Genomic DNA, 114,827 nt, shown 5'->3' on the forward strand with positions numbered 1-114,827 from the left:
CCGAGCTGACGGCGTACTCCGCTCGCCCGTCGCCGTCGAAGTCGTGGATGGTGGCGGGGCGCAGCCAGGTCAGGCCGCCCGCGGGGGCCCCGGTGGGGCGCAGGCCCTGGTAGGTGACCGCGCCGTCGTGCTCGAGCAGGGCCAGCCCGTTGGCGTTGGTCACCAGCACCTCCGGCAGGCCGTCGTCGTCGAGGTCGGCGATCTGCGGGTAGCCGGGGCCGATGCCCGAGTTCCACAGCAGGGTGCCGTCGTTGCGGATGGCGGCGTGCCCCAGCACCATCTCGAGGTCGCCGTCGCCGTCGAGGTCGGCCGCGGCGGTGGCCGAGTTGGCCCCGGCGGACTGCGGCGCGGTCCACAGCAGGTTGCCCTGATGATCATGGAGCTGGTTGCCGGCCACGATCTCCACGTCGCCGTCGTTGTCCATGTCGGCCAGTGCGATCGCCCCGATGTAGTAGCCCGGCCACGCGCTGGCGCTCTGCCACTTGAGCGTGCCGTCGTGCTCGAAGGCCAGGAGGTTGCCGGTGGAATTGGCGCTGATGATCTCGGGCAGGCCGTCCCCGTCGATGTCGCCGAGCGCCGGGGCCACCGAGAAGTCCACCAGGGTGGGAATGGTGAAGTGCAGGGCCCCGGTCGCGCCGTCGAGCACGTGGATGTGGGCCGGGCCGCCGAGCGTGGCCCAGGCCACCGCCACGATGTCGGGCACGTCGCACAGATCGATGGTGCCGTTGCCGTCGTCGTCGGTGAGGTTGGCGACCAGCGGAGTGACGACCACGTAGATCTCGTCCCCTTCGCCCATCCACTGCCACTGCACGTCGGGTTCGAAGCTGTCGGGAGGCGCGGTCTGCATGCAGTCACCCACCGCGTTCATGTCGTCGACGACCTCGCACGACGGCGGCATCGTGCCGGGCACGTCGGGCAGCTGGCCCATGTCGAACTTCGGCACCGAGCCGGTCTCGTCGGCCGTGCCGGAGGCACCGTCGGTGTCGGCCATGGTGCCCGCGCTCGTCGGCTCGTCGGGGCCCGTGCTCGCGGTGTCCGTCGAGCCGGGTCCGGGGCCGAGCGTCGTGATGGGCGGGGTTCCGTCGTCGGCCTCCGGGTCGCTGCACGTCGCGACCCCGAGGCATCCGACCATCGCCAGCCAACCGTGGCGTCGCTGCATCCGTGAGCGGCTCATCGCATCTCCCCCCGCACCTCTTCTATCACGAGGGACGTGGCACGGGGGCGTGCTCAGTTGACCGCGCCGCCGTGTCCTCGCGGGGGCAGGCCGAACACCAGCGCTCCGCTGCTGAACGTGGTGCCGAACGTCTCCACCAGGTTGGCGACCTGCTGCAGCGCCGACTCGGCCAGCTCCGCATCGAGCGAGGACAGGGGGTGGATGAACGCCGCGTAGAGGACGCCGTCGCTGGTGGCATAGCGGGCGTCGAGGGTGGTGTGGAAGTTGGCCTCGAGGCATGCATCGCGGACGTCGTCGCTCACCTCGTCGAGCTCGGCGATGGGGGCGATGAGCCGCATGCGGTCGTAGTGGACGTCGACCATGCAGGCCAGCGCCACGTCGTCCAGCCGCAGCTGCCAGCGGCCGTCCTCGCCTTCGATCTCGTCCGCTGCCTCGCGGAGCACCCGTTCCAGGTCTTCGGGGGTCACGTGCCCCGAGGATAGCGCGCGGTGGGAGCGCTGGGTCCGCGGTGTTAGCCTCCGGGCCGCATGCCGACGCCCCTGTCGATCATGAGCTGGAACGTCAACTCGATTCGCGCGCGGCTCGATCACGTGCTGACGTACCTCTACGACAATGCCCCCGACGTGGTGTGCCTGCAGGAGACGAAGGTCGAGGACAAGCTGTTCCCGCGCGTCCCGTTCATGGAGCTCGGGTACGAGGTCCACGTGCACGGCGGCAAGGCCCTGGCGGGGGTCGCCACGCTCACCAAGGCCAAGGCCGAGGAGGTTCGTGGGGGCTTTGCGGAGGGCGAGCCCGATCGCCATCCGCGGATCCTGATGGTACGCGTGCAGGGCGTGCGGATCTACAACCTCTACGTGCCCAACGGAACCGAGCTGGGGGGCGACGCGTTCGCATACAAGCTCGCGTGGCTGCGGCGCCTGCGGGCCGAGCTCGATGCCACCTGCTCGCCCACCGAGCCGCTGGTGATCGTGGGCGATTTCAACATCGCTCCGGACGAGCGCGACGTGTTCGATGCCGAGCGCTTCGTGGGGCGGCTGCTGTTCACCGACGAGGAGCACGAGGTGCTCGCCAACCTCGTGGCGTTCGGGCTCCGGGACTGCTTTCGCCTGCACGTGAGCGAGGGCGGGCACTATAGCTGGTACGACTACCGGACCAACGGCTTCGAGCTCAACGAGGGCCTGCGGATCGACCACGTCTACGCCACCGCCCCGATGGTGGAGCGGTGCGAGGAGGTGATCCACGATCGCAAGCCACGGAGCTGGGAGGTGCCGTCGGACCACGTTCCGGTGATCGCCCGGTTTTCGTGAGGCCAGGTTGGTCGTGTAATCACGGTGGGTCGTGTAATCACGGTAGGGCCAAGTCCATGACCACACTCTCGATGTCCCCGCGTACGGTGCTCGTCGTCCTCCTGCTCGCAAGCCCGCTCGTGCCGTCTTGCTCGGCTCCCGCCACGTCCTCGGGCGAGGGAGGCGCGGTCGTGACGTCGCCATCGGCGGCCGACGAGGCCAAGGCGGCCACGCCGTCGTCGAGCGCGGGTGCTCCGAGCGACGACGTCGCGCCCGCCCCGAAGACCGACGCGCCCGCCCCGAAGGAGCCGGCGGCGATCGATCTGCTCACGCTCGGGGCCGGGGCCGTGGTGGTGTCGTCCTCGCCGGCCGCCGAGAAGGCCTCGCTCGTGGCCCTCGACGGGGACGATCGCACCACCACGATCGGCATCCCCCGCAAGGAGCCGCTGCCCCACGTGTTCGTGGTCGAGATGCCCGCCGCGACCACGTTCGAGCGCTTCGAGGTGCCCAAGATCGACGAGTTCGGCGCAGCCAAGGGTCGTCACGTCAAGACGGTGCGCCTCGAGGGCTCCTCCACCGCAGCCGACCAGGGGTTCTCGCCGCTCCTCGAGTTCGAACTCCGGGCGGGGGTGGATGCCGCGCAGGGCTTCGCGGTGAAGGAGCCTCGCGCCATTCGCTGGCTGCGGGTGACGTTCGTCGATCGCATGGAGGCACCGCCGAGCGACGTGGACTCGGCGCGCTTCTCCGATCTGCGGGGCTTCGGCTCGCAGGAGACGATCGTCGTGCCCCCCGGGACCTTCGAGGGACGCTGGCGACTGCGTCGGCTCGGCATCAACGACGAGCCCGGGCTGAACGTGATCGAGCTGTGGCAGCGTGGCGACGAGCTCGGCGGCTGTCAGAGCCTGGGCGGCCAGCAGTCGACGATCTCGGGCTCGATCGTCGATGGTCTCGCTCGGCTGGTGGCCGAGAACGACAAGGGCCAGCGCTACCCCTCCACCGCTCGCGTCACCACGGCGGGCGAGCTGGTCGGGATGAGCTTCAACGGGCCCGCGCGGGTGTACTACGCCGCACCCGATCCCTCGGCCGCGGCCCCGTGCACACCGCCACGCGAGCCGACCAATGCGGTCGCCCAGGCGCTGAAGGACGGGCACGTCGCCGTGCTCTATGGGATCCACTTCGACGTCGACCAGGACGTCCTGCGTCCCAGCGCCAAGCCGGCGCTCGAGCAGCTGTTGGCCGCGCTGAAGGCCACCCCCACGCTCTCGGTCGTGATCGAGGGGCACACCGATGCGCAGGGCTCCGACGCGCACAACCTCGACCTGTCCCAGCGCCGCGCGGCGGCGGTGGTGCAGTGGTTGACCGAGCGTGGAATCGCCGCCTCGCAGCTGTCGGCCGAGGGGCGAGGGGAGGCGGAGCCGATCGCCGACAACGAGACCTCGGCCGGGCGCGCGCTCAATCGTCGCGTGGAGGTCGAGCCCCGCCCGTCGCCGTGATGGGGTGATTTGACACGGCCGCGTCGCATGGACACGATCCGCCGCGATGGCGACCACGGGTACGGGATGGCGTGAGGAGATCGGGCCGGGCGAGGCCGAGCGCTTCGAGGCACTGGCGGCCCGCCTGGTGCCCGAGTCGTCCAGGGAGGGGAGGGCGCTGCATCGCTACGGCCAGATCGGTCTGGCCGGTCGGTTCGAGGTGCTCGACGGGCTGCCCGCGGCGGTGGCCCAGGGGCTGTGCGCTCGGCCGGGCCGCTACGAGTGCTACGTGCGCTTCTCCTCGGGGGCGGGCGCGGTACAGCCCGACCGGATCCCCGATCAGCGCGGGCTGGCGATCAAGGTGGTCGGGGTCGAGGGCACCAAGGTGATCCCGGGGCTCGAAGCAGCCAAGACCCAGGACTTCCTCGCGATCCTGCCCTCGACGTTTCCGTTCGTCGATCCCGAGGTGTTCGTGGGTCTGGTGGTCGCCGCCCGCGAGCGAGGCGTGCGGGGGCTGGCCGGCTTCCTCATCGGGCGCCTGGGATTCTTCGGCGGCCTGGGCATGCTCGCGAAGCTGGCTCGCTCGATGGACAAGGGCAAGCAGAGCCTGGCCGAGCGCACCTACTTCGTGCCGGTCCCGATCCGCTGGGGCGAGGCGGCGGCCAAGCTGCGCCTGCGTCCCGTCGAGCGTCCGCCCACGCCGGCTGCACTGCCCAGGGGCGAGCACCACCTGGCCGACGAGCTGCGCGCCCGCGTGGCGGGTGCGCCGATTCGCTTTGCGGTGGACGTGCAGCTCTACGTGGATGCCGAGCGCACGCCGATCGAGGATCCCACCGTGCAGTGGACCGAGGCGGTGAGCCCGTTCGTCGAGGTGGCGCGGCTCGAGATCCCGGCGCAGGACCCCGCGTCGGCGGCGGGCGAGCGGCTGACCGAGGTGATCGAGGGGTTGTCGTTCGATCCGTGGCACGCGCTGGTCGAGCACCGACCGCTGGGGTCGATCATGCGGGCGCGAGGGGTGGCGTATCGCGTGAGCACGATGGCGCGGGGGGCCTCGTCCGAGCTCGAGGTGGTGCCGCCGTCCGAGCTGGGCTCGGGCTGACGCGCCCGGGCTCGCCGGGACGACGACACCCGCGGGCGGATTGGGCATGCGTGAGCCCGGCGTCAGGGCGCGGCCGCCTTGGCTTCACCGCCGCCGTAGCGTCGGGTGCAGCGCTCGGCGAAGTCGTCGGTGGCGCCCGGGCCGAACATCGCCATCGACGCGTTCTGATGCGCGCTGGTGAGGCAGGCGCCGAACTCGACCGAGCCCGTGGCCGTGCAGTTCTCCACGAACTTGCGCAGGTCGGGCTCCTTGGTTCGGTTCCAGCGCTCGAGCTCGGTCGCGTCCGACGCGAGTCGCTGCTGCTTGAACTCGTCGAGCGCCGCGCCGGCTTCCTGGCACGCGGTGGCCACGTCGGCGGGGAGCGGCTGCGGCAGCTCGGTGATCTTCTGGAGCTCGGCCTCGCGAGCCTCCGCCGCTTCCTTCTCGGCCTTCTCCCGCAGCGCCTTCATGCCGTCCTCGGTGACCTTGGTGTCGGTCTTCGCGGTGTTGTCGAACGCCTTGGCGAAGTCGGGGGCGTCCTTCTTCTTCTCGCCGTCACAGCCGGCCACGCCAACGACGAGGGGCAGGGACGAGGCCAGGCCGAGCAGCCAGCTCGAGGGTACGAGCGTGCGGCGGCCGGCGCGACGAGCTTGGTGGGTTCGAGTCATCGTGGGACCTCCGAGAGCACGAGGGTAGTGCGGACCCGGCGGGTCGTCCACACCTGGGCCGGGCGTTGCGATCGGAAGACCGCCTCCTAGGCTGTGCTCCACGAAAGGAGGACATCGATGCCGACCGTGGTGCTCGCCGGTGGAGCCCGATCGACCTTCGACTCGGCGCGGCTCCGTCGCTCGCTCGTGACCCGAGGGCTCGGCGAGTCGCTCGCCGACGAGATCGTCACGAGGGTGGAAGCGGCGCTTCCCGATGATGCGGAGATTCCCACCGCCATGCTCGATGGGCTGGTGGGCAACACCCTGCTCGCGGCTCCCGTGCCGCCCGCCGCGGGGCCCGACGACGCGAGCGTCGAGGCGCTGGTCGAGGCGGCATTCGAGTTCGGTGCGCCTGGAATCGAGCAAGCATTCGTGGCGGGCATGCTGGTGGGCGAGAGTCCGATTGCTCGCGAGCGCCTGCTGAGCAACCCGCGGGTGGTGCTCGGCATGGCCGAGACCGTGATTGCGGGGGGGCTGGTGGTCCACCCGTTCCTCGTCATCCACCACCTCAAGGCATTCATCCAATGGATCCTGTGCAAGCTCGGCCGCTCCGCGGCCAACAAGGTCGCCGGGGAAGCCGGCAAGGAGGTCGCCGAGCGGGTCTGGGTCGACGCGGCCAAGAACGGCTGGAAGGGCGTACTGCGGCGCCTTGGCGTGCTCGGCGTCGAGGTGCTCACGCTCGAGGTGGTGGTGGTCCTCAGCGAGCGCCTGCTCGAGGATCGGAGCGTCGACTCCCGGACGAAGGAGCGGCTGCGAGCGCTGCTTGGACAGGTACGGAAGGGGGCGATCGATCCGGACCTCGGAGCCGATCAGATCGAGCGCATCATGATCGGGGACTGACGGTGGAGCGCGTGACCCGAGAGCTGACGACGTTCGTGGTCGTCCACCTCGAGCCATTCCGAGCGCTGGTGGGCGGCGAGCGCATCGAGGAGCTGGCGGAAGCGCTCGCCGCCGCCACCATCGAGCTGGGGGCCGCAGCGCCACCGCGACGAGGGGAGGAGCAGCTCTCGTACGAGAGCGTCGCCTGCATGCGCGACACGCTGGTGCGTCAGAGCCCGACCCTGCGGGCGCTGGCCGAGTCGTCCGCGATGGCTTCGCTGCGCGCGGCGAGCCTCATGGCGCTCGACGAGCCGGACCAACGCGAGGTCCCGAGACTCACCGAGTCGCCGCAGCGCCTGCGGTGGCGGGTCGGGCTGCGCCGCGAGCTCGGTCGGGAGTTGCAAGTGGAGGGCTTGCAGGACGACGAGATTCGCTGGATCCTGGCCGATGGCCTGATGGGCTGGTGGGGGATCCTCGAGAACCTGTGGCGACTGTACAAGGTGATGCGGGCCTACGAGCGCGCACGAGCGACGGTGGGGGCTCCACCGCCGCCGTAGACGGCCGGCTCGCTCCAAAGGGCGGACGGCGCGGTTCAGACCTGGCGCAGCTCGGGGGCAACCTCGAAGTGCTCCCTGAGACCAGGCACGAGATCCGGGTTCCGCTTCATCTCCTCCCAGACCATGCGATGGTGGAGTCGACCGAACTCGACGAGACGCCGCTGACGCTCGTGGTCCTCCAGGCGGATCATGGAATGCCCTCACCTCGGGTGACGGTCGGGAGGATCGTGCGCAGGTAGTCTCGCTCCGCCTCCTCGTCGGGCTCGAGAGGCTCCCTCCTGGCCTTGAGGTTGAGGTCGGCCAGGCGCAGGAGCTTGCGGCGACCCGAATCGGAGCGGGTGGGCACCACGCCGAAGCTCTCGGTCTCATAGGCGTCGAGGACGTTGCCGTACAGGAGTCGATCACGATCCGCGCCGCGGACGAAGCCGCCAGCCTCGTCCGAACCCGGCGGAGGTAGGCGGTAGATCGTGCCGCGCTCGGCCGCCTGGCACACGAGCGGGCTGTGGGTGGTCACGATGAACTGCATCCGGGGGAAGCGCTCGAGGAACCACTGGCCGACTCGGCGCTGCCACTGAGGGTGGAGGTGGGCGTCGATCTCGTCGATGAGGACCACGCCGGGGACGACGACCTTGCCCTCGGCATCGAAGATGCGGTCACCACCGAATGCAGCGACGAGGTTTCGCAGCAGTTCGAACGAGAGGCTCAAGATGGAGCGATAGCCGTCGCCGAGGTCGTCGACGGGGATGTCGTTGCCATCTCCGTCCACGAACAACACGTCGTCCGAGGTGACGTCCGTGATCCGGGTCTGGTGCGGTAGCAGGCCAGACTCGTTCATCAGCTCGAACAGTCGTTGCAGCAAGCGTCCTGCCGCACCGCCGTCGGCGTGGCCACCCTTCTCGGCCTCGAGCGCCTTGAACTTCAAGTCGTACAACCAGTCGGTGGCCCGGGACAGTGCGACGCTCTCACTGAAGACGGTGAGGTGCCGGGCGAGGCGGGGGTGCGTATCGAAGAGCCGCTCGAGGTACTCGTCGCCACCTCCAAAGCGGCGGAAGGGGCCATAGGAGGATGAGAACCAGCCCTTGAGACCACTCCAGACGTGCTCTCGGGGCCCGTCGTCGCTCGACAACTCGACCACCTCGTTGGTGACCATCTCTCCGTGGACCTCCCTCTTGGGGAGCCGAATGAGTCGGATCTCTGCATCGACGTCCTCGGGGGTCGGTACGGATTGCTCGCTGAGATACCAGTCGATGCTGGCGTGCCTCTTCAGGTGCAGGCCGATCGAGCCCTCGGTGCAACCCTTGCGCAGCCAGGTACCCCAGTCCTGAAGCAGGGCCGGAGCTTGATCGGGGCCGTTGAGCGCGAGTGCGATCGCCCGGAGCACCGAGCTCTTGCCCGAGCCGTTGTCCCCGAGGATCACGTGCCAGCCCGAGAGATCGTCGCCGGTCACGTGCTGCTCGACGTCCCATGTCAGCTCCGCGATCGAGCGGATGTTGCGGATCGAGACGCTGCGTAGGTGCACGCCCGCAGCATACTCCCTGCGGAGGTGCCCACAAGCCGGCTCCGAGAACGCCTCGAAGGCCCGAGCAATCCCGCGAGCGGATACCCGGGCCGATGCGGTCCAGCAGTACTGGTGACGAAGCCCGTGTGGGCCTCACCCAACCAGCGAGCCGAGCTTCATGGCCACGCCCATGTCGCCCTCGATCCGCAGCTTGCCCAGACCGAAGGCGGTCATCGGGTTGAGCTCGCCGGCGATCATGGCCGTCAGATCGTCGAGCGTGACGCCGACCGTGCAGTCCGCGTCCTCGTCGTCGTTGGTGACGGTGTTGGGCGAGCTCGTGCCGTCGAGCAGGATGACGCCGTCGTCGCCGAGGTCGAACTTGAGACGGGCAGCGAGGCCGGAGTCGGCACCCATCTTCTCGCGGATCTTGGTGGTCAGGTCTTCGAGGCTCATGCTGCTGCGCTGCTTACTCCATCCCAGGGGGCTCGTCCAGGGGGTCCCGCGCTTCGCCAACCGTACGGTCGTACGCTTTTCGATCGCCAACAACCGCCGTTCATGGCCTCGTATGGCCAATCGGACGGTTGGCTCTTCCGTTTCCTTGCGGGGGGCCGTACCGTAGCGCGGCGCCCCGCCCATGCCCTACCGCTCCGTCTTTCGACCCGACCTCTTCGCCGGCCAGAGCATCATCGTCACCGGAGGCGGCAGCGGGATCGGCCGCTGCACGGCCCACGAGCTCGCGGCGCTCGGCGCCCACGTGGTGCTGGTGGGCCGCAACGAGGGCAAGCTGCAGCGGGTCGCGGCGGAGCTCGAGCAGGACGGAGGCTCGGCCGACTACGACGTGCTCGACATCCGCGAGGAGGCACGCGTGGCCGAGGTCGTCGAGCGCATCGTGGCCCGCCGCGGTCGCGTGCACGGCCTGGTCAACAATGCGGGCGGGCAGTTTCCCTCGCCGCTGGCGCTGATCAATCAAAAGGGCTTCGAGACGGTGGTGCGCACCAACCTGGTGGGCGGCTTCCTCGTGGCCCGCGAGCTGTTCACCCGGCACCTGCGCGATCACGGAGGCAGCATCGTCAACATCGTGGCCGACATGTGGCGAGGCATGCCGGGCATGGGACACTCGGGCGCGGCCCGGGCGGGGATGGTCAACCTCACCCAGACCGCGGCCATCGAGTGGGCCCCGGCCGGGGTTCGCGTCAACGCGGTCGCACCGGGCTGGGTGGCGACCAGCGGCCTCGACACCTACAAGGGTCCGGCCAAGGCGCTGATCCCCACGCTGCCGGCCATGGTTCCGCTGGGCCGCGTGGCCACCGAGTCCGAGGTGAGCGCGGCGATCTGCTTCCTGCTGTCGGAGGCCGCGGCGTTCATCACCGGCGAGACGCTCAAGGTCGACGGCGGCGCCCCGCTGGCCAGCCTGCACTGGCCCATGCACAACACGCCCGGCAAGGCCAACAACGAGGCGTACCAGGGGTTCCATCGCGCGGTGGTTCCCAAGGTCCTCGGCGGCGAAGGCGAGCCGCCTCAGAACTCTTGACGAGCCGACCCCGCGAGCCCGGAACGCAAAGCAGCACGCATCATGCCGGTCCTTCGATCCACCATCGATCCCCGCAGCGAGGGCTTCGCCACCCACCGGGCCCAGATGCTCGCGCTCGTCGAGCAGTTTCGCGAGCTCGAGGCCAGTGTGCGTGCCCACTCGGAAAAGGCCCAGGCCAAGTTCGACGGGCGCGGGCAGCTCCTGCCCCGGGAGCGGGTCGATCGCCTGCTCGATCGCGGCTCGCCGTTCCTCGAGCTGTCGACGCTGGCCGGCTACAAGATGCACGACGACGACGGCAAGCGCTCGATCTCGGGCGGGTCGTCCATCATCGGGATCGGGTTCGTGCAGGGCCGCCGCTGCATGATCAACGCCAGCGACTCGGCCATCAAGGGCGGCGCGATCTCGCCGATGGGCCTGCGCAAGGGCCTGAGGGCCCAGGAGGTCGCGCGACAGAGCCGCCTGCCCTGCATCAACCTGGTCGAGAGCGCGGGCGCCAATCTGCTCTACCAGAGCGAGCTGTTCGTGGACGGCGGGCGGATCTTCGCCAACATGGCGCGGCTGTCGGCGGCCGGGATCCCCCAGATCACGGTGGTGCATGGCTCGTCGACCGCGGGCGGGGCCTACATCCCGGGCCTCTCGGACTACGTGATCGTGGTCGAGGATCGCAGCCGCATCTTCTTGGCCGGGCCGCCGCTGGTGAAGGCCGCGCTCGGCGAGGATGCCGACGAGGAGACGCTGGGCGGGGCGGTGATGCACACCAGCGTCTCGGGCACGGCGGAGTACCTCGCCAAGGACGACGCCCACGCGCTGGAGCTCGCCCGCGAGCTCATGGGCAAGATCCCGTGGGACGAGGGCCAGCCGGGCCAGCGGGGCCAGCCCGCGATGGGGGCGGCCTCGCACGTGCCCGCGAGGCCCCCGCGCTTCGATCCCGAGGAGCTGCTGGGCGTGGTCCCGGTCGACTACCGCCAGCCCTACGACGTGCGCGAGGTGATCGCCCGCGTGGTCGACGACTCCGACTTCCTCGACTTCAAGCCGGCCTACGGTGCGCAGACGGTGTGCGGGCATGCGCGCATCGAGGGGCACGCGGTGGGGATCGTGGGCAACAACGGGCCGATCTTCCCCGAGGGCGCGGCCAAGGCCGGGCACTTCATCCAGGTCTGCTGCCAGTCGGGCACGCCGATCGTGTATCTGCAGAACACCACCGGCTACATGGTGGGGACCGAGGCCGAGCAGGCCGGCATCGTCAAGCACGGCGCCAAGATGATCCAGGCGGTGGCCAACGCCACCGTCCCGCAGCTCACGATCCTCATCGGCGGCTCGTTCGGGGCGGGCAACTACGGCATGTGCGGGCGCTCGTTCGACCCGCGCTTCATCTTCGCGTGGCCCAACGCGCGGATCTCGGTGATGGGCGGAGAGCAGGCCGCCAAGGTCATGGAGATCATCACGCGGGCCAAGCTGGCGCGGCAGGGCGTGACGGTGAGCGACGCCGACATGGAGAAGATGACCGCGGGGATCCGCGACAAGCTCGACTCGGAGGCGGGGGCGCTGTTCGCCACGGCACGGCTGTGGGACGACGGCGTGATCGACCCCCGCGACACTCGGCGGGTGCTCGCCACCACGCTCGCGATCTGCCGCGAGGCCGACGCTCGCCGCCTGTACCCCAACACCTTCGGAGTGGCCCGCCTCTAGTCCGCACCCATCACGGAGCACCGCCATGAAATTCACCGACGAGCACGAGCAGCTGCGAGACTCGCTGACCAAGTTCATCGAGCGCGAGATCAACCCCCACGCCGACGAGTGGGAGGACGCCGAGAACTTCCCCGCCCACGAGCTGTTCAAGAAGCTCGGCGACGGAGGCTTCCTGGGGGTGTGCAAGCCCGAGGAGTACGGCGGCCTGGGGCTCGACTACTCGTACTCGGTGGTCATGGCCGAGACCCTGGGGCGCGTGCACACCGGTGGGGTGGCCATGGCCGTGGGGGTGCAGACCGACATGTGCACCCCGGCGCTGGCCAAGTTCGGCAGCAAGGAGCTCAAGGAGGAGTACCTCGCGCCGTCGATCGCGGGCGAGCTGGTCGGCTGCATCGGTGTCAGCGAGACCGGGGCGGGCTCCGACGTGGCCGCGATCAAGACCCACGCCCGCAAGGACGGCGGCGACTGGGTCATCAACGGCGGCAAGATGTGGATCACCAACGGGATGCAGGCCGACTGGATGTGCTGCCTGGCCAACACCTCCGAGGGCCACCCGCACCGCAACAAGAGCCTCATCATCGTGCCGCTCGACGCCAAGGGGGTGGAGCGGGCGCACAAGCTCAAGAAGCTCGGGATGGCCTCGTCCGACACCGCGCAGATCTTCTTCGACGACGTGCGCGTGCCCCTGCGCAACGTGATCGGCCAGGAGGGGCACGGCTTCACCTTCCAGATGATCCAGTTCCAGGAGGAGCGGCTGTGGGGCGCGGCCAACGTGCTCGGGGGGCTCGATCAGGCGCTCGCACAGACCATCGAGTACACGCGGGATCGCAAGATCTTCGGCAAGTCGGTGCTCGACCATCAGTGGGTGCACTTCAAGCTGGCCGAGGCCGCCACCGAGATCGAGTGCCTGCGGGCGCTGACCTACCAGGCCACCGAGTTCTACGTGAGCGGCAAGGACGTGACCAAGCTGGCCTCGATGGCCAAGCTCAAGGCGGGCCGGCTCGCGCGCGAGGTGGCCGACATCTGCCTGCAGTTCTGGGGCGGCATGGGCTACATGCACGAGAGCAAGATCTCGCGGTTCTTCCGCGACGGTCGCCTGGTGTCGATCGGCGGCGGGGCCGACGAGGTGATGATGAGCATCATCTGCAAGCTGATGGGTACGCTGCCTCGCCGGCCCAAGGGCGAGGCCAAGGAGGGCGGCCAGTGAGCGACCAGCCCTCCCTCGAGGAGCTGCAGCCCAGCACGCTGCGGCTGCGGCTCGAGCACGGGGCGCTGCACGTGACCCTCCACCGCCCCGAGGCTCGCAACGCGATGAGCCTGGAGATGGTGGCGGAGCTCGAGGCAGTGGTCGACGCGGTGCTCGATCGCCGCGACGTGCGGGCCATCGTGCTGCGCGGCGCGGGAGGACACTTCTGCGCGGGCGGTGATGTCAAGGACATGGCCAAGGCCCGCATGGCGCCCGCCAAGGACGGCCAGCCCGATCCGGTGGCGCAGGTCAATCGCACGTTCGGTCGCGCGATCACCAAGGTCGACCGAGCGCCGCAGGCGGTGGTGGCGGTGCTCGAGGGGGCGGTGCTCGGGGGTGGCTTCGGGCTCGCGTGCGTGGCCGACGTGGCCATTGCCCACGCCGAGGCCAAGCTGGGGCTGCCCGAGACCGGGCTGGGGCTGCCGCCCGCCCAGATCGCGCCGTTCCTCGTGAGGCGGCTGGGGCTGTCGCAGGCGCGGCGGCTGGCGGTGACGGGCGGACGCCTGAGCGGCCGCCAGGCGCATGCGCTGGGGCTCGTGCACGAGCTGGCCGAGGACGACGAGGGCGTGCAGGCCATCGTGGAGCGCGTGCTGGGCGAGATCCGGCGCTGTGCACCGGGGGCGGTGGCGGCCACCAAGCACCTGATGCTCCAGGTGGGGGCGGTGGAGCTGGAGCGCGTGCTCGACGAGGGCGCGCAGCGCTTCGCCGAGGCGGCGCGAGGACCCGAGGGCCTCGAGGGCATGACCGCGTTCGTGGGCAAGCGCCTGCCCCGGTGGGCCGATCCCCAGGCGTAGAGCACGGAAGGAAGGAAAGAAGCGCGTGGCAGCGATCCGCAAGCTCCTCATCGCCAATCGGGCCGAGATCGCACGCCGCGTGATCCGCTCCGCCCGTGATCTCGGCATCCGCACCGTGGCCGTGTACAGCGACGCCGACGAGGATGCCCCGCACGTGCGCGAGGCCGACGAGGCGGTGCGGCTGGGGCCCGGACCGGTCGGGTCGTCCTACCTCGATCTCGCGCGGATCATGGACGCGGCTGCGCGCACCGGGGCCGATGCGCTGCACCCCGGCTACGGGTTCCTGTCGGAGAACGGCGACCTGGCCCGCGCCTGTGCCGATGCGGGGGTGACCTTCGTGGGCCCGCCCGAGGCCGCGATTCGCCTGATGGGCGACAAGGTCCAGGCCAAGCGACGCATGCTCGAGGCGGGGGTTCCGACCGCGCCCGGGTACGTCGGTGAGGCGCAGGACGAAGCCACGCTGCTGTCCCAGGGCGAGCGGATCGGGGTGCCGCTGCTGGTCAAGGCGGTGGCCGGCGGGGGCGGGCGCGGCATGAGGGTGGTGCGCGAGCTCGCGGCGCTGCCCCAGGCGCTGGCCAGCGCGTCGTCGGAGGCCCGCAGCGCGTTCGGCCGCGGTGACGTGTTCCTCGAGCGGCTGATCGAGGGCGCGCGCCACGTGGAGATCCAGGTGTTCGCCGACCAGCACGGTCACGTGATCCACCTCGGCGAGCGCGAGTGCTCGGCCCAGCGGCGCCACCAGAAGGTGATCGAGGAGGCGCCCTCGCCCGCCGTCGACGATGCCCTGCGCGCCCGCATGGGGGAGGCCGCGGTGGCGGCCGCGCGAGCGATCGACTACGTGGGGGCGGGTACGGTGGAGTTCCTGCTCGATGCGGAGGGCCGGTTCCACTTCCTCGAGATGAACACCCGGCTGCAGGTGGAGCACCCGGTGACCGAGCTGTGCACCGGGCTCGACCTGGTGGCGCTGCAGCTGCGCGTGGCCGAGGGCGAGCCGCTGCCGCTACGGCAGGACGACGTGCGCCTGCGGGGTCATGCGATCGAGGCCCGGATCTACGCCGAGGATCCCTACGCCGGCTTCGCCCCGCAGCTCGGCCGGATCCTGAGCTGGCGCCCGCGCACGGGGGCGGGGCTGCGGGTCGACGACGGGGTGGAGAGCGGGCAGACGATCTCGCCCCACTACGACGCGATGGTGGCCAAGCTCATCGCCCACGGCGACACGCGCGAGCAGGCGCGGCGGAGGCTGGTGGCGGCGGTGCGGGACAGCGTGCTGCTCGGGCCGGGGAGCAACCGGTCGTTCCTGCTGCAGCTGCTCGAGGGCGAGTCGTTCGTGGGGGCGGCGATCACCACCGATGCGATCGACCGCTGGCTCGAGCAGGATCCTCCTGCCCGTCCGCGCCCCTCGGCGCGCGCGTGGGCGGTGGCGGCGGTGCTGTGCTCGACGCGGTCCGCCTCGCCGCTGGCCCCGTGGCCCTGGCGCAGCGCGGGCACCCCTGCGTGGCCGGTGGTCCTGCACGAGCACGACCAGAGCAAGACCTTGCGCGTGCGTCACGAGGGGGAGGGGCGCTACGCGGTCGAGGGCACGGGGGCCGAGGGAGCGCTCGTGCTGCGGATGGTCGCGCGCGACGAGAACCACGTGACGATCGAGCACGACGGGGTGCGGCGGCGCCTGGCGTGGGCGCCAACCGACGACGGCGTGGCGCTCGACGAGGATGGTGCGGCCTTCACCTTCGCCGAGCCGGCGCCGCGCAGCGCCACCGACCAGACCGAGGGCGGCGACGGAGAGGTCCGGGCACCGATCGGCGGGCGCGTGGCGGCGGTGCTGGTGGCCGAGGGCGACTCGGTCACCCGCGGGCAGCCGCTGTTGCTGCTCGAGGCGATGAAGATGGAGCACCGAGTGCCCGCGCCGATCGACGGTCGAGTGGAGCGGTTGGCGGTGGCGGTGGACGAGCAGGTCGCGGCCCGGCAGGTGCTGGCCCAGGTGCAGCCCGTCGCCGACGAGTCGCAGTAGCAGGAGGAAACGAGCATGAGCGAGCCAAGCGAGCGTGCGATCATCACGTGTGCCGTCACCGGGGTGCTCACCAACCCCAAGCAGCACCCGGTACCCGTCACCGTGGAGCAGATGGCGGCTTCGGCCAAGGAGGCGTTCGATGCGGGCGCGGCGATCATGCACCTGCACTATCGCGATCAGCGGCCGGGGCTGGGGCACATGCCCACCTGGGATCCGACGATCTGCGCCGAGATCACGGCGGCGGTGCGGCAGGCGTGCCCCGGGGTGATCATCAACATGAGCACGGGCGTGATCGGGCCCGACGTCTCGGCTCCCAGCGCGGCCATGCGGGCGCTGCGGCCCGAGATCGCGGCTTGCAACGCGGGCAGCCTGAACTACCTCAAGGCGCGCAGCAACGGCACCTGGGCCTGGCCTCCGCTGGTGTTCGACAACCCGGTGGGCAAGGTGCAGGCCATGCTCGACGTGATGGCCGAGGTGGGGGCGATGCCCGAGTTCGAGTGCTTCGACGTGGGCATCGTGCGCTCGGTGGGGCTCTACATGGACACCGGCATGGCCAAGGCGCCGCACTACAACTTCGTGATGGGGGTGGCCTCGGGCATGCCCACCGATCCGCGGCTGCTCGAGCTGCTGCTCGACTACAAGCGCGAGGGCTGCAGCTGGGAGGTGACCGCGATCGGGCGCGAGGAGGTGTGGGCGCTGCATCGACGCGCCGCCGAGCTCGGGGGGGCGCTGCGCACCGGGCTCGAGGACACGTTCTACCTGCCCGACGGCGAGCGGGCGCGGGGCAACGGCGACTTGGTGGAGGCGATGGTGCGGTGCGCCCGGGAGGTCGGCCGCGAGATTGCCTCGCCGGCCGAGGCGAGGGCGGCGATGGGGCTGCCCCCAGCGGGTGCGGCGGCGTAGTCCGAGCGCGGTCGTGATGACGGGCGAGGAGCTGCGGGCGCGCTACGGTCCCTGGGCGCTGGTCACCGGGGCAGCGCAGGGGATCGGCGAGGCGCTCGCGCGCGAGCTGGTGCGGCACGGCCTGCGCGTGGTCTTGGTGGATCGCCAGGCGGAGCGGCTGCAGCAGGTGGCGCAGTCGCTCGGGTCGGATCGCGTGCGGGTGCTGGTGGAGGATCTCGGTGATCCCGAGTCGGTCGAGCGCATCACGGCCGCGGTGGCGGACATCGAGCTGGGTCTATTGGCTCAGGTGGCGGCGATCTCGGTCCTGGGCGACGTGCTCGACGAAGACCCCGCGGCGTTGCAGGCCACCATCGACGTCAACTGTCGGGCGCCGCTGATGCTCACGCGAGCGCTGGCGCCGGCGCTGCGCGAGCGCAGGCGCGGCGGGGTCCTGCTGATGTCGTCGCTGGCCGCGTGGCAGGGAGCGCCGGGCCTGGCCGCCTACGCCGCGTCGCGGGCCTATACGCTGAGCCTGGCGCAGTCGCTGTGGTCCGAGCTGCGGCCACACGGGGTCGACGTGCTGGGCGTGTGCCCGGGGGCCACGCGGACTCCGGCGTTCGAAGCGCTGCTGCCCGATCCGGAGGTTCTGCGCGCGATGCCGCTGATGGAGCCCGCCGCGGTGGCTCGCGAGGTGCTCGCTCGATTGTCTCGCGGGCCGGTGTGGGTGGTGGGCCGGTCCAACCGGCTGGTGCACGCGCTGCTGACCCGCGTGCTCACGCGGCGGCTGACCAACCAGCTGATGGCGCACAACCTGGGCCGGCTGTATCGCCGGTAGCGGACGTCTGGCGCGGTCGTGCTAGAGGTGGAAGGCATGACCGATGCCGAGACTGGGGCCGACACTGGGGCCGAGCAGGCGACGATCGCGATCACGGGAGCCTCCGGCCTGGTGGGCACGGCGCTCCGCGAGACGCTCGAAGGCAGCGGCGCGCCGCTGCGGGTGCTGGCCGTGAGCCGCAGCCGAGGTCCCGACACGGTGGTCTGGTCGCCCCGGCGCGGCGAGCTCGATGCCGCAGCGCTGCGGGGCGTGGATGCGGTGGTGAACCTGGCCGGCGAGCGGATCGGTCCGGGCCGCTGGACCGAGGAGCGCAAGCGGAGGATCCGGGAGAGCCGGATCGAGGGCACGCGCCTGTTGGTCAAGGCGTTCGCCGAGCTGCCCCGACCGCCCAAGGTGCTCGTGCAGGCCTCGGCGGTGGGCTACTACGGCGACACCGGCGATCGCTGGGTCGACGAGGAGAGCCCGCGCGGCGAGGGATTCCTGGCCAGTGTGGTCGAGGACTGGGAGGCCGCGAGCACTCCGGCCGAGGCGATGGGGGTGAGGGTGGTGCGGCTGCGGTTCGGGCACGTGCTGGGCAAGGGAGGGCTGCTCGATGCCATGCGCACGCCGACGAAGCTGGGGCTCGGCGGGAGGCTGGGCTCGGGGCGGCAGTTCTGGAGCTTCATCGGAATCGTGGATCTGGTCTCGATCATCCTGCTCGCGCTCGAAGATGCGGATCTGCGTGGGGTGGTCAACGCGGTCGCGCCCGAGCCGGTGCGCAACGCCGAATTCACCGAGCGCTTCGCCAAGGTGCTGCATCGCCCGGCGTGGCTGCCCGCGCCCGAGCTCGGGCTGCGGCTCTTGTTCGGCAAGCAGCAAGCGCAGGAGATGCTGCTGTGGGGACAGCGGGTGCGGCCGGGGGTGCTGCTCGAGCGCGGGTTCGAATACGCCTGGCCCACGCTCGACGATGCATTGTCGGCGGTCGAGGGCGATCGCATCGCGCTTCCGCTCGCGAGGGCAGCGGCGTTGAAGGTGGCGTAGCCACGTGCCGTCGAGCGGGCGCGGCGACGCGCTTTGACCCGAGCGCGGGTGCGGGGTACCACTGCACCATGCCCAGGCTCGTTCCGCAGCTCCCATCCGCCATTCTCCTTGGCATGCTCCTGTGCGCCTGCGACGAGGGAAAGGGCTCCGATCCGACCGCGAGCGCCAGCGAGGAGGCCAAGGCCGAGGAGACCAAGACGAGCGAGACCAAGACGAGCGAGACCAAGACGGGCGAGACCAAGACGGGCGAGACCAAGACGGGCGAGACCAAGACCGACGCGGTGCAGGCCAAGCTCGACGCAGCCAGCGAGCAGATTCGCAAGGCCACCGGCTTCACCAAGGACGACTACAGCGACAAGAAGGCGTGCGAGACGGCGACGCCACGGATGGTGTCGGGCCTGTTCGGCGTCCCCGAGGGCGAGCTGAAGCAGATGAGGATGATGGGCTGCATCTACTCCTGGAAGAACGCCGACAGGTCCGAGATGTTCGAGGCGCGCTTCGGGAGCATTCGCGTCCACGAGACGGAAGATGCCGCCAAGACGTGGTTCGGCAACGCCACCAAGGGCATGAGCGCCGAAGAGGTCGCCGAGGTCATGGGGAAGGCCAAGGCCAAGATGAAGGAGGACGGCAACCTCGACACCAAGCCCAAGGAGCAGGCAGCCGAGCATATCGGAGGTGCGCTCACGGACCTGGCCGGCAAGGAGGGCTTTCAGTACGACGAGCTCTCGGGTCCCGGAGACGAGGCGGCGCTGGGGCGGAGCGACGGCATCATCTGGATTCGCAAGGGCAACATGACCTTCAACGTCTCCGCCTACAAGGGGGTGCCTCAGCCTCCGCCCACGATCACGGTGGGCGCGGATCCCAAGAAGATGATCGCCATGGCCACCGAGGCGCAAAAGAAGTTCATCGCCGAGACGCTCGAGCAGCGCAAGGCCGATGCGACGAAGCTGGCCAACGCGATCCTGGAGACGATGTAGTCGGGAGGGGCCTGGATGGGCTCAGCCATCCCGCTCGAGCGGCAGCCGTCGCGGAAACACGACCGCGACGTCGGCCTCGGGCGAGCCCGGCAGCCGTGGACCCTCTGCATGGACCATGTCGGCGAACGCGAGCAGCTCGTCGATCGCCAACCCGGCGATCCGCGGTGGGTCGGGCGCCTGCGGTGTGTCGGGCGGCCGAGCCCGCAGCAAGCACTCCTTCGCCCGCGCGCCGAGCTTGGCCGCCGCCTCCCCTCGACCCTGACGGATCTTCACTCCGGCCGCCGCGAGCAGGATGAGCCCCCGCAGCAGCTCGGCCACCGGCCCCTGGCGCCCGGCCGCGATCCACAGGGCCTCCCACGCTTCGTGCGCCTCCCAGTAGTAGCCGTGCTCGAACAGCGCGATCCCGCGGCGGTAGGCCTCCGACTCACGCCACGCGGCCGGCTCGAGCGGAGCCGGAGGCGGGTCGACCGGCTCGCCATGGGCGTGGCCCTTGGGATGGCGCACGGGGTGAGGGCGGCGCCCCGGCACGTAGGCATACGGAGGAAACCCCATCACCGCTAGAAGATGTGCCCCACGTCGATGTAGATCCCGAAGTTGTCCTCGGTGGGCGAGTACGACGGATCCACCCGCACGATGAAGGTCTCCCCCCAGCGCAGGCGAACGCCGCCGCCCACGCCCACCGCCACGCCGCGCGTGTCGAGCGAGACCCCGCCGATCTCGGTGGGCCGCAGGTCCGCCCACACGCGCCCCGCGTCGAAGAAGGCGATGGCGCCGAGCATGAAGCGCTGGCTGCGGATGCTGAACGGCAGGAATTCCGAGCGGAGCTCGATGTTGGAGACCAGCTTGCCCTTGCCGTGGAAGCGCTGGCGCGGCACGCCGCGCAGGCTCCACGACCCGCCGGGGCCGTCGCGGACGGTGAAGGCACCATAGCGCGCCAGCTCGTAGAACGGCGCGTTGCCGACGATCACGTCGCCCACGCCTCGCACCGCGAACACGAGGTAGCGGTCGAGCAGCGCCTGGTACCAGCTGGTGTTGAGGGTGAAGCCGGCGTGGTGGAGTTCGTCCTGCACGCCGGGAGAGACTCGCGTGGACAGCTCGGTGAACGTGCCGCGCGTGGGCACGTACTCGTGATCACGGGTGTCCCACAAGAGCCCCAGGTTCAGCTTGAGCAGCGCGTGATCGTCGGTGCCGCGCAGTAGGTTGGCCAGCGTCCGGCCGTCCTCGGTGTCCTCGCGGGCCGCGGCGATGTCCTCCTCGAGCTTGGAGCCGGCATAGGGGCGAATGAACGAGTAGGCGAACGCGGTGCCCACGAAGACCTCGAGACGCCGCTTGTGCTCGGTGATCGAGCGATCCCACGCCTTGATCCGGGCGGTGAAGTCGAAGCCGGGGTAGGTGCGATCGTACTGGTGGTAGCGTCGCGCGGCCTGGTAGGCGTCGGGCTCGGTCTGCGGATCGAAGGCCTCCCAGGGCTTGGTCGCCGGGGCGCCGTTGCCGAGCCCGTAGTAGCCCGTGGTCGTGAACTTGCGAAATCCGACCCGAATGTTGAGCCGCAGGGTCTTGTTGGCCAGGCCCGGGATGTCGGCGGTGACGTAGTCGTCGTGGAACGGGATCTCCACGCCCCCGCCGGGCGCCCGCTTGGCGGTCGCGTAGAGCAGCGCCTCGATGCGCCACCGATAGGGGCGATAGCCCGGGTAGAACTTGGCGAGGGTGGCGATCGCTCCGAAGCCGACGCCGAGATCGGTGTCGTAGTTGGTGGCCGGCAGGCCCCCGAACTCGAGGCGCTCGGGGTCGTTCTCCTTGCCCTTGCGACCCTTCCGCCCGCGGCGGCCCGAGGGCGCCTGGCCGTCCTCTCCACCCTCACCGGCCGTGGCGGGCGGGCTCGGCTGCGGCACCTCGGGCGGCATCGGTCCGACCGCCTCCGGCTCGGGGGGAGGCTCGGGAGGCAGGGGCTCGGCGGGCAGCTCGGGCTCGGTCTCGACGGCTGCTGGGTCGTCGCCGGCATCGTCGGCTTCGACCGCGTCCGGGGCGAGCGGTGGGGCGATCATTGCACTGGCGGGCGAGGGCAGCAGCTCGATCCCCAGTGCAATGCCGATCGCGGTCGGCAGCACGATGGATCGTCGAGGACACGAGCGGCGACGCATCGACGGCACCACGCCTTTGTGCCCTCTTGGATGCTACGGTGGCAAGGGGCAGGTGGTAGAGTTCGGGCAGTGTCCCTCATCGAGACTCGCGTCGGGTTCGGGTTCGGGATCGGGTTCGGGTTGGGGCTCGCGGTGCCCCTCGTGGTGTTGGCGGGGGCCTGTGGCGGTGCGTCGGCGACTTCGCAGCCTCGCGAGGCGATCGTGCTCGGAGGTCCTCCGCCGTTCGAGGTCGTGTCGCGGACGCAGTGGCCCACCGAGGGCTGGCCGGTGGTCGAGCCCGAGGAGGTCGGCATGGATCCGGCTGCGGTCGATCGCCTGGCCGCCTACGTGTTCGCACGCAGCGGCGACGACGTCGACCGCAAGGGGCAGCGCACCAACGCGCTGGTGATCGTCAAGGACGGCAAGCTCGTGTTCGAGCGCTACGCCCGGGGCTACGGCCCCGACAGCTCACTGCTCACGTGGTCGGTGTCCAAGAGCATCGCCGGCACGCTGGTGGGACGGGCCGTGATGGAGGGCAAGCTCGACGTCAACGACCCGGTCGCTCGCCACTACCCGCCCGTCGATCGCGAGGGCGTGCGCGAGATCCGGATCGTCGATCTGCTGCAGATGAGCTCCGGCCTCGACTGGAACGAGACCTACGAGACCTCGCCGGTGTTCTCCTCGGTGATGGCGATGCTCTACACCCGTGGCCGCGCCGACATGGCCGCGTTCGTGGCCTCGCACGAGCTGGCCCATCCACCGGGCACGCACTGGAGCTACTCGTCGGGCGACACCAACCTCATGATGGGGGCGCTGCGCGGGGCGGTGGGGGAGGAGGCCTGGCCCGACTACCCGTGGACGGCGCTGTTCGACGAGCTCGGCATGCGCTCGGCCGTGTGGGAGCGCGACGGTGCGGGCACCATCGTGGGCTCGTCCTACCTCTACGCCAGCGCGCGCGACCTGGCCAAGTGGGCGTTCCTCTACCTGAGCGATGGCGTGTGGGACGGCAAGCGGCTGCTCCCCGAGGGCTGGGTGGCCTTCACCCTCACGATGGCCCCCGCCTACTACGACACCGAGCTGACCCCGGGGACGCTCGACGACAACCCCGGGGCGCAGGTCTACCTGAACCACGGTGATCCCAAGCGGGGTGTCGACAAGCCCTGGCCCGAGGCGCCCGACGACACCTTCGCGGCCCAGGGGCACTGGGGCAAGGTGATCTTCGTGATCCCCTCGCTCGACATGATCGCGGTGCGCCTCGGCGACGATCGCCAGTACACCTGCAATCGTCCCGATGCCTCCGACGGCTGCGAGCCCGACGAGGACAAGGCCTACTCCAAGCATCACTTCCTCGAGTTGCTGATGGCGACGGTGCCCCGATGAAGCTCCCCAAGCTCTCCAAGCTCCCCAAGCTCCTCGTGCTCCTGGGCAAGCTGCTCGGCGTCGTCCTCGTGCTGGTCGCGATGTTCGTGGCATGGAATTGGTCGCAGCTCTCGGCGTTCCCCGAGCTGCCGTCGTCGTACGAGGCCAAGGAGCTGTGCTCGTGCCTGTTCGTCGAGGGCCGCGACCAGCAGCACTGCGAGGGCTTCATCCGGCAGGACGTGGTCCCGATCGACGAGCGCAGCTACGACATGGAGGGCAAGGCCGTGAGCGTGCGGGCGCTGTGGGTCGAGACCCGGGCGCACTACGTGTCACCGCGAGCGGGGTGCGTGATCGACTAGCCCCGGGCGCTGTCGAACGAGAGCCCCGCGATCTCGTCCCGCATCGACTGCTCCTTGGTCTCGCGCTCGGCCTCGAGGGCCGCGATCTCCTGCCGCAGCGCGGCGAGCCGGTCCTCTTCGTCCGCGAGCTCCGCGACATAGCGCTCTCGCAGCTTGCGCTCGTCGGCCGCGCTGCCCAGCGCGCGCAGGTTCTCGCGCAGGCGGCCCTGGTTTTCGAAGATCGACTTGATCGTCGCCTCGTGTGCGCTGGCCCGGTGCCGCAGCTGCGCCACCTCGGCCGCGAGCCCGGCGATGCGAGCCAGCGCGGCGTGGGTCGCCGGGTCGACGTAGCCGTGCTTCAGCCACACGCCGAAGGTCTCGAGGTTGGTGGAGCCGATCGCGTGGCTCTGGTGCTCCTCGCCCTTCTCGGTCACCGTGAAGCGGTGGGTGGTCTTGGCGGCCACGTCGAAGCGGAAGCGGTAGAACGACTCGGTGCGCTCGACCGGCTCGGGCGTGCCCTCGAGCTCGTAGCCCCGCACGAAGCGGTGGTCGAGGAACAGGTCGATGGGGCGATCGGTCTTGTTGGCGATCACGTAGATCTTGCGCTGCAGCCGGTAGCGGTGCAGCCACAGCGATCCGTTCACGATGCGGGCCCGGTGCACGTCGGTGAGCTCGGAGCGGTGGTCGACCGCGATGCGGCACCCCAGCTCCACCGAGAACGGGATCACGCGCTCCTCGTCGGGCTTGATGGTCTCGAGCATGGCCTCGCCGATGTAGGCCCCGTCCTCGATCACCGTCAGCGGCCCGCCCTCGAGCGTGAGCCCCGTGGTGTTCTTGAACAAGAGCGCCGACATCGGGTTCTGCTCGCGAACGTCGGGGTTGTAGATCGCGATGCGCTTGCCCAGGAAGTCGCGGTGGAGGATGGGGACCAGCGCCGATTGCTTGCGCCGCACGGTCACCGGGTTGTCGATGGTGTAGTGCAGCAGGTCGCCCACCTCCTGCGTGCGCGTGGTGACGGCCTGCGGAGGCGGGGGCGGGGGAGCGCTGCGGCTGCGAGCGGCCGTGCCACCACGGGCCGGTGCCGGAGGAGGCGGCGGCGCCCCGGGGGCCCGCGGGACCGGTGCCGCCGCCGCGGGCATGGCCATGGGTTCCTCGGCCAGCATCCCGCCGCCGCCAAAGCCGTGCTCGAGCACGGGCGGGGCGTAGGCCGCCTCTTCCTGCACCACCACCACCGGCCTTCGCTTGTACCGCGGCGAGTAGAGATCGTGGACGAACGAGATCGGCAGCCCGGCCACCAGCGTCAGCTCGACCTCGTTCCAGTCCTCGTCTCCCGTGTTGTCGACGACGGCCCAGCCCTGCACCGCGGTCGAGCGGGACTCGCCCTCGCCGTAGAGCAGCACCCGATAGCTGGTCTTCCACACCGGGGTCTCGATCACGTACGAGACCGACATCTGCCGCTCGCCCTCGCCGCGCGAGAAGATCGTCAGGCGCTTGAGGTCCTTCTTCTTGGCCGAGATCAGGATGTCGAGCAGGTGCTGCAGATCCTTGCGCAGCGCGGCGTCGGCCAGCTCGATCCGCCGGATGTCGGCGAGGTCGTGGCTCTCGAGCGCCATCCCCTCGACCCACAGCGACAGGCGGTGGCTCTCGATGATGGCCTCGCCCTCGCGCCGCGAGAACGGCTCGACCCCGGCCACCACGCCCTCTCCGCGGCCGTCGGCGCGGTGCACCACCACGCGCGTACCGGTGAGCTGGCCCAGCAGGCCCGAGATCGCGTGTCCCTCGGGAATGTGGATCGCGAAGTCCTCGAGCTGCCGCGACAGCGGCTGGGTCGACTCGTAGGAGATGCTCGAGACCAGGCCGCCATCGTGGTCGAGCACGGTCAGCGACTTGAGCACGTCGTTCATCTCGCTCTGCCGAAACGAGAGCTCGACCGAGGCTTCGCCGGAGATCTTGCCGTGGCGCTCGAAGTAGCCCACGCCATGCTTGAACAGGACGACCGAGGTGATGGGGAGCATCGCGGGCGATGGTAGCAGGCGCGTCACCGTTGGGGCGCGGGCTCGTGCTCGGTCAGCCAGCGCTCGAGCTTGGCGATCTCCTCGGTGTGGGCCTGACCGTGCTCGCGGTACTCGGCGAGGGCGAGCCGGGCCTGCGCCAGGGCTTGCTGACGCTCGAGGCCCTGCCCCCACAGTGCCTCGACCAGCTGGACGCGGGCCTCGGCGATCAGATCCGAGCCCACGTGGGCGGCCTGGCGCAGCGCGACGGCCCGCTGGGCCTTGGCCACCGCATCGTCGAAGCGCCCCTGGGCGATCGCGACCGACGACAGGCCCTGCAGCGAATACGCGAGATCGGGGTGGTCCGGCCCCAGCGCGGCCTCCCACGAGCGTAGGGCGACATCGAGGTTCTCCCGCGCTCGCTCGAGCTGGCCCAGCGCACGAAGCGTGTCGCCGACGTTGTTGTAGCCGCCGGCGATGGAGGGATGGCCAGGCTCCAGCTTGGCCTCGTACAGCCGCAGCGCACGTTCGAACAGCGGGAGCGCGATCTCGGGCTCTTCGAGGGTGTGATGCAGCGAGGCGAGGTTGTTGACGGCATCGGCCACGTCGGGATGCTCGGCTCCCTGGATCGCCTCGCGGATCTCGAGCGCCCGCTGGAACAGCCCCTTGGCTCGATCCTTGTGGCCCAGGCGCATCTCGACCGAACCGAGGTTGGTGCACAGATCGGCGATCGTGGTGTGGATCGGTCCCAGGGCCCGCTCCTGGAGCTCGAGCGCATCTTCGTAGAGCGCCTTGGCTTCGGCGTACTCGCCCTGAGCCTGGCCGAACAAGCCCAGGTTGGACATCGTGTGGGCGATGCGCGGATGGTCGTGACCGAGGTGCCTGATGTCGATCTCGAGGGATTGCTCGGCCAGCGCTCGTGCCTTGCGGTACTCACCGAGGCGAAAGTGCGTCGTCGAGACGACGGTCAGCAGGTGCGCGCGGCGTACCTCGCTCGTCTCGGGGGGAAGGCGGGCGAGCACGAGCTCGGCGTGGCGCGCCCACCGGAGGGCCTCTCGATGCCGGGCAAGCCGGTCGCCGAGCAGGCCCACGAGGGCCTTGGCGGCAGCGACGGCCACGTCGAGCGCCTCGGCCTCGCTGGCCTCGAAGTAGGCCTGCTCGAGCACGCGCTCGGCCTCGGCGTACTCGGCCTCGAACTCGAGCTCGTTGCCCCAGAGAACACGGGCCTCGGCGACGAGCGGTGCCCAGCCCAGGGCCTCGGCGTGGGCGAGAGCCTCCCGAGCCACGGTCGCACTCTCGTCGTGCGCTCCCACGGCGTGGAGGGCCTGCACACGCCACAGCTCGGCTCGCACGGCCCGTAGCTGGTCGCGATGCTCGCTGGGAATCGCAGGCATGCGGGCCAGCGTCGCGGCATCGAGGCAGGGGGACACCTGAGCGAGGCCGGCGGTGGCTGGTACCACCCGGTTGACCATGTGCGCGCCACCGCGGCGGAGCGCGGCGATCAGAGCCTCGAGCTCCAGGCGTCGATCGTCGAGGCACCAGCGCGCGCGCTCGGCCGTGGTCTCGTCCCAGTCGTGGTCCACCTCGGTGTGCACGCAGGCCTCCGTGCTGGCCCGGGCCCACGCGCTGGCCTGGGCGTCGAGCCAGGGGCGGGCCTTGTCGAGGGTGGTCCCCGCGTGTGCGAGCCCGGTGGCTTGGAGCGTCTCGCCCACGGCGGCGGCGATCTCGTCGTTCCACACCTCCTCGATGGCCTCGCCCTCGCCCTCGCACGCCTGCCTTTGCTGCAACCGATCGTGGTGGTACACGCCGAGCGCGGCGACCCCGAGCACTCCGGCGCCCGCGAGCGCTCCCAGCACGCGCGCGCGTCGGGTCCGGACCCGACCGCGCTCGAGCCCGTGCAGCAGGTCGTGCATGGAGGGAAAGCGGCGCTCGGGTTCCACCGCCAGGCCGCGCTCCAGCACCCGGCGCAGCCAACGGGGCACGCGTCGGCTCGCCGGGGGCTCGGCGATCGTGCCCTCGAGCACGCGGGCGTAGAGCTCGGGGAGCGCCTTGGCCGGGAACGGCGGCTGACCGTAGATCCCCTCCCATAGCGTCACGCAGAACGAGAACTGATCGGCGATCGCTCCTCCTCGCTCGCCGCCCAGGCACTCGGGAGCCATGTAGGCGGGCGTGCCGAGCATCGACCCCGGGCTGGTCAGCGCCAGGTCGAGCGCGCTGCACCGTTGCTGGGACGCATCGAGCTCTCCGGTGGAGGAGGACGCTTCGCCCGAGGGCGTCGTGGCGTCGGCCCGGGCGAGCCCGAAGTCCATCACCCGCACGCGACCATCGCTGCCGAGCATCACGTTGTCGGGCTTGAAGTCGCGGTGGGCCAGCTCCCGCGCATGGGCGGCCGCCAGGCCGCGGCCGGCCGCGAGCATCACCTCGAGCACCTCTTGCCAGGAGCGCGGCGTTCCGCCGAGCCAGCGGCCGAGGGTCTGGCCCTCCACGAACTCCATGGCCACGAACACCTGGCCGTCATGCGTGCCCACGTCGTGCACGGCCACCACGTTGGGATCCGACAGACGCGCGAGCGCTTGCGCCTCGGCCAGCAGCCGCAGGCGTCCCTGATCGCCCGAAGCGGAGCGCTCGCGGGGGTGCAGCAGCTTGATCGCGACCTTGCGATCGAGCTCGGGATCATAGGCGGCGAGCACCACTCCCATCGCCCCCGCTCCCAGACGCTCGAGCACGACGTAGCGGCCGAGCTGGCGACCGCGGGCCACGTCGAACGGATCGATCGCCGAGCGTGGGCTCGGGACGGTGTCGTCGCCGTCACTCGTCGCGTCCAGCGTTTGCGTGAGGGAGCCCGTCTCGCGAGAGTGGTGGGTGGAGGAGCGCGCCGTCATCGTGGGGAGCGGGGCGCACCATAGCAGGCCCCGCATTCGCTCAGAACCGATCCGCTTGCGGGTCGCGCCTCGAGCTCACTGTGATCGGACCGCGACCGAGGGGTCGCGATGCTGGGATCGCCAGGCCTCGATCCGCTCTTGCAGCTCCCGCCGCGCCTTGAAGGGCTCGTCGTGCTCGGCCACCTCGGTGCCGAGCCGCTCGAGCAGCTCGTGCGCGCGTGCCCGGTCACGTCCCGCCCCTTCGGAGGCGTCCCACAGCGCCTGCGCCAGATCGAGGCCCGCGAGCGCGCGACTCTCGAGCGGCACGTCCAGGGCCGTCGACCGCTCGAGCGGGGCAATGGCGGCCTCGGGCCGATCCAGCGCGAGCAGGGCCAGGCCCAGGCCGTGCAGCGAGGTGTTCAACGAAGGATGGGTCTTGCCGAGCGATGCTTCCTTGATGTCGATGGCGCGCTCGTAGAGCGGTCGAGCCTCGGCGTGCTCCCCGAGCATGCGATGGATGTACGCGAGGTTGTTGAGGTTGGTGGCCACCTCGGGGTGCCGGGCTCCCCGGGCGTGCTCGATGACGCCCAGCGCTTGCTCGAACAGCTCCTTGGCCCGTGCGTAGTCCTTGGCATTGGCGTAGGCCACCCCGAGGTTGGTCAGGCTCGAGGCGACGGTGGGATGCCCGGAGCCCAGGGCCTCGCGTCGAATGGCCAGGCTCTGCTCGTAGAGCGCCCTGGCCTCGGCGGTCTGATCGAGCTTGGTGTGGACGTTGCCCAGGTTGTTCAAGGAGTCGGCGACCCGCAGGTGACGGGGCCCCAGCGCCTCGCGATACCGTGACAGCGCCTGCTCGTAGTGCGCCTTGGCCTGCTCGGCGTCATCCTGGGCGTAGTAGATGTTGCCCAGGTTGTTGAGCCGGGCCGCTTCGCGCAGCTGGAGCGGATCGCGGGCCTTCTCGATGGCGACCGCAGCATGCTCGGCCCAGAGCTTGCCGTCGTCGGAGCGGGCTTGCTGGCTGCCCACGAGGTTGGTCAGGTCGGTCGCCGCCGTTGCTGCCGTGTCCCATGCATCCGTGCGCACCGCGACCATGTAGGCGCGCACCGCCAGTGCTTCGGCCCGGTCGTACTCGGCGCGCTGGCCGAGCAGGTTGGCATGGATCCTCGAGGTGCCGGCCAGGAGCGGCGCCCATCCCAGCCGCTCGGCCTCGTCTTGCGCTTGCTCGGCGACCCGCAGCCCCTGGGCGTAGTCGCCGGCGCGGTCGAGGGCCATGGCCTGATCGATGCGCTCGCCCACGGCGTGGACCTGCGCGCGGAGCTCGGGCGCGGGCGGTGTGGGCATGGTGGCCAGCGACCCATCGTCGACGCACGGCAGCAGCGGGGGCAGGCCGGCCGCGACCTGGATCGCGCTCTGCACCACGAGCTCGTTGGCCTGGGTCAGCTCACCGACCAGCGCCGCGAAGCCACGCCGCCGGTCTTCGAGGCACCACTGCGCCTTGTCGAGCACGGCCGGGCTCCAGGTCTGGTGCACCGAGGCGCGCATGCAGGCCTCGGTGGCGTGCTCGCGCCAGGACTCGGCGTAGCTCTCGAACCAGGGGGCGACCCGGTCGGCCACCGCCGGGGCATAGGCCACGCCGGTGGCGAGCAGACCCTCTCGCAGTGCGGCCCCGGTCTGCTCGTTCCAGACCTCGTCGATGCCATCGCCGTGCGCGTGGCACTCGGCGACGCGCCGCACATGGTCGTAGCGAGCCACCCCCACCGCGAGCCCCGCGAGCCCCAGGAGTCCGCCGACGACGAGTGCCCGTCGCGTGCGTCGTCGTCGGGTCTCGGCGGCCCCGAGCTCGGCCAGCAGCGCCGGCATCGACGGGAAGCGGGCCGCCGGGTCGGGGTCCAGGCCCCGCACCACGACCCGGTGCAGCCAGCCGGGAACGTCGATGCCACGCGGTGGGTCCTTGCGTGCTCCGGTGGTGACGGCCGCCGCCAGCTCCGGGATCGACTCGCCGGGGAACGGTCGCTCTCCGTAGAGCGCCTCATGGAGCGTCACGCAGAACGAGAACTGATCGCTGCGTGCGTCCACGTCGATGTCCGCGAATTGCTCGGGCGCCATGTAAGCGGGCGTGCCCATCATCCCGCCTGCTCGTGTGATCCACATGCTCGACGCACCGGACCTGGCCGCGAAGGGAAGGCTGCTCTCGTCGCGTTCCTCGGAGTGCACGGCCGTGCTCCGGGCGAGGCCGAAGTCCATCACGCGCACGCGACCGTCGTCGCCGATCATCACGTTGTCGGGCTTGAAGTCGCGGTGGACCAGGCCCTCGGCGTGGGCCGCGGCCAGGCCCTGGCCCGCGGCCGCGAGGACGGGCAGCACCTGGGGCCAGGGGCGAGGCCCGTCGGGCTCGGCCAGCCACTGCGTCAGGGTCTTGCCTTCCACGAATTCCATGGCCACGAACACCCGACCGTCGTGCACGCCCACGTCGTGCACGGACACCACGTGGGGGTGGTTCAGGCGGGCGAGGGCTTGCGCTTCGCGCTGGAGCCGGATCCGGTCCTGCTCGCCGCTGCGCCTGCGACCGCGCAGCAGCTTGAGCGCGACCTTGCGATCGAGCTGCGGATCGTAGGCTGCGACCACCACCCCCATCGCTCCGGCCCCCAGGCGGGAGAGGACCACGTAGCGGCCGATGAGCGTGCCCTTCTCCGGCGTGGTGGCATGACGCAGGGGCCGAGGCCGCGGCGAGGGGGCCATGCCTGCGGGTGCGACCGTGTCCTGGAGCGAGGGCGAGCGCTCCGAGGGTGGGGGCGTCACGTCGCCCTCGACGGTCTCGTCCAGCCCGTTGGACATCGGTTGCCCATGGTACCGCGAAGATGCGGGCCTACTCGGGTCGGGGATCGGTTCTCGGGCCGAACAGCTCGTCGTAGGGAAGGTCGGAGCCGAGCTCGGCCAGGAAGGCCCGGCTCTGGCGATCCACGAGCGCACGCTGATCGGCGTCGAGCATCTCGCCGGAGTCTCCGGCCACCCCGCGCCGCACCATGGGGGGCACCTGATCTCGCCGGGTCAGGGGCAGGCGCGGCGGACCGAACTGATCGTCGTGCGCCTTCATGTACGGGAAGCTGGCCCGCCGCACGACCTCGGCGAATTGCTCGTCGCTCAGCGACACGCCCATCAGCTCGGCGAAGCGGGACACGGAGCCCTCGAGATCGGCCTTCATCTCGCCGTAGGTCAGCACGAGCACGTTGGGGCGCTCGCGACGCGCCCAGTGGCCCGCGGCGTGCTCGGCCCACATGCGGCCGATGGGTCCCCCCTTGGTGGAGCGCCGAAACCACTCCTGCGCCGAGATCCGATGGCCGAGGCCGAACACCCCCGTGAAGAAGTGGTAGCTGGAGACGAGCACCTCCTTGGGATCGCGGATCACCGTGATGTACCGGGCCCGCGGGGAGAACGGCACGTGGTCGGCGAGCAGGTGGGTCTTGATCACGCGCAGCCCCGTGGGGCAGCGGTCGACGATCGAGCGGTCGGACATCGGCACGATGTTGGGGAACGGAGCCTCGGGCCAGGGCACCAGGTCGTGGATGTGATCGAACTCGGCGGCGCCCCGGTATGCGATCTGCTGGGCGATCTGCATCGCCCAGTTGGTCCCGCTCTTGGGGTAGACGGCCACGAACACGTCGTGCTCGGTGGGCTCGTAGCCCCGCAGCGCTCGCGGGATCCGCCGCGGCAGGAAGATCTGCTGCGACAGCAGCTCGAGGAGGGCCCCCGCGTACCCCACGGCGCCCACGAGCTTGACGATCACGGACAGGGGCAGCGCTGGGCTGAGCCATGGAGGCGATCGGAACCCGGGCATCGGCGCGTACGGGCACTGTACCACCGTCGCAGATGGGCCCGATGATGAGGGTCCGCAACATTGGTATCGTCGTCGCAACGATGATGCGAGCCCGCCCCGCCGCTCCGTGGTTGCTGCTGGTTCCGTGCTTGGCCGCGCCCGCGGTGGGCGAGGTCGCGGCTGCGCCGCGGCCGGTCCGGCTCGCTCCCGTGGTGGCGCCCGGCCCCTCGTCGGAGATGGGGGAGCATGGACCCTCCTCGGTCGAGGTGGCGCCCCAGCCCTGGCCGCAGGGCCCGAGGAGCCCGCGCAACGCCAACTACACCATGCAGGTGCGCTTCGATCCCGGGACCAAGCGCTTGCAGGGAACCCAGGTGCTGCGCTGGACCAACATCACCGAGCACCCCACGCAAGAGCTGCGCTATCACCTCTACTACAACGCGTGGCGCAACGACCGGAGCTCGTGGCTGCGCCGTGCTCGAGAGCAAGGGCGTGGCTTCGACCACGTGCCCGACGACGGCTGGGCGTTCGTGGACGTGTCGGAGATCCAGCTGCGCGGCGCGGGCGAGGCCGAGCGCGAGGATCTGTCGGCGGGCGCCGAGTTCATCGCCCCCGACGACGGCAACCTCGACGATCGCACGGTGCTGCGGGTGCCCCTGCCGCGTCCGGTCGAGCCCGGCCAGACCATCGAGGTGGAGCTCCGGTTCGACGCCAAGCTGCCCCGGACGTTCGCGCGTACCGGCTTCCACGGCGACTACGTGCTGGTGGCCCAGTGGTTTCCCAAGGTGGGCGTGCTTCGGCCCGACGGCCAGTGGGCGTGCCATCAGTTCATCCAGACCGAGTTCTTCGCCGACTTCGGGGTCTACGACGTGTCGCTCGAGCTGCCCGCGGCGTGGGTGGTGGGAGCCACCGGTCGCGAGCTGGAGACCCAGGCGCGCGGCGAGGCGACCGTGCACCGCTTCGTCCAGGAGGACGTGCACGACTTTGCCTGGACGGCCAGCCCGCACTTCTCGGTGCACGAGCGACGCTTCGAGGTCGAGGGGCTGCCCCCGGTGGACATGCGGCTGCTGCTGATGCCCGATCACGCCGCGCATCGCGAGCGCTACTTCGCGGGCACGGTGGCCGCACTCGAGCACTACGGGCGCTGGTGGGGACCCTACGCCTACGATCACATCACCATCGTCGATCCGGCCTATCGCTCCAAGACCGGCGGCATGGAGTACCCCACGCTGTTCACCGGAGGGACGCGGTGGCAGTCGCCGCTCCTGTCGCGCAGCCCCGAGGGCGTCACCGTGCACGAGGCGGGTCACCAGTTCTGGTATGGCATGGTGGCCAACGACGAGTTCGAGCACGCCTGGCTCGACGAGGGCTTCAACACCTACTCGACCACGCGAACGCTGGAGGCGGCGTTTCCGGCCCACGCTCGGGTCGAGCGCTACCTCGAGGGCCTGTTCGCGGTGGCGCTGCCCACCGTGGTGCCGCCCGAGCGCACGGCCGGGATGGACGCCCATGCGGGCATGCACAGCAGCCTCAAGCGCGATCCCCAGTCGACGCCCTCGTGGCGCACGGGGCCGGGGGGCTACCACGTCAACGCCTACAACAAGGGCGCGGCGACGCTGCGCACGCTCGAGGGCTACCTGGGCTGGACCAGCTTCCAGCGGGTGATGTCGACCTACTTTCGCACCTACGCGTTCTCCCACCCCGAGCCCCAGGACTTCTTTGCCGTGGCCGAGCTGGTCAGCGGCCAGCGCTTGAAGTGGTTCTTCGATCAGGTCTGGGACGACACGGTGGTGTTCGACTACGCGGTCGGGGAGGTGGCGAGCTGGCGCGAGGACGAGGTGCCGCTCGGGTACGCCGATGTCGAGCCGGCCAAGGGCGAGGCCGACGGCACGCATGGCGATCGGACCGACGAACCTTCCTGGCACTCGGCCGTCACCGTGCGCCGCTGGGGGGAGGGGCGGTTCCCGCTGGCGGTGGAGGTGACGTTCTCCGACGGCACGCGCAAGGTCGAGCACTGGGACGGCCAGGAGCGCTGGCACACCTACCGCTACGAGCATCCCGGTCGCGTCGATCGAGTGCGGGTGGATCCCGGGCACGTGCTGGTGCTCGACACCGAGTTCACCAACAACGCGTGGCTCCGCGAGGCGCCGGCCGGTCTGGCCGCCACCAAGTGGGCCAGCAAGTGGATGCTGTGGGTGCAGCATGCCATGGAGGGCTTTGCCTTCTTCGCCTGAGGAGCCGGGTCCATGTCGAGCCACGAGACCAACGATTCCTCGCTGTCCCCGGCCTCCGGTCCTCCTCCCGGCTCGGCGCGGGCCGCCGTGTCGCGGGGCTGGGACCGCGTGCGCGATGCATGGCCGCAGGTGCTGGCGGCCTACGGGCTGAGCCTGCTGCTCTCGTTGTCGCTGGCGGCCGCGCTGCAGGTTGGCCTGCGCGAGTCCCTCGAGCACCGCGAGGCGGCCGAGCGCCTCCTGCAGGGGTGGGACGGGCTGTGGCACGCCTCGTTCAGCACCCGGGCGGAGGGACTCGAGGCCACGTTCGACGCCGGAGTGGTGGGGATCGGCGCCGTGCTGCGCTCGCTCGATGCGCTGGTGCAGGGCGCGTTGCTCGACCTGCCGCTGCCGCTGGTGGTGGCGGGTCTGCTCTATCTGCTCGGCTGGGTCTGGCTCGGCGGGGGATTGCTGGCGCGCTTTGGCGGCGACCGGCGCGGGGTGATCACGCTGGGGGCGGTCCACTTTCGGCGCCTGCTGTCGGTGGCCGCGGTGGGCTGGATCGGCTGGGCGCTGGTGCTGGGCAGCGCACTCCCCATGCTGTCGCGCCTCGTGGAGCATTGGTGCCGCGACGTGGTCGACGAGCGCGTGCATGCGGCGTGGCTGCTGGGGAAGTACGCCCTGGTGTGGAGCCTGGTGCTCGCGATCCGCTGGGTGGTGGACTACGCCAAGGTGATCGCGGTGGCCGATCCCTCGTGCTCGGCGGGGTCGGCGTTGCGAGAGGGGCTGCGGCTCTGCCTGCGGCGTGCCAGGGCGGTGGTCGGCATCGCCGCGATCCTCGGAGCGATCGGGCTCGCCTTGCTCGTGCTCTACTCGTTCCTCGCGCCCGGGGCGGATCAAGGCAACCCGTTCAAGATCCTGGTGGCGTTCCTCATCAGCCAGACCTCGGTGGTGGCGCGGGTGGTGATGCGAGCATGGGGGCTGGCGAGCGAGCAGGCGCTGTGGGAGGCCGGACGCGGCCGCTGAGCGTCGCCACGAGCCCGCGCGTGGTGCACCGATCGCCCCGAGGTCGCGCCCGAGTCAGCTCACGCCCGCCCCCTCGACATCGCTGCCCCGCTTCGCCAACCTCTGGCGCGGCACGAGGCGACGACGATGGCCGGCGAGGTTCACTGCATCGAGCACCCCCTCATCCAGCACAAGCTGTCGCTGATGCGGCGCAAGGAGACGAGCACCAGCAACTTTCGTGCACTCCTGCAGGAGATCGCGATGCTGCTCGGCTACGAGGTCACCCGCGACCTGCAGCTCGAGCTGCACGAGATCGAGACGCCGCTGATGACGATGAAGGCCCCGTTCCTCGCGGGCAAGAAGGTGGTGCTGATCTCGGTACTGCGTGCGGGCACCGGGCTGCTCGACGGCATGACCAAGATCCTGCCCTCGGCCCGCGTGGGGCACGTGGGCATGTATCGCGACCCCGAGACCCTCGCGCCGGTCGAGTACTACTTTCGGGTGCCGTCGGACCTGGCCGATCGCGCCGTGATCGTGGTCGACCCCATGCTCGCCACCGGCAACTCGGCGGCGGCGGCGGTCACCCGCATCAAGCAGGAGGGGGCATCGCGGATCAAGTTCGCGTGCCTGCTCGCGGCCCCCGAGGGCATCGCGGCGTTCCACGCCGTCCACCCCGACGTGCCCGTGTTCACGGCGGCCATCGACGAGCGGCTCAACGATCACGGCTACATCCTGCCGGGCCTCGGCGACGCGGGCGACCGCCTGTTCGGGACCAAGTAGCGGCAGGCGCACGATGGAGTTCGATCAGCTGCGCACGCTCCTGGCCGTGCTCGAGCACGGGAGCTTCACGCGGGCGGCCGAGGCCCTGGGCCTGTCGCAGTCGACGGTGAGCTTTCACGTCAAGGGCCTCGAGTCGTCGGTGGGCGCGCGATTGCTCGATCGCGGTCGCGATGGCGTGCGCGCCACCCCTTCGGGCGAGCTGCTGCGCGGCTATGCCGAGCGGCTGTGGACGCTGCGCGGCGAGGCCGTCGAGGCGCTGCGGGCCGAGAGCCACGGGCAGCGCGGGCGCGTGGTGGTGGCGGCATCGACGATCCCCGGCGAGTACCTGCTGCCTCCGTTCCTGGCCCGCCTCAGGCTCTCGCACCCGGGCGTCAGCGTGAGGGTCGAGGTCTCGGAGTCCTCGCGGGCGCTGGCCTCGCTGATGGCTCGCGAGTGCGACCTCGCGCTGGTGGGTCGACGTCCGCCCGATCGCGCGCTGCAGGCCGAGCCGTTCGCAGAGGACGAGGTGGTGCTGGTGGGGCCGTCGCCCAATCCGTTCGTGGTCCCCGGGCAATCGTTCGACGAAGAAGCGCTGCGCCGCGTGCCGCTGGTGCTGCGCGGCGAGGGCTCGGGCACCCGCGCGGCGGTGGCCGACATCCTGTCGCGCGTTGCGGTCGACGACGATGGCCCCGCCCGCACCGTGGTGGGCAGCACCGAGGCCGCCAAGCGCTGCGTGCTGGCGGGGATGGGCCTTTCGTTCGTGTCGCGTCACGCGGTCGCCGACGAGCTCGCCGCGGGACGGATGGAGCTGGTGCCGCTGCCGGGCACGCCGGTCGCACGCCGATTTTGGGTGGTCGTGCTGCGCGACCGCACCCCATCGTCGGCCACGGCGGCGCTGGTGGGCCTGTTGCGCGCCGGGGCGTCCGCACGGGTGATGGCTGCCCCGTAGCCGTCGGGCCCGCGCAGGGGGTCGAGCGCGATCAGAGCGGTACGCCGCCCACCAGGGTGATGTTGTCGACCCAGACCTGGTCGGTGCCCCCGTTGATGAAGCCCTCTCGGAAGAAGCGCCACTGGAACGTGTGGTTGCCGGCGGCCACTGGGCCCATGTAGTTGGCGGCGGCGTTGATGCCCGACCACGAGCCCATCTGGATCCCGTCGACGTAGAAGTAGAGGAAGTCGAAGCCGGCCGCGGTGGACTCGCGGTGGTCGAACGAGACCGTACCTGCCGCTGCGAACGCGGCCTGCAGGGTGAGGTTGGTCGTGCCGCCCACGGGCAGGGCTCCCGAGCGTGCCGAGCGAGCCCCCGCGATGGGCATCGCCTCGACCACGACCCACGGCGCCACCGCGTCCACGTCGAACTCGATGGGGATGTTGAGGCTGGCCTCGAAGTTCTGGAGGTACTGACCGCCCGAGCACCCGGAGTACACGAACGCGCACTGCAGCAGGTTGCAGGCCAGGTTGCCGCCGTCGAAGCCCTGCGAGGCGCAGGTCTCCCCGCTGAAGTCGATGCCGTCGCACTGCTCGGGGCCCGACGCGATCCCGTCGCCACAGATCGAGCACTCGCTGAGGTCGTAGAGGCAGTCGCTGCCGCATGTGATCCAGCCGTCCTCGAAGCCGAGCGACTGGCAGGTGACCTCCTCGGGAACCGAGTCCTCGCAGTCCTCGGCGATGTCGATCACCTCGTTGCCGCAGATGAAGCAGCCCAGCAGGTTGTAGTCCTGGCAGGTCAGCAGGCACCCGAGCTGCCCTCCCTCGTAGCCGAGCGACTCGCAGGTCTCGCCGTTGATCTGGGCGAGGTCGCAGACCTCGTCGCCCTCGATGACGTTGTTGCCACAGACCGCGATCTCGCCCGTGTCGCCGACCGTGGCCGACGACGAGGTGGGGGTCGTGGTCGTGCCCGGGCCAGTGCTGGCCTCCGTGTCGCCCACGGTGGTCGTGGTCGCGGGCCCCGAGCTGGAGTCGAGCGAGACGGTCGTGCTCGTGGTGAGCGTGGTCGTGGTGGTGGCGTCGTCCGAGCTGCTGCCGTCCGAGGTCTCGGTGGCGGGCACGGGGTCGTCGGGGCAACCGGTGAGGAGCAAGGACCCGCAGACCCACGGGAGAGCACCAAGGCGCCAGACCAAGTACGGCATGTCGGCGATTGTAAGCCCAGGAAAGGGACCTCATGCGCCCGGAGTGTTGCCCCATCGGGCCCCTCGACTGGCGGGAAGCTCGCCCCATCGTGGAAGAGCGATCGGGACCACGAATCGGGCCAATACGGGGGGCTGGCCCGCGAAATTTTCGGAACGGATGGGGGTAGCCGCCCCTTCGTGGCTTGGGTACCGTCGCCGCGGTGGTGAGGTTGCGCTCCCTCATCTTGTTGGTGCCGTTGCTCGCCAGCGACGAGCAGGTGGCCACGGCCAGCGAGCCTCTCTCGGCAATCGAGAGCGACGGGTCGCCGCCCACGGTGGTGGTGGTGCCGCCGCTGCTCGAGGAACTCACGGCGCCCACGGCCATGGGTCCCGTCGAGCCGCCCGACGAAGAAGAGACCGAGGAGTCCGAGGTCGACGAGCCCTACCGCGAGGTGTGGTGGACCGCGCCCTTCGACGAGAGCGCAGAGACCCTTTCGTCGCGCTGGGGCTTGCCGCTCTACGAGCTGCGGGCGCTCAACCCGGAGCTCGGGGCGATGTCCTCGGTGCATGCCGGCATGCAGGTGCGGGTCTACGAGCACGACGAGGAGCGACCCACGCGCTCGATCGGCTCACCCAACCGAGGGCGCCTCCAGCACGGCCTGCCCATGCCCGAGGGGCCCTACTGGACCCTTCGTGAGCGGCGAACCCGGGCCTATGGCTCGCGCAACGCCGTGGAGGCGATGGTGACCGCCTTCCACCGCTACGGGGAGGCGTTCGAGGAAGCGCCGCCGGTCCGAGTGGGTGAGCTGTCGTCGCGGCGCGGCGGTCGGGCGCACCCGCATGTCTCGCACCGTGCCGGGCGGGACGTCGACCTGGGCTACGTCCTCGACGTCGAGCCCACGCCGGACCAGCCCGCGTGGCAGTGGAAGCGCGCCACGGCCCAGACCTTCGACGTGGAGAAGAACTGGTTCCTCATCAAGGCATTGGTCGACACCGGCGAGGTCCAGCACATCTTCATGAGCCGCAAGCTGCAGCGGCTGCTCGAGCCGGTGGCGCGCGCCGAGCTGTCGCCCGAGGAGTTCGCTCGCTACTTCTACGTGCCGGGAGCGGATCCCGAGCAGTCTCCCCTGCTGCACCACGAGAACGGGCACGTCGACCACATGCACGTGCGCTTTCGCTGCGAGCCGGGGAACCTGCGCTGCCGTCCCCGGCGTTAGGCCCCGGCGTTAGGCCCCGACGGTAGGCCCCGACGGCCTAATACCCGTGTGGAATCGTGCCGCGCAGGCAGGTGATGGTGTTGGGCGCCTTCCACCGCGACCAACGAGCGCGCAGCGGCACCTCGGGTGAGCCCTCGCGCAGGCCCTCGTCCTCGTCCCAGTAGGGGCGCTGTCCGGGGGCGAGCGTGTGCAGGCCGCTCTGGATGTGACCGATGATGAACGTGTGCCCGGCGACCCGCGCTCCGAGGAAGTCGGCCAACTCGGACGCAAAGCGCTGACCGGGGCGGGCGCCGAAGGTCTCGCAGGTGCGAAACCACCACAGCCCGCGTGCGTCCGGGAGCATTCGATCGCGCACGGCCGCGAGTCGAGCATGCAGCGAGTGCTTGGGCTCGAGCGCGCTGCGATCCAGCCGTTGCTTGCGCACCCGAGCCGAGCCCCAATTGCCGTGGCCCCAGTACTGCACCTCGGCCAGTGGCCTGGTGGGGTCGACGCTCGCCAGCCACTCCAGCGCCTCGTCCCAGCTGTCGACGCCGCGGTAGGCATCGAGGCGCCCGAGGCTGCGGTAGAGGTGAGCGCCGGCCCACCACGCGTGCGAGAGCCCGGGGAGCGCCGGCCGGCCGCGGCAGCTCCGGTCGTACACCATCAGCCGCAGCCCCTGGGGGTCGGAGTCCATGCTCATGAGCCGCTCGCTCCCCCGCGCACGCACACGGCGATCGCATCGTCGTCGTACGGCTGAGCGTGGCGTCGGCGTACGTTCCATGCCATGTGGCCGTCGCCGAAGGTGTCGGAGGCGGTGCTCGACCAGTACATGCCCCGACCGATCATGCTGGCCTCGGCCAGCGAGGACAGCTCGCCGATCTGGGGCAGGCGCCAGTCGACGAGCCCCTCGATCTCGAGACCGCCGCAGTAGGCCGCCGCGGCGGTGTAGTCACCCGGCTTGCCGTAGTCGGTCGCGATCAGCAGCACGTCGAGCGCTCGCACCTTGCGGGCCGCGAGCGCGTCGATCACCCGATACCTGCGCGGGCCCGCTGGCGCGGACTCCTCGGCGGCCTTGGTCTGGCCCGGGTCGCCTTCGGCCGGAGTCGAGGGCGGAGAGGTCTCGTCGTTGGCCGACGACTCGGCCGACGCGACCTCGGGATCGTCGTCGCCGGACACGGCCAGACCGATCACGAGCGCGAGCAAGAGGATGGCCACGCCGCCGAGCGCCCACGGCAGCATGGAGCGGCGACCGGCGGGCGCGACGTCATGGGCGATCGAGGGGGTGGGGGCGATCGGCGACGGCGCGGCCGGAGCGACGGGCGCGGACATGGGCGCCGTCGGAGGCAAGGGCCCGGCGGTCGTTGGTGGCGGTGGCGGGGGCGTGGGGAGTGAAGGGTTCGGCTTGGGGGGAAGGGAGATCCGGTCGAACGGCGCAGTGGTGGGCTCGAACTCGAAGGGCCCGCCCACCGGGCCGCCGGGAGCATTGGCGGGAGCATTGCCGGTGGCGTTGGCGGGGGCGGGCGGCGACGGTGGCGGTGGTGGCCAGCGCTCGGCCAGGGCCTTGATCTGCGGCGGTAGCTTCTCGCCCTGCAGGGTGTCGCCCGTGATCATCGCGGGGGCAGGACCGACCACCGTGTTGCCCGTGATCAAGGCAGGGGAGAGGCTCACCGAAGTGTTCTCGACTCCCGAGGGGCGCCGCGATCCGGTCTGATCCAGATCGGACAGATCCAGCTCGTTGGCCGACAGCGCGGGATCACTGAGCGAGGCGGGCTCGTCGGACGCCGGATCGTCGTCGATCGCCTCCACCACCGACTCCTCCCGGAGGGGCTCGGGTGCCGGCGCAGCCACCGAGGACGGGGGGGATGGAGGCTTGGGCGGGGGGCCCGGCAATGCTGGCGGTGGCGGCAGGGGCTTGGCCGCATGCGAGGTCGGGCGACGCGAGCCGAGCGCATCGAGCTTGCCCACCAGCGTGGGCTCCTCGTCTTCGGTCGCGTTGGTCGTGCGCAGCGGCCGCGAGCGTCCGGTCGACACCAGCTCGGGTGTCGCCTCCGATCCCAGGGGGCGGTTGGGGCCCGTGGTGCGGGTGCTCGCCCGGCGCAGGCCCGAGCGGATCCGGTCGGCCAGCGCCCCGCGGCCGCCCACGGCCACCGTGAGCGTGCGCGCGAATGGAATGTGTCGAGACAGCAGGATCTCGCGCAGCTCTTCGACCAGCTCGCGCCCCAGCCTCGGGCTGCGGCACAGCACGTAGAGCCCCTCGCCCGCGCGGCGATCGATGACTTCGGTGAGCTGCTTGGGGTCCTGGTCGAGACCCTCGACCAAGTCCACCTCGAGGCCATCGCTGCGCAGCGATGCGAGGGTGTCGCGCAGGGAATCCGCGTCGTCGGCGGCGCAACACACCACCACGAGGGCCGCACCCGCTCGGTTGGCCGAAGGCCGGGACGCCGTCATGCGGGCCGAACGATATCACGACGATTCCACCCCCGGGGTAGCTCGGTTGGTGGGGTCGTGCGTTCGGGGGCCGGCACCCGAGCCCACGAGCCACCCCGTAAGTCATTCGGGATGGCCGGCGTTCGGGGGCCCGGATCTCGTCATGCGATTGCGAACCCTCCCCGTCCTGCTGCTCGTGGCTGCGGCCCTGGTGCCCGCCTGTACCCCCAACCGGGCTCACCTTGTCCCGCCGGTCGCCCCCGGAGCCCCGGTCGTGCCGGCGCCCGAAGCCGCCGCGGTGCAGCCGATCGAGCTCGAGGTCACGGGGGACCTGGCCAATCGCTTCGTCGAGGCCGGCCGCGCGGGCGAGGTACTGGCGCGCATTCGCATCCACAGCCCCGAGTCGCGAGACACCGAGCGACCACGGGCCAACATCGGCTTGGTCGTCGACACCTCGGGCTCCATGGAGGGAGATGCGATCGTCCAGGCTCGTGCCGCTGCCCTCACGCTCCTGGGTGATCTCCGCGATGGTGACGTGCTCTCGGTGATCACCTTCGGCTCCTCGCCGCAAGTGCTGGTCCCCGCCACCGTACTCGACGCCAAGACCCGCCCGACGATCCGCACCGACATGGAGCGGATGAAGGCCACGGGCACCACCGATCTCGCCGGTGGCCTCGCGGCGGGCCTCCAGCAGGTCCAGTCGCAGGCTCGCCAGGGGGAGATCAATCGCATCGTGCTGGTCAGCGATGGCGTGCCCAACGACGAGGCGCCGATCATGGGCCTGGCCCAGCAGGCGCGCAACGTGGGCGTGCCGATCACCGCGCTGGGTCTCGGGCTCGAGTACCACGAGACCTTGCTGGGGCAGATCGCTGCGAACTCGGGGGGCAAGTTCCACTTCGTGGAGGATCCGACCAAGGTCGCCTCCGTGTTTCGCGAGGAGGTCCTCAGCATCGATCGGCTGGCCGCGCGTGCCGTGGCCCTCACCCTCACCCCCGGGCCAGGCGTCGCCATCGTCGACGTGCCCGGGTTCTCGATCGGCTACAGCGGACGCAGTGCGGTGCTGGGCCTGCCCGATCTCGCCGAAGGCGACACGCAGCAGGTGATCGTGCGGCTCGCGGTGAGCGAGCATCGCGATGGCGCCACCGTGGAGCTGCTCGATGGGGTGGTGACCTACGCGGATGCGCGGACCTCCGCGGGCATGGAGCGGCGCACGTTCGTCTCGGCTCGCGCCACGGCCGACGCCGAGGAACTCGCCAAGGGGGTCGATCTCGATGTCTCGGTGGCCGCGGCCCGAGCGACCACGGCGGCGGCCACCCTACAGATCGTCTCGATGGCGCGGGCGGGCGACGTCAAGGGTGCGCAGGCCATGCTCGATCGCACGCTCGGCGCCGGACGGACGCTCTCCGAGACCATGCCCGATGCCGAGCTCGCCCGGCTGCTCGACGATCTGGTGGAGCTGCGTCCCACCCTGCCCGGGCTCGCACCGCAGCCGGTCGCCGTGGACCGACGAAGCGGCGCCAAGGGCAAGACCGGAAGCATCGCCATGGGGGTCGACGAGGCCCCGCAACCGGTCCCAACACCCTCTCCCGCGAGCGCTCGCGGCGTGCGGGCGAGCCACGAGCGCGCCTACAAGGTGCTTCACGGCAACTAGCCCAAGCCTCGGGCGGGATCCTCGTCGCCGGCCCGTGGCAGCGCCCGGCGCTCCTCTTCGCCGCCCCCGAGCACCGCGAGGGCGGCGGCCACCTGTCGCTCGTGCTCGGCCTCGGGATCCCGTACCGAGAGCCCCAGCTCCACCGCGCGACGGCACAGGCGGCTCGCCTCGAGCAGGCGATGGAAGCGCTGGGATCGCGCGTCCTCGAGCGCGCGCAGCCGATCGAGCCCATGCAGGAGCTCCTCACGAGCCGGTGGCGGGTCGCGACGAGCCTCGGCGGCGGCGAGGGCCCGGACCAGCGCGCCCTCGTCGAGCGTGGCCAGCTCGGTGTCGATGCGTCCGATCGCCTCGACCTGCGCTTCGATGAGGCGCACCAGTTCGTCGACGGGGGCGGTCACCGCATCGATCTCGGCCGCCTCGCCGAGGTTGCGGGCTCGGTGGTCCACCAGCCGCTGGATCGCCAACGCGAGCTCGCCCACCTGCTCGCGGAGATCCTCGGAGGGCTTGCCGGAAAGCAGCGCGGCGAGGCGGGCCACCAGAGGATCGGACGCGGGCAAGGCGGCCGGCTCGGGACGCAGGCCGACCAGCGCGGGGGCCAGCCGTCGCACCCCGCGATTGCGCATCGCATGCGCCACACCCAGCAGCACGGCGAACGTCACCACGAGGATGCCCACGGCCAGCAACGTGCCGAGGATCCCTCCGGCGGCCACCGCTGCGATCACCGCCGCGAGCCCTCCCGCTCCGCCGCCCACGATGAGCCCGATCCGCTCGTTGCGCTGGAGCTTGCGCTGGCCCGGCTGCCAGCTCACCACGCGCGTCTCGATTCCGGTGGCCCGCAGCCGCTGCTCGAGCCGCTGCGCCCCCTCGCGAGTGAGGCCGTCGACCAGACGAGCCGGGAGCTTGAGCAGCCGCTCGCGCTCCTGCTTGGAGTACATGCGAGCGTCGCCCACCAGGAAGTTGAGCGGGGGCAGGGGGCCATCGGCCACGGCCTGGAGCACCTGCTGCAGGTGGGCCCGCGACTCGGCGCGCTCGTCGATCTTGCGCAGCTCGATGCCGTGGCTCTCGGCCTCGGTCGCGGCCAGGGTGAACTGCACCGCCAGCTTGCCGCACTGGGTGCACAGCCGCTGACCCACGCGCAGCGTCGCACCGCACCCGTGGCAGGCCACCCGCTCAGCGAGGCCGGGCAGTGCGGCGCGACCGCGGAGGGCATCGGCCACCTCGGCCGCGCTGGCCGGGCGATGGGAGGGGTCCTCGGCCAGGCAGCGCGCCACCAGCTCGTCGACCGAGGTGGGGACATCCGGGCGCAGCCGTGCCACGCGAGGCGCCGGTCCCGGTGGTCGCAGCAGCGACGGCGTGTCGCCGTGGGGCAGCTCGGCGGTCAGGGCCCGGTAGAGCACCACGCCCAGCCCGTAGAGATCGGCGCGAGGATCCACGATGGTGTGGACCAGCAGCTCGGGGGCGCCGTAGGGCGAGCCCTCGAGCACCAGGCTCGCCGCGGTGCGGGTGGAGAGCACGTCGACCCGCGACAGGCCCACGTCGGTCAGCCAGATCGTCGCGTCCTCGCCCATCACCACGCGCCGGGGATCGAGGTCGCGCAGCACTGCCCCTCGCTCGTGGAGCGCGTGGAGCTGGTCGGCGATGCGCGCGATCACGTCGGCTGCCTCGTCCACGGGGACCGGGCCTCGTCGCATCAGCCAGGCTTCGAGCGTCTCTCCCGGGGGATCGTCGCGCAGGCGCCACGGCGGCGCGCTGCTCGGGTCGCGAGGATCGGGCGAGGGACCGCTGCGTCGTACGATGGGCAGCCCGCCCTTGCCCCCGGCGTCCGGCCGGCTCGCTTCGCTGGCCGGGCGCCGTGCCTGCGCGAGCTCGGCCACGCGCTCGACGTCGCGGACGTAGCGGCGGCGCAGCGAGGGATCGCGGGCCAGCTCGGGCAGCAGCTGCGCGAGCACGGCGGCTCGGCCCTCGTCGAGCACGCGCCAGCGCAGCTCCGACCCCACGCGGGTGGGACCCTCGACCACGACCAGCCCGAGCGACTCGGGCAAGGCCGCGGTCGGGGCGGTCGAGACGGCGATGGGGGCTGGTCCGGTCATGTGCTCTGTACCTCCGCCAGCGCCTCGACCTGGGCCCGCAGGCGCTCGAGACGTTCCTCGTCCTCGTGCAGGCCTCGTCGGGCTCCGGCCGCCGCCCGTCGCATGGCCAGCGTGTCGAGGGTGGCGGTGAGCGACAGCAGCCGCGAGGCCCAGGTGTCGCGCGCATGCAGCAGCGCGCGCGCGTCCTTGCTGGCGCTGTCGCGATCGAGGGTCGCGAGCCTGCGGTCGAGCTCGTCGAGCCGGGCGGTGGCGGCGAGCGCGGCGTCGCATGCACGCGCGAGCTCCTCGGCGGCCTCGTCATCGTCGGCGACGTCCGAGCACAGATCCACCGCGCGCCGCAGCACCGCGCGCAGCCCCTGGCGGTGGCGCCGCTGCTCGATCGCGGGCAGGCCCGCTCGCGCCCGGTCGATCGCTCGCCGCACCGGAGCCGGCAGCGGTCGGGCCATGGCGCCCTCGTCCCGCGTGACCCGACGGGTGGCCGACACCAGCATGACGCCCGCGCCCACCGCCGAGGCGCCGACCAGAGCCGCGGCCACCCATCCCATGTGCCAAAGACCACCCGATGCGCTCAGCACGATCAGCGCGGCGCGCCCCATCAACGCGCGCGACTTGGTCCGCATGGCCTTGGATGCCAGCGGTCCTCCCTCGACGAGCGCCGCCTGCATGCCCAGCCGCTCGAGCGCGCGCACGATGCTGCGACCGCTGCGCTCGCTCACCCGCCCCGTCACGGGGAACGGGACCCGCGGGATCTTCTTGACGAGGTTGTCGGCGGGGGTGAGCCCCAGGCTCGGGTTGTCGGTCAGCCACTGCCGCAGCCGCTCGCGCAGGGTCGCATCGAGCTTGTCGCCCGGCTCGCCGGGCCCCGTCACCAGCACCGTGTGCGCTCCCCCCTCGAGATGCGCGATCTCCTGTCCGCAGTCGACACACACCCCCAGCGCCACCACCAGCGGGGCCCCACATGCGCCGCAGCGATCGCCAGCCGTGGCCACCAGCTCCGTTTCGTCCCGCGTGGCCAGGGCTCCGCCGCGCATGGCCTCGAGCGCCTCGCGCACGGCCTGCGCCGCCTGGGGTCGATCGCCGGGGGCCTTGGCCAGCAGCCCGGCCACGAGCGCGCGCATCGGTGGGGGCACCTCGGGGGGCAGCGGGGGCACGGGCGCGTCGCGGTGGGCGGCGAGCACCCCCAGCGGGGTCGCGGCCGAGAACGGCGGCCGTCCCGTGAGCATCTCGAACAGGATGCATCCCAGCGCATAGAGGTCGGTGCGGGCATCCACCGCGAGCGGATCGAGGCACTCGGGCGCCATGTAGTCCGGCGTGCCGAGCACCGTCAGCGCGTGCGCTCCCACCCCGGCAAGCGAGCTGGCTCGCGCCATCCCGAAGTCGGCGATCTTGGGCACCGTTCCCCCGGCCAGCAGCACGTTCGAGGGCTTGAGATCGCGATGCACGATCCCCGCCTGGTGTGCATACGCGAGCCCACACGACAGCGCGCGCCCGAGCTCCCGCACCTGCTCGTGCCCCATCGGGGCCTCGCGTGCGATCCTCTCCGCCAGCGTCGGGCCCTCGCACAGCTCCATCAGCAGCACCCGCTGCCCCTCGAGCTCGACCCGGCCGTGGACCCGCACCAGGTTCTCGTGCGAGAGCCCCTCGAGCAGCTCGGCCTCCTGCGCAAAGCGAGCGGCGGCAGCCTCGTCCTGCTCGTGCGACCGGTGCAGCATCTTGCCGGCGTAGGTCGTTCCATCGGCCCCATGCACGCGGAACACCGAGGCCACCGCACCCTGGCCCAGGCGCTCGCCGAGCCGCAGCGCCTCGCCGGGGGGCAGCCCTGCCGCGAAGCCGGCATGCTCGGAGGGTGCAGACGGCTGCGTCGGCTCGGTCACCAACGGCCTCCCTTGGTCGGGGAGGGGCACGGGCGCGCGGCGGGGCTCATGGGGCACGGGTGGCGATGCGGACCATCACCCGCCCCAGGATATGCCCTCGCGGGCCCCCGGCGCCCGCCGTCCACGGCGCGCGCTCGTTCGTGCGGCCCGCGAGGGGGTCCTGCCGATCCGCGATGTGAGCCCGCTGACGCACGCTGGGCGGGTCACGGCGCCGGGGCACCCCTCGCTGCACCGGCATCCACGCCCCGAGTGTGGTAGATGCCCGTTCGACGGCTCCGGACCCGAGGGCGGCCGGAGTCATCCGCAGGCGAGGATCCCGATGAGCGCACGCTTCTCCCCCCGTCACGCCTTGAACTCCACCGTCGGACTCAAGGTGGCCATGGCCGTCACCGGTCTCGGCATGGTCGGTTTCGTGCTCCAGCACATGGCCGGGCACCTCCAGGTCTTCCAGGGCCAGGACGCCTACAACGACTACGCGGCGTTCATGCAGGGCCTGGGCGGCATCAAGTGGGGTGCCCGCCTGGGGTTGCTGGCGATCCTGGTCATTCACGTGGTTGCCGCCGTCAAGCTCACGACCCGCAACGTGGCCGCGCGCCCCAGCCGGTACGAGACCCTCAAGGCCCGCGCCAGCACCTGGTACGGCCGCAACATGATCCTCACCGGCTGGGTGGTGCTGGCCTTCCTGCTCTTCCACCTCGCGCACTTCACGGGCGAGGTCGTGGCCTACGAGCAGCTCACCGACGCGATGGGCCGGCGCGACATCTACACCAACTTCGTGCGCAGCTTCCAAAACCCGCTCATCACGGCGAGCTACCTGCTCGCGGTCGTGGCGGTCTCGTTCCACCTCGCCCACGCGGTCGGCAGCATGTTCCGCACCCTTGGCCTGGCCACCGGTCGCTTCAAGGCGCCGCTCTACAAGGTCGGCCCCGCCATCGGTCTGGTCACCGGCCTCGGCTTCGCCGCGGTGCCGCTCGCCTGTCTGCTCGGGCTGGTCCAGTAGACCTGGGCCCTCGCGCCCCCCCTGGTCTCGCCGCTCGCCGCTTCCTATCTGCCATCGTCCTGCCACGCTCGGAACGACCACCATGGAACTCGACGCCAAGATCCCTTCCGGCCCCATCGCCGAAAAGTGGGACAAGCACCGGTTCGAGCTCAAGCTCGTCAACCCCGCCAACAAGCGCAAGTACACCATCCTCGTGGTGGGCTCGGGCCTGGCGGGCGCGTCGGCGGCGGCCACCCTGGCCGAGCTCGGCTACCACGTGGAGTGCTTCTGCTTCCAGGACAGCCCCCGCCGTGCGCACAGCATCGCGGCGCAGGGTGGCATCAACGCCGCCAAGAACTATCGCAACGACGGCGACAGCATCCATCGACTGTTCTACGACACGGTCAAGGGCGGTGACTTCCGGGCGCGCGAGGCCAACGTCTATCGCCTGGCCCAGGTGTCGGTGAACATCATCGACCAGTGTGTGGCCCAGGGCGTGCCGTTCGCTCGCGAGTACGGCGGCATGCTCGACAACCGCTCGTTCGGCGGCGCGCAGGTGGCCCGCACCTTCTACGCGCGCGGTCAGACCGGCCAGCAGCTGTTGCTGGGCGCCTACTCGGCGCTCAACCGGCAGATCGCGTCCGGCCGCGTCCGCATGCACGTGCGCACCGAGATGCTCGATCTGGTGCTCGTCGACGGCCATGCGCGCGGCATCATCACCCGCGATCTGGTCTCCGGGAAGATCTCGCGCTGGGCCGGTGACGCGGTGCTGCTGGCCACCGGTGGCTACGGCAACGTGTTCTTCCTGTCGACCAACGCGATGGGGTCCAACGTCACCGCGAGCTACCGCTGCTACAAGCGTGGGGCCGGCTTCGCCAACCCCTGCTTCACCCAGATCCACCCCACCTGCATCCCGGTCAGCGGCGGCTACCAGAGCAAGCTGACGCTCATGTCCGAGTCGCTGCGCAACGACGGCCGGGTATGGGTGCCCCGCAACGAGGCAGATGCGGGCAAGAGCCCGCGCCAGATCCCGGAGAAGGATCGCTACTACTACCTCGAGGAGCGCTACCCCAGCTTCGGCAATCTCGTGCCCCGTGACGTGGCCTCGCGTGCGGCCAAGCTCGTGTGCGACGAGGGCCACGGCGTGGGAGCCGAGGTCGACGGGGTGCGCAATGCGGTCTATCTCGACTTCGCCCAGGCCATCGAGCGCGACGGCCGGCAGGCGATCTCCGACCGCTACGGCAACCTCTTCGACATGTACGAGCGCATCACGGGCGAGAGCCCCTACGAGACCCCGATGCGCATCTACCCCGCGGTCCACTACACCATGGGCGGGCTGTGGGTCGACTACAACCTCATGAGCACGGTGCCCGGGCTGCACGTGCTGGGCGAGGCCAACTTCTCCGATCACGGCGCCAACCGCCTGGGCGCCAGCGCGCTGATGCAGGGCCTGGCCGACGGCTACTTCGTGGTCCCCTACACCCTGGGCCACTACGTGGTGAACCTGCGCAACGGCGACGTCACCACCGAGCATCCCGCGTTCGACCGGACCCAGAAGGAGGTCGAGGCGCGCATCGACGAGCTCGTCAACCTCAAGGGCGACGTCCCCGTCGACGAATTCCACCGCCGGCTCGGCCGCATCATGTGGGACAAGTGCGGGATGGCGCGCAACGCCAAGGGCCTGGAGGAGGCGCTGCAGGAGATCCCGGCCCTGCGCGAGGAGTTCTGGGCCAAGGCCCGGGTGCCCGGTGGCAGCCCAAGCGAGCTGAACCCGTGGATCGAGCAGGCCGGGCGCGTCGCCGACTTCCTCGAGTTCGCCGAGCTGATGTGCCGCGACGCGCTCTACCGCGACGAGTCGTGCGGCGGGCACTTCCGCGAGGAGCATCAGAACGAGGAGGGCGAGGCCGTCCGCAACGACGAGGTCTTCGCCCACTCGGCCGTCTGGGAGCACACGGGCGTCGGCTCCCAGCCCAGGCTCCACAAGGAACCCCTGAGCTTCGAGTACGTCAAGCTCTCCACCCGCAGCTACAAGTGATCGCCATCCAACGCGCACGAGGAATGCCATGAAGGTCAAGTTCAAGATCTGGCGGCAGAAGGCGGGAGCCCCCACCGGGGCCTTCGAGATCTACGACGTGGACGTGGCCGAGGAGATGTCGTTCCTCGAGGCCATCGACGTGATCAACGAGAAGATCATCCGCGAGCACGAAAAGCACCCCGAGGGTCCGATCGCATTCGATCACGACTGCCGCGAGGGCATCTGCGGGATGTGCTCGATGGTGATCGACGGCGTGCCCCATGGCCCGCGGCAGGGCACGACCACCTGTCAGCTCCACATGCGGGAGTTCACCCGGCGGGGCTTCCGCGACGGCGACACCATCACCGTCGAGCCGTTCCGCGCCAAGGCGTTCCCCGTGCTGCGCGACCTGGTGGTCGACCGGCGCTCGTTCGACGTGATCCAGCAGGCCGGTGGCTTCGTCTCGGTGGGCACGGGGGCGGCTCCCGACGCCAACGCGATCCCGATCGGCAAGGCCGACGCCGATCTCGCGTTCGACTACGCCGCGTGCATCGGCTGTGGAGCGTGCGTGGCCGCGTGTCCCAATGCCTCGGCCATGCTGTTCGTGAGCGCCAAGGTCGCCCACCTCGCGCTCTTGCCCCAGGGGCAGGTCGAGCGCTCCGAGCGGGTGCTTCGGATGGTCTCGACCATGGACGAGCAGGGCTTTGGTGGCTGCACCAACCATGGCGAGTGCGAGGCGGTCTGCCCCAAGGAGATCAGCACCGACTCCATCGTCATGCTCAACCGCGAGCTCATGCGAGCTTCGATTCAGTCCCGCTGAGGCTCGGCTCGCCGCCGCCCCAGCGAGCGCCCGCAAGCACTGGATGCGACCCCGGGTCGAGATCCGCTACTGCCGACGCTGCCGGTTCGTGCTGCGCGCGGGCTGGCTGGCGCAGGAGCTGTTGATGACGCTCGGCGACGTGCTGGGCGAGGTGGCGCTCGTGCCCGGCGACGGCGGCGTGTTCGAGGTGTGGGTCGACGGGGAGCGCGTGTTCGCCAAGTCCGAGTCCGGGCGGTTTCCCGAGAGCAAGGAGCTCAAGCAGCTCGTGCGCGACCGCGTGGATCCGGGGCGGGACCTCGGGCACAGCGATCGGGGGCACGACGGCGACGGGTGATGTCGCTCGGAGCCCGAGTCGCTCGCGCGCCGGCTCGAGCGGGCGCGTCGGTCATCGTCGGTCTCGATTCGCAGGAGAGGTCGTCGACGAGCGGACGTGGGCATCGCGGGGCGCGACCGGCGTGAGGCCGTGCGCGGATCCGATCGCGCACACTGCCGGACTCGCGCTCGTGGGCCCGTATCGCCGCTTGCAACGCCCCTGGCGCCACCCTCACCACGGCGCCTCCGAGTGTGGTCCAATGCGGCCATGCCACTCATCCCCAGCACGATCAACGGCGTCACCGTCGAGTTTGCGCCCACCGTCAACCGCAACGTCGAGCAGCGCATGATCGATGGCTTGCAGCACTGCATCCGCACCGACATCGCGCCCGGGCATGCTCTCGGCACCATCTACATCTCGTCGGGCAACGACTCGCACACGATGCCGAGCCGCCACTCGCAGCAGAAGGCGGTCGACATCTCGCGCATCAACGGCAAGCGGATGTCCGAGTACTACGGAGCCGACGCGACGGTCACCGCGATCACCGATGCGATCCAGCTGGCATTCGAGAGCTACGTGCACCGCCGGGAGAACTTCGGCCCTCACATCAAGCACAAGCTCGGCGGCAACTACAGCGTCAGCGGCCACGGCGACCACATCCACATCTCGGTCAATTGATGGGGGTGGCGGTCGGGCGTGGGCCCTCCAGGTCCGTCAGCGTCCGAGCCGGTAGTGGGAGACCCACCACTGCCGGCCGTGGTCGTAGCCGAACAGCTCGGCGCAGCCCATGAAGAACATGCGCCAGCGCTGCCGCCACACGTGGGCGTGCGCCTGGCCGTAGGTCTGGCCCATGATCGCGAGCACTCGATCCGAGCGCTCGTCGAGGTTGGCGAGCCAGGCGTTCGCGGTGCGCTCGTAGTGGGTACCGGGCCAGCGCCACTGAGCACGCACCCGCAGGTCGTCTTGATGGCGCAGCAGCAGGCCGTCGCTGGGCATGGTCCCGCCCGAGAAGAAGTTGCGACCCATCCAGTCGGTGGTGCCCTCGGTACCGAATGCATAGGGCACGTCGCGGTGGCAGAACAGGTGCACCAGCAGCATGCCCTCGGGATCCAGCCACCGGGCGATGCGCCGCAGCAGCCGGCCATGATTGCGCACGTGCTCGAACATCTCGACCGAGACCACTCGATCGAAGCCCGCGGCGGCCGGCTCGAAGTCGTTGATGTCGGCGGTCACCACCTCCACGTTGGACAGCCCGCGCGTCCGGGCGCGGTCCTCGATGAACGCGCGCTGTGAGCCAGAGTTGGACACGGCGGTGATGTGGCTGGACGGAAGGCGCTCGGCCATCCACAGCGTCAGCGAGCCCCAGCCACAGCCGAGCTCGAGCACTCGCTGGCCATCGGCGAGGGCCGCGTGCTCGCAGGTCTGCCGCAGCGCCGCCTCCTCGGCCTGCACCAGCGTGGACGCGCCCGGCTCCCAGAGCCCGCAGCTGTACTTGAGGTGGGGTCCCAGCACCTCCTGGAAGAACGCGGCGGGGACCTCGTAGTGCTGCGCGTTGGCGTGGTCGGGGAGCGGCGCGATCTCGCTGCGGGACGCCGCGGCCACGAACGCCTCGACCCGGGCCTGGGCCAGCGCGGGATCGTCGGGGACGTCGTCGCGCAATCGCTGTCGGCACAGCCGGCGGATCGCCCAGCGCAGCGCGCCATCGGGCACGCGACCGGACTCGGCGAGGCCGATCGCGATGTCACCCAGGAAGGAGGCATCCATCGCGGCCGGTTCCTACCGCGACTTCCATGGCCGCGGCCACCCGAGCGCGCTTCGGGCTGGCCAAGGGGGTCCAAGAACCGTTGGAACGACGAAACGCGGGCTCGGGGGAGGTGATGGGCTACCCTGGCCCGACGATGACCACGCCTCGCTCGATCGCGTTCCTTGCGGCCGCCGTGCTCGCCTCGGGCCTCGCCTGCGCGAGCGCCCCTCCTGCCGCCGTGGGGCCCGTGACCGGCTCGGCGGTGGGGCCCGCGACCAGCCCCACCGCCGACGCACCCGAGGGTTCGGGCCCGCCGATGTACAAGCCGTCGAGCACCAGCCCCGCGCCCGTGTCGATCGTCGATCCCGCCTACGGAGCGTTCCTTGGGGCCCCCGATGCGCCCGGGATGGGGCAGACCCTGCCCGACTTCGAGGTCCCCCTCGCCGATGGCGGGACGTTCTCGCTCGAGCAGGCCCGCAAGGCCGGACCCGTGCTCGTGATGTTCTACCGCGGGTTCTGGTGACCGGCCTGCAACGTGCAGGTAGGTGACCTGCAAGCGCACCTGGCCGAGTTCGACGAGCGTGGCGTGAGCCTGGTCGTCATCAGCGTCGACGAGCCCGAGGACTCGCTGCCGTGGGCCCAGAAGAAGGGCCTCACCGTGCCCCTGGCCAGCGACCCCGAGCTCGCGCTCATCCGCCGCTTCGGCCTCGAGAACCGCGACCAGCCCGGCCTGGCGCTGCACGCCGTCTACATCGTCGACGAGGACGGCAAGGTATTCTACCGCAAGGTCGCGCGCCGACGGCCCTACTCGCAGGAGTTCCTCGACGCCATCGACTATCACTACCGCGAGCGCGACGGTCGCTGGCCACGAGGCGAGACCGCGGGCCGCGGCTGATCGGCCGACGACCCACGGTCCCTGCACGAGCGAGCGAGCCCGTGGACTCGCTCGCTCACCGGATCACCCCGGCGAGAGCACGAACGGGTAGCGCACGATGACCTTGTTGCCGCCCTCGGCCTTGGGGAAGCGCCAGCGCTTGGACGCCTGTGCGATGCACTTGCCGACCTCCGGGTCGGCGAGCTCGGTCTCCGTCACCACGGCCGCCGCCACGTTCCCCAGCGCGTCGATGACGAACTGGATCACCACCCGACCGCTGAGGCTGGGGTCGCCGATGAGACCCTGGTTGTAGCAGTGGCGGACCTCGTTGAGATGCGCGCGCACGATGCGGCGAATGATGACCGCGTCGAGCGAGCCGGTGACCGTGGCCTTGGCCTGGCGCACCTGGGGCACCCGCTTGCCGCGGCCGCCGAAGCCCACCCCCGAGCCACGGCCGTAGCCCGAGCCCGTGCCACCGCCCGAGCCGGAGCCGATTGCACCACCCGTACCGCTGGGCGGCAGGCCCACGTGGCCCCAGACGGACTCGTGGGCCACGCCCGCGGGCATCTCCACGCCTTGCACCACGGTCTTGCCGCGGCTGTGGCCATCGACCACGCGCGTGCGATCGACGGCGACGAACGCGGTGTGCTCGGTGAGCACCCGGTGGCCCAGCGACAGTGCGATCACTTCCTTCTCCACCGCGCTCTTGCGCGCCGCCGTGGCCCAGGACAGCGAGGGATCGAACTGGAGATCATCGATGCGCTGGCGAGCCCACATCGAGCGCACGCCATCGGTGTCCTCGTCGCGGACCGCCTGCAGCTCCACGGGGAGCTCAACCCGCTGTTGGCCCCGGCGACCACGCACGACGACCTTGCCCTTCAGCGGTCCGTCGTAGCGACCGAACAGCACCACGGGCTCGCCCACGAACAGGTCGGGCAGGGCGTCGGGCACGAGCTCGTGGACCTTGAGCCCGTCGACCTCCACCTCGAGGTCCACCAGGGCCGGGTGCCGCAGCTTCTCGTAGATCCGCTCCACCACCGGCTCGGTGGGCTGCGATAGATCCACGTAGGTCACCGCGCCCCTCCCCATGCGCGCCATGCCGTCGAGCAGGTAGCGATTGACCGAGCTGCCCACGCCCAGGCTGAACAGCCGCGCGTCGCCGAGCTCTTCGGCGATGAGCTCGAACACCTCGCGCTCGTTGCCGATGTAGCCGTCGGTCAAGAACACCACGTAGCGCAGCCGCTCGCCGTTGCGCGGGAGCGACAGCGCCGCCTTGATGCCCTCGGTCATCACGGTCCCTCCCTCGCCCTGCAGGGTGTCGATGTACTCGAGCGCACGCGTGACATTGGCGGGGGTGGGATCGAGCAGCTCGGTGCCCAGGCCCGACGCGGTCTCGGAGAAGCGCAGCACCTGGAACGCATCGTCGGGGCGCAGCCCCTCGATGAAGCGCCGCATGGTGGCCTTGGCCATGTCCATCGGCTCTCCCATCATCGACCCGGAGGCATCCACCACGAACACCAGCTCGCGGCCGGGGACGTCGTCGTCGTCGATCTCCGCCGGCGGCTGGATGGTGAGCGTGAGGTAGCCACCGTCGCCATCGGGCTGGGCCTGGAGGGTGGCGCGGGGCTCGTTGCCGTCGCGGCGCCACGAGAGCACGAAGTCGCGGTTCAGCAGCGCGTAGCGCTCGTCGAGGTGCACCATCGCCCCGAGGTGATCGGGCTCCACCGTCACGCGATGCGAGGTGGTCGAGAGCGCGGTGATCGGACCCCCCGCATCGATCGAGACCTCGATCTCGAGATCGCCGCAGCTACGAAATCCGGGGGGAAGGATCGGGGGGGTGATCCGCGAGGCATCGGGCACCGCATCGGTGTCTTCGACCATGCCCGTGCCCGAGCCGCCACCGCCACCCGCGGCGAGGGGCGTGCCGGGCACGTAGCGCGGTCCCACCACGGTGGGCAGCACCAGCTCGTAGCGGCCACGGTCGGGCCGCAGCGGCTGCACCACGTGCATGCTCACCTCGATCGCCTCCCCGGGCGCCACGTTGGCCACGTGTTGGGTGAAGACGTTGGGGCGCTCCTGCTCGAGCAGACCGGCCGTGTGCCCCGTCTCCTTGGCCTCGTCGTAGATCTCCCGGGCTTGCTTGCGGCGGTGGATCTCCCCGCGGATGGTCCGCTCGCCCACGCGGATCCAGTAGTCGTCGACCGCTCCGTCGTGGGGGAGGGGAAAGGTGTAGACGACCTCGATCGTCTCCGACAGCGGGTTCTCGAACCGCTGCACCACCGTGGTCTCGGCCATGGTACCCACCACGATGGCGTCGAAGCTGGTGTGCCGCAGCGGCAGGCCCATGACCTTGCCGCTCGGAAGCGCGGTGAGCAGCCGCCCCCCGCCCGGATCGTTGGGATCGCTCACCTCCTGGGCCTTCGCGGGCCCCGTGTGGATCGAGCAGTGCTCGGTGGGGAGCGCGTCGCCGGAGTCCAGCTCGGTCGTGGGCTCGGCCGGCGGGTCCTCCTCTCGAGCGAGCTCGGGCTCGGCGAGCGCCTCGAGCTCGGGACCATCGTCCTCGGGAAGCTCGAGCTCGAGCGCAGGGGGAGCCAGGGGAGCGCACGCAACCGCGAGCACCCCGAAGACGAGCCCCATGACGGGCACGCGACGAAGTCTCATGAAACAATCCTCCGAGTTCGCGACACCCCGACATCTGGGTCGCCGAAAGGTTCCCGAAGGAGGTCGGGCCGGCGTCAGCGGCCCCACGCCCGCGCGCCGAGGGGCTCAGGCGTCGTCATCGGCGTGCTCTTGCATGCCCCGCTCGAGGGCATCGGCGTACGCCGCCATCGAGGGCCACCGGGCGGCGCCCACGAGCGCCAGGCCACGATGCACGATCTGATGCAGCCAGGCCGGTACGTCGGTGGTGCGGGGCCGCGGGCGGCGAAAGCCTCGCATGACGTTGTAGGCCAGCTCGGTCGCGGTCTGGCCAGGGAACGGGCGCTCGCCATAGAGCGCCTCGTAGAGGGTCACGCTGCACGCGAACTGGTCCGAGCGCGCCTCGGCCCGGCGCCCCGCGAGCTGCTCGGGTGCCATATAGGCGGGGGTGCCCACGAAGCGATGTCGCGACACCCCGCCGCGCTCCACCTCGACCGTGGGGGCCGCGGTCGCGTCGGCTCCGAAGGTCGAGCGCGCCAGGCCGAAGTCCATCACCCGCGCCCGTCCGTCGCGGCCGACCATGAGGTTGTCCGGCTTGAAGTCGCCGTGGATCATGCCCGCGGTGTGCACGGCGGCCAGCCCCCGCGCGGCGTCCCGGATGATCGGCACGATGTCTCGCCAGGGGCGCGGCTGCTTCATCCACGTGGCCAGGGTCTCGCCGTCCACCAGCTCCATGGCCAGGAACGGCCGATCGTCGAAGGTGCCCACGCCGAGCACGGCGACCACGTTGGGGTGGCTGAGGCGCGCGAGCGTGCCCGCCTCGTGACGCAGCCAGTCGTCCTCCCCCGTCTCGGGATCGGTGTGCCACCGGTGCAGGAGCTTGACCGCGACCTTCTGTCCCCGGTCGTCCGCCGCCTTGTAGACCACGCCCATGGCGCCTTGCCCCAGCGTCGCCTCCACGACGTAGGGTCCGAGGTTGTCGCCCGGCTCGGGGGTGGCAAGCACCGCCGCGCGAGGAGCAACGGCCGGATCGCCCGAAGCCGTCGTCTCCAACATGGAGGGCTCGTCGGGCGGCCGGGTGTGATCGTCGGGCAGCCGGGCTCCTGCCATCGGTTGAGGGGGCTCGCGCAAGGGCGCGTCAAGGAACGTCGTAGGGGAAACGGGCTTTGGGCGAAATCCCGACCTCCATGGGGGCCGGACGCATCGCTGCGCTCTCAAGTGTCCGGGGCGGCGCGGAATTTATCCATATGAAGGCCGGCCGCCCGGGCCAAACGGCGGAAATCGCGGCGCTCTCTCGAGGTCTGGAGGCGGGGCGAAGTCGGGCCCTCGAGTGTGCGCAGAACCCGCTTGGTCGATTGCCAGCCAATGGCTCGATCGTGGCACAGGAATCCCTTACACACCGCAGTTGGCAGAGGCGGCATCAGGTCCCGGCGCCGGAGGCTATCGTTGCGTGGTCATGCCAGCGCGGCTTCAGAGCTTCGACAAGATGTGGGACGCCTACCCCAACCCGGGCGAGTCGGCCGATGCCGCCAAGCACACCATAGGCGGGCAAGTCGATTCCGAGCGCATCGACAACACGTGCGTGATTCGGATCAGTCGGGCCTTCAACTACTCGGGCAACCCGATACCACGCAGCGCCACCGACGAGATCGCAACGCTGCGCGGAGCGGACGGCAAGAACTATGCATTTCGCGTGCGGGAGTTCACCCGCTACATGCGACGCAAGTATGGCGCCCCCGACTTCGAGCACGTCTACCCTCCGCCCGGGGGAGGCGAGGTGCCGCCGAGCTTCAAGGGCCGGCAGGGTCTGGTCATCTTCGAGGTCGATGGCTGGAACGATGCCACCGGCCACATCGACCTGTGGAACGGCACCCGCGCTCGGCACAACGCCTACTTCAATCGCGCCTCGAGGGTGATGCTGTGGGAGGTCCCCGACGCGCCGGCACGGGCGCTCGGTGGATCGGTGGGGGAGGGAGGGCGCAACGATCGCGACGACGTGGAGCTCGTCCAGCAGCTCTTGGCCGACAACGGCATCGATCCCGGGAGCATCGACGGGGTGTGCGGGCCCAAGACCATCGCGGCGCTTCGCAAGTTCCAGGCGCGCTTCCTCAGCCGTCCCGACGGTCGCGTCGACCCCGATGGCCGGACCTTCCGCGAGCTGCTGGGCCTGTGAGCCGCTGGGCGCGTGACCCGGCAGCAACGGCCCGGTCGACGCACACGCGCCTCACGAGGCCGCATCGCGCAGGTCGTCTTCGGACTCCCGCGCGCGCTCGCGGCCACGGCCGTCGAGCACGCTGACCAGCACGCCCGCCACCATCGAGGCGGCGAACGCAGGTGGTAGCTCGCTGAGCTTGGCGAACGCGTCGCCGACCTCGGGCAGGGCGGGCGCGGCGAACTTGAACAGTGGTACCGACACGAAGCCGGTGACCATGGCGGCCAGGGCCCCGCGCGCGGTCATCCTGGACCACCATAGCGACAGGATCATGGTCGGGCAGAACGTGGCGGCGATTCCCGACCAGCCGAAGATCACGAACCAGAACACGGTGCGCTTGGGGGTGGCGAACGCCACGCCCAGCGCGATGGCCAGGGCCAGGAACGCGAGCACGAAGGTGGCCAGCCGGCTGCGGCCCACCAGCGCGTCGTCGGGGGTGTGGGGGGCACGAACCTTCTGATACCAGTCGCGGACCACGGCGCTGCTGGCCACCACCAGCAGCGAGTCGACCGTGGACATGATGGCCGAGAGCACGATCGCGATGAACAGCCCCACGATCACGATCGGCATGACGTGCTCGACGAGGGCGGGGAGCACGGCCTCTCCTCCGTCGCCGAGCTGGGCCAGGTTGGCGGCTGCGCTCGGGCCGGAGCCCACCAGCAGATGGCGGCCCACCAGGCCGGTCAGCACGGCTCCGGTATCCGCCAGCAGGGTCCAGCACAGCGCCACGGCGGCGCCCCGCCGCAGCTCGGACTCGGAGCGCAGGGCGATGAAGCGCACGAAGATCTGGGGCGACCCCAAGAACCCCAGCCCGATGAGCAGCAGGGCGAGGGTGCCGAGGATCTCGGTGCCGTGACCGAACGAGAACTCCAGCAGCGAGGGATCCTGGGCCCGTAGTCCGTCGAGCACCGGGGCGAGCCCGCCGGCGTGCCACAGGGCCACCGCGGGGAGCAGGACCATGCCCGCCACCATCAGTGCGCCCTGGAAGACGTCGGACCACACGACGGCCACGAAGCCGCCGCTGACGATGTACGCCAGCACCACGGCAAAGCCCACCGCGATGCCGACGTAGTAGTTCCAGTCGAGGAAGCTCTCGAACGCCTTGCCCGTCGCGTCGATCTGCGCGCTGACGTAGATGGTGACGAACACCACCAGTGCTCCGGCCGACACCAGGCGCAGCACATGGCCTCGATCGCGGAAGCGAGACTCGAGGTAGTCGGGGATCGTCAGCGAGTCGTAGCGATCGGTGAGGCGCTTGAAGCGGCGGGCCATCAAGAGCCACGCTCCGCCCACGCCCACCACCTCGCCGAGCACCACCCACAGCGATTGCAGGCCCACGGTGGCTCCCATGCCGGTCAGGCCCAGCAGCAGCCAGGCCGACTCCCCGGTGGCGCGGGCCGAGAACGCCACGGCCCAAAAGCCCATGTCCTTGCCACCCGCGAAGTAGTCGCGCACGTCCTTCATGCGCCGCGAGGCGAGGACCCCGATGTAGAGGAGCACCGCGAGGTAGATCACGATCCCGATGAGCTTGATGGCGTTGTCGGACATGATCGATGGACCGCGAACTCGACCCTAACACGCCGACCGGTCGTCGGTGTACGCTGGCTGCGGCATGCAGAGCCACCTCGACACCCTCAAGCGCGTCCTCGACGGAAACTACGATGGTGCCACCGAGGCGGAGAAGGCCCAGGCCGTTCGCGAGCTCGTGCAGGTGTGCAGCGTGGCCGCCGGAGCGATGACCATCCAGCCGATTCCGCTGGTGGACACCGCTCTCATCGCGCCGATCCAGATCGGCATGGTGCAGGGGATCGGCAAGATCCACGGCTACAAGCTCGATCAGAAGTCGATCCTCGAGATCCTGAGCACCTTCGGGGCCAGCATCGTCGCGCAGAACCTCATCATGGCCGCCGCCAAGCTGATCCCGTTCTTCGGGTGGGTGGTGACGATCTCCATGGCCTACGCGCTCACCTGGGCGATCGGCGAGGTCAGCGACCACTACTTCCGCAACGGTCGCAACGTGGACGAGGCCGAGCTGCGGGCGATGTTCGAGCGGGTCTACAAGGCCAAGAAGGACGAGAAGTCCAAGGAGCACAAGCGCAACGACGGCCTCAAGGCCAAGCTCGAGCAGCTCAAGGAGGCACGCCGGGCCGGGCTGCTGACCGACGAGGAGTTCGAGGCCAAGAAGGCCGCGATCCTGGCCGACTTTTGAGATCTCACCCCGAGCCTTCGGGGCTGGGCTATCCTCGGCGTTGCCATGAGCCAGCGGGACAAGTCCCAGGATCGCCTGTTTTGCGAGATCGTTGCGCAGCTCATCATCGCCGACGCGGCCGTGACCGACGACGAGCGCGCCTTCCTCGATCGCCTGATGGAGCGCTTTGGCTTCGACGACGACGATCGCCGGGCCGTGTTCGGCGCCGTGGACATCGGCCAGCCCGTCGACGAGCGCCTCGAGCGTCTCGACCAGGAACACCGCGAGCAGCTGCTGGTCGAGCTCGAGGCCGCAGCCGCGGTGGACGGCGAGGTGGGGCGCGGCGAGGCGGAGATCATCGCCGAGGTCCGCGGCTTGCTGGGGTACTGAAGATGGCGGCCCGCGCGTCCGAACACGAGCGGACGTGGGCCAGCCCCGGTCGTGGCCCACGTCCGCTCGTCGTGGCTACGCTTCCCCGTCCCTCTCCGCGTGTCCGCCTTCGAATTGGGCGGCTTCGGTGCTGTGCTCGAGCGCCAGCGTCGAGCCCTGGCCACCCGTGATCACGCTCGAGATCGCATCGAAGTATCCCGTGCCGACCTCGCGCTGGTGCCTCGTGGCCGTGTAGCCCACGGCCTCCGCGGCGAATTCCGCCTGCTGCAGCCGCGAGTATGCGGTCATGCCCTCGACCCGGTAGTGGCGCGCCAGCTCGAACATCGAGTGGTTCAGCGCGTGGAATCCCGCCAGGGTCACGAACTGGAACTTGTAGCCCATGGCTCCGAGCTCGCGCTGGAACCTGGCGATCGTGGCGTCGTCGAGGTTCTTCTTCCAGTTGAAGCTCGGCGAGCAGTTGTAGGCCAGCAGCTTGTTGGGGAAGTCCTTGCGGATCGCCTCGGCGAAGATCTTGGCCTCGTGCAGGTCGGGGGTCGAGGTCTCGCACCACACCAGATCCGCATACGGGGCATAGGCGCGCCCGCGGGCGATGGCGTGCATCAAGCCTCCCTGGATGCGGTAGAAGCCCTCCGGCGTGCGCTCTCCCGTGATGAACGGCGCGTCGAGCTCGTCGAGGTTGGACGTCAGCAAGCGCGCGCTGTAGGCATCGGTGCGGGCGATCAGCACGGTGGGCACGCCCTCCACGTCGGACGCGAGGCGCGCGGCGATCAGCGAGCGAATGAACTGGCTCGCGGGGACCAGCACCTTGCCCCCGAGGTGCCCGCACTTCTTCTCCGACGAGAGCTGATCCTCGAAGTGTACGCCGGCCGCTCCCGCCGCGATCATCGCCTTCATCAGCTCGAAGGCGTTCAGCGGTCCGCCGAAGCCGGCCTCGGCGTCGGCCACGATCGGCGCCAGCCAGTGTCGCTTGGCTCCGCCCTCGCTGTGCTCGACCTGATCGGCGCGTCGCAGCGCGTTGTTGATGCGCTCGACCATCGTGGGGACGCTGTCGGCCGGATACAGGCTCTGGTCGGGATACATCTGCCCGGCTCCGTTGCCGTCGGCGGCCACCTGCCAGCCGCTGCAGTAGATCGCGGGCAGCCCGGCGCGGACCTGCTGGACGGCCTGATTGCCGGTGATGGCGCCCAGCGAGGCCACATAACCAGGTCCATGGTTGGGTCCCCTGTCGGCGTCGTTCATCATCCGCCACAGCCGCTCGGCGCCCAGCCGGGCCAGGGTGTGCTCGACGACGACCGAGCCCCTCAGTCGCTGGACGTCCTCGGCCGAATAGGGCCGGGTGATTCCCTTCCAGCGCGCGTCATTGAAGGTCAGGGCCGCGTTGGTCTCGCTCTCGTACTCACTCATGGTTCGTTGCTCCGGGGGCTCGGACGGTGGTGATCTGCTCGTAGGCAGCCAAGGTCAGGAAGTCTTCGAGCTCGTCGTCGGTGGAGAGCCGCTCGAACAGCTCGCGGGCGGGGCCGAAGCGGCCCGAGTCGAAGCGGTCGGCGCCCACCCGCTGGCGGATGGCGGCGAGCTCCTCGTCGATCACGGCGTGCAAGCGCTCGCGGGTGAGCACCCGGGCCACGCCGTGCTCGTCCGTGAGCGCGGCGCCGTGCGCCAGCCACTGCCACACCTGCGCGCGCGAGATCTCGGCGGTGGCCGCGTCTTCCATCAACGAGTAGAGCGGCACGCAGCCGTTGCCCGACAGCCAGGCCTCGAGGTACTGGATGCCGACCCGCACGTTCTGCCGCAGCCCTTCCTCGGTGCGCGTGCCCTCGGGCACGGCCACGAGCGCGGCCGCATCGGCGCGCACGTGGTCGCGGGGCACGTCGATCTGGTTGGGCCCCGGCAGGTGCGCGTCGAATGCTTCCCGCGCAATGCCGATGAGCCCTGGATGTGCGACCCAGGTGCCGTCGTGGCCGGCCTGCACCTCGCGCAGCTTGTCGGCCCGCACCTTCTCCATGGCGGCACGGTTGGCCTGCGGGTCGTCCTTGATGGGGATCTGGGCCGCCATGCCGCCCATTGCGTGGATCCGACGGCGGTGGCAGGTCTCGATGACCCGCGCGGTGTAGGCCCTCATGAACGGCTGGGTCATGCCGACCTGGGCGCGATCGGGCAGCACGAAGGCGGGGTGCGCCCGGAAGGTCTTGATGAACGAGAAGATGTAGTCCCAGCGCCCGCAGTTGAGCCCGGCCGAGTGCTCTCGCAGCTCGTAGAGGATCTCGTCCATCTCGAACGCGGCCGGCAGCGTCTCGATGAGCACCGTGGCGCGGATCGAGCCGCGCGGGATCCCCAGCCGGTCTTGCGCGCGTATGAACACGTCGTTCCACAGCCGGGCCTCGAGGTGGCTCTCGAGCTTGGGCAGGTAGAAGTACGGCCCGCTGCCCCGCGCGAGCAGCTCGGCCGCGTTGTGAAAGAAGTAGAGCCCGAAGTCGAGCAAGCACCCCGGGATCGGTCGCCCCTCGAACGTGACGTGGTGCTCGGGCAGGTGCAGCCCCCGGGGCCGGACCATGAGGGTGGCCAGCCGGCGCTCGGCTCCATCACCGTCGTCGAGCGCGTAGTGCTTGCCGGTGATCGGATCATCGAAGGTCAGCGCGCGCCGCACGGCGTGGTAGAGCGCGAGCTGACCGCCGATCTCGTTGGCCCAGGTGGGGGCGCACGAGTCCTCGCAGTCGGCCATGAACACGTTGGCCCCCGAGCGCAGCGCGTTGATGATCATCTTGGGGTCGACGGGACCGGTGATCTCCACCCGGCGGTCGAGCAGGTCGGCCGGGATCGGGGCGACCGTCCAGTCGCCCGCCCGGATGTCGGCCGTCTCGGCCAGGAAGTCCGGCCGCTGCCCCGCGTCGTAGCGCGCCCTCAGCTCTCGCCGACGCAGCAGCAGCGCGTCGATGCGCGGCGCATGCTCGGCCACGAGGGACGCCACGAATCGCAGCGCGTGCGGGGTGAGGATCGTTTCGTAGCCTTCGGTCGGTCCGAGGACCTCGAGGTCTTCCACCATCGATGTTCTTGCTCCCCGAGCAACCTGGCCTTGATTCCGGCCAAGTCCAATGCAAATATTTACTCGATCTCATGGACCGTCAAATGCGAAATGATTTCGTCTAGTTGATGCTTGACTAATCGATCCGAGTTGTATGTAAATCTGTAAATCAAGTAAACTCACACTGTCATGACACACGCACCCAAGCGCCTCGGTAGCCGAGTCCGAGCCCTGCGGCAGAAGGAGGGCCTGTCCCAGGTCGAGCTCGCGCGCCGGCTCGGGATCTCGGCGAGCTACCTGAACCTCATCGAGCACAACCAGCGCTCGCTGACCGCTCCGTTGCTGCTCAAGATCGCAGAGGAGCTCGGGGTCGACTTCCAGGACTTCAGCGACGGGCGCGACGACGATCTCGCGGTGGCCCTGGTCGAGGTGTTCTCCGATTCACTGTTCACCGAGCACGGGGTGGGTCCCTCCGAGCTCCATGATCTGGTGGGTGCATCGCCGGCGATCGCTCGCTCGATCGTGACCCTCTATCGCTCGTTTCGTACCGCACGCAGCTCGGCCGATAGTCTGGCCGGCCAGCTCTACGACTCGCAGCAGGTCCCGGTCGCGACGCGCTCGCAGCTCCCGTCCGAGGAGGTCAGCGACTACATCCAGCGGCGAGGGAATTACTTCCCCGAGCTCGAGGATGCCGCCGAGGCGCTGTGGCGCGACGCCCGGCTCGAGGCCGACGAGCTCTACCACGGCCTCGCACGCCACGTGGCCGACGACCTGGGGATGCGGCTCGAGGTCGTGCGGCTGGGAGGGCCCGGCGGAGCGCTGCGGTACTTCGAGCCGGAGCGCCGTCGCCTGCGGCTGTCGAGCATGCTCTCGCCGGCCAGCCGCGCGTTCCAGCTCGCGACGCAGATCGGCCTGTCCACGCTGGGCGAGGTGCTCGATCATCTGGCCGATGATCCCGAGCTCACCTCCGAGCCCTCTCGCCGCCTGTGCCGGGTGGTGCTGGCCAACTACTTCGCGGGCGCGGTGGTGATGCCCTACCAGCGCATGCTCGAGGCCGCCCGCAGCGAGCGCTACGATCTCGAGCTGCTCATGCACCACTTCGGGGCCAGCTTCGAGCAGGTCTGCCATCGCCTGACCTCGCTGCGCCGACCGGGGGCGGAGGGCATCCCGCTGCACATGATCCGGGTGGACATGGCGGGCAACATCTCCAAGCGCTTCACGGCGTCGGGCATTCGCTTCGCGCGGTTCTCCGGGGCGTGTCCGCGCTGGAACGTGTTCGGAGCGTTCCAGACGCCGGGCGTGATCCGGGTGCAGCTGTCGGTCATGCCCGATGGCGAGCCCTACTTCTGCGTGGCGCGGACGGTGCCCAAGAGCCGTGGCGGCTACCACGAGCCCACCACCATCCAGGCGGTGGCGATCGGCTGCCAGCTTCGGCACGCGCGCGAGCTGGTCTACTCCGAGGGCGTGGATCTCGAAGACCTCGATGGTGGCGTGCCGGTGGGCGTGACGTGCCGGCTGTGTCCGCGCCGCGACTGCGGTCAGCGGGCGTTCCCATCGATCCGCGATCCCCTGGTGATCGACGAGAACGTCCGCGGCCCGTCGTTCTACACCCCGCCGTCCGAGGTCGAGGATACGCCACGCCACGGACACTGAGCGCGACGCTCGATCCCTATTCGGGGATCGGATCCGCGGGGCCGTGGATGCGAGCGGACATGGCCACGTCCTCGAGGCCGGCCTCGTGAGCGAGGTCGAGCACGTCCACCATGGCGGCGTGGGAGACGGAGGACTCGGCCACGACGACCAGGCGCGGGGGCGGAATCTCGGCCGCCGCGGATTCGAACCGTCGACGCGCCTGGTCGCGGGTGAGGTCCCTTCCATCGATGGAGAGCCCGGTCGGCGTCACCGTGACGTGCAGCGACTTGGCCGCGGCCGGGCCGACGGACGGGCGCGCGAAGGGATCGGCGAGGGGAGCGGTCATGGGCACTGCGCTCGTGGGCGACGCGGCCGGTGGCGGCTGCTCGAGCGCGTCGAGCCGTCGCTCCATGGCATCGAGTCGCTGGAGCAAGGCCTGGACCTCGGACCGACCGACCTCGGGCTCGCCCCCGCAGCCGAACGGCCCGAGACCGCCCAAACCCAGGGCCAAACCCAGGGCCCAGCCCAGACCCGGACGGCAGGTGATGGTCGGCACGCCTCGCTGCATCGCTGGATCGTACCAAGAAGGAATCGGCGCGGTGGACGGGGAGTCTGGTGCGCTATGCTCGAACACCCGAGGTCGACCATGAAGACGATGGCTGGATGTGCCCTTGGCCTGTGCGTGGCCGTTGGATGCAGCGCGAGCGCGGAACTGGAACCGGCGCCCGCTTCGGTTCCCCTCGAGTCGGCCGCCTACGTGGCCGCCCCCATCTGCGGCCCGGCCAAGGTCAGTACGCTGCGGGAGCTCCTGCCCAACGTGGAGATCCTCGGTGCGCTCGAGATCGACGTGCAGCACCTCCAGCGCGGGGCGCTGTTTCCCGAGGTCGAGCGCACGCTTTTGGCGCAGAGCCCCGAGGTCCTCGATGCGATGAACGAGTGCGGCCTGCCCCTGGCCTCGGTCGAGGGCCTCGTGGCCGGCTTCAGCGATCACGACGACGTCATGATGGGGATTCGGGCCAAGGGCGTGGGCGAGGCCAAGACCCTCGACTGCCTGGCCAAGAAGATCGAGGGCGCGACCGGCAAGTCGCCGTGGAGCCGGGTGACCAAGGGCTGTGCCACGACGCTCGAGATGCCCGACGGTGATGGCAAGGGCTTCGTGGTGAGCCGCGACGTGGTGGTCTTTGCCAGCAAGTCGCTGCAGGGCGCGGTCGACCGTCGGATCCAGGGCAAGGACGAGTCGGCGCTCGCGGGGCGACTTGGCTGGGTCCGCGGCGAGGTCGACACCTCCAGCACGGCGTGGATGGCGGCCAACCTGCCCTCGGGCAGCAGCGCGGGGCTGGGGCCGGCGTTCTCGGGGCTGTCCCGCGTGGGGATGAGCGTCGACGCCACCCGCGGGCTGGGCCTGCGCATGGGCGCGGGCTTCGGCTCGGCGGCCGAGGCCAAGGCCGCCGCGGCCGAGCTCGAGGGGCAGCTTGGGCAGGTCAAGGCGATGCTCCCGATGCTCGGCTTGTCCTCGACCGTGGGCGACTCCATCGAGGTCGCGGCCAAGGGCAACGTGCTGAAGCTGGGCATGTTCCTCGCGCCGTCGGATCTCGAGGCCCTGCGGCAGATGGCTGGCGGTGGGAGCAGCACCGGCGGCTCGCCCCCGCCGCCTCCCTCGCGGCGCTTCGGGATGTGAGCCGACCAAGCGAGTGAGCCGCGTTTCCCCGGGGGAAAACGCGGCTCACGGGCAGGACGAGCGGGTGGGGCGGTGGGCGCCCGCCGGGACTCAGCCAGCCATCAGCGAGCGAAGCTGCTCGACGGCCGTGTCGCGCTCGGTGACCTTGGTGGCGTTGACCGCCTTGCGGATGACGGTGTCCCACTTCTCCTCGGGGACGTCTTCCTTCATGTTCTCGAGCAGCTCGAGGATCTCCTCGTCGTCGAGCGTGTTGTAGATGATGTGGCCGTCGTGGCGCAGGAGCGCGTTGAGATCCTTGATGTAGGCGCCGATCGTCTGGGCCGGGCGGCCAGCCTCGCGCCGCTCACCGAGCTTTTGGCGCTTTTGAACCCGCTTGAGCTCCCGCTCGATACGATCCATGTCTGTGCGTTTCATGGGGACCTCCTGGACTCTCTTCGAAGGGCGACGGGGCAACGGGGGAAGGCGTGCGCACCCTTTGGGGCCGCGTAGGTAGCACAACGGCAATGGGGAACGCACCCTTCGTTCGACGTTCCGCAGCCTCTCGGGCCGGCGGCCGACGGATCGGCGCCGCGGGCGAACCGGCCGCTGGGTCGCAGCGATGACTGCGTACGGGCATTTAGCACCAACCCGGCACGATGCCGATGGGCCGAGTCACGAAGGGTTCGTGTGGTGGCTCGCGGTGGGATCCCTCAGAGGACTGCTTGGGCTCGCGCCGCTCGCGCGAATCGGTGCCGCCAAGGCCGATGTCGACGCCGAGGCCGAGGCCGAGGATGAAGACGACGCCGAGGATCGAATGCGAGGATCGAATGATGGATCGGTCGCATTCGCTCTTGGCGAGCCGGTGCCGTCTGGAGGATCCTGACTGGGGCGCCGCCGACGTCGTTGGAGCCGCCCTTTCTTGACCTTTGGACCCCTAGCTTGAAGATGGGTGGATTGCGATGGACATGGAACGCGGTGCGGAGCCGATGGCGCTTCGCTTCATTGGACGTGGTTGGGTCGTCGTCGTGGCGCTCGCGACGATGGGATGCGTGACGGGACCTTCGGTGATGAGCTGTCCGCGAGGGCAGCAGTCGCACGACGGGCAGTGCGTGCCCACCCCGACGCTGGTGTTCGAGCGCTGCATGGAGTCGTTTCGCAAGACTCGGGTCGAGCGCGAGCAAGGCGTGGGTACGGCGGTCGCGGCCCAGGTGCAGGGGCAGGGCGGTACGTTCCAGCGTGAGCGCAGCCACAGCGAGCAGGCCGAGTACGACGGCCTGCCTCCCGAGCTGATGGGCGAGGCGATCGGCGAGTGTAGAAGGCAAGAAGAGCAGCAGCGCGGTCTCGAGCTCGAGCGCGCGTGGGCGGCCGCCGACGAGGCCAAGCAGGAGGTGAGGGCGGCGGAGCGGCGTCGCGACCAGGCCGAGGACGAGCTGCGGCGGGTCGCCGAGCGAGCCGAGCGCGACACGGACGCCAGCGAGCGGATCGCCGCCGACCTCGAGCAGACCAGGGAGGCGCTGGCGGCCGCCGAGGCGGCGCTCGAGGAGCAGCGCACGTTGCTGGTGGAGCAGCATCCGTGCACCGCTCGGGCCTGGGACCGGTGCGGCGAGCAGGCGCTCGAGGCCAAGCGCCAGGGCGAGTACGTGCGAGCCCACGCGCTCTACCGTGAGGCGTGCGAGGGCGGCAGCGCAGAGGCCTGCGGCAACTGGGGCGTGATGTTCGAGCACGGCCTGGGCGTGTTGGTCGATGCCGACGAGTCGCGACGCTTGTACGAGCGGGGCTGCGACGGCGGCAGCGTGCACGCGTGCGTGAACCTGGGCTTCTCGTACGAGCAAGGGCGGGGCGCGCCGCGAGACCTCGACCGGGCGGTGACGCTGCATCGCCGAGCCTGCGACGCGGGCGACTCGCGGGGCTGCGGTCGCCTGGGTCGGTTGGTCTCCAGCGGTGCGGTCGACGATGCCACCCTGCCGCCCGCGATCGAGCTGCTGGGTCGGGCCTGTGATGGCGACTATCCGCAGGCGTGCCTGTGGGCGGGCGAGCGGGAGCTCGAGGGTCGCGACGGCGATCGGCAGCCGGGGCGGGCGGCGCGACGCTTTCGCCGGGCGTGCGAGCACGACGTGCCCGAAGCCTGCGTGACGCTGGGTCGCATGTACGAGCTCGGCGATGGCCTGCCCACCAGCCACGCGGAGGCCATCGCGAACTATCAGCGCGCGTGCCAGGCCGACGAGCCACGAGGGTGCGCGGCGGTGGAGCGGATGTCGCGGGGGGGCGAGCGGGAGCGGAACGTCGAGCGGTCGGCCGTGGTGTCGGCGTACTGAGCGACCGAGGAGGGAGAGGAACGACGAAGGCCGTCGCGGGGGCGACGGCCTTCGTGCGTGGTGGGTGCAGCCGGGGTCGAGGCCGGGTCAGGGAATGTAGATGACCTCGGACTTCATCCCGCCGGGATACGCGTACGACGCGTGGCAGATGGGCTGCGGATCCACGGTGTTGTCGCAGTTCTCGCTGGGCTCGTTGCTCGAGTAGCCGATCTGCACGATGCCGAAGGGCGCACCGCTGTCGATCACGTGGGGACCCTCGGAGATCGGGAAGTTGGCCACCTCCCAGGTGTCGTTGACCGGCGAGTAGCCGTTGACGCTCATGTTGTCGAGGAAGACGGTGGGTCCGCCGATCTGCCGGATGACCTGGACGTAGTGGAAGTCGAAGCCGAGGCCGGTGGAGAACACGTAGCGGTTGAGGAACTGCTCGACGGGCACCATCTGGTACATCGCCGGGTCGCCGATCTCGGTCGACTCCGCGGGATTCTCCTGAAAGCGGCTGCCCTGCAGGTACTGCACGGGCATGAACGCGCCCGACGAGATGCCCTGGTCGTTGGTGCTGTCGAGGAAGAAGCTGCACCCGTTGGGCACGTCGACCTGGATCCACGAGCCACGCGCGGCGAAGGTGCAGGCCTCGCCGTCGAACTCGTTGGGCGCGGGGCAATTCTCGGCGGTGAGGATGTCGTCGGGGCAGCCCAGGTTGCCCTCGGCCGTGATCCGCGTGCCCTCGTTGGCCGAGTAGATCCGCCACCAGTGGCGCTCGGTGCCGCGGTCGGGCGAGTGCGCGGCCACGTAGCGGCTGCCCCAGTAGTCGAGCGGGATGAGCAGCTCCTGCAGCGGATCGCAGCGCCCCAGCGGGGGCTCGTCGAGCACGGGCACGCGGGAGCAGCGGCTGGCGCCAACCACCCAGATCGGGTGGTTGGACTCGATCACCGTGCCCGACACGTCGCGAAGATCGGGGTTCTCCTGGAAGTTGGCGGAGGCGGCGATCCGCACGGTGTCGAAGCGGTTCATGTTGAGCACGGGGCTCTCGTCGCCCGCGGCCACGAAGTCGATGTTGATCCCGGTGCCGGCCGTGTCGACCGGCGGCGTCCAGGTGACCTCGGTGAAGTCCTCGGTCGCAACGATCTCGAAGTAGCTGGGCTGGCCCTGGCCCTGCTGCTGCTCGGCGTGCGGGGAGAACGAGGGCACCACGTAGTGGCGCCCCAGCGTGGTCTCGGGCAGCAGCATCGACGAGTCGTTGCCGCGGCTGTTGGTGAGCGGCGAGTGCAGGTAGGCCACGACCGGCACGTCGCTCTCGACGCGATAGGTGCCGCCGGTGCGGAACATCGAGGAGGTGCCGAGCACGAAGTCGGCGGTGAGCTCGTAGAGCGTGTTCTCGCCCGGCTGCAGCACCCGTGGGTTGCCCACCGCCTCCTCCTTCCGCTTGCCCTCGGGCGTGCGGTAGAGCTGGACCGTGACCGGCAGGTCCTCGTTGGGGTTGGTCACGATGAGGCCGTCGGGGGAGTCCACGTTGAGGTGGAGCTGACGGTTGGCGATGAACGAGCAGCCCGCGGAGGAGGGCAGCTCGGCCTCCACCTCGCACAGGCCCACGCACTTGTCCTCGGCGCAGGTCTCGTCCTCTGTGCAGGGATCACAGGTCTCATTGGTGCTGCAGGGCTCCTGGATCCACTCGAGGCCCGTGGGGGCGCAGGTCTGGATGAACTGCTGCCCGTTGCACTGCTTCTCACCGGGCTCGCAGATGAACACGGGGCCGGTGTCGTCGACGGTGGCCGGTCCGCTGGTGACGGTGGGATCGGACTCCGACTCGGACTCGGTGGCCGTGCCCGGCGGGGGGTCGTTGGGGCAGCCCGTGAGCGCGAGGGCCCCAAGCGTGAGCGCCCCAAGCGTGAGCGCGAGATCCGGCAGCGGCAGCGGCAGCGGCAGCATCGCGCCGCGGCGAGGGGTGGTCGTCGATCCCTCCGCCTGGGCGGGGGCGCTAGGAGCCATCGTTCGAGTTGGCATAGACCTGGAAGTTCAAGTAGGAGTGAATGGCAACGGGGTCGACGGTGACCTCTTCGACGGCGAACACGATGGTGCTGCCCTCGAGGTCGAGCGAGTCGTAGTTGATGGTATTGCCCACGGCGGAGGCGAGGTCTCCGCGGAAGGTGTCGATGAGGTCCTGGTTCTCCTCGACGAGCTCCTGCTCCTCGAGCGCGGCCGCACCGCTGCCGACGCCGGCGATCAGAGTGGCCTGGCCCGGCGTGATGTCGATGCCGGTGCGGGTGTTGTTGATGGTCACGTCGAGCGGCATCGTGGCCTCGGCGTAGCCGCAGTAGCCCTCGGCGATGCGCCACACCCGAAACAGCGAGTCGAGCTGGGCGTTGCCCATGTCGTTGCCCTCGAGCTCGTGCAGCGTGACGCCGTAGATCCCGGTGGGGTCGGGGTCGCCGCTCTCGTCGTAGCGCCGGGCGATCTCACCCTCGTCGAACATCCGGTGGCTCATCGTCAGGAACAGCGAGGTGTCCATGCTGACGGCCATGGGCTGATCGACCGGCAGCGGGCCGCTGAGATCGAGGCCGGAGCCCCCGGGCAGGGGGAGGTTGGTCTGCATGCCCAGCACGAGCTTGTCGTCGTCGGGCTGCACGATGAGCTCGCGGGCCAGCAGGCGCACCTCGCCGTTGCCGATCGTCCACGAGCCGATCTCGAGCAGCGAGACCGGGCCGAAGTCCTCCTGGATCCGCTCGGTGAGCAGCACCTCGAGCGCGCCGGTGAGGGCGTCGTGCTCGCTGGAGTCGATGCCGTAGATCACGAGGTAGAGGTCTTGCACCTCGGCTCCGCCGTAGTCGGCGATGAGCGTGCTCACCCCCGCGGTCTCGTCGGCCTGCAGGCGCATGGGGATCGAGAGCTTGACCGTGCCCACGCCGCTCGAGATCGGCTCGTTGCCCGTGCTGAGATCGATGCCGAAGTCGATGCTGAAGAGGATGCAGCTGCGGCAGCCCGAGACCTCGCCGAACTCGATGATGGGATCGCCCTCGGGCTCGAAGTTGGCGGTGGCGAACCCGAGCTGGAGCGTGCCGGTGAACGGCACGTCTTGATCGGCCACCGCTCCGCCGAGCAGCCGTCGCACGCCCTCCTCGGTGAGCTGCAGCGCGACCGGGTAGGGGCCCTTCTCGGGCACGGGGGACAGGAGCGGCGTGACCTCGTTCTCGGCGGTCCGGTAGAACGCCTGACCCTGGGTCTCGCAGTCGAACGAGATGTCCTCTCCACGGCAGCCACCGCCACCGCCCGTACCATCACCAGAGCCGGAGCAGCCGATGGCGTAGAGTCCCAGCGCGGTGAGGAGTCGACGGAACCGACGGGATGGGGGACGGCGGTCTACCGAGGTCGTCGAATGCATGATCAAGTCCTGGGGGCAAGGACGCCGGGCAAGAGCGCCGACGAGGCACGGGGCCCGTTGCTCATTGTGTCCGGGGGCCGCTGCGGTGACAAGCCGTCGGGGGCACCGCCTTCACGCCCGGTCTTCGCGTCTGGGGCGGTCATCGGCCGACTTGGTGGGTGCGCTCGCGAATTGCGCTAGCGGGTCGCACCATGATCGTCGGATCATAGGGGACTCGTGCGGCGTGGGATCGCGGTCGAGGGTCGTTATGTGAGCTCGCGTGTCGAGTGCATCGCAGGGGGTTCGTCTCGGGCGCCATTTGCTGATACCTTGGCGCCGATGTCCTGGCGCCCGCGCGCTCTGTGCCCACGCTCCGTTCGGCTCCGCTCTTCCAACGAGGTGGTGGGCGAAATGGTGGGCACGATGGTGGGCACGATGGTGGGAACGGTTCGGTTGGCGCTGGGGGTGGTCGTCGGTTCGCTGCTCCTGGCCGGGTGCTTCGACTCCGACGAGAAGTACGTTCCCGCCGCGGGATCGTCGTCGACCACGGGTCCCATCACCACCACGGGCGTCGACAGCTCCACCACCTCGGCGGAGAGCAGCACCACCGAAGCGCCCGACAAGACCTGCCGGGACGCGATCGAGTGCGTGGTGGGCTGTGCCGGTGCGCTGCAGACCTCGATGCTGCCCGAGCCCGACTTCACCTGCTTCCTCGAGTGCGAGGAGGGGCTCAACACCGCCGAGGTGCTGCACCTGTTTCGGCTGACCGAGTGCGTCACCAACGAGTGCATCGCCGACGGCAACTGCGACTTCCTGGTGCCGACCGAGACCACGGGTGACGAGCCCGGGGGCAGCTCGAGCTCGGGCACCGACGGAACCCGGCCCCCCATCTGCCTCAACTGCGTGCTCGGAGGCTTGCTCGACGACAACCCCGGCGGCGAGTGTGGAGGCTTCGCCGCCGAGTGCATCTAGTTGGTCTGGAATTGGTCTGGAAGTCCCGTGGGCGCTACGCCGCCGGACACTCGATCTCGAACAGCGAGATGTGCTGCCCCAGCGTGGGCACGGCCGGGTGGACCACCGTGCACTCCCGCGTGGGGTGGGTGGCCGAGAGCGAGATGTCACCGGGGTCGGTGTCGGGAACGTTGAAGTACACCACGAACGGCAGCAGGGTGTTCTCGATGGTGGTCTGATTGAGGATCGGGGCCCCGGAGGCGTCGGGCGCGTAGTACGTGCCATCCTCGGGCGCCGGCATCATCTCGACCATGGGCGGGCCGTCGGACACCGCGGAGACGCTGGTGAGCCGGACGATGATGATCGCCTGGTTGAGATCGGGCGGAACGGGCATCTGCGGCTGCAAGAACATGATCTGCAGGTCCACGAACTCGCTGGGGATCTGCGAGAGCTGCACGCCCTCCTGGAGCGGGTCGGTGCCGACGTCGACGGGAATGATGGCGCCCCAGTAGTCGGCGCTGGGGGCCAGCACGAAGGTCTGCACGGAGTTGGGCGTGAGGGGGCCGAGGCTGAACAGGCCCTCGCCGTCGGACATCGTATTGATGCTGGCGTTGTCGTAGAGCGCGATCTCGGACCCGGGGATGGGCTGGGTGTTGACGAAGTCGATGACCTCGCCCTCCACCACGACCTCCTCGACCGGGGGATCGCCCGAGGAGGACGACGAGCTGCTGCTTCCCTCGGCCGAGCCCGAGCCCGCGCTGGTGGAGGTGCTGTCGGCAACCGCGGTGGTGCTCTCGCTCGCGCCGGTGTCCGAGCCGCTGCTGCTGTCTTCGCCGCTGCCGACGCCCGAGTCGTCGCCGCAGCCCACCGTGAGGGCCCCTAGGGCCATCACCATGGCCACGCGTTTGCCGATCCTTCTCACATTCATGCTCACATTCATGCTCATGCTCATGCCATGCCTCGCTAGGTCAGGGTCGATTAGGGATGCGAGCCGGGCGAGCCGGTCGCCAGGGGGCCAGTCTAGCAGGGCTCCGGGGGCCGGGGCCACGTTTGGGTGGCCCCGAGGTGGCGACCTGCGATACATCATGCCTCATGAAGCGCACCGTCGCTGCCCTCGCTGCTGGGCTGCTTCCCGGCCTCGTCGTGTCGTCGGTCGCCGACGCGCGGCAGCGAACGAGCGTGGTCGAGCCCTCGACCGCCGATGCCGACGTGCCCACGAGCGAGGGCGCGGCTTCGAGTGAGGGCGCATCGAGCGACGCGGCCGCGGAGCCGGCCCAGCCGGGCGCTCCCAAGCCGCCGGCTCCCAAGCCGCCCGCCCCGAAGCCGCCCGTTGATACCGAGGCCGATGCCTCGGGGTCCGCCGAGCTCGGCTCGGGCCGACGCTCGCTCAGGAAGAAGAAGGACGCCGAGGCGAAGGCCGAGGCCGAGCCCAACTACGAGGACGATCCGCGCGCCTACGAGAAGGCCAAGGCCAAGGAGCGCCCGTGGATCCGGCGCTGGGAGCCTGCGCGCAACCTGGCCGAGCTCGGCCTGTTCGGGGGGCTCCTGCGTCCGTCCGACGAGCACGACCTCTACGATCCGGTCACGCGGCCGCAGGATCCGCTGTGGAAGCTCGGCCCCGACGTGGGTGTTCGCGCCGCGTTCTTCCCGCTCAAGCCGCTGGGGGTCGAGGCCGAGTTCTCGGCCAATCCCACCCGCGTTCGCACCATCACCAACGACTTCGCGTTCGTCTATGGCTTTCGCGGCCACGTGATCGTGCAGGTGCCCGTGACTCGCATCGTGCCGTTCTTCCTGGGCGGCTACGGGCTGATGGGCGTGCGCAGCCACATCCTCATCCTGGGCAACGACATCGACCCCGCGTTCCACTACGGCGGCGGGGTGAAGTTCTTCATCAACAAGTGGCTGGTGGCTCGGCTCGAGGCGCGGCAGATCGTCAGCGCCACCGCGGCCCAGCAGGACAGCGGCACCTCGCACTTCCAGGCGCTCGCGGGCATCTCGGTCACGCTGGGTCGCAAGAGGCCGGTGCCGCCGCCCTACGTGGCGCCGGTCGACCCCGATCGCGACAAGGACGGGATCCTCAACGAGGCCGACCAGTGCCCCGACGAGCCCGGCGTGGAGCCCAGCGGCTGTCCCGACACCGACGGCGACGGCTTCATCGACAAGGAAGACGCCTGCATCGAGGTGCCCGGCGTGGAGCCCGACGGCTGCCCGCTCAAGGACTCGGACAACGACAAGATCTACGACCTCGAGGACGATTGCCCGTTCGAGAAGGAGACCTACAACGGCATCGACGACATCGACGGCTGCCCCGACGAGATTCCGCCGGAGCTGGTCACCTTCAAGGGCGAGCTGCCCGGCATCGAGTTCGACTTCGGCAAGGACACGATCCGGCCCGAGTCCAAGCCGGTGCTCGACGACGCGATCGCCAAGCTCAAGAAGTTCCCGGGCGTGCGCGTCACGATCGTCGGTCACACCGACAACGTGGGCACGCCGGAGTCCAACCTCGAGCTGTCCAAGCGCCGCGCCGAGTCGGTCAAGCGCTACCTGGTCGAGGGCGGCGTCGACGGCAGCCGCATCGAGACCGATGGCAAGGGCGACACCGAGCCGGTGGACACCAACGAGAACGAGGAAGGGCGCGCCAAGAACCGCCGCATCGTGTTCGACATCATCGCCAACGAGCCCACGGAGATGCGTCCGCTGTCCGGGGACAAGGGAGTCACCGATCCCGACGCGAAGGTGGTGGGCGGTGGGGCCGGGGGCGCCGAGCCCAAGGAGGGCGGGCAGTAGTCCCGCCCGGGCCGATACCCTCGAGAGGGAGCGCATCGGCCCATGCACGCGAGCATCGAGCTCCTGGGGCGGGTGCTGGCCTCGGCCTTCGTGGTCGGGGGAGCGCTCGCGTCGGCCGGGTGTCCCGATGACGACCCCCAGGTCACCAGCCAGGGCGACAGCGGCTCGACGGGCTCCACCGGCGGTCCCGCGATGACGCAGGGAACCAGCGCCAGCTCGTCGTCGGGCGACCCCGATGCGACCGCGAGCGAGACGGCGCCGCCGACCAGCGGAACCACCGAGGGCGAGACGACGAGCGGGACCGCCGACGGTGGCATGACCGAGGGCTCCTCGGAGGACACGAGCGGAGATACGGGTCCCGGCATCATGGACCAGGGCTACGGCGACTGCCTGAACGAAGCCCCGATGGACGTGTGCCTGATGGGGGAGGAGTGCATCAACGACGCCGGGATGCCGCCGGGCGTGGGCGTGTGCGCCTACCAGGGCTGTGCCGGGCCGGGCTCGTGCCCGCAGCCGCCGCCCGGCGGCACCGCGACGTCGACGTGCATGGACGTCACCGGCGACCTGGTGGACGAGTGCGTGCTGGCCTGTGGAGGGGGCGCGAGCTGCCCGACCGGCATGGTGTGCTTCTCCGAGTTCCTGTGCGTGTGGGGCGTGGGCATGGGCCCGGGGGACTTCACCTGTGCCGACGCCAACATCGGGGCGAGCACGGGCGCGGCGGTGGCCAGCGGAAGCACGGTGGGCATGGGCAACGACTTCCAGCCCGGCTGCGTGGGCCCCAACGGGCAGGACGTGGCGCTGGTGTGGACGGCGCTGGTGAGCGGGACCTACACCTTCGACACCGTGGGCTCGGACTACGACACGATCCTCTACGTGCGCAAGACGTGCAAGGGCGCCGAGCTGGCGTGCAACGACGACACCGTGATGCTGCAGTCGGAGGTCACGCTCGACATCATGGCGGGCCGCAGCGTGCTGGTGGTGATCGACGGGTATGGCAACTCGAGCGGCAACTACGTGCTCAACGTGAGCGCGAGCTAGTGTCCGCCGCTCACGCGCTCGGCGACGGGCCCCCGCCCTCGAGCCGTCGCTGGCCGTCGGGCTCCAGCCTCACCATCGCCCGCGTGTGCGGCGGTGCGATCCTGGCGGCTGCCAGCGTCGTGGTGATCTCGAGGTACAGCGCGTCGGTCATGACCTTGTCCTGGCCGGGCTCCACGGGGGTGACCACGCGCAGCCACACGCAGCCCTCGCGCAGCTCGGCGACCTCGAGCTCGCTCTCGTCGAGGATGGCGGGGTAGCGGGCGCGAATGGCCTGGAGGTGGGCCTGGAGGGCACCGAACACGCGGGGGAGCTCCTCCTCGAACGGCACTCCGAACTCGACCACCGCGTTGACGTAGCGCTGCGAGTGGCTGGCCACGCCGCGGATCTCTCCGTTGGGGATGCAGTGCAGCACGCCGAGCTCGTCCCGGATCTTGGTCACGCGTACGCCGATGTCCTCGACCTCGCCGAGGACCTCGCCGATCCGCACGCGATGTCCCACGAGGAACAAGCCCTCGAACAGGATGAAGAACCCGGACACCAGGTCGCTGACGATCGCCTGCGCGCCCAGGCCGACGGCGATGCCTAGCAGGCCGGCGGCCGCCAGGATCGGCGAGGCGTCGAGGCCCAGCTCGCCGAGCGCCATCGCGATGGCCACGATGTAGATCGCGTAGCGGATGAGACTGGTGGCGATGGGGGCGAGGGTCTGACGCTGCTGTCGCTCGGCCTCGCTGGCGTGCGGACTTGCGGCCAGCGACTCGCGCACGGCCGCCTCGCACAGCTCGATGACCACACGGGCGACGTAGAGGATCGCGATCACCCGAATGATGGCGGGGCCGAAATCGGAGAACGGGGTGTCCGGCGTGACCTGATCGATGACGATGGTCGCCGTGCCCACGTAGACGAAGTAGTCGAGCACGCGCTTGGTGACGTTGGCCAGCCGCTGCAGGCGGCCCAGGAACCGCAGCGGGGTGCGGTGGCCCTCGAGCACCTCCGACAGCTCGAACAGCACATCCACCACGAGGTGGGCGGCCTCGACGATGCTGCGGGAGAACGACACGCCGACCACCACGTAGGTCACCGCGGCCACGGGCTCGCGCACCACCGCGGAGTCGGTGACGAGCCGGAGGCACACGAGCAGGGCTCCCAGGGTCAGCGTCCAGCGCAGCGCGATCTGAACGCGCGCCAGCACCAGCTCGAGCTCGTCTTGCCGCCGGGCGAGACCGGGGATGGTGGCGAGGCTGCGGGCCGCGAGCGGAATGGCCCAGCGCAGCATCACGTGCAGCACGAACGCCCCGAAGATCACGCCGAGCAGCCGACCCAGCAGCCATGCGATCGCGGCGGGATCGCGCAGCAGCTCGTCCCGGACCCAGCGCAGCACCACCACCGACGTATCGACCTCGTACCAGCTCGCGAGCACCGCTCCGCCGAGCAGGCACAGGCCGACGAGCAAGGCCCCGACCACGAGCAACCTGGAGATCCGCGCGCCCCAGAGCTCGGGGACCCCCTCGCGCTCGTCGACTCGGCGCAGCAGCGGCACGAGCACGCGCGTGGTGAGGCGCGTGCCCGCGAGCGCGCCCAGGACCGTCAGCACCAGCAGCGCCCCGAGCGCGAGTACGTTGTGGATCAACAGATCGGCGGTGGACTCCATGGCACGCGTCCGTGGTGCGTCACCGCGCGAGCTCGACGTCGTCGAGCACGCCGAGCGCGTCGGGCACGAGCACGGCCACGGAGTAGTACACGCTCACGAGGTAGGAGGTGATCGCTCGTTCATCGATGCCCATGAAGCGTACGTTGAGGCTGGGCTCGACCTCGTCGGGGATGCCGGGCTGGTGCAGACCGATCACGCCCTGGTCGTGAAGGCCCGTGCGGAGCACGAGGATCGAGCTGGTGCCGGCGGGGTCGACCGGGATCTTGTCGCAGGGCAGCAGCGGAACCCCACGCCACGCCTGGACGGCCGTGCCGTCGAGATCCATGGTCTGCGGCATCACTCCGCGGTGGTTGCACTCGCGGCCGAACGCGGCGATTGCCCGTGGGTGGGCGAGCAGCGCCCTCGGCTTGCGACGACGGCACAGCAGCTCGTCGAGGTCGTCGGGCGTGGGCGGCCCGCGACGGGTGCTGATGCGCTGCTTGGGGTCGACGTTGGGCAGCAGCCCGAACTCGGGATCGTTGACGAGCGCGTGCTCCTGCCGCTCGCGCAGGGCTTGGATGGTCAGTCGGAGCTGCTCCTGCCGCTGGTCCATGGGGCCGTTGTAGAGGTCGGTCACCCGGGTGTGCATGCGCAGGATCGTCTGCGCCACGCTCAGCTCGTACTCGCGAGGGTGCAGCTCGTAGTCGACGAAGGTGCCGGGCAGCGAGGCCTCGCCGCGGTGCCCGGCCGACAGCTCGATCTCGGCCTGCCCGTGCTTGTCGCGGGGCTTTGCGGCCTGGGTGCGGACCTGCTCGAGGTGGGCTCGCAGTGACTCGGAGCCCTCGATCACCTCCTCGAGCACGCGCCGCTCGAGCGTGAGCACGGTGGCCACGGTGAGCGCAGTGGCGGTGAACGGCCAGCGCTCGGGTCCCTCGCGCAGCAGCTCGAACCCGAGGTGGTCGCCCTCGCCGAGCAGTCCCAGCGACGTGCGATCACCGTACTTCCCGACCCCGAGCTTCTCGAGCTTGCCGCGGGCGACGAGCACGATTGCGTCGTGGGGGGTGCCGGCCGCCACGACCACGTCGCCGGGCTGCACTCGTCGCTGCACGAAGCGATCGGCGATCGCCTCGAGCACCGCATCGTCGGAGAAGCCCCGGAGCATCGGTAGCTCGCCGAGCGTGCGGGGAACCGCCCGCACGCTCTCGCCCACGTGGGTGAAGCCCACCAGCCCGTCGCCGGCCGCGTGAACGAGCCGCCGGTTGACGCGGAACACCCCCGCCGAGACCGACTCCCATGGCAGCACGCGGAGCAGCCAGCGCGGGGTGATCCCCGTCATCTGGGGCCGCGACTTGGTCGTCGTGGCCAGCCTTCGCGCGGCCGCCGTGCTCAGGCTCGACGCCGGCCGTACGTCACCTGCACCGTTGCTCACCGTGATCGTCATGCGTCTTGGGTCTCGGGTTCGAGGGTTCGCGGGTTCGCGGGGATGCTCCGTCGGGGTCGTGCGCTAGCCCTGGCGTCCGATCTCCGCGTTCTCCAGCACGGCCAGCGCGTCGGGGACGAGCACGGCCACCGAGTAGTAGGTGCTCACGAGGTACGAGATGATCGCCTTCTCGTCGATGCCCATGAATCGGACCGAGAGCCCGGGCTGGTACTCGTCGGGGATGCCGGTCTGGTGCAGGCCGATCACGCCCTGCTTCTCGGCGCCGGTGCGCATCAGCAGGATCGAGCTGGTGTGCTGCTCGCTGACCGGGATCTTGCTGCACGGGAAGATCGGCACGCCGCGCCACGCGGGCACCTTGTGGCCGTTGACCTCGGTGCTGATGGGGTAGAGCCCGCGGCGGTTGCACTCCCGACCGAACGCCGCAATCGTGCGCGGATGGGCCAGGAAGAACCCCGGGTCCTTCCACACGAGCGAGAGCAGCTCGTCGAAGTCGTCGGGGGTGGGGGGGCCGCTGCGCGTGTGGATGCGCTGCTTGAGGTCGGCGTTGTGCAGCAGGCCGATCTCGCGGTTGTTGATCATCTCGTGCTCCTGCCGCTCCCGCAGGGCCTCGATCGTCAGCCGCAGCTGCTCCTCGGTCTGGTTCATCGGCTGGTTGTAGAGGTCGGCCACGCGCGAGTGGATCCGCAGCACGGTCTGCGCGACGCTCAGCTCGTACTCGCGCGGGGACAGCTCGTAGTCGACGAACGTGCCTGGCAGCGGCTGCTCGCCCTTGTGTCCCGCCGCGACCTCGATCGCGGCCTCGCCCGCGTTGTCCTGCGGCTTCTTGGTCCGCGCCTTGAACTCCTCGATGTGCTGCTGCAGGCCCTGCGCCTGGGCCATCACTTCCTCGAACACGCGCTGCTCGAGCGTGAGCACGGTGCACGGGGTGACGGCCTTGGCGGTGAACTCCCAGAAGTCCTGGGTCTCGAGGATCGCCTGGTAGCTGAAGTGATCGCCGTCGGCGAGCACGTCGAGCACGGTCAGGTCGCCGTACTTGCCGCGGCCCACCCGCTCGACCTTGCCGCGGGCGATGAGGCAGATCGAGTCGGCCGGGGTGCCGGCCTCCACGATCACGTCACCGGGCTTCAGATCGCGCTGCACGAAGCGGTTCGCCAGCGCGGACAGCACCTCCACGTCGTCGTAGCCGCGCAGCATCGGCAGCTCGCACAGCTCCTGCGGAATCACCTGCACCTTGGCGCCGACGTTGGTGAAGGTCACGCGACCGTCGCCCACCGCATAGGAGAGCCGCCGGTTGACGCGGTACACGCCGCCTGCTGCCTGCACCCACGGCAGCAGCTTGAGCAGCCACCGCGTGGTGATGCCCTGCATCTGCGGGGGAGACTTGGTGGTCGTGGCCAGGTTGCGCGCGGCGGCGGTCGCCAGGCTCATCTGCTGTTGTTGGGCGGCTTCGAGGGCATCGGTTGGATTGGTCATGATCGGGTCTTCCACGTTGCTCGTGGGCACGAGGGTCTACGGATCGTTGGTCGGGTCAGCGGAGGAGGGGCTCGGGGCCGCGGTGCGCCCAGAAGCGGACGGCCGAGGTGCCGAGTCCCAGGGGGCCGGCGAGCACGGGAGGCGGCGTGCGTTCGCGGCGCAGCGCGGCCTCGTCGTAGCGGCCGGTGAGGCGGTGCCAGTCGAGGATGCCGGACACCCAGTCCTGCAGGCCCTCGACGTATGCGGCGAGGTCCTCGCGGGCGTCGGCCTCGAGCTCGAACTCGTCTTGCAGCAGCGGGAGCTCGGTGGCGAGGACGTGCTCGAACTGCTGCAGTCTCGCGGTCATCAGATCGCGGACCGTCAGCACCGCAGCCGCGGAGTCGAGCTCGAGGAACTTGCGCACCACCAGCACGCAGTTGCACAGCTCACCCTCGAACTCGATCTCCTTTTGGTAGGAGAAGATGTCGTTGGTGAAGCATGCATAGTCGGCTGCGCTGTCCTCGAGCTCGCGCATCGAGCGGGTGCGGAACAGCGCGCGTGGAATCCGGCGGCCCTTGGTCACCCGGGCCAGGTTCATGGTGAGGTCCGAGCCGAACGTCTTGCGCCGCATCTCCACGTAGTCCATGGGATCGGGGATGCGGCGCTGGATGTGGCACAGCAGCTCCCATAGCCAGCTCTCGGTCATGTCCTCCACGCCCTTGCGGAACCATCGACGCGCGTCCGGGTCCATGGGGCTGGCGGTGCGGTGCCACAGCTCGGCCAGGCCGCGCTCGAGCGGGTTGAGCGGGGGCGGGGTGGCGCTGCAGTCGAGCGGCATGAAGGTCGACAGGCGGTCGTTTTGGTGCTTGGCGCCGGCCAGATCTCGGGCGTGCCCGAACACCACGGGGAAGTAGTCGTCGCCGTACGTGCCCCAGGTCAGCCATGCCGACGAGATGTCGAGCTCGGGGCCCGAGGCATCGGGGTGCAGCCGCGCCGCACACACGGCGAAGTCGAAGGCGGCGAGCTTCTCCTCGGTCCAGATCCCGGCGCGGGGCAGGCCCGGAAGCTCGTCGAGCATGCCCATCTCGCGGCCCCAGTCGATGCAGTGCTGGCGCGAGCGCTCGAGGTTGACGTTCACCCGCGCCGTGTAGGGCATGTAGAACTCGGGGAGCGTCACCGGCCCCACCGGCTCGTACGGAAGGCCCGAGTGGCTGGCCAGCCAGGTGCGGGTGCCGAGGCGACCCCCCACGCGGCGAGGCGTGGGCGCGAGGTGGGCGGCCGAGACTCCGAGTCCGCTGGGACCGCCGAGCACCCGGACGAGCGTGGCTGCATGCGAGTCTTCCGCCTCCGGTCCGCCGCCGTTCATGTAGCGGCTGGACCGCATGTGCCACTCGTGGCCCCCCGATTGCCAGTCTTGGAGGCCCTTGACGTACTTGGCCACGTCGAGCCGCGCGACGGGATCGAGCTGGTGCTCCTCGAACAGCAGCGGAAGCTCGGCGAGCGCGGTGTTCTCGAACTGCTGCAGCCTCGAGGTGAGCAGGTCGTTGGTGAGCTCGGCGGCGCGCTGGGTGTCGACCCCGAGGAAGCGCTCGAGCACGAGCACGCAGTTGGCGTTCTCACCCTCGTCCTGCACCTCGCGCTGGTACGAGAACAGGTCGTTGCGCAGGTGTACGGCGTCGGAGAACGTGTCCCGCAGCACGTGCAGGGGACGCGTGTGGGCCACCCGATCCGGGACCTCGGCCGCCACCGCGTGCTCGACGAGGTTGGCCGACCACGGTGCGCCGCCCACCTTGCGGCGCATGGCGACGTACTCGATCGGGTTGGCGATGCGGTCCTGGCGGATGTTGGCCAGCTCCCACAGCGATTCCTCGAGCAGGTTCTTGGTGCTCTCGATGAAGCGGGCTCGCCACGCGACCGACATCGTCGGCACGGTGCGCGCCCACAGATCGACCAGGCCCCGCTCGATGGGGTTGGTGGGCTCGGGCGACGGCTCCGTGGGGGCAGCCGGCTGCACGGGCATGAACGAGGGCAGCCGGTCGAGGTAGGCCTTGGCCCCGCGGTTGTCGCGGGTGCGCTTGTAGACCTCGAGGAAGTGGTCGTCGAAGAAGAACACCCACACGTACCAGTCGGTCACGAGGTCGAGCTCGGTGGCCGAGGCGTCGGGGTGGGTGTAGGCGCACAGCAGGGCGTAGTCGTGGGCGTCGAAGGTGCGCTCGTCCCAGATCGGTGTGCCGGTGGTGGGATCGGGCTCGCCCAAGATCCCCACCTGGTAGGCCCACGCCTTGGAGTGGGTGCGCGCGCCTTCCAGGTGAGGGTTCAGCCGCGCAGGGTACGGCATGTAGAACTCTGGAAGGACGAAGGGTTCCATGGGCGCTGGTCTGATCCTCGGGGCGGCCGGGTGGCCCGAAGGGGGCTGCCTGGTACCAGCGTGGGCCTCGGATCGACAGTCGGTAAGAAACCGATTGACATGGAACCACCGAGTCCTTCGATGACGGGATGCGCGTGTTCGCGCATCCCGAAGGTCATGCGACGACTCGTCTACTCGTCGAGGTTGGCCAGGACCATGAGTCGATACACCTCCACCGCCGAGGCCACATCGAGCTTGTGAAGGGCGCGGGAGCGCTGAGCCTGCACGGTGCTCTCCCGGGTGCCGAGCTCTGCGGCGATCTGCTTGTTGAGCAAGCCCTGAGCGACCAGGCGGCACACCTGCTGCTCGCGCGAGGAGAGCGTGTGCCAGCGAGCCCGTGCGAGCGCGACGGCTCGATGGTGGGATGCGAGCTTGGCATGCTCGTCGATCGCCCGCACGGCCGTCGCGACCACGTGGGCCGGCTCGCTCGGCCTGGGCAGGATGTCGACGGCGCCCTGCCTGACGGTGGCGACGGCATCGAGCACGTTGGCATCGTCGGTCATGAAGATGATCGGGAGCACGATCTCGCGCTCGAGCAGTGCTTGCTGAAGCTGGCGACGATGGGCCCACGAGAGCTCCACGTCGAGCACCACGCAGCCGTGGACTTCGGGTGAGAGCGCAGGCAGCAACGCCTGCGGAGAGTCGTAGAGGTGCACCGACAGCCCGGCTCTTCGCAGCAGCTGCGCGGTCGTGCTGGGACCCATGGGGTCCGCCACGAGGAACACGCAGGGCTGGGTGTCGTCACCAGAGTGCTTGGAGGTGTTCGCATGCATGCCGCGAAGCTGGCTCGTGGCCATGGGCGGTGAACAGAACGGCGTATGCGTTCGCAGCGGGCGAATTCGAGCTGGCTCATCGAGTCATGATCCGTTGCCGTACTCTTGCGAGACCGATCGGGATCACCTGGCGCTCGCGGGCGAGGTCGATGAGGAAACGCTCGTCGATGGCAGGGCGGGGGCGGGCGTGTAGCATGCGGCGGGATGACCCGCACACCACCGCACCTCGGGGCGCTTGGGGCCGCGCTCGTCTCGCTGCGGGCGGGTCGTCGGGCCACGGCGGCACGGCAGGTCGCCGAGGTGCTCGCTGTTCCGGGAATCGACGATGCAGCCCTGGTGGTGGCCGCGTCGTGCCGCTTCGTCGCGCGCGACTACGGTGGCGCGCTCGAGGTGCTCGACCGGGTGATCGCACGCGGCGGCGTGGGGCTGCGACGTGCGGTGATGGATCGAGCACGCTTCGCAGGCGTGCTGGGATGGGACCAGGAGGTGCGTGCGACGCTCGAGGCGGCCATGGCCATCGAGCCATACGAGCCGCGCTGGTACGCCCTGGCGACGCGCACGTTCGTGCGCGGGGGAGCCACGGAACACGCGCTGCGCGTCGCTCGGGAGGCGCTCCGGCTCGAGCCGGGCTCGGCTCGCATGGGCATCGAGGTGGCGAGGCTGCACGCCGAGCTCGGGCACGAGGCCGAGGCGATCTCGACCCTCGAGGCCACCCGCGCCCACGTGCCCGCGGGTTCGCAGACGCACCACCTGGGCATGGCGTACGTGCTGCGCGAGGCCGGGGCGTTCACCCAGGCCCGTGCGGAGCTCGAGGCGGCGTGGCGGCTCGAGCCCACGCGCGCGCGGACCCTGATCGACCTGGCCGAGCAGGCCCTGTGGAGTGGCGACACCGCCACGGCGCTGCGCTGGGCGAGCGCGGCCGGGGCCATCGATGCCGCGGCCGCAGGGGTGGCGCGCGTGTGTGGCACGGTGGCGATGCTCGAGGGCGATGCCGTGCGCGCGGTGCCCTGCTTCGATCGCGCGATCGAGCTCGACCCCGACGACGGCGTGGCGCTCTACTGGCGGGCCGAGGCGGCCTACCGCATGCAGCAGTACGAGCTCGCCCACGCCCTGCTCACGCGTACCACCATGCGCGTCGAGGGCTACATGTTCGTCGCCTGGGTGCTGCGCTTGCTGGTGGTGCTGCACGAACGAGCCCCGCAGGTCCTGCAGCCGCAGCGGTTCGAAGAGGTCCGCGAAGCCGTGGAGGAGATCGTGCCCGAGGCGCGCGCGGCATTCGAGCAGCCGAGCGAGGCACGGCTCGTGCGGTGCCTCGAGCTCGCGCTCGAGCGCATGCGGGGCAATCGAGCCCCCACGGCCACGTTCGTGGACGAGCGCGGCACGCTGCGACGGGTGCGGGCCCGCACCGGGGTGCGGCACGCGGCCCGGCACGCGCTCCAGCTCATCCGCGTGCTGCCCCCGGCCGACACCCTCGCTGCGCTCGACGAGGTGGTGCGGCGGCACCCCGACGCGCCGCTGCCGATCTGCCATCGCGGGGAGCTGCGCTCGTGGCTCGGCGATCTCGCGGGGGCGCGTGCGGATCTCGAGGCCGCGATCCGTCTCGATCGCTTCACGCGCTGGGCGTACATCGGGCTCTCGGGCCTCGATCTGCTCGAGGGCGACCCGGAGCGGGCGCTTCGCACGTCGGCCCACGGGGTGCGCACGATGGGCCACACCGAGGGGCCGGCGGTCCACGTGCACCGCGGCGAGGCGCTGCGGCGACTGGGGCGTCACGACGAGGCGCGCGTCGACCTCGAGCGAGCCATCGAGCTCGGGCCCACGCGGATCTCGGCCTGGGTCGATCTCGCGTTGGTCCACGCGGCCACGGGACGCCGCGAGGCGTTCGACGAGGCGTGGCGCCACCTCGAGGTCGCCGCGCCGGGGCTGCTGTCGGACGCGAGCCGCGAGCTCGAGGTGGTGCTGTGGGGCGACCCGGGCGAGGTGCCGTCGCTCGACGAGCGTCAGCGCGTGCTCGAGCACGCGCTGGCGATGATGCGAGGCAACCGCTCGACGAGCTGCGCCACCTACTTCACGCGGGAGGGCCGGCTGCGCCACGTGCAGCCGTTCGCCGCCGGTGCCAAGCGCCCGCACGACGACGACGAGCGCACGCTCGCGATGGCCGAGGCGCTGATGGGCCGTGGGGCTCGATGACCACGCGAGCGCGGCAGTGGTGCCGCACGCTCGCCCCCTGCTCCGGCCCCCGCTCCGGCCAAGGCCTGGTAGTCTGACCCCACGATGTCGACCGACGCCGGTGGCCTCGAAGAAACGCTGGCCGCGGACGACACGATGGACCGCTCGATGCCGAGCGGGAGCGAAGCGAGGGTCGAGCGGGGCACGGCCATCGGCCGCTACGTGGTGCTGTCGCGGCTGGGAGCCGGTGCGATGGGGGTGGTCCATGCCGCCTACGATCCCGAGCTCGACCGCAAGGTCGCCCTCAAGCTGCTGCGCTCGGGCGGAGGCACGTCCACGCTCGCCAGCGACGGTCGTGCGCGGCTGCTCCGCGAGGCCCAGGCGCTCGCCAAGCTCTCCCACCCCAACGTGGTCGCCGTCCACGATGTGGGGACCGAGGGCGATCGGGTGTGGATCGCGATGGAGTTCGTGGAGGGCCGAACCCTGGGGGCGTGGATGCACGAGGTGCCGCGCCGCTGGCAGGAGGTCGTGGCGGTGGTGGGCCACGCGGGTCGAGGTCTGGCCGCCGCGCATGCGGCGGGGCTGCTGCACCGCGACTTCAAGCCCGACAACGTGATGATCGATGCCGATGGTCGGGCGCGGGTCATGGACTTCGGGCTCGCGCGAGCGGGGGCCGAGCGCGGGCCGACCGAGCCCGAGCCGATGGCTCTGGTCGAGCGCGTGCCGTCGGAGCCGAAGGCGCTCTCGGTGCAGATGACCCGGACGGGCGCCATGATGGGCACGCCGGCCTACATGGCGCCCGAGCAGATGCAAGGGCGGTCCGATGCGCGCAGCGACCAGTTCTCGCTGTGCGTGACGCTGTGGGAGGCTCTTTACGGAGAGCGGCCGTTCGCGGGCGACACGGTGGCCGAGCTGGTCGGCGCGGTGATGCGGGGGGAGCTGCGGGCCCCTCCCGGGGGGCGGCGCGTGCCCGCCTGGCTGCGTCGCGTGTGTGCGCGGGGCCTGGCCACCGATCCCGAGGCGCGCTTCGACAGCATCGAGGCGCTGCTCGGCGCGCTCGAGCACGGCCGCGTTCGCAGTCGACGCGTGTGGGGGCTCGCGGGGCTCGGCGTGCTCGTGGGGCTCGGCGTCGGGGTGGAGGGCATGCGGCGCCACGATCGGGCCCGGACGATCGCCGACTGCGAGGCGGAGGGCGGTCGCATCGAGGAGGACTGGAACGATGCCACGCGGGAGCGAGTCCGCCAGGGCCTGCTCGCCACCGGATCGAGCCAGGCCGAGACCACGGCAGACAAGCTGATGCCGTGGCTGGATGCGTCGGCCACCGCGCTGCGGGAGCACGGGACCGAGGCGTGCACGCGAGCGCGGGTGCACGACCTCTGGGATCTGGAGACCTACGAGCGCGCGCAGTGGTGCCTCGAGGAGCATCGCCTCGAGCTGGTTGCACTGATCGCGCAGCTGATCCAGGCCGATGCCCACCGGCTGTACACGGCCGTGCCCGCCGCAGCGGGCCTGGATCCGAGCTCACCGTGCCTGGACCGGGCCGTGCTCGACCAGCGCCCGTCGCCGCCGCACGCGGGCGATCGTCCGGAGCTCTTCGAGCTGCTGTTCGCGCTGGCGGAGGCCAATGCCATGGGTGACGCCGGCAAGCACGCCGACGGGCTCGAGCGGTTGAAGGCCGTGCGGGCGCGGATCGAACGGCTCGCCTGGCCACCGCTGCTGGCTCGGCTGAACCAGATCGAGGGGTGGCTGCTGGGCCAGACCGGCGAGTTCGAACGAGCAGAGCGTGCGCACACCGAGTCCTACGTGCTCGCGTCCAGGTCGGGGGCGTGGGACATGGCCGCCGCGGCTGCGGTGTCGCAGATCCAACTGGTGGGCTACGAGCGAGCGCGCTACGACGAGGGCCGCCTGTGGGCGCGGCTGGCCGAGGTCGCGACGTCACTGGCCGGAGATCCCTTGCGGCTGCGCGAGGCCCACCGGAACACCAGCCAGGCCTCGATCGCATTTGCGACGGGTGCATTCGACGAGGCGCGGGCGCTCATCGAGGCGGCGCTCGAGATCCAGCGGGCCGAGCTGGGCGAAGAGCACCCCAAGACCGCCGCCACGCTCGCGAACCTGGCCCTCATCGATCGGCGGCAGGGTCGTAGCGCCGATGCCGTGGCCAACATCGAGCGAGCGATCGCCGTGCAGGAGAAGCTGCTGGGTCCGATGCACCCCGATGTGGCGAGCAACCTGAACAACCTGGGGCTGCTCCTACACGCCCAGGGGCGCAACGCCGAGGCACGGTCACACGAGGAGCGCGCGCTGGCGATTCGCGAGCAGCTGCTCGAGCCCGATCATCCCAGCATCGCCGAGAGCCTGGACTCGCTCGGCAGCCTGATGCTGCAAACGAACGATCTCGAGCGCGCCCGCAGCTACTTCGAACGAGCGCTGGCGATCCGCGAGCGACGACTGGGCAGCGATCATCCGTCGTCCCTGGGTAGCCTCAACAACCTGGCCAACGTCTACAATCGGCTCGGGCAGCACGACCAAGCGCTGGCGCGGTATGAGCGTGCGGCGGCCATCGCCGAGCGGGCCGAGCACCTCGACGGGCCGCTGCTGGCCACGATCATGCAGAACGTCGGCAACGCCCGCTGGTTCCTCGGCGACTACGAGCGCAGCGTGGTGAGCTACCAGCGAGCGGTCGCGTTGCTCGAGGGCTCGCTGGGCGCGAGCGATCCGGAGGTGGCCAAGGCCTGGTTCCTCCTGGGCTGGACCTACGCCGAGCTCGGTCGGACCGACGAGGCGATCGCGGCCTACGAGCGGGCGGTGGCGATCTACGACGGCGCCGGCGGCAAGCCCATCGAGAGCCTCGAGGGCCCCAAGGTTCGGTTCTGGCTCGCCGCGCTGATGGTCGACGCGGGCCGTGATCGGGGCTCCGCGGTGGCGCTGGCTCGACGATCCCGCGAGGAGCTCGCAGCGCGCATGCTGCAAGGAGACGCGGCGCTGCGGGAGGAGATCGACCGGTGGCTGGCCGAGCATGCGGCGGGAGAGTGAGTCAGGGCATCGCCACGTCGACGCCCACGTCTCGGGTCTCTAGCCCTCGGGCTCGGTGCCGACGGTGACGGTGCCGCCGTCGGCGATCCAGCGGAAGTTGTCGATGAGGGCGGTGCTGTCCCACGCCTGATCGCCGGTGTCCCAGATCGCGAAGCGGATGGTCACGAGGTCACCGCCGTTGACGGGGGCGGTGGTGGCGAGCCAGCTGGTGGCGCCGGCGTCGTTCCAGGTGTCGAAGCCAGTGCCGGCCAGCTCGTTGGTGCCCAGCGGGCAGCCCGAGCAGACGTCGAAGAACGCGATGTTGACGCTGACCGGGTTGCCCATGGCGTCGAACGAGACGTTGCCGTTGATCGAGCCCGGCGGGGGCGGGGAGGCCAGCGCGATGAACTGGTCGTTGAACGAGGTGCACACCCACTCGGGGTACTCGAACGAGTAGAAGTCGAAGCTGAACGCGTAGCCGGTCGCGTTGGTGGGCGCGCGCAGGGTGACCTCGAGCGCGATGTCGTCGTAGATCGTGAGCGAGCCCGGGCACGCCGGGACGTCCTGCGGGAACCCGGCCGGCGCCGTGCTCAGACCCGAGGTGTAGCAGGTGAGGCTGTTGCAGGCGTTGGGCTGGCCGGGGATCCGCGCGTGGCCCGAGGACAGCACCAGCAGGCTGCTGCCCTCGAGCGGCGACACGTTGGGGCCGAAGTTGGTCATGATGCCGTTTTGGAGCGGCGCGTTGAGGGCGGCGCCATTGGAGCGCACGAACTCGGCGTCGACGATGCCCCAGTCGGTCGCGCCCGCCGAGATCTTGCACAGGCCGATGGCCGCGGCCGCGTCGTAGGGATCGTTGGCGGTCAGCGACAGGCCCGCGTCGCACGGCGGATCGACGTTGTCGACGAGCCCGTCGCAGTCCTCGTCGGCCGGATCGGGCACCACGCCCATCATGTCGGGCTCGGTGATCTGCACCTCGATGGCACCCGGGTTGACGTTGGCATCGCAGTCGTTGCAATCGCCCTGGTTGACGGAGTAGCCGTCGCCGTCCTCGTCGGCGTTGGGATCGGTCTGGCAGCTGTTCTCGGGCATGCCGACGTCGCCGCCCATCGGCACGTCGAACTTGATCCCGTCGCCACCCTCGTCGGTCGAGTCGGCGCCCGAGGTGGTCCCGTTGCTCGTCGCCACCGAGGTGGCTTGCTCGCCGGTGCCCGCGTCGTCGCCGGTCGAGCCCTCGGCGGTGGGCAGGGGCAGCGTGTCGATGCCGCCCGGGCCTCCGGAGGAGCCCTCGTTGGCCGGCTCGCCGCACGCCGCGAGCGCGAGCATCGTGATCCCCAGCCACGCCCCCGCAAGAGAGCGATTCCCCGATGTCACCGTATGTCGAGCCAGCATGGGTACCCTCTCGTTTTCGCACACGGCCCTGGGGTACGTCCATCGCGCGCGAACGTCGTCCGCCTTTTTGGGGTGTGGGTGCCTGTCGGCGCGTGTGTCTCCTTCGTCGCGCGCGCGTCACGATGGATTTCGTCATCGAGCGCCGATCGATGGTGACGAGGTCGACACTCGTGGGTCTCGGGAACCTCGGAGCCGCTTCCTTTCGGAGCCTCAGGATCCCAATCCGTTGACCTACAGGAATCACCTCATGCGACATGCCTCGTTGATCACCACCGCCGCGGCAGCCATGGCCGCCCTTGCGATCTCTGCGACTCCCCGTGATGCCCGGGCCTGCGGCGGCACGTTCTGCGACAGCGGTCCGACGTCCATGCCCGTCGACCAGACCGGCGAGAACATCGTGTTCGTGATGGGTGAGGCCTTCACCGAGGCCCACATCCAGATCCAGTACGACCCCGAGACCGAGGCGGAGAAGTTCGCCTGGGTGATCCCGCTGATGGAGATCCCCGAGTTCTCGGTGGGCTCGCAGCCGCTGTTCGATGCCGTGCTGGCGAGCACGGTGCCGAGCTACGGGTTCACCAGCACGTTCACCGGCGAGGGTTGCGGAGGCGACGACGGGAGCGGCGACGGCGGTTTCGGCGACACGACCGGAGGGGGCGGCGGGGACAGCTCCAGTGGGGGTCCTTCGGGCCCCGAGATCGTGCTGCAGGAGGTGGTGGGCGCGTTCGAGATCACCGTGCTGTCTGGGGGCACCGCGGAGGAGCTGGTGATGTGGCTCGACGACAACGGCTACCAGCAGGATCCCGCCGCGCTGCCGATCTTCGACGAGTACCTCGCCGAGGGCTACCTGTTCGCGGCGTTCAAGCTGGTCAACGACTCCGAGGTCTCCGACATCCACCCGGTGGTGCTGCGCTTTCCCGTCGAGGAGGCCTGCATCCCGCTGCGGCTGACCCGGATCGCGGCGGTCGAGGACATGGAGGTGCGCACGTTCTTCCTCGCCGACGCCCGCGTGGTGCCCCGCAACTATCGCCACGTGCTCGTCAATCCCCTGCGGCTCGACTGGCCCTCGTTCGCGAGCAACTACAAGGAGGTCATCACGCTCGCGGTGGATGCCCAGCAGGCCAACGGCCACGCGTTCGTGACCGAGTATGCGGGTCCGAGCGACGTGGCTCCCCGCGGCGGGATCTGGAGCCCGCAGTGGGCCAGCAACCCGTTCCAGTTCGCCACCCCGCTCGAGGCCATCGATCGCCTGAAGATCCAGGGGTTGCTCGACTGCTACCTGGACTTCGACTTCGTGTGCGAGTACCGGCACCCGCTGCTGCGCAACCTGATGCTCGAGTACCTCCCGGTGCCGATGGGGGTGAACGAGGCCGAGTTCTACGAGTGCCCCTCGTGCTTCGAGATGCAGATCGACCAGGCCGCCTGGGACGGCCCGACGTTCGCCGGCCTGCTCGAGGAGCGCATCATCGCACCGGGCCAGCACGCGGTGAACGTGCTCGATGCGTACCCCACGCTCACTCGCATGTACACCACGATCTCGCCGGGCGAGATGACCGACGATCCGTTCTTCCACCAAAACTCCGACCTGCCCGACGTGGACCTGACCAACGAGATGGCCTCGCGTCGATTCGGCTGCGGACCCCACGAGGTCTGGGTGCTCCCCGACGGCCGTGAGGTGTTCGTGCCCTACGGGGACTGGCCCAGCTTCGACGACGAGATGCCCTGGGAGGAGGAGGTGCAGGAGATCGCGATGGCCGGAGGTCCGGTCTCACTGGTCACGCAGACGCCGGTGATCGAGCAGGAGCTCTACGAGCACAACTGCAGCTGGAACTACCCGTCGGCCGAGGCCTGCGGCAACGTGGGCGACACCGAGGGCAGCGGGAGCGGCACCGGAAGCGGCACCGGCAGCGGTGGGGAGACCGACGGGGCTCCGGGCCAGACCGGCGATCTCGACGACGGCTGCGGCTGTCGGGCGCGTGGGACCGGCGGAGGCGGTGCGCTGTGGCTCGGTCTGGGCCTGCTGGGCCTTGGGCTGGGTTCGCGACGCCGACGTCGCTAGCCCGCGTTCGTCGGCGTGCGCGGCGTGGACCGGAAGGGGTGGACGAGGTTGGGCAGGATCCGCTGCGGATCCGGGAACGCCCCGGGGTCGTCCACCCCGACCGCGTCCGGCCTGCGCCCGGGCGCCCAGGTGAAGGTGCCGAAGACTCGATCCCACAGCGTGAGGACCGTGGAGTAGTTGCCGGCGCCGTCCCGGCGGGCGCCGTGATGCAGCCGGTGGTGCTCGGGGCCCATCAGCAGGTGGCCCAGCCAGCCCAGCCGGAGGTCGGCGTTGGCGTGGGACACGAAGTTCTGCAGCACCCGCGCCACGGTGGCGATGAAGATGGCTTCGGCCGAGAACCCGAGCACCACCAGGGGGAGCAGCGCGGCGAGGTTGTTGAAGGTGACGTCGAGGAAGTGCCCAGTGGTGGTGTTCAGCGCGTTGACCTTGGTGGGCACGTGGTGAACGCCGTGCTCCTTCCACCAAAAGCCGCCGCGGTGCACCCGGCGATGGAAGGCGTAGGTGAAGAGCTCGGAGACCACCACCGCGAGGGGAGCGCCCAGCCACAGCGGCAGGCCGTTGCTCGACGTGGCGAGCCACAGCGCGACCGTGGCCACCAGCAGCTGGGCCAGACCACCAAAGGCCAGGCCAATGACGAAGTAGCCGCCGTCGCGTACCACCTCGCGGCGCGTGGGCTGCCAGCGCGGCTCATAGGGGATGAGGCACTCGAGCAGTACCGTCGCGCCGATCACTCCGCCGAAGACCAGCGGGAGCAGATCCGGCAGCGGCAGCCGGGCGGCGATGGCGTGGGCGCACGAGCCGGCCACGAGCAGCACCAGCGCGGGGTAGGCCCCGTAGCGGAGCCCGATGGCGAGGGGACGACGAGGATCGAGCATCGGCTGTGGTCAGCCTAGGCGCCACGCCGGGGCGCACCAGGGTCCTTTGCCGCCATCGAGGGCACCGAAGCCGCCACCGTCGCGGGATCGCGTCCATGGCGCGGCATCGGCGGCCCATACTGCCACGGGATGCACGACGATCGGGTCCTCGCCTCGCTGGTCGCACCGCTGGTCGCGGCCGGATCGGCCCTGGGCATGGATGCGGACGAGCTGCTGGCGATCGCCGGGATCTCGGCGCAGCAGCTTGGGGATCCCGATGCGCTCGTGAGCTACGAGGCGCCCCTGCACCTGTGGGAAGCGCTCGTCCAGCGCTTTCCCGACGTGCCCCTGGGTCTGAGCTTTGCGCGGGACCTCGATGACCAGGCCGTGGCCTCGCTCGGCGTGGTCGGCCATGCCACCCGCAATTGCCGGGACGTTCGGCAGTCGCTCGAGCTGTTCATCCGCTTCGTCCCGCTGAGCTTCCCCCGCATGACGCTCGACCTCGAGGTGCTCGGCGAGCAAGCGCGGCTGGTCGTGGACCACGAGCCGCGGCTGGTCGCGCTGGTGGAGCCCATCGAGGTGTTCGTGGCCACCATGGTGCGGCAGCTGCCCCACGTGAACCCCCGGATGCCTCGGCCCACCGAGGTCTGCTTTCGGCACCCCCGCAAGCACCCCGCCGCGCTCTACGCCGAGGTCCTCGGTGCACCCGTGCGCTTCGAGGCGGGATGGAGCGGCTTCGCGTTCGAGGCGGCCGCCCTCGCGCTTCCGGTGACCGGGGCCGACCCTCGGATCGGACGCTACCTGCGACGGCATGCCGACGCGATGTTGGTTGCCCGCGAGCCGGTCCCCGCCGAGCAGCCGCTCGAGGCTCGAGTGCGCGCGGTGATCGACGCCAACCTGCTCGCGGGCAAGAGCGATCAGGCCCACGTGGCCCACGTCCTGGGCATGAGCACCCGCAGCCTCCAGCGCGGGCTGAAGGCGAGGGGGACGTCCTTTGCCGGCCAGCTCGAGGAGGTCCGCCGCAGCCGAGCCCAGCAGCTGCTGCGCAGGCCCGAGCTGTCCGTGGCCGAGGTGGCCTTCATGCTGGGCTACGGCAACCCGCGCGCGTTCCATCGCAGCTTTCGCCGCTGGACCGGCCAGACCCCCAGCGAGTATCGCCGCGCGCACGCCGGGTAGTAGCATGCCCACCATGCGCACCGCCGACCGGTACGTTCGCAGCCTCAGGGAACTCGAGCTCGTGCTCTACGTCGACGGTGAGCGCGTGGCCGATCCGACCACGCATCCCCGGGTGCGGCCGGCGATCAATGCGGTGGCGGCCACCTATGCGCTGGCGCACGATCCGCGCCATCGCGAGCTGGCGACCGCCCACTCGGACCTCGTTCGCGCTCCGGTCAACCGCTTCACCCACCTGTTCACGCAGCCGCAGGATCTCGTGCGCAAGCTCGAGCTGCAGCGGGTGCTCGGGCGGCTCACGGGCACCTGCTTCCAGCGCTGCGTGGGGATGGATGGGATCAATGCGCTGTTCGTGGCCACCTGGGAGGCGGGCGGAGACGCCCACGCTCGCTTCGTGGCCTGGCTCGAGCAGGTGCAGCGCAGCGACGACGTGATCAACGGCGCGATGACCGATCCCAAGGGCGATCGCAGCAAGCGACCAGGGGAGCAGCCCGAGCAGTACCTGCGCGTGGTCGAGCGTCGGCCCGAGGGCGTGGTGCTGCGCGGGGCCAAGATCCACCAGACGGGGGCCGCCAACGCGCACCAGATCCTGGTGATGCCCGGAATGGCGATGCGCCCCGGTGAGGAGGACTTCGCGATCGCGGCGGCGCTGCCGGTGGACGCCCCGGGGGTGACGATGGTGCTGGGTCGTCAGCCGTCCGACGAGCGCAAGGGCGGGCCGGATGCGGGCAACGCCCGGTACAGCGGCCAGGAGGTCGTGGTGTTGTTCGACGACGTGTTCGTGCCCTGGGAGCGCGTGTTCCTCGACGGACAGCTCGGCCCCTGCGCCACCTTGTTGGAGACGTTCGCTGGCTATCACCGCGCCAGCTACGGCGGATGCAAGCCGGGCAACCTCGACGTGCTCATCGGAGCGGCGAGCCTGCTGACCCGGCTGCACGGGGTGGAGCGAGCCAGCCACGTGCGCGACAAGCTGGTCGAGATGGCCCATCTCACCGAGACCGTGCATGGCCTGGGCCTGGGGGCGAGCAGCAAGAGCACCCAGCACGGCTCGGGGGTGTGGCAGGTGGATCCGGTGCTCGCCAACGTGTGCAAGCACAACGTGACGCGGCTGCCCTACGAGATCGTGCGGCTGGCGGAGGATCTTGCCGGGGGGCTGATGGCCACGATGCCCTCGCTCGCCGACCTTCGGCACCCGGTGATCGGCGAGGCGTTGCGCACGGTGGTGGGCAGCGACGAGCGGGCTTTGGCGCTGCGCCTGGTGGAGTCGATGAGCTATGGCGCGGGCTCGGTGCCGCTGCGCATCGAGTGCATGCACGGTGCCGGCTCGCCGCAGGCCCAGCGGATCGTGCTCGAGCGCGCCGTCGACTGGGAAGCGAAGGTTCGCGCGGCGCGGCGGTTGGCGGGTCTGCCCCCGCGCGAGGGCGAGCCGATCGAGGATCGCCGGGTCGACGCCGAGATCGACGACGCCGGGCAATGAGCGGCGTGGGGTTCCTCCATGCGGGATCGCTCGGTTCCTGCGCCATCTGCTCCTGGGCGCCGAGGGATGGGGTAGATTCCTCCCAGGCCCGATCGGTCACGGTCACGCGCCATGCCGCACCCCACGCTCGACAACCAGACCGCGTTCCATGCCGACGCGCTGCACCTGGTCGACGAGGACTTCCAGCCGCTGCTCACGCCGGTCGTGAGGGCGAGCTTCGACATCCTGCCGGGGGGGAGCCTGGCGGTGCGTGCCGAGCAGCGTCCTCTCGAGGTGGCTGGCATCTTCCACGAGCCCGACGTCGAGCCATCGAGCTACCGCTACGAGCCCGAGGTGGCGCCCTTCAAGCTCGCCACCGACGTGGCGTTCGTGGGCCATGCCGTGGCACCCAATGCTCGGACCACCCAGATGGACGTGGGCGTGCGCGTGGGTCCGCTGGTCAAGTCGCTGCGGGTGTTCGGCGATCGGGTGTGGTTTCGCTCGATGGGCGAGCCGACCCTGACCTCCCCCGCCACGTTCGAGCGCATGCCGATCACCTACGAGCGAGCGTTTGGCGGCTGGGATCGCAGCGCGCCCGAGCCCATCGATCACGAGTTCGAGCGGCGCAATCCGGTGGGGCGCGGGTTCCACACCCGCAAGGGCCGGGCGCGGGCTTCGGTGCCGGCCCCCAACATCGAGGACATCGCCAGCCCGATCCGCTCGCCGTACGACACGCCACCCCCGATGGGGCTGGGCTTCGTGTCACCCGACTGGCAGCCGCGGGCCTCGTTCGCGGGCACCTACGACGATGCCTGGAAGGATCAGCGGTTCCCGCTGCTGCCCACCGACTTCGATCGCCGCTTCCACAGCGCGGGCTCGGCGGGGCTGGTCGCCAGCGGCTACCTCCGCGGCGACGAGCACGTCTCGATCGTGGGCATGGTGGCGGAGGGGCGCCTGGGTTTCTCGCTGCCCGGAGTGCCGCCGCCGTCGGTGATGGTGAGTCTGGTGGATGGCAGCCGCCACCAGCCGCCGATGAACCTCGACACGGTGATCGTGGATCTCGACGAGCGGGTGCTCGTGATGATGTGGAGGACGAGCCTCCCGCTGCCCGACGGACCGCACGACGTGCGCGCCATCGAGCTGTCGAGCCCCGAGTCGCTCACGCTGCCCCGGTCGGACGTCGAGCCCCGCGGTGGGCCCGCGGCCAACCAAGCCACCAACCAGTCCCGCCAGAGCAATCCCGCCAGACCCACCCCGTAGCAAGGAGCAGACCATGGGCGTTACCGTAGGCGCGAATTTCATGTCGGTGGTCCACAAGGACAGCGGTGGGGTGACGATCGCGTTCCCGGACGTGTGCAAGACCCCGTCGCCCCCCGTGCCGATCCCATACCCCAACGTGGCGCAGTCGTCCGACTCGGCCAAGACCGCCAAGAAGGTCAAGGCCGACGGGCAGCCGCTGTGCACGAAGGACTCCAACTTCAGCACGAGCACGGGCGACGAGGCGGGGAGCCTCAAGGGCGTCGCGTCCAGCAAGGTCAAGGGCAAGGCCGAGTTCGTCAACTACTCGATGGACGTCAAGGCCGAGGGCAAGAACGTCCCGCGAGCGCTCGACATGATGCTGCACAACGACAAGAACACGCCGCCGGTACCGCTGCTGCAGGGGCCGGTGGTGGTGATTCCGGGGACCGAGACGACCACGTGCCTCATCTGCGACGAGGCGGTCTAGGACCCTTGCGGATCGACCTCGTCTCACGGAGCTGGACTTGCGCATGACGAGCGTCGTCATCACGGGCATGGGAGCGGTGTCCTCGGTGGGGCTCGATGCGGCCACCACCTGTGCGTCGATCCGCGCGGGCCTCTCTCGACCCGAGACGCTCGTGGAGCTCGAGGTGCTCGACCGCGAGGAGCAGGCGCCGGTGGGGGTCACGGGCCATCCGGCGTCCGCCGTCACCTTCGGGTTCGGTGGCGTCGGCCGGTGGCTGCAGCTGGCCACGCTCGCGCTCGAGGACCTGTGCCGCAGCGCGGGCCTGCCAGGCGGCACGGACACGCGCTTTTGGTCGAGCACGCTGTGCTACGTGGTGGTGCCGGTGCTCGACGTGGCGCGCTTCATCATGGAGCCGTCGTGCGGGTCCGATGCCGCGGTGGAGGGAGCGTTCGTGAGGCCGCTGCTGGCTCGAGTGAAGCGAGCGCTGGTCCCCGGGCGCACGAACCTGCTCGGCCGCGGCCGCACTGGTGTGCTCGAGGCGCTGCGGCTGGCCGACGAGCACTTCCGCCGCGTCCACTGCGAGCGAGTGTTGGTCCTGGCGGTCGACTCGCTCACCGATGCGAGCACCCTGTCGTGGCTGGCCGAGCACGGCCGGCTCAAGCACGACGAGAACCCGATCGGATTGATTCCGGGCGAGGGTGCGGTGGCGCTGCTGCTCGAGGCGCCTCGGGTCGCGGTGAGCCGTGGTGCCACGGTCGTCGGACGCGTGGGGGCGGTGGCGATCGAGCGCGAGCCCAACGCGCGGTTCATCGGCGAGCGCAGCCAGGGCGAGGCGCTCGCGCGCGCGGTGACCTCGGTGCTCTCCAGCGACGGAGGTGCGCTGCCCTACCGCGCGCCGACTCTCACCGACCTCAACGGCGAGGAGTGGCGCGCTCGGGAGTACGGGCATGCGCGGGTCAGGGTGAGCCGACAGCTGTGGGATGGCGACGGCGCGGACTTGCCGGCGACCAGCGTGGGTGACCTCGGCGCGGCCATGACCGCGCTGGAGGTCCTGATCGCATGTCGCTCGCTCCAGCGCGGCTATGCGGTCGGCGATCGCGTGCTCTTCACGAGCAGTGACGAGTATGGCAACGTAGGAGCGAGCACGATCTGGAAGGGAGCTTGAGCCATGGCGCACGAGGATCTCGGGGTCAAGAGCGAGAAGCACGTGCCGGGTTGCGTGACCCGCCACATCGCGACCTACATCGAGGGCAACACGTGCTCACATCGCTGGCAGGCCGCCAAGAAGGCGCGAGCGGAGACGCGGATCAACTACGTGCGGCCCAACGAGATGGCCCAGCTGCGCTGGAATGCGACGCAGGACAACCTCGCCAAGATCGCGAGGTACAAGAGCGAGGGCAAGACCGGCGGTGTCAAGCGCACGTACGGGGGCAAGCAGAGCTTCACGCTCAAGCCCTTCTCGACGATGTGGTGGCCGTGGCCCAACAACGCGCACCACATCATCCCGCGCTCGACCCTCGCCGGTACGCTCGAGCAGATCGCCAAGGCGGCCGAGCCCAACGAGAACCGCATGTTCGAGGTCATGGTCCAGGGGCTGCTCGGTGAGGAGTACAACCTCAACGACGAGCCCAACATGATCATGCTGCCGCTTCAGGACCCGGACGCGGTCGCGATGGCGCTACCGCGACACCTCGATGGCTCGGGTGCGGGAGCGATGAATCACCCCGACTACAGCCTCGCCGTCGAAGGCGAGGTCAAGACCAAGCTCGAGCCGAAGTACCAGAGCCTCGCCTCGGCCATCAAGGCGAACAAGCACCAAGGCGACGACAAGGCCCCTGCGTGTCGCAAGACGCTCGAGGGCATCTCCAATCGCACCTACGACGCGATCATCAGCAAGGCGGCGGCGGCCCACGCGGCCGGGCAGGCCGACGTCACCCTCGACAGCATCGGACCTTCGCTCTATCAATGACGAGGGAAGCCCCATGAAGCTCTACCTCTGCAAGTGTTCCGCGAGTGACAAGCGCTATTGCCTGGTCACTCGCCACGGCTCGCCGTTCTCGTATCCGCTGGCGCACGGCGTGGAGGTCGCTTCCCGGATGGAGGACAAGGGCGTCGAGGCGGTGACGTTCGACCTCGACGAGGCTCGCGGTGCGCTCGAGCTCCCGGATCTCGTCGGCACCAACCTCAACTTCCTGATCCTGCGCAAGCTCTGCGCCGACGCCATCCTCGGCCAGCACGACGTCGGCGAGCACGAGGTCGTCTCGGCCGTGCTCGTCAACAGCAAGGAGCGGGTGCACGCCAGCGACTACGTGGTGCTCAACCCGCATGGGAAGGTGGAGTGTCTCGACACGGTGCGGTCGGAGATGGACGACGACGACGACGACCCCGCGGTGGCGCTGTTCGGCAAGTTCTGGCTCAAGGCCGCGCTCGTGCCCCCCGGGCGTGACATCTTTCGCGTCAAGGGCCTCACGGTGGGCTACGTCTTCAGCGAGCGCCTGGTCGAGTTCATCCGCGCGCAGGGCTTTTCCAACTTCGTGTTCGAAGACGTCCAGCTCTCCTGAGGAAGGCGTCGTCCGTGCTGCTCACCATTGGCATCGACAACGCCATCAGCCAGCTCCAGCGGGTGCTCCCGGGCTACTCCTCGGGGCAGCTCGACGAGCCCCACCATCCGCATGCGATTGCGGTGCTCTATCGCAAGCTGGGGGTGTGTCGGATGCTCGACCAGGGCGTGGTCGAGCCCCTGTTCGTCGCGCAGATGCAGAGCGCCTCGGCCTACCTGACGCGCCTTCCCAGGCTCTCCGACCACGACAAGGTCACCAGCCGGTCCGCGGTGTTCTTCGATGCGATCGGAGGCGAGTACTGGGATGCGGCCGCCAAGATCGCCGCGGGCAGTCGCCCCACCGTGAACCCGACGTGGGAGCACGAGGACGACTTCCTCTACGTGTGGTTCTTGATGACCCGCTACTTCCTCGACGGGCTCGAGGGCGACGAGGACGAGGCGGCGAAGGCCGCGTGGGAGCAGCGGCAGCGCGACCTGCTCGAGCGCTGGGAGGTCGTGCTCGAGGGCGGCCTCGACCCCCGGCTGCCGCTGTGCGATGCGCTGCTGCGCCGCGACGAGGGCGACTTCGGGGTCGCGTTCGAGGAGGTCGCAGGGGCTCGCGACCAGCGGGTGCGCAAGCAGATCGAGCGCGGGGAGGTTCGTGAGGACGACGCCGTGTGGGTGCTGCCGTGGTGGGGCGAGGGGCTCGCCTTGCTGCGGCTCGCCGAGCGCGACGGCCTGCGCACCGACGAGCACTGCCCGATGGTTCCCCAGATCTCCCGGGGGCCGAACCCGTTTGCGTACGACCCGATGGCGTGGGGGCGGATCGACTTCCGCCCCGCCCGCAAGACGACCTGAGGCGGGCGCCGCTCAGCCCTGGAAGTCGAGGCAGGTGTCCTCGATGATGCTCACCGCGTCGAGGAAGAACTGGTTGTAGTCGTTGCTGGCGATCGGGCCCTCGATCCCGCGCTCGCCGAACATCGAGATGAAGTCCACCCAGTGGCCCTGGCCGCCGGGGATGAGCCCCAGCATCACGATCGCGTCGGCATTGCCGCCCTTGGCCGCGACGATGGCGTCGTAGGCGGTCTGGGCCGTGTTCTGATCCTCCACGTTGGGATCGTCGCTGAGGAAGGTGACCACCAGGATCGCGTCGTCGCGCAAGAAGCCCTCGTTGCAGCCCCCGGCGGTCAGCAGCGCCGGCGAGACCGACTCGACCATGCCGTCGAGCGGGCGCTCGCTGGGGTGGCCGGCCAGGCCCACCGAGGCGATGCACTCGAAGGTGGTGGCGAGGTCGGGCTGGCCCTCGACGATGTAGCGGTTGCCGCCTTGCAGCACGCACAGCATGTCGCTGGCGCCCTGGCCCGCGGGGTGGATCACCCCGGCGCCGCGGGTACGATCGCACTCCTCGAACACCGTGTTCTTGATGTAGTTGGTGCAGGTGCTGCTCCCGGGATTGGATCCGCTCCAGGGGTTGGCGGTGTCGCATCGGCCCCACGCATCGGTGTCGACCACCATGATGTGGTAGTCGGTGGTGGGCAGCGTGTTCTGGATGGTGTCGATGAACAGGGGGAACGCGGCCTTGAGCGCGTTCTGCTGATCCTGCATCGAGATCGAGTTGTCGATCACGAAGATGAAGTCGACCGCTGCGCAGCCGTCGTCCACGGTGATGTCGGACCCCTCGCCGAGGTCGAACTTGAGGCCGGCCGTCATGCCGCCCCCCGAGCTCCCGTCGGCGCCTTCGGTCGCACCTGCGCTGGTGCCGACGCTCGTACCCTCGGTCGGATTGCTGGTGCCCTCGCTCGTGGCCGTGTCGGGCCCGACCGAGCCGATGCCCCCGGGGCCTCCGCTCGACTCGCGGCCACCGTCACCACCACACGCCAGCAGCAGTCCGCACAGCCCCCCCACGGACAAGCAGGAGAAGATCGAACGCCCCGTCATCGCCACACCCTCGCTGATGCACACCACTTGGCCAGGATGCCGCAGAACCGCCCGAGGGACAACGCCGTTTCCGCGGGCCGGGACGAGATCGGAGGCCATCCGGGCCAGATCCGCGAGCGTTCGCCTTCGAGCACCACGACGACTCATGGGCGGTCGAACAGGGGTTGGTCGGGGGACAGGCGCAGGCCGGGGACGAAGTCGTCGAGCTCGCCGACTTCGAAGCGGCAGTCGCCGGCGACGTGCCAGAATCGACCCTCGACGCGGCCGCCGGTCTTGTAGCGGCCATCGGGGGTGAACGCCACCCAGCCCTCGGGAAAGATGGCGAGCGTTGCCAGGAGTGTGAGCGAGGGAATGCGCCAGAGCTTGACGGTGCCGTCGCGGGAGCCGGACGCGAGGACCGTTGCCGAGGGGAACGCGAGGGCCGTGATGCCGGCAGCGTGCCCGGTCGAGCACGCTGGATGCTCGAAGGTGTCGGTTCGAAACACGTGCACCGAACCATCGGCGGTTCCGGCGGCGAGCCAGGGATCCTCGCCGAATGCGAGCGACGTGACCCAGTCGTCCTTCACGGTCCATGCGTGTCGCTGCTGGCTCGACCACAGGTCCCACACGCGCACCGTGCCATCGACCGAGGCCGAAGCGAGCGCGGGCCCCCGGCCTCCGAGCTCGAGGGCGGTGATGGAGCCTCGGTGCCCGTCGAGCACCAGCAGGTCGATGCGATAGTCGTGGGACAGCGGTGAGATCAATTGCAGCGAGTGATCGGAGCACGCGGCCGCAATCCAGCGGCCATCGGGTGACGTGTTCAGCGCGATGGCGCGACCCACCGTGCCATGGTGCTCGGTGACGACGTGCTCGGGGGTGAGGCGCAGCTCCTGGATCTGGCTGCGATTGCCCGGGGTGGCGACGAGCACTCGCTCCGAGCCCGGACCGAGGAACGCAATGCCGGCCGGAGGCGCCGGCAGCTCGTGCGTGAGCCGATGCTTGCATCCACGCGGGAGCTGGAGCCCAAATGTGCTGACGTAGCGGCCGCTGGCCACCGCGACCCCCAGGCCGTCGCGCGAGAGGATCAGGGAGTCGGCCTCCGACACGCCGAGCTGCGGGGTGATGAACCCTTGCTCGGGTTGGAGCATGAACACCCCCTGTGCGCTGGCGATGGTCAGCCTCCCGTCGGGGGCGGTCGCGAGGTCGGCAACGAACCGAGCCTCCGGCCCGCCCGACTCGAGCACCGGCTCGAGCGGGTCGCCGGGCCACGCCGTGCCCTGGGTCAGTGCCGCCGCGGCGAGGCTTGCGGGATCCACGGTCGCGCCGATCATCCGCGCGAGCGAGAGGTTCGCGCCATCGAATCGTGCCCCGTCGAGTCTGGCTCCGAGCAGGGTCGCGCCCACGAGGCTCGCGCCCGACAGATCGGCGCCGCGCAGGTCGGCGCCCGACAGATCGGCGCCTTCGAGGTCCGCAGCGTCCAGCTGGGCCGTCGTGAGCACGGTGCCGCGCAGGTTGGCGCGTCGCAGATCCGATGCGGAGAGCTTGGCCCCCGCCAGGTGCTGTCGCGAGAGGTCGCATCCCCGCAGGTCGCGATGGCTGAGGTCCACGGTCTTCGGCTCCGCCGCCACCAGGCCCACCGCCAGCAGCCGCTGCCGCACGGCCAGCGCGTTGTCGGAGGTGGTGCCGCCGACATTGGCCGCCAGCACCCGCGTGCTCCAGCCCTCCACGGCGGAGGCCCCCGCCAGATCGATGAGGAAGTCCGCCATCAGCTGAGACATCTTCCCGTGCCCCAGCAGCTCCGGATACTCGCCGTCCTGCAGCGCGGCTGCTCCGGCACGAGCGACCAGCCACTCCATCACCGACTCGTGGATGAACGAGAAGCGTCCGACCTCGTCGCGGACGAGCAGCGTGCCCGAGCCGATCTGAAAGCCGGTCTCCTCCGCTCCGTGGCTGGCGCCCAGGCGCTTGCTCCCCTCGGCCAGCTCCACCAACACCGCGCCGATCGCCTCGAGCTCGTCCACCCCCACGTGGTGCTCGGCCCGCGTCCACAGCCGCAGCGCCAGCTCGGTCACCGCCTGCCAGCGCGCCTCGATCGACAATCCCGGCGCCGCCCCGGGCGGGTGCCGGCGATCCTGCTCGAACGCGAGCCATCGATCCAACAACGTGCGGTAGAGCCCGGCCGCGCTCACGGCCCCCTGCCGGTCCCGGGCCGCACGCAGCTCGTCCTCGGTGAGCGCGGCGATGAAGCCCAGCATGCGTGGGTTGCTGCTCAGGCCCCCGAGGTCCCGCACCTCCGCGATGAGGCGCATGCGCTCGCGCGCCAGCTCGGCGTCGCCGAGGTGCCCGGCCAGGAACGCCTCGATCTGATCGTCCTCGAACGGTAGCAGCGTGACCACGCGGTGTCCGGGCACCGCCTCCACCTTCTGCAGCAGGACCTGCCGCACCGCCTCCTTGGCCTGGTGATCGCTCAGGAAGTGCTGCCGCCGGCTGGTGACCACGACCTTGGCGCGTCCGCGCGCCGCCGACACGATGGTCTCGAAGTGCTCGGCCGCGCGGGCGTAGGTGCTGCGCACCACCAGCTCGTCGAAGCCGTCGAACAGCAGCACCACCCGCCCGTCGTCGAGCATCCGCATGAACCGGGCGGGGCTGTAGTCGTCGACGTCGTGCAGCGCGAAGTGCTGGGCCAAGAGCTGCTCGAGGCGCAGGCCCTTCTCGAGGCTGCGCATCTCGACCAGGATCGGCACCACCGCGCCGTCCTCCTCGGCCAGGCGCCGGGCCAGCTCGCGCAGCAGGAACGTCTTGCCGGTGCCGAACGTCCCCAGCACCAGCACGAAGCGCCCGTGCTCGTCGTCGAGCCAGCGGCGCACGGTGCCGAGCGCATCGTCGTGGCGCTGCTCCTCACGACCGATCCTCTCCACCATGCGCTGCCCCACGTACTTGTCGGGCGGGTACACGCGATCGGCGGTGAGTCGCGCGGCCAGGCGCTCGCGGTAGGTGCGAAAGTCGATGAGCCCGCAGTACTGCTCGTAGGACTGTAGCCACACGCCCACCGCGCGGGCTCGCTGGATCAGCACGGGAGGGATCGGCCCACCGCAGCACACCAGCACCGACCGCACCCCGGGGTCGCGCCGGCGGTAGGGCTTGACCACGCGCTGCACGAACGCCTCGAGGGCGTCCTCGTCGATCCCGCGCTCGAGCCCACCCACGGGGTACAGCTCGACTTGATCGCCGTCGCCCAACGGGCGGCGCAGCTCGAGATACTCGATGAGCGGCGTGCCCTTGCGTCGGCGCACCACCTCGGCCCGAGGCTCTCGCAGCTGGGCGATGGCCGCGAGCTGAGCCAGGAAGTCGTCGCTGCCATGCCCCGCCGCGGGCATGCGTGGAGGCTCGAAGCACGGCGGATCGCCATCGTCGTCGTCGGCTGCATCTTCGTGCTCGGCCGGCGGAGGGAACGTCCCGTGCACGTCGACGAACGCCACCGCGTGCTCGTGGCGCCACTCGTTGCCATCGACCGATGCGGCGCAGTCGCCCACCCAGCGCTGCTGCCCCTCTCGATACGCCCGGGTCAGCCACCGCACTCCACTCCCAAAGACCCTCAGCACCTGGTACTGGCACGGCACTCCGTGCGGCCGCGCGTGGTCCTTCACGGCCGCGCTGCCCGTGGCGAACAAGGGCACCTGCGGGCGCAGCCAGCCCAGCTTGCCGTCGTGGGTGTGGCCGTGCAGCACCAGGTTGATCTCGTCACCCAGGATCCGCTCGAGCAGGTCGGCATCGCGGAGGTTCTCGTCGTCGTCGACCGCCTTGCGCTGCACGTTGTGGTGCACGGCCGCGATCCGCAGCCAGCCGCGATCGCGATACGGCCGCAGCTGCTCGGCAAACCACCGCAGCTGGGCCTCGCCCACCCCGCCGTGGTGCTCGCCCTCGCGGTGGGTCTCGGGCAGGGTGGAGTTGAGCCCCGCCACCACCGTGCGCAGCTCTTCGTAGACATAGAAGGTATGGGGCCGGGCTTCGTGGAATTCGACCGAGGCGTGCGGACCTCCATACCAGCGGGCGAACAGCTCGGTGTAGGCGCGCCACTTGGGCCAGTAGGGCGGGGCGGGCTCGCGCTCCTCGGCCTCGCACTGCTTGAAGTACGCCTCGCAGCCGGCCCAGCTCACGTCGTGATTGCTAGGGACCAGCACCAGGCGCTCGCGTGGCAGCCCCAGGTCGTCCATCAGTCCCGCCGCGAACGACTCGAACGCGCGGAGCTCCGAGGGCCGAGCCCACTCGCTCAGATCGCCGGTCACGATCACCAGATCCGGCCGCACCGGCTCCCCACGATCGCTCTGCGAGACGGGGTCGCGCAGCTCGAGCAGGTCGTGCACCAGACGAGCTCGCAGCGTGTCGTGCTCGCGATCGGCCGCGGTGATGCCATGCGCCTCGCGGTGGTGGTGGCCGAACTGGGGATCGCTGATGTGCAGGAGCGTCAGCCCGCGCCTGCGTCGCTGGGGGTGGTCACTCACAGGCGATCCGCCAGGCGTCGAGATCCCAGCCCTTGATCAAGGTGGAGAACGAGCGCGCGAGCGCGTCGGGACACACCGCTGCGGCGAGGGCGGGCCCGTCGGCGGGGGTGTCGACGTACTCGACGTGGAACACGGCCTTGCCGGCGTCGATGAACGGCGCGAGCAGCTCGCACTCGTCGTAGGCCATGCACTCTTCGTTCAGGGCCCAGTCGAAGTAGGGCAAGAGCGCCTCCACCTGGTCGAGGTCGTTCTTGAGTCCCACCGAGAGCCCGCGCTGGTGCGCCTGCTCGGCGAGCCATTGGTTGAAGTCGAGCTGGTCGGCGGGCGAGAGGGGGAACCCGCTGTCGTTGCTGTAGCCATCGACGTTGTCGGGCTCGACCCCGTTGCAGCCCTTGTCGGCCGCGAGGTCGAGGCGCGCCGCGAGCACCGTGCGCACGGTGGGATCGCGAATGTCGAGCCAGCGCTCGCCGGGCCAGCCGTCGAGGGGCGAGCCGATCGCCGCCGGCGGAAACTCCCCGGCGTCGGGGCGCCAGTCTTCGTGGCTGCCGGCGCTGAAGTAGCAGATCACCACGCGGCCCTGGTCGTGCAGCGTCGAGATCTGCTCCGCGTCGTTGTCGAACAGATCGACGTCGAACATGGCCACGTCGACGCTGGTGTCGAGGGCCTCCGAGAGCTGCCACTGCCAAGACGTCGTCGGCGTGGGGCACCATACCGGCGGATCACCGCAGCTCCCGGGCGGTGGTGGGTCGCCGGTGGTGGGACCAGGATCGTCGCTGGTGGCGGTCCCCTCGGCGGATGGATCGAGCGTGGCGCTGGAACCCGTGCCCGAGGTCGGGCCGCCGCTGCCGCCCTCGGTGGGCGAGGTGGTGCCCCCGAGCTCGTCGCCCTGGGTGGCCGAGCCGGTGGCACCGGTGGGTCCGTCGTCATCGGCCCGACCGTCGTCACCTCCGCAGCCGAGCGCCAGCAACAAGGGAAGGGTGGCCCGCCCCGACACCGTTCTCGCACCGAGCATCATCGTTCCCGAGCATAGCGGGGAGTCGACCCGTTCGGCACCGCTCCGCAGGTCGTCTTCCAGGCCGTCTTCCAGACCATCTTCCAGACAGGTGCGATCGGATCATCGCAGTGGTGGGGGGTACCACCGTTCGTGCGCGAGGTGACCCCGGCCAGTCTCACAATGCAAGGATGATGCTCGCCGCATGGCGTATCGATCGTGGACTGGGTTGGTGGCGATTCGGGGGGACGGCGCGTTTCGAAATCGATCGCAAAAAAATCGGCACCGCTTTGTCTCGATGGCGTACACTGGGACTCGAGCTCGACGCTGGGTCGAGCCCAAGGAGTCGCGTTGCCGTTGTCCGTGGCCTCTTCCTGGTGTCGCTATTTGGTCTGACCGTCATGCCATTGCAGGGCAGCGTTGCGGCGCGATTCATTGCTCGATTTCGTATTGGAGAGTCGTAGGGGGGCATGAGATCATGGAGACGCAAGCCACCGAGGCCGGGTTGCCCAGCCTCAGCGCGCACGAGCGACGGCGCTATCCTCGAACGCTGAGCCACGTCGATGCGGTGGTGCGCACCCGCAATGGCTGTGGGCGCTACCTCGTCAGCAACCTCTCGGTCTGCGGCGCGCTCATCACCCAGGGGCCGCCGCTGGAGCTCGATACCATCGCGGAGATCGATCTCCACATCCCCGAGCATCCGCAGATACGCGTGGTCGCTCGCGTGGCCCGCGAGGGGGTTCTCGACGACGGCGAGCGCTACATGGGGCTCGAGTTCCTGCACAGCTCGGACGAGACCGAGGACATGATCCAGGCCGCGCTGCTCGACGAGATCGAGCGCTCGCAGACCCACGGCGTCATTCCCAGCCTCGACTGAGCGCGGGTCCGCCTCGGTCGCGCGTCCGCAGTAGACTGCCGCGCGCATGCCCTTGGCCCGCTGGCTGCCGCGCTTCGCCGCGTTGCTCGCCCACCCACGGCTTCCGTGGCTGGCCGCTCTTCTCGGCGTGCTGCTCGCATCGCCGGCGCTGGGCACGGGGCTGTGGCTCGACGATCACCTGCATCGCTTCGTGGTGGGGATGCACGTGCGCGGCGAAGGGCTCGGTCCTTGGTGGGATCTCTACGTGGCGGCCGAGGGAGACCAGGCGCTGACCCGGGCGCGCATGGACGTGGGGTTCTCGCCGTGGTGGACGGTGCCCGAGCTGCGCGTGCGGTTCCTTCGACCGCTGCCGGCGGCCACGCACTACCTGGACTACGCGGCCTGGCCCGGGGCCGCGTGGTGGATGCATGCGCAGAGCCTGGCCTGGTACGGCGGCTTGGTGGTGGCCGTGGGGACGCTGCTGCGCCGCTGGCTGGGGGCCACGTGGATCGCAGGGCTGGCCACGCTGCTCTACGCGATCGACGACGCCCATGCCACGCCCGTGGCATGGATCGCTCAGCGCAATGCGCTCATCGCTGCGGTGCTGGTGGTGCTGATGCTGATCGCCCACGACCGGTGGTCCCGCGATGGCTGGCGGCCCGGAGCGTGGCTGGCCCCGCTGCTGTTGTTGCTGGCGTTGCTGGCCGGTGAGGGCTCGATCGCGGCGCTGGGCCTTCTCGGCGCGCAGGTGTGGTTGCTGCCACTCCGTCTCGATCGCAAGGAACCCTGGTCCGTGCGCGTCACTCGTGCGCTGCGGAGCCTGCGGCCGTTCGTGGCGGTGGTGGTGGTGTGGCGCCTGGTCTACGATGCGCTCGGCTACGGGGCGGCGGGCTCGGGGGTGTACCTCGATCCCCTGCGCGAGCCTGCGGCGTTCCTGGCCGTGCTGCCCGATCGCATGGCGGCGCTGTTGCTGGCGCAGGTGTCGGGGCCGTCGGCCGAGCGATGGTCGACGGATCCGATGCCGTGGGAGGCGGCGCGCTGGGGGGCGCTGGCGGTGGTGGCCCTCGGGGGGCTGGTGCTCGGACCTCGGCTTCGCTGCGATCGTGGGCTCCTGGTGGCGCTCGCGGGAGCGGGGATGGCCCTGGTGCCGGCAGCAACCACGGTGCCCGCCGATCGCATGCTCCTGTTGGTGGGCGTGGGGGGCAGTGCGGCGGTGGCCGCCGTGGTGGCGGTTGCGATGGAGCCTGGTGCTCGCTCGAGCCGCCGCTGGCTGGCGGTCGGGCTCGGGCTGCCGCTCCTCGGCATGCATGGCGTGTGGTCTCCGATTGCGCTGCCGGCCAGGGTGGTCGCGCTGCCGCGCGCGCTCGAACAGCAGCCGCGGGCGGTGGTGGCGAGCTTGCCGGACGATCCCGAGCTCGCCGAGCAGGAGCTCGTGATCGCCAACGCACCGCCCACGTTCGTCAGCTCCACCCTGTGGCTGATGCGGTGGAATGGTCCCGAGCCGCTGCCTCGCCGCTTGCGGCAGCTCGGCGCCGCGTGGGAACCCGTAGTGGTGCACAGACCCGATGCCCACACGCTGGTGCTGCAGCCGGTCGGCGGCTACTTCGGCGATCCGTGGAGCGCGATCGCCCGCGGGCGTGCACATCCCTTCGCGGTTGGTGATCGCGTCGAGCTGGCCGGCATGACGGTGGAGATCCTGGGCGTGGCGAAGGGCTTGCCCACGGTGGTGCGAGTGCGCTTCGAGGTACCGCTCGAGGATCCATCGCTGCGCTGGGTGACCTGGCAGGGCGAGCGCTTCGTGCCCTGGGCTCCACCCGAGGTGGGGCAGACGGTGGCGTTGTCGTCGTCACCGCCGCGCTCGTGAGACGGCCCGCCCGGCGTGGTGTGGCCCAGCGCAGGATGATCAGTTGGGTGGAACGGTCAGCACGCTGCCGTCGGGCAGCTGGGCCACCAGCGCCAGGGCGCCTTGATCGTCGTTGTTGGCGTAGACGTTGACCAACATGCCGCCCAGCACCGAGGCATCGATGCTGAAGGTCGAGTCGGGGACCGAGTCGTCGTCCACGTCGATGCCGATCACCAGCGGTCCCGCCTCGACGTTGCCGAGCGAGACCGCGGACGCGAAGTCCACGTTCTCGATCAGCGGGATGGGATCGGCGGACAGCTCGTAGATGTCGACCTGGCCCACCGCGGGCGCGGCGTGAACGACGACGACGCGGACGTCGGTGGTGGGGACGTCCTGACCGTCGTCGATCAGCACGATCGCCTGGAGCCCGGGCGCGCCGTCGGTCATGGCCATGTCGCCGATGGCGGCGGTGGTGTAGCTCGTGTTGGCGTCGAGCGTGAGCATGGGGGCGAGCAGGGCATCGGCGGGCGAGCCGCCCGCCTCGGCGATCTGGACGATGTGATCACCCGCCGACAGCTCGGCGTAGTCGGTGCCCTTGCGGAATTCGAGGCCCTCGAACACGGGGCCCTGTCCGTCGGAGAACACGTCGACGGGCGGCGTAGCGACGCCGAGGTGGATGACGCGGATCATCGCCGTGTCCTCGCCGTCGCCCGTCTCCCCGGTGGTCGGCTCGTCGGTGGTGGTTGCGGTGGGGGTGGTGGTGGTCGGCTCGTCGGTGGTGGTGGCGGTGGTGGTGGTGGGCGCGCCGGTGGTGGTCGGCGCGTCGGTGGTGGCGTCGGTAGTGGTCGGCTCGTCGGCGCCCGTGTCGCCGGTGTCGTCGCCGGGACAGCCGGTCAACAAGGTGAGGGGAAGGGGGAGGGCCAGCAGAAATGCGCGGTACGAATGCATGACGAAGTCCTTTGTGAGGTCCGGCCGAGGGCTCGGATGCAAGAGTGCTTCGTCGACCGTCTGGTAGTGATCACCGTCGGGTGCAACCGCGAAACTAAAAATCGGGGAAATGCCGGTACGACTGGGGGACTTCTCGTCGGCGCATCGCCTAGCCCGGGAGCCGAGCTCGCCTCGTGCTCACACGCCGAGTCGGCGAATCACTTGTCGGCCCAGCTCTCGACCACCGCCGCCTCGACCTCGATGGGCACGGTGGTCACGATCTCCTGCATGGCCTCCCGCAGGGTCTGCTCCACCACCGCGCGCCCCTCCTCGGCGCGTTCCTGGGGGACCTCGGCGAGGTACTCGTCGTGCACGCAGAGGATCCCTCGGCCCCCCAGCGCGCGTAGCCGCGGCAGCAGGCGGGTCATGGCGAGCTTGAAGCCGTCGGCCGCGGTGCCCTGCACGGGGATGTTCAGCGCGGCGTTGAAGCTGAAGCGTTCGGCATCGAAGCGACGGCGACGGCCCAGCGCGGTGCGAACCGTGACCGCGCGCGGAGGATGCTGGCGCCCCAGCCGACCGACGCGCGCATGCCAGGCCGCAATGCCCGGGAACGTGCGCAGGAACGCCTCGCGGGCGCGCTGCGCCTCCTGCATGTCGAGCTCCACGCCATAGCTGTCCATGGCGTAGCTGCGAAAGCGCGGTGCACCCATGCCGAACAGGAACCCGAAGTTCACCGCCTTGGCCAGCTGGCGCTCGCGGGTGCTGACCTCGGCTTCGGGCTTGCCGGTCAGGGTGGCCGCGGTCGCGCGGTGTGGATCTCGACCCTCGCGGAACACCGCGCGCATGGCATCGCAGGGGGCGAGGTGAGCGGCGACGCGCAGCTCGATCTGGGCGTAGTCGGCCACCACCAGCACGTGCCCGGGGGCGGCACGAAAGCACGCGCGCAGGCCCGGGGCCACGTGCTCGCTGGGTACCTGCTGGAGGTTGGGCTCGGTGCACGAGAACCGCCCCGAGTCGGCGGCCAGCGGGTGCAGGCGACAGTGGATCCGATCCCCGCTGACGTACTCGCGCGGCCAGTAGCCGTAGGTCGAGACCAGCTTGGCCAGGCGAGCCTGTCGCTCGGGATCGGTGGCGGTGGGCTGCTCGCGCAGCCACCCGTCCACGATGCGCTGGAACCCGGCCGCGTCCACGCCCACGCCAGCGCGCTCCATGGCCACCACCGCGGGCACGAGGTGGCACTCGAGGTCGTAGACACGGGCGAGGTCGCGACGGCGCAGCATGGGGGTGAGCGCGCGCATCAGCGGCACGAGCACGGCGGCCGAGGTGGCTGCCACCACACGCGGGTCGTCGCCGGTCAAGGGAAGCGCGGGCGACTCGAACGGCCACGCGTGCTCGAGCGCTCGCTCCACGCAGTCGGGCAGCGAGGGCAGGCCTCGACGGTGGCCC

General features: G+C 70.3%; 91 protein-coding genes (2 of these 91 running past the window's edge). 51 read left to right on the forward strand and 40 right to left on the reverse strand.

Annotation, left to right across the window (positions count from 1 at the left end):
• Positions 1 to 1,174, reverse strand: the 5' portion of a protein-coding gene (locus OEB96_RS16180) for an FG-GAP repeat domain-containing protein (protein ID WP_266216791.1). Its footprint begins 509 nt before the window's first position; the window shows 1,174 of its 1,683 coding nt (coding positions 1-1,174); it begins with the start codon at positions 1,172 to 1,174; the stop codon falls past the left edge of the window.
• A gap of 53 nt (positions 1,175 to 1,227) precedes the next feature.
• The gene (locus OEB96_RS16185; protein ID WP_266216792.1) at positions 1,228 to 1,641 is read right to left on the reverse strand and encodes a type III secretion system chaperone; all 414 of its coding nucleotides are present in this window, start codon (positions 1,639 to 1,641) and stop codon (positions 1,228 to 1,230) included.
• 60 nt (positions 1,642 to 1,701) lie between these two features.
• On the opposite strand from OEB96_RS16185, the gene xth reads away from it, so the two are divergent.
• The 3 genes from xth (at position 1,702) to OEB96_RS16200 (ending at position 5,031) form a co-directional block, all read left to right on the forward strand.
• The gene (xth, locus tag OEB96_RS16190; protein ID WP_266216794.1) at positions 1,702 to 2,481 is read left to right on the forward strand and encodes an exodeoxyribonuclease III; all 780 of its coding nucleotides are present in this window, start codon (positions 1,702 to 1,704) and stop codon (positions 2,479 to 2,481) included.
• 170 nt (positions 2,482 to 2,651) lie between these two features.
• On the forward strand, positions 2,652 to 3,953 hold the full coding sequence (locus OEB96_RS16195; RefSeq protein ID WP_266216796.1) for an OmpA family protein: 1,302 nt from the start codon (positions 2,652 to 2,654) through the stop codon (positions 3,951 to 3,953).
• 46 nt (positions 3,954 to 3,999) lie between these two features.
• Positions 4,000 to 5,031 (forward strand): catalase family protein, encoded by a 1,032-nt coding sequence (locus OEB96_RS16200; protein WP_266216797.1) that lies wholly within the window; start codon positions 4,000 to 4,002, stop codon positions 5,029 to 5,031.
• 62 nt (positions 5,032 to 5,093) lie between these two features.
• On the opposite strand, the gene OEB96_RS16205 is transcribed toward OEB96_RS16200, so the two are convergent.
• Positions 5,094 to 5,678, reverse strand: a complete 585-nt coding sequence (locus OEB96_RS16205; protein ID WP_266216799.1) for a hypothetical protein — start codon at positions 5,676 to 5,678, stop codon at positions 5,094 to 5,096.
• A gap of 117 nt (positions 5,679 to 5,795) precedes the next feature.
• Here OEB96_RS16205 and OEB96_RS16210 point away from each other — a divergent pair, with 117 nt between their 5' ends.
• Positions 5,796 to 6,557 (forward strand): hypothetical protein, encoded by a 762-nt coding sequence (locus OEB96_RS16210; RefSeq protein ID WP_266216801.1) that lies wholly within the window; start codon positions 5,796 to 5,798, stop codon positions 6,555 to 6,557.
• Positions 6,558 to 6,568: 11 nt separating this feature from the next.
• Positions 6,569 to 7,093 (forward strand): hypothetical protein, encoded by a 525-nt coding sequence (locus OEB96_RS16215; protein ID WP_266216802.1) that lies wholly within the window; start codon positions 6,569 to 6,571, stop codon positions 7,091 to 7,093.
• Positions 7,094 to 7,128: 35 nt separating this feature from the next.
• On the opposite strand, the gene OEB96_RS16220 is transcribed toward OEB96_RS16215, so the two are convergent.
• The 3 genes from OEB96_RS16220 to OEB96_RS16230 all read right to left on the reverse strand — a co-directional run bounded on the left by OEB96_RS16220 (position 7,129) and on the right by OEB96_RS16230 (position 9,044).
• Positions 7,129 to 7,284, reverse strand: a complete 156-nt coding sequence (locus OEB96_RS16220; RefSeq protein WP_266216803.1) for a hypothetical protein — start codon at positions 7,282 to 7,284, stop codon at positions 7,129 to 7,131.
• A complete protein-coding gene (locus OEB96_RS16225) occupies positions 7,281 to 8,612 on the reverse strand; it encodes an AAA family ATPase (protein ID WP_266216805.1) in 1,332 nt (443 codons plus the stop codon). Before OEB96_RS16225 ends, OEB96_RS16220 begins: the two co-directional genes overlap by 4 nt.
• A gap of 132 nt (positions 8,613 to 8,744) precedes the next feature.
• Positions 8,745 to 9,044, reverse strand: coding sequence for an SCP2 sterol-binding domain-containing protein (locus OEB96_RS16230; protein WP_266216806.1), 300 nt, complete (start codon positions 9,042 to 9,044; stop codon positions 8,745 to 8,747).
• A gap of 181 nt (positions 9,045 to 9,225) precedes the next feature.
• Between OEB96_RS16230 and OEB96_RS16235 the strand changes: the two genes are divergently transcribed.
• The 9 genes from OEB96_RS16235 (at position 9,226) to OEB96_RS16275 (ending at position 19,570) form a co-directional block, all read left to right on the forward strand.
• Positions 9,226 to 10,122 (forward strand): SDR family oxidoreductase, encoded by an 897-nt coding sequence (locus OEB96_RS16235; protein ID WP_266216808.1) that lies wholly within the window; start codon positions 9,226 to 9,228, stop codon positions 10,120 to 10,122.
• A gap of 42 nt (positions 10,123 to 10,164) precedes the next feature.
• A complete protein-coding gene (locus OEB96_RS16240; protein WP_266216809.1) occupies positions 10,165 to 11,811 on the forward strand; it encodes an acyl-CoA carboxylase subunit beta in 1,647 nt (548 codons plus the stop codon).
• 25 nt (positions 11,812 to 11,836) lie between these two features.
• The gene (locus OEB96_RS16245) at positions 11,837 to 13,018 is read left to right on the forward strand and encodes an acyl-CoA dehydrogenase family protein (RefSeq protein WP_266216811.1); all 1,182 of its coding nucleotides are present in this window, start codon (positions 11,837 to 11,839) and stop codon (positions 13,016 to 13,018) included.
• Positions 13,015 to 13,851, forward strand: coding sequence for an enoyl-CoA hydratase/isomerase family protein (locus OEB96_RS16250; RefSeq protein WP_323137408.1), 837 nt, complete (start codon positions 13,015 to 13,017; stop codon positions 13,849 to 13,851). The genes OEB96_RS16245 and OEB96_RS16250 overlap by 4 nt, the downstream gene beginning before the upstream one ends.
• Positions 13,852 to 13,876: 25 nt before the next feature.
• Entirely contained in the window at positions 13,877 to 15,856 is a 1,980-nt protein-coding gene (locus OEB96_RS16255; protein ID WP_266216812.1) for an acetyl/propionyl/methylcrotonyl-CoA carboxylase subunit alpha, read from the forward strand.
• 15 nt (positions 15,857 to 15,871) lie between these two features.
• Positions 15,872 to 16,759: a BKACE family enzyme gene (locus OEB96_RS16260; RefSeq protein WP_266216814.1), complete on the forward strand. Its 888-nt coding sequence runs from the start codon at positions 15,872 to 15,874 to the stop codon at positions 16,757 to 16,759.
• 16 nt (positions 16,760 to 16,775) lie between these two features.
• Positions 16,776 to 17,573 carry an SDR family NAD(P)-dependent oxidoreductase gene (locus OEB96_RS16265; protein WP_266216982.1) on the forward strand — a complete coding sequence of 266 codons (798 nt, stop codon included), beginning with the start codon at positions 16,776 to 16,778 and terminating at the stop codon, positions 17,571 to 17,573.
• Positions 17,574 to 17,609: 36 nt separating this feature from the next.
• Entirely contained in the window at positions 17,610 to 18,593 is a 984-nt protein-coding gene (locus OEB96_RS16270) for a TIGR01777 family oxidoreductase (protein ID WP_266216816.1), read from the forward strand.
• A 68-nt stretch (positions 18,594 to 18,661) separates the two neighbouring features.
• Positions 18,662 to 19,570, forward strand: coding sequence for a hypothetical protein (locus OEB96_RS16275; protein ID WP_266216817.1), 909 nt, complete (start codon positions 18,662 to 18,664; stop codon positions 19,568 to 19,570).
• Positions 19,571 to 19,591: 21 nt separating this feature from the next.
• Here OEB96_RS16275 and OEB96_RS16280 read toward each other — a convergent pair whose 3' ends face one another.
• Positions 19,592 to 20,122 (reverse strand): DUF309 domain-containing protein, encoded by a 531-nt coding sequence (locus OEB96_RS16280; RefSeq protein WP_266216818.1) that lies wholly within the window; start codon positions 20,120 to 20,122, stop codon positions 19,592 to 19,594.
• Positions 20,123 to 20,127: 5 nt separating this feature from the next.
• Positions 20,128 to 21,678 (reverse strand): Omp85 family outer membrane protein, encoded by a 1,551-nt coding sequence (gene omp85 / locus OEB96_RS16285; protein WP_266216820.1) that lies wholly within the window; start codon positions 21,676 to 21,678, stop codon positions 20,128 to 20,130.
• A 102-nt stretch (positions 21,679 to 21,780) separates the two neighbouring features.
• Between omp85 and OEB96_RS16290 the strand changes: the two genes are divergently transcribed.
• Entirely contained in the window at positions 21,781 to 23,070 is a 1,290-nt protein-coding gene (locus OEB96_RS16290) for a serine hydrolase domain-containing protein (protein ID WP_266216822.1), read from the forward strand.
• A complete protein-coding gene (locus OEB96_RS16295; RefSeq protein ID WP_266216823.1) occupies positions 23,067 to 23,408 on the forward strand; it encodes a hypothetical protein in 342 nt (113 codons plus the stop codon). Before OEB96_RS16290 ends, OEB96_RS16295 begins: the two co-directional genes overlap by 4 nt.
• Here OEB96_RS16295 and OEB96_RS16300 read toward each other — a convergent pair.
• The 4 genes from OEB96_RS16300 to OEB96_RS16320 form a co-directional block, all read right to left on the reverse strand.
• Positions 23,405 to 25,402 (reverse strand): hypothetical protein, encoded by a 1,998-nt coding sequence (locus OEB96_RS16300; RefSeq protein WP_266216824.1) that lies wholly within the window; start codon positions 25,400 to 25,402, stop codon positions 23,405 to 23,407. The two genes, OEB96_RS16295 and OEB96_RS16300, sit on opposite strands and share 4 nt — an antisense overlap.
• A 23-nt stretch (positions 25,403 to 25,425) precedes the next feature.
• Positions 25,426 to 28,260: a serine/threonine-protein kinase gene (locus tag OEB96_RS16305; protein WP_266216826.1), complete on the reverse strand. Its 2,835-nt coding sequence runs from the start codon at positions 28,258 to 28,260 to the stop codon at positions 25,426 to 25,428.
• 75 nt (positions 28,261 to 28,335) lie between these two features.
• Complete coding sequence (locus OEB96_RS16315; RefSeq protein WP_323137409.1) at positions 28,336 to 31,071, reverse strand: serine/threonine-protein kinase; 2,736 nt, start codon at positions 31,069 to 31,071, stop codon at positions 28,336 to 28,338.
• 31 nt (positions 31,072 to 31,102) lie between these two features.
• On the reverse strand, positions 31,103 to 32,020 hold the full coding sequence (locus tag OEB96_RS16320) for a sulfotransferase domain-containing protein (protein ID WP_266216827.1): 918 nt from the start codon (positions 32,018 to 32,020) through the stop codon (positions 31,103 to 31,105).
• 131 nt (positions 32,021 to 32,151) lie between these two features.
• Here OEB96_RS16320 and OEB96_RS16325 point away from each other — a divergent pair, with 131 nt between their 5' ends.
• The 4 genes from OEB96_RS16325 (at position 32,152) to OEB96_RS16340 (ending at position 36,970) form a co-directional block, all read left to right on the forward strand.
• Positions 32,152 to 34,281, forward strand: coding sequence for a M1 family metallopeptidase (locus OEB96_RS16325; RefSeq protein WP_266216828.1), 2,130 nt, complete (start codon positions 32,152 to 32,154; stop codon positions 34,279 to 34,281).
• 12 nt (positions 34,282 to 34,293) lie between these two features.
• Positions 34,294 to 35,283 carry a hypothetical protein gene (locus OEB96_RS16330; protein ID WP_266216830.1) on the forward strand — a complete coding sequence of 330 codons (990 nt, stop codon included), beginning with the start codon at positions 34,294 to 34,296 and terminating at the stop codon, positions 35,281 to 35,283.
• Positions 35,284 to 35,409: 126 nt separating this feature from the next.
• Complete coding sequence (gene upp, locus OEB96_RS16335; protein ID WP_266216831.1) at positions 35,410 to 36,042, forward strand: uracil phosphoribosyltransferase; 633 nt, start codon at positions 35,410 to 35,412, stop codon at positions 36,040 to 36,042.
• A gap of 13 nt (positions 36,043 to 36,055) precedes the next feature.
• A complete protein-coding gene (locus OEB96_RS16340) occupies positions 36,056 to 36,970 on the forward strand; it encodes a LysR family transcriptional regulator (RefSeq protein WP_266216833.1) in 915 nt (304 codons plus the stop codon).
• A gap of 31 nt (positions 36,971 to 37,001) precedes the next feature.
• Here the strand turns inward: OEB96_RS16340 and OEB96_RS16345 are convergent, their stop codons facing one another.
• Positions 37,002 to 38,150 (reverse strand): hypothetical protein, encoded by a 1,149-nt coding sequence (locus tag OEB96_RS16345; protein ID WP_266216834.1) that lies wholly within the window; start codon positions 38,148 to 38,150, stop codon positions 37,002 to 37,004.
• A gap of 203 nt (positions 38,151 to 38,353) precedes the next feature.
• Between OEB96_RS16345 and OEB96_RS16350 the strand changes: the two genes are divergently transcribed.
• Positions 38,354 to 39,346, forward strand: coding sequence for a penicillin-insensitive murein endopeptidase (locus OEB96_RS16350; protein ID WP_266216835.1), 993 nt, complete (start codon positions 38,354 to 38,356; stop codon positions 39,344 to 39,346).
• A 37-nt stretch (positions 39,347 to 39,383) separates the two neighbouring features.
• Here OEB96_RS16350 and OEB96_RS16355 read toward each other — a convergent pair whose 3' ends face one another.
• Positions 39,384 to 40,025, reverse strand: coding sequence for a hypothetical protein (locus OEB96_RS16355; protein WP_266216837.1), 642 nt, complete (start codon positions 40,023 to 40,025; stop codon positions 39,384 to 39,386).
• Positions 40,022 to 41,773: a hypothetical protein gene (locus OEB96_RS16360; protein ID WP_266216838.1), complete on the reverse strand. Its 1,752-nt coding sequence runs from the start codon at positions 41,771 to 41,773 to the stop codon at positions 40,022 to 40,024. The genes OEB96_RS16355 and OEB96_RS16360 overlap by 4 nt, the downstream gene beginning before the upstream one ends.
• 142 nt (positions 41,774 to 41,915) lie before the next feature.
• Here OEB96_RS16360 and OEB96_RS16365 point away from each other — a divergent pair, with 142 nt between their 5' ends.
• Positions 41,916 to 43,403 carry a vWA domain-containing protein gene (locus tag OEB96_RS16365; RefSeq protein WP_266216840.1) on the forward strand — a complete coding sequence of 496 codons (1,488 nt, stop codon included), beginning with the start codon at positions 41,916 to 41,918 and terminating at the stop codon, positions 43,401 to 43,403.
• On the opposite strand, the gene OEB96_RS16370 is transcribed toward OEB96_RS16365, so the two are convergent.
• On the reverse strand, positions 43,400 to 45,493 hold the full coding sequence (locus OEB96_RS16370) for a serine/threonine-protein kinase (RefSeq protein WP_266216842.1): 2,094 nt from the start codon (positions 45,491 to 45,493) through the stop codon (positions 43,400 to 43,402). The two genes, OEB96_RS16365 and OEB96_RS16370, sit on opposite strands and share 4 nt — an antisense overlap.
• Positions 45,490 to 47,367, reverse strand: a complete 1,878-nt coding sequence (locus tag OEB96_RS16375; protein ID WP_266216843.1) for a serine/threonine-protein kinase — start codon at positions 47,365 to 47,367, stop codon at positions 45,490 to 45,492. Before OEB96_RS16375 ends, OEB96_RS16370 begins: the two co-directional genes overlap by 4 nt.
• Before the next feature lie 319 nt (positions 47,368 to 47,686).
• On the opposite strand from OEB96_RS16375, the gene OEB96_RS16380 reads away from it, so the two are divergent.
• The 5 genes from OEB96_RS16380 to OEB96_RS16400 all read left to right on the forward strand — a co-directional run bounded on the left by OEB96_RS16380 (position 47,687) and on the right by OEB96_RS16400 (position 52,171).
• Positions 47,687 to 48,367, forward strand: a complete 681-nt coding sequence (locus OEB96_RS16380; RefSeq protein ID WP_266216844.1) for a succinate dehydrogenase cytochrome b subunit — start codon at positions 47,687 to 47,689, stop codon at positions 48,365 to 48,367.
• A gap of 82 nt (positions 48,368 to 48,449) precedes the next feature.
• Positions 48,450 to 50,381: a fumarate reductase/succinate dehydrogenase flavoprotein subunit gene (locus OEB96_RS16385; protein WP_266216845.1), complete on the forward strand. Its 1,932-nt coding sequence runs from the start codon at positions 48,450 to 48,452 to the stop codon at positions 50,379 to 50,381.
• 28 nt (positions 50,382 to 50,409) lie between these two features.
• On the forward strand, positions 50,410 to 51,180 hold the full coding sequence (locus tag OEB96_RS16390; RefSeq protein WP_266216846.1) for a succinate dehydrogenase/fumarate reductase iron-sulfur subunit: 771 nt from the start codon (positions 50,410 to 50,412) through the stop codon (positions 51,178 to 51,180).
• Positions 51,181 to 51,223: 43 nt separating this feature from the next.
• Positions 51,224 to 51,514, forward strand: a complete 291-nt coding sequence (locus OEB96_RS16395; protein WP_266216848.1) for a SelT/SelW/SelH family protein — start codon at positions 51,224 to 51,226, stop codon at positions 51,512 to 51,514.
• A 246-nt stretch (positions 51,515 to 51,760) separates the two neighbouring features.
• Positions 51,761 to 52,171 (forward strand): hypothetical protein, encoded by a 411-nt coding sequence (locus OEB96_RS16400; protein ID WP_266216849.1) that lies wholly within the window; start codon positions 51,761 to 51,763, stop codon positions 52,169 to 52,171.
• A 36-nt stretch (positions 52,172 to 52,207) separates the two neighbouring features.
• Here the strand turns inward: OEB96_RS16400 and OEB96_RS16405 are convergent, their stop codons facing one another.
• Complete coding sequence (locus OEB96_RS16405) at positions 52,208 to 53,257, reverse strand: SAM-dependent methyltransferase (protein ID WP_266216851.1); 1,050 nt, start codon at positions 53,255 to 53,257, stop codon at positions 52,208 to 52,210.
• Between the two features lie 134 nt (positions 53,258 to 53,391).
• Here OEB96_RS16405 and OEB96_RS16410 point away from each other — a divergent pair, with 134 nt between their 5' ends.
• Together OEB96_RS16410 and OEB96_RS16415 are read left to right on the forward strand one after the other, a co-directional pair.
• Complete coding sequence (locus OEB96_RS16410) at positions 53,392 to 53,760, forward strand: thioredoxin domain-containing protein (RefSeq protein WP_266216852.1); 369 nt, start codon at positions 53,392 to 53,394, stop codon at positions 53,758 to 53,760.
• 12 nt (positions 53,761 to 53,772) lie between these two features.
• Entirely contained in the window at positions 53,773 to 54,132 is a 360-nt protein-coding gene (locus tag OEB96_RS16415) for a redoxin domain-containing protein (RefSeq protein ID WP_266216854.1), read from the forward strand.
• A 63-nt stretch (positions 54,133 to 54,195) separates the two neighbouring features.
• Here the strand turns inward: OEB96_RS16415 and OEB96_RS16420 are convergent, their stop codons facing one another.
• Both OEB96_RS16420 and OEB96_RS16425 read right to left on the reverse strand, forming a co-directional pair.
• A complete protein-coding gene (locus OEB96_RS16420; RefSeq protein ID WP_266216855.1) occupies positions 54,196 to 56,772 on the reverse strand; it encodes a VIT domain-containing protein in 2,577 nt (858 codons plus the stop codon).
• Positions 56,773 to 56,877: 105 nt separating this feature from the next.
• Positions 56,878 to 57,858: a serine/threonine-protein kinase gene (locus OEB96_RS16425; protein ID WP_266216857.1), complete on the reverse strand. Its 981-nt coding sequence runs from the start codon at positions 57,856 to 57,858 to the stop codon at positions 56,878 to 56,880.
• 346 nt (positions 57,859 to 58,204) lie between these two features.
• On the opposite strand from OEB96_RS16425, the gene OEB96_RS16430 reads away from it, so the two are divergent.
• The gene (locus OEB96_RS16430) at positions 58,205 to 58,921 is read left to right on the forward strand and encodes a T6SS effector amidase Tae4 family protein (protein ID WP_266216858.1); all 717 of its coding nucleotides are present in this window, start codon (positions 58,205 to 58,207) and stop codon (positions 58,919 to 58,921) included.
• A gap of 51 nt (positions 58,922 to 58,972) precedes the next feature.
• Here OEB96_RS16430 and OEB96_RS16435 read toward each other — a convergent pair whose 3' ends face one another.
• Entirely contained in the window at positions 58,973 to 60,508 is a 1,536-nt protein-coding gene (locus OEB96_RS16435; protein WP_266216859.1) for a sodium/proline symporter, read from the reverse strand.
• 64 nt (positions 60,509 to 60,572) lie between these two features.
• On the opposite strand from OEB96_RS16435, the gene OEB96_RS16440 reads away from it, so the two are divergent.
• The gene (locus OEB96_RS16440; RefSeq protein WP_266216860.1) at positions 60,573 to 61,169 is read left to right on the forward strand and encodes a DUF697 domain-containing protein; all 597 of its coding nucleotides are present in this window, start codon (positions 60,573 to 60,575) and stop codon (positions 61,167 to 61,169) included.
• Positions 61,170 to 61,214: 45 nt separating this feature from the next.
• A complete protein-coding gene (locus OEB96_RS16445) occupies positions 61,215 to 61,538 on the forward strand; it encodes a tellurite resistance TerB family protein (RefSeq protein WP_266216862.1) in 324 nt (107 codons plus the stop codon).
• A gap of 75 nt (positions 61,539 to 61,613) precedes the next feature.
• On the opposite strand, the gene aceA is transcribed toward OEB96_RS16445, so the two are convergent.
• Both aceA and aceB read right to left on the reverse strand, forming a co-directional pair.
• Positions 61,614 to 62,942 (reverse strand): isocitrate lyase, encoded by a 1,329-nt coding sequence (aceA, locus tag OEB96_RS16450; protein ID WP_266216863.1) that lies wholly within the window; start codon positions 62,940 to 62,942, stop codon positions 61,614 to 61,616.
• Positions 62,935 to 64,578: a malate synthase A gene (gene aceB, locus OEB96_RS16455; RefSeq protein WP_266216865.1), complete on the reverse strand. Its 1,644-nt coding sequence runs from the start codon at positions 64,576 to 64,578 to the stop codon at positions 62,935 to 62,937. Before aceB ends, aceA begins: the two co-directional genes overlap by 8 nt.
• A gap of 168 nt (positions 64,579 to 64,746) precedes the next feature.
• Between aceB and OEB96_RS16460 the strand changes: the two genes are divergently transcribed.
• Entirely contained in the window at positions 64,747 to 66,210 is a 1,464-nt protein-coding gene (locus OEB96_RS16460) for a helix-turn-helix domain-containing protein (protein ID WP_266216867.1), read from the forward strand.
• 16 nt (positions 66,211 to 66,226) lie between these two features.
• Here the strand turns inward: OEB96_RS16460 and OEB96_RS16465 are convergent, their stop codons facing one another.
• Positions 66,227 to 66,757, reverse strand: a complete 531-nt coding sequence (locus OEB96_RS16465) for an ExbD/TolR family protein (RefSeq protein ID WP_266216869.1) — start codon at positions 66,755 to 66,757, stop codon at positions 66,227 to 66,229.
• 78 nt (positions 66,758 to 66,835) lie between these two features.
• On the opposite strand from OEB96_RS16465, the gene OEB96_RS16470 reads away from it, so the two are divergent.
• Positions 66,836 to 67,867 carry a hypothetical protein gene (locus OEB96_RS16470; RefSeq protein WP_266216870.1) on the forward strand — a complete coding sequence of 344 codons (1,032 nt, stop codon included), beginning with the start codon at positions 66,836 to 66,838 and terminating at the stop codon, positions 67,865 to 67,867.
• Between the two features lie 90 nt (positions 67,868 to 67,957).
• Here OEB96_RS16470 and OEB96_RS16475 read toward each other — a convergent pair whose 3' ends face one another.
• The gene (locus OEB96_RS16475) at positions 67,958 to 68,281 is read right to left on the reverse strand and encodes an LB_289 family protein (protein ID WP_266216872.1); all 324 of its coding nucleotides are present in this window, start codon (positions 68,279 to 68,281) and stop codon (positions 67,958 to 67,960) included.
• Positions 68,282 to 68,895: 614 nt separating this feature from the next.
• On the opposite strand from OEB96_RS16475, the gene OEB96_RS16480 reads away from it, so the two are divergent.
• A complete protein-coding gene (locus OEB96_RS16480) occupies positions 68,896 to 70,161 on the forward strand; it encodes a tetratricopeptide repeat protein (RefSeq protein WP_266216874.1) in 1,266 nt (421 codons plus the stop codon).
• A gap of 87 nt (positions 70,162 to 70,248) precedes the next feature.
• Here OEB96_RS16480 and OEB96_RS16485 read toward each other — a convergent pair whose 3' ends face one another.
• Both OEB96_RS16485 and OEB96_RS16490 read right to left on the reverse strand, forming a co-directional pair.
• Positions 70,249 to 72,147, reverse strand: coding sequence for an IgGFc-binding protein (locus tag OEB96_RS16485; RefSeq protein WP_266216875.1), 1,899 nt, complete (start codon positions 72,145 to 72,147; stop codon positions 70,249 to 70,251).
• Complete coding sequence (locus tag OEB96_RS16490; protein ID WP_266216876.1) at positions 72,137 to 73,537, reverse strand: hypothetical protein; 1,401 nt, start codon at positions 73,535 to 73,537, stop codon at positions 72,137 to 72,139. The genes OEB96_RS16485 and OEB96_RS16490 overlap by 11 nt, the downstream gene beginning before the upstream one ends.
• Before the next feature lie 414 nt (positions 73,538 to 73,951).
• Between OEB96_RS16490 and OEB96_RS16495 the strand changes: the two genes are divergently transcribed.
• The gene (locus OEB96_RS16495; protein WP_266216878.1) at positions 73,952 to 74,488 is read left to right on the forward strand and encodes a hypothetical protein; all 537 of its coding nucleotides are present in this window, start codon (positions 73,952 to 73,954) and stop codon (positions 74,486 to 74,488) included.
• 34 nt (positions 74,489 to 74,522) lie between these two features.
• On the opposite strand, the gene OEB96_RS16500 is transcribed toward OEB96_RS16495, so the two are convergent.
• A complete protein-coding gene (locus tag OEB96_RS16500; RefSeq protein ID WP_266216880.1) occupies positions 74,523 to 75,419 on the reverse strand; it encodes a hypothetical protein in 897 nt (298 codons plus the stop codon).
• 140 nt (positions 75,420 to 75,559) lie between these two features.
• Here OEB96_RS16500 and OEB96_RS16505 point away from each other — a divergent pair, with 140 nt between their 5' ends.
• Both OEB96_RS16505 and OEB96_RS16510 read left to right on the forward strand, forming a co-directional pair.
• On the forward strand, positions 75,560 to 77,254 hold the full coding sequence (locus OEB96_RS16505) for an OmpA family protein (RefSeq protein WP_266216881.1): 1,695 nt from the start codon (positions 75,560 to 75,562) through the stop codon (positions 77,252 to 77,254).
• A gap of 42 nt (positions 77,255 to 77,296) precedes the next feature.
• Positions 77,297 to 78,292 (forward strand): hypothetical protein, encoded by a 996-nt coding sequence (locus OEB96_RS16510; RefSeq protein WP_266216883.1) that lies wholly within the window; start codon positions 77,297 to 77,299, stop codon positions 78,290 to 78,292.
• Positions 78,293 to 78,302: 10 nt separating this feature from the next.
• Here OEB96_RS16510 and OEB96_RS16515 read toward each other — a convergent pair whose 3' ends face one another.
• The 5 genes from OEB96_RS16515 to OEB96_RS16535 all read right to left on the reverse strand — a co-directional run bounded on the left by OEB96_RS16515 (position 78,303) and on the right by OEB96_RS16535 (position 86,016).
• Positions 78,303 to 79,940 (reverse strand): mechanosensitive ion channel family protein, encoded by a 1,638-nt coding sequence (locus OEB96_RS16515; RefSeq protein WP_266216885.1) that lies wholly within the window; start codon positions 79,938 to 79,940, stop codon positions 78,303 to 78,305.
• A gap of 19 nt (positions 79,941 to 79,959) precedes the next feature.
• Entirely contained in the window at positions 79,960 to 81,360 is a 1,401-nt protein-coding gene (locus OEB96_RS16520) for a family 2B encapsulin nanocompartment shell protein (protein ID WP_266216887.1), read from the reverse strand.
• Positions 81,361 to 81,423: 63 nt separating this feature from the next.
• On the reverse strand, positions 81,424 to 82,833 hold the full coding sequence (locus tag OEB96_RS16525; RefSeq protein ID WP_266216984.1) for a family 2B encapsulin nanocompartment shell protein: 1,410 nt from the start codon (positions 82,831 to 82,833) through the stop codon (positions 81,424 to 81,426).
• 55 nt (positions 82,834 to 82,888) lie between these two features.
• Positions 82,889 to 85,180, reverse strand: a complete 2,292-nt coding sequence (locus OEB96_RS16530; RefSeq protein WP_266216888.1) for a family 2 encapsulin nanocompartment cargo protein terpene cyclase — start codon at positions 85,178 to 85,180, stop codon at positions 82,889 to 82,891.
• Positions 85,181 to 85,350: 170 nt separating this feature from the next.
• Positions 85,351 to 86,016 carry a response regulator transcription factor gene (locus OEB96_RS16535; RefSeq protein WP_266216890.1) on the reverse strand — a complete coding sequence of 222 codons (666 nt, stop codon included), beginning with the start codon at positions 86,014 to 86,016 and terminating at the stop codon, positions 85,351 to 85,353.
• 180 nt (positions 86,017 to 86,196) lie between these two features.
• Here OEB96_RS16535 and OEB96_RS16540 point away from each other — a divergent pair, with 180 nt between their 5' ends.
• Entirely contained in the window at positions 86,197 to 88,182 is a 1,986-nt protein-coding gene (locus tag OEB96_RS16540) for a tetratricopeptide repeat protein (RefSeq protein ID WP_266216891.1), read from the forward strand.
• 84 nt (positions 88,183 to 88,266) lie between these two features.
• The gene (locus OEB96_RS16545; RefSeq protein ID WP_266216893.1) at positions 88,267 to 91,194 is read left to right on the forward strand and encodes a tetratricopeptide repeat protein; all 2,928 of its coding nucleotides are present in this window, start codon (positions 88,267 to 88,269) and stop codon (positions 91,192 to 91,194) included.
• 39 nt (positions 91,195 to 91,233) lie between these two features.
• Here the strand turns inward: OEB96_RS16545 and OEB96_RS16550 are convergent, their stop codons facing one another.
• Positions 91,234 to 92,562: a choice-of-anchor L domain-containing protein gene (locus OEB96_RS16550; protein ID WP_266216894.1), complete on the reverse strand. Its 1,329-nt coding sequence runs from the start codon at positions 92,560 to 92,562 to the stop codon at positions 91,234 to 91,236.
• A 247-nt stretch (positions 92,563 to 92,809) separates the two neighbouring features.
• On the opposite strand from OEB96_RS16550, the gene OEB96_RS16555 reads away from it, so the two are divergent.
• Entirely contained in the window at positions 92,810 to 94,618 is a 1,809-nt protein-coding gene (locus OEB96_RS16555) for a DUF2330 domain-containing protein (RefSeq protein ID WP_266216896.1), read from the forward strand.
• Here the strand turns inward: OEB96_RS16555 and OEB96_RS16560 are convergent.
• Complete coding sequence (locus tag OEB96_RS16560; RefSeq protein ID WP_266216897.1) at positions 94,615 to 95,493, reverse strand: sterol desaturase family protein; 879 nt, start codon at positions 95,491 to 95,493, stop codon at positions 94,615 to 94,617. The two genes, OEB96_RS16555 and OEB96_RS16560, sit on opposite strands and share 4 nt — an antisense overlap.
• Before the next feature lie 129 nt (positions 95,494 to 95,622).
• On the opposite strand from OEB96_RS16560, the gene OEB96_RS16565 reads away from it, so the two are divergent.
• The 8 genes from OEB96_RS16565 to OEB96_RS16600 all read left to right on the forward strand — a co-directional run bounded on the left by OEB96_RS16565 (position 95,623) and on the right by OEB96_RS16600 (position 103,203).
• Entirely contained in the window at positions 95,623 to 96,648 is a 1,026-nt protein-coding gene (locus OEB96_RS16565) for an AraC family transcriptional regulator (protein WP_266216899.1), read from the forward strand.
• A gap of 13 nt (positions 96,649 to 96,661) precedes the next feature.
• Positions 96,662 to 98,122 carry a 4-hydroxyphenylacetate 3-hydroxylase N-terminal domain-containing protein gene (locus tag OEB96_RS16570; RefSeq protein ID WP_266216901.1) on the forward strand — a complete coding sequence of 487 codons (1,461 nt, stop codon included), beginning with the start codon at positions 96,662 to 96,664 and terminating at the stop codon, positions 98,120 to 98,122.
• Between the two features lie 111 nt (positions 98,123 to 98,233).
• Entirely contained in the window at positions 98,234 to 99,361 is a 1,128-nt protein-coding gene (locus tag OEB96_RS16575) for a DUF2169 family type VI secretion system accessory protein (protein ID WP_266216902.1), read from the forward strand.
• Positions 99,362 to 99,374: 13 nt separating this feature from the next.
• A complete protein-coding gene (locus OEB96_RS16580; protein ID WP_266216904.1) occupies positions 99,375 to 99,827 on the forward strand; it encodes a DUF4150 domain-containing protein in 453 nt (150 codons plus the stop codon).
• 43 nt (positions 99,828 to 99,870) lie between these two features.
• A complete protein-coding gene (locus OEB96_RS16585) occupies positions 99,871 to 100,971 on the forward strand; it encodes a hypothetical protein (protein WP_266216905.1) in 1,101 nt (366 codons plus the stop codon).
• A 3-nt stretch (positions 100,972 to 100,974) separates the two neighbouring features.
• Positions 100,975 to 101,775, forward strand: a complete 801-nt coding sequence (locus tag OEB96_RS16590) for a hypothetical protein (protein WP_266216907.1) — start codon at positions 100,975 to 100,977, stop codon at positions 101,773 to 101,775.
• Positions 101,776 to 101,788: 13 nt separating this feature from the next.
• Positions 101,789 to 102,367 carry a hypothetical protein gene (locus OEB96_RS16595; RefSeq protein WP_266216908.1) on the forward strand — a complete coding sequence of 193 codons (579 nt, stop codon included), beginning with the start codon at positions 101,789 to 101,791 and terminating at the stop codon, positions 102,365 to 102,367.
• Positions 102,368 to 102,381: 14 nt separating this feature from the next.
• The gene (locus OEB96_RS16600) at positions 102,382 to 103,203 is read left to right on the forward strand and encodes a hypothetical protein (RefSeq protein ID WP_266216909.1); all 822 of its coding nucleotides are present in this window, start codon (positions 102,382 to 102,384) and stop codon (positions 103,201 to 103,203) included.
• A 12-nt stretch (positions 103,204 to 103,215) separates the two neighbouring features.
• On the opposite strand, the gene OEB96_RS16605 is transcribed toward OEB96_RS16600, so the two are convergent.
• The 3 genes from OEB96_RS16605 to OEB96_RS16615 all read right to left on the reverse strand — a co-directional run bounded on the left by OEB96_RS16605 (position 103,216) and on the right by OEB96_RS16615 (position 109,779).
• The gene (locus tag OEB96_RS16605) at positions 103,216 to 104,283 is read right to left on the reverse strand and encodes a hypothetical protein (RefSeq protein WP_266216911.1); all 1,068 of its coding nucleotides are present in this window, start codon (positions 104,281 to 104,283) and stop codon (positions 103,216 to 103,218) included.
• A 143-nt stretch (positions 104,284 to 104,426) separates the two neighbouring features.
• Positions 104,427 to 108,764, reverse strand: a complete 4,338-nt coding sequence (locus tag OEB96_RS16610) for a pentapeptide repeat-containing protein (protein WP_266216913.1) — start codon at positions 108,762 to 108,764, stop codon at positions 104,427 to 104,429.
• A complete protein-coding gene (locus OEB96_RS16615) occupies positions 108,757 to 109,779 on the reverse strand; it encodes an endo alpha-1,4 polygalactosaminidase (RefSeq protein WP_266216914.1) in 1,023 nt (340 codons plus the stop codon). Before OEB96_RS16615 ends, OEB96_RS16610 begins: the two co-directional genes overlap by 8 nt.
• A gap of 454 nt (positions 109,780 to 110,233) precedes the next feature.
• Here OEB96_RS16615 and OEB96_RS16620 point away from each other — a divergent pair, with 454 nt between their 5' ends.
• Both OEB96_RS16620 and OEB96_RS16625 read left to right on the forward strand, forming a co-directional pair.
• Positions 110,234 to 110,632: a PilZ domain-containing protein gene (locus OEB96_RS16620; protein WP_266216916.1), complete on the forward strand. Its 399-nt coding sequence runs from the start codon at positions 110,234 to 110,236 to the stop codon at positions 110,630 to 110,632.
• Between the two features lie 46 nt (positions 110,633 to 110,678).
• Positions 110,679 to 112,475 (forward strand): hypothetical protein, encoded by a 1,797-nt coding sequence (locus OEB96_RS16625; RefSeq protein ID WP_266216917.1) that lies wholly within the window; start codon positions 110,679 to 110,681, stop codon positions 112,473 to 112,475.
• A gap of 39 nt (positions 112,476 to 112,514) precedes the next feature.
• Here the strand turns inward: OEB96_RS16625 and OEB96_RS16630 are convergent, their stop codons facing one another.
• Entirely contained in the window at positions 112,515 to 113,402 is an 888-nt protein-coding gene (locus OEB96_RS16630; protein WP_266216919.1) for a DUF4397 domain-containing protein, read from the reverse strand.
• Between the two features lie 197 nt (positions 113,403 to 113,599).
• Positions 113,600 to 114,827, reverse strand: the 3' portion of a protein-coding gene (locus tag OEB96_RS16635; protein ID WP_266216920.1) for a DNA polymerase. The gene runs 437 nt beyond the window's last position; 1,228 of the gene's 1,665 nt are visible here — the last part of the coding sequence; its start codon lies beyond the right edge, outside the window — the gene reads right to left on this strand; the stop codon is at positions 113,600 to 113,602.

Origin of the sequence: Paraliomyxa miuraensis (assembly GCF_026337845.1) — a bacterium.
Taxonomy (GTDB): Bacteria; Myxococcota_A; Polyangia; order Nannocystales; family Nannocystaceae; genus Paraliomyxa; species Paraliomyxa miuraensis.

Excerpts from the sequence above, each read along its gene's own strand:
- xth (WP_266216794.1), top strand. The coding sequence starts at position 1,702 with ATGCCGACGCCCCTGTCGATCATGAGCTGGAACGTCAACTCGATTCGC.
- OEB96_RS16200 (WP_266216797.1), top strand. The coding sequence starts at position 4,000 with ATGGCGACCACGGGTACGGGATGGCGTGAGGAGATCGGGCCGGGCGAG.
- OEB96_RS16205 (WP_266216799.1), bottom strand. The coding sequence starts at position 5,678 with ATGACTCGAACCCACCAAGCTCGTCGCGCCGGCCGCCGCACGCTCGTA.
- OEB96_RS16210 (WP_266216801.1), top strand. The coding sequence starts at position 5,796 with ATGCCGACCGTGGTGCTCGCCGGTGGAGCCCGATCGACCTTCGACTCG.
- OEB96_RS16220 (WP_266216803.1), bottom strand. The coding sequence starts at position 7,284 with ATGATCCGCCTGGAGGACCACGAGCGTCAGCGGCGTCTCGTCGAGTTC.
- OEB96_RS16230 (WP_266216806.1), bottom strand. The coding sequence starts at position 9,044 with ATGAGCCTCGAAGACCTGACCACCAAGATCCGCGAGAAGATGGGTGCC.
- OEB96_RS16235 (WP_266216808.1), top strand. The coding sequence starts at position 9,226 with ATGCCCTACCGCTCCGTCTTTCGACCCGACCTCTTCGCCGGCCAGAGC.
- OEB96_RS16240 (WP_266216809.1), top strand. The coding sequence starts at position 10,165 with ATGCCGGTCCTTCGATCCACCATCGATCCCCGCAGCGAGGGCTTCGCC.
- OEB96_RS16245 (WP_266216811.1), top strand. The coding sequence starts at position 11,837 with ATGAAATTCACCGACGAGCACGAGCAGCTGCGAGACTCGCTGACCAAG.
- OEB96_RS16260 (WP_266216814.1), top strand. The coding sequence starts at position 15,872 with ATGAGCGAGCCAAGCGAGCGTGCGATCATCACGTGTGCCGTCACCGGG.
- OEB96_RS16265 (WP_266216982.1), top strand. The coding sequence starts at position 16,776 with ATGACGGGCGAGGAGCTGCGGGCGCGCTACGGTCCCTGGGCGCTGGTC.
- OEB96_RS16270 (WP_266216816.1), top strand. The coding sequence starts at position 17,610 with ATGACCGATGCCGAGACTGGGGCCGACACTGGGGCCGAGCAGGCGACG.
- OEB96_RS16275 (WP_266216817.1), top strand. The coding sequence starts at position 18,662 with ATGCCCAGGCTCGTTCCGCAGCTCCCATCCGCCATTCTCCTTGGCATG.
- OEB96_RS16280 (WP_266216818.1), bottom strand. The coding sequence starts at position 20,122 with ATGGGGTTTCCTCCGTATGCCTACGTGCCGGGGCGCCGCCCTCACCCC.
- OEB96_RS16295 (WP_266216823.1), top strand. The coding sequence starts at position 23,067 with ATGAAGCTCCCCAAGCTCTCCAAGCTCCCCAAGCTCCTCGTGCTCCTG.
- OEB96_RS16300 (WP_266216824.1), bottom strand. The coding sequence starts at position 25,402 with ATGCTCCCCATCACCTCGGTCGTCCTGTTCAAGCATGGCGTGGGCTAC.
- OEB96_RS16305 (WP_266216826.1), bottom strand. The coding sequence starts at position 28,260 with ATGACGGCGCGCTCCTCCACCCACCACTCTCGCGAGACGGGCTCCCTC.
- OEB96_RS16315 (WP_323137409.1), bottom strand. The coding sequence starts at position 31,071 with ATGTCCAACGGGCTGGACGAGACCGTCGAGGGCGACGTGACGCCCCCA.
- OEB96_RS16325 (WP_266216828.1), top strand. The coding sequence starts at position 32,152 with ATGATGCGAGCCCGCCCCGCCGCTCCGTGGTTGCTGCTGGTTCCGTGC.
- OEB96_RS16330 (WP_266216830.1), top strand. The coding sequence starts at position 34,294 with ATGTCGAGCCACGAGACCAACGATTCCTCGCTGTCCCCGGCCTCCGGT.
- upp (WP_266216831.1), top strand. The coding sequence starts at position 35,410 with ATGGCCGGCGAGGTTCACTGCATCGAGCACCCCCTCATCCAGCACAAG.
- OEB96_RS16340 (WP_266216833.1), top strand. The coding sequence starts at position 36,056 with ATGGAGTTCGATCAGCTGCGCACGCTCCTGGCCGTGCTCGAGCACGGG.
- OEB96_RS16345 (WP_266216834.1), bottom strand. The coding sequence starts at position 38,150 with ATGCCGTACTTGGTCTGGCGCCTTGGTGCTCTCCCGTGGGTCTGCGGG.
- OEB96_RS16355 (WP_266216837.1), bottom strand. The coding sequence starts at position 40,025 with ATGAGCATGGACTCCGACCCCCAGGGGCTGCGGCTGATGGTGTACGAC.
- OEB96_RS16360 (WP_266216838.1), bottom strand. The coding sequence starts at position 41,773 with ATGACGGCGTCCCGGCCTTCGGCCAACCGAGCGGGTGCGGCCCTCGTG.
- OEB96_RS16365 (WP_266216840.1), top strand. The coding sequence starts at position 41,916 with ATGCGATTGCGAACCCTCCCCGTCCTGCTGCTCGTGGCTGCGGCCCTG.
- OEB96_RS16370 (WP_266216842.1), bottom strand. The coding sequence starts at position 45,493 with ATGACCGGACCAGCCCCCATCGCCGTCTCGACCGCCCCGACCGCGGCC.
- OEB96_RS16380 (WP_266216844.1), top strand. The coding sequence starts at position 47,687 with ATGAGCGCACGCTTCTCCCCCCGTCACGCCTTGAACTCCACCGTCGGA.
- OEB96_RS16385 (WP_266216845.1), top strand. The coding sequence starts at position 48,450 with ATGGAACTCGACGCCAAGATCCCTTCCGGCCCCATCGCCGAAAAGTGG.
- OEB96_RS16390 (WP_266216846.1), top strand. The coding sequence starts at position 50,410 with ATGAAGGTCAAGTTCAAGATCTGGCGGCAGAAGGCGGGAGCCCCCACC.
- OEB96_RS16395 (WP_266216848.1), top strand. The coding sequence starts at position 51,224 with ATGCGACCCCGGGTCGAGATCCGCTACTGCCGACGCTGCCGGTTCGTG.
- OEB96_RS16400 (WP_266216849.1), top strand. The coding sequence starts at position 51,761 with ATGCCACTCATCCCCAGCACGATCAACGGCGTCACCGTCGAGTTTGCG.
- OEB96_RS16405 (WP_266216851.1), bottom strand. The coding sequence starts at position 53,257 with ATGGATGCCTCCTTCCTGGGTGACATCGCGATCGGCCTCGCCGAGTCC.
- OEB96_RS16410 (WP_266216852.1), top strand. The coding sequence starts at position 53,392 with ATGACCACGCCTCGCTCGATCGCGTTCCTTGCGGCCGCCGTGCTCGCC.
- OEB96_RS16420 (WP_266216855.1), bottom strand. The coding sequence starts at position 56,772 with ATGAGACTTCGTCGCGTGCCCGTCATGGGGCTCGTCTTCGGGGTGCTC.
- OEB96_RS16425 (WP_266216857.1), bottom strand. The coding sequence starts at position 57,858 with ATGGCAGGAGCCCGGCTGCCCGACGATCACACCCGGCCGCCCGACGAG.
- OEB96_RS16430 (WP_266216858.1), top strand. The coding sequence starts at position 58,205 with ATGCCAGCGCGGCTTCAGAGCTTCGACAAGATGTGGGACGCCTACCCC.
- OEB96_RS16435 (WP_266216859.1), bottom strand. The coding sequence starts at position 60,508 with ATGTCCGACAACGCCATCAAGCTCATCGGGATCGTGATCTACCTCGCG.
- OEB96_RS16440 (WP_266216860.1), top strand. The coding sequence starts at position 60,573 with ATGCAGAGCCACCTCGACACCCTCAAGCGCGTCCTCGACGGAAACTAC.
- OEB96_RS16445 (WP_266216862.1), top strand. The coding sequence starts at position 61,215 with ATGAGCCAGCGGGACAAGTCCCAGGATCGCCTGTTTTGCGAGATCGTT.
- aceA (WP_266216863.1), bottom strand. The coding sequence starts at position 62,942 with ATGAGTGAGTACGAGAGCGAGACCAACGCGGCCCTGACCTTCAATGAC.
- aceB (WP_266216865.1), bottom strand. The coding sequence starts at position 64,578 with ATGGTGGAAGACCTCGAGGTCCTCGGACCGACCGAAGGCTACGAAACG.
- OEB96_RS16460 (WP_266216867.1), top strand. The coding sequence starts at position 64,747 with ATGACACACGCACCCAAGCGCCTCGGTAGCCGAGTCCGAGCCCTGCGG.
- OEB96_RS16465 (WP_266216869.1), bottom strand. The coding sequence starts at position 66,757 with ATGCAGCGAGGCGTGCCGACCATCACCTGCCGTCCGGGTCTGGGCTGG.
- OEB96_RS16470 (WP_266216870.1), top strand. The coding sequence starts at position 66,836 with ATGAAGACGATGGCTGGATGTGCCCTTGGCCTGTGCGTGGCCGTTGGA.
- OEB96_RS16475 (WP_266216872.1), bottom strand. The coding sequence starts at position 68,281 with ATGAAACGCACAGACATGGATCGTATCGAGCGGGAGCTCAAGCGGGTT.
- OEB96_RS16485 (WP_266216875.1), bottom strand. The coding sequence starts at position 72,147 with ATGGCTCCTAGCGCCCCCGCCCAGGCGGAGGGATCGACGACCACCCCT.
- OEB96_RS16490 (WP_266216876.1), bottom strand. The coding sequence starts at position 73,537 with ATGCATTCGACGACCTCGGTAGACCGCCGTCCCCCATCCCGTCGGTTC.
- OEB96_RS16495 (WP_266216878.1), top strand. The coding sequence starts at position 73,952 with ATGGTGGGAACGGTTCGGTTGGCGCTGGGGGTGGTCGTCGGTTCGCTG.
- OEB96_RS16500 (WP_266216880.1), bottom strand. The coding sequence starts at position 75,419 with ATGAGCATGAGCATGAATGTGAGCATGAATGTGAGAAGGATCGGCAAA.
- OEB96_RS16505 (WP_266216881.1), top strand. The coding sequence starts at position 75,560 with ATGAAGCGCACCGTCGCTGCCCTCGCTGCTGGGCTGCTTCCCGGCCTC.
- OEB96_RS16510 (WP_266216883.1), top strand. The coding sequence starts at position 77,297 with ATGCACGCGAGCATCGAGCTCCTGGGGCGGGTGCTGGCCTCGGCCTTC.
- OEB96_RS16515 (WP_266216885.1), bottom strand. The coding sequence starts at position 79,940 with ATGGAGTCCACCGCCGATCTGTTGATCCACAACGTACTCGCGCTCGGG.
- OEB96_RS16520 (WP_266216887.1), bottom strand. The coding sequence starts at position 81,360 with ATGACGATCACGGTGAGCAACGGTGCAGGTGACGTACGGCCGGCGTCG.
- OEB96_RS16525 (WP_266216984.1), bottom strand. The coding sequence starts at position 82,833 with ATGACCAATCCAACCGATGCCCTCGAAGCCGCCCAACAACAGCAGATG.
- OEB96_RS16530 (WP_266216888.1), bottom strand. The coding sequence starts at position 85,180 with ATGGAACCCTTCGTCCTTCCAGAGTTCTACATGCCGTACCCTGCGCGG.
- OEB96_RS16535 (WP_266216890.1), bottom strand. The coding sequence starts at position 86,016 with ATGGCCACGAGCCAGCTTCGCGGCATGCATGCGAACACCTCCAAGCAC.
- OEB96_RS16540 (WP_266216891.1), top strand. The coding sequence starts at position 86,197 with ATGACCCGCACACCACCGCACCTCGGGGCGCTTGGGGCCGCGCTCGTC.
- OEB96_RS16545 (WP_266216893.1), top strand. The coding sequence starts at position 88,267 with ATGTCGACCGACGCCGGTGGCCTCGAAGAAACGCTGGCCGCGGACGAC.
- OEB96_RS16550 (WP_266216894.1), bottom strand. The coding sequence starts at position 92,562 with ATGCTGGCTCGACATACGGTGACATCGGGGAATCGCTCTCTTGCGGGG.
- OEB96_RS16555 (WP_266216896.1), top strand. The coding sequence starts at position 92,810 with ATGCGACATGCCTCGTTGATCACCACCGCCGCGGCAGCCATGGCCGCC.
- OEB96_RS16560 (WP_266216897.1), bottom strand. The coding sequence starts at position 95,493 with ATGCTCGATCCTCGTCGTCCCCTCGCCATCGGGCTCCGCTACGGGGCC.
- OEB96_RS16565 (WP_266216899.1), top strand. The coding sequence starts at position 95,623 with ATGCACGACGATCGGGTCCTCGCCTCGCTGGTCGCACCGCTGGTCGCG.
- OEB96_RS16570 (WP_266216901.1), top strand. The coding sequence starts at position 96,662 with ATGCGCACCGCCGACCGGTACGTTCGCAGCCTCAGGGAACTCGAGCTC.
- OEB96_RS16575 (WP_266216902.1), top strand. The coding sequence starts at position 98,234 with ATGCCGCACCCCACGCTCGACAACCAGACCGCGTTCCATGCCGACGCG.
- OEB96_RS16580 (WP_266216904.1), top strand. The coding sequence starts at position 99,375 with ATGGGCGTTACCGTAGGCGCGAATTTCATGTCGGTGGTCCACAAGGAC.
- OEB96_RS16585 (WP_266216905.1), top strand. The coding sequence starts at position 99,871 with ATGACGAGCGTCGTCATCACGGGCATGGGAGCGGTGTCCTCGGTGGGG.
- OEB96_RS16590 (WP_266216907.1), top strand. The coding sequence starts at position 100,975 with ATGGCGCACGAGGATCTCGGGGTCAAGAGCGAGAAGCACGTGCCGGGT.
- OEB96_RS16595 (WP_266216908.1), top strand. The coding sequence starts at position 101,789 with ATGAAGCTCTACCTCTGCAAGTGTTCCGCGAGTGACAAGCGCTATTGC.
- OEB96_RS16605 (WP_266216911.1), bottom strand. The coding sequence starts at position 104,283 with ATGACGGGGCGTTCGATCTTCTCCTGCTTGTCCGTGGGGGGGCTGTGC.
- OEB96_RS16615 (WP_266216914.1), bottom strand. The coding sequence starts at position 109,779 with ATGATGCTCGGTGCGAGAACGGTGTCGGGGCGGGCCACCCTTCCCTTG.
- OEB96_RS16620 (WP_266216916.1), top strand. The coding sequence starts at position 110,234 with ATGGAGACGCAAGCCACCGAGGCCGGGTTGCCCAGCCTCAGCGCGCAC.
- OEB96_RS16625 (WP_266216917.1), top strand. The coding sequence starts at position 110,679 with ATGCCCTTGGCCCGCTGGCTGCCGCGCTTCGCCGCGTTGCTCGCCCAC.
- OEB96_RS16630 (WP_266216919.1), bottom strand. The coding sequence starts at position 113,402 with ATGCATTCGTACCGCGCATTTCTGCTGGCCCTCCCCCTTCCCCTCACC.